Raw genomic sequence first — 115343 nt, forward strand, 5'->3', positions numbered from 1 at the left:
CGGACCGGCGGCAAGCGCCGGAATCAGGTACATCGGCACCATCACTACCGCCATCGACAGATAGGTGTCCTGCAGGAATTTAAAGTTGTCGGGCAGCTTTAAATCCTCGGTGGATTTCGAGCCTTTCCCAACCACTTTGGCCACCGCCGCCTGCACCAGATAACCGATGGTGCAGAAGTGACCGAGTGCGACATCGTCAGAATCGGTGATGCGACGCACTATCGGCTGGGCCAGCGCCGGCATGATCACCGCCATGATGCCGCCGAACACGCCGCCGGTGAGGATCAATGGCAGGCCGGTCAGCCCCGCTTTGTAGCCGATCACCGTGCCGATGGTCGCCATCCACAGCAGCGCCTGGCCGGTGAGGAAGATGTACTTAAACGGCGTGATGCGGGCCAGCAGGATATTGACCAGGAAGATCACCAGCAGCGTTAACGCCACTTCTGAACCCAGCTCGCGGCTGGCCAGCCCGGCAATCGCCGCAACGTCGGTGATATATCCGCGCATGCCGAAGCCGTGGGTGAATATATCGTTCAGAAACGTTAATGTGCCGACAATAATATTGATGCCCGCCATCATAATTAAAAAGCCGAGCAGCGTTTTAAAGGTTCCTTCAACCACTTTCCCTGCGGATTTCTTTTGCAGTAGTAAACCCACCATGGCAATCAGGGCGATCAATATTGACGCCTGGCCAAGCAGATCTTTTACCAGGAAGTTAATAAAGCTGTTCATATTCAGGCTACCTTAGTATCGCGGTCTTTTAAAAAGGCCAGAATTTTCTCTTCGATTTCCTGTTTATCCGTTAACCGGTTTAAAATAATGACGCGTTTCTTCTCCTCATCACTGGCGTCAGCATTTAAAATATCGGCGAAGGTTTTTTGCGTCAGAATAATATCCGATTTAAACGCGTTGGCTTCCGATATGGTGGTATGATCGATCTCAGCATCAATTTCGAGTTTTTTTAATACCGATTTGGCGCTCATTTCGATGGCAAAGCTTGAACCTAAACCGCAACCGCAAACACACAGAATCTTCAACATAATATTTCCTCACAGTATGGATAACTGTTTAGCCAGTTTATAATGGTGCCCTTCGGTATCGACCAGCCGTTTTTGCATGCTAATAAGATCGATTGGAATAGGCTTATTGCTGGAATTAATAATCACAGCTTTATTACGCAGACCTGATGCAATACAACGCACTACTTCACTCGCAATAATCGTTCCCTGATAAATCTCTTCACAGGTCGGATCGCCATTACGCAATCCGTAACCGATAATGGTTTTTCGTATCCGCACGCCGATGCGCGGCTCCAGTCGGGCAATCATGGTGTCGATCGCCCCCTGAAAGCCGGGGGTATATTCGCGGGTGTAGCCTTCAGAACAGAGCACGATGACGCTGTTTTGCTGCGTCAGCTTATGGCGAATGCGCTCGGCCAGCGTCTCCAGCGGTATTTCGCATTCCGGAATCAACGCAATATCAGCATTGGATTTAATCGCCGCCTGCAGCGTCAGCTCGCCGCAATAGCCGCCCAGCAGTTCCATCATAAATACCCGGCCCGGCAGTGCCCGCCCGGTATTGCGTAATTTACTGACCTCTTTAATCACCTGTTCGCAGGCGGTGGAAAAGCCCAGCGTATAATCGCTGCCAAAGACATCATTATCGATGGTCATACCGACGCCAAAACAGACAATGCCATATTCACTGAGCGTATTTAAAAACTGTAATGACCCGTCACCGCCCGCCATAATCAGCGCATCAATATGCAGTGCCTTTAATTGTTTGGTGATCGCTTCATATTCCCGGCCGTGCAATTTCCTCGTGGTGCGTCCGGAAGCCATAACCGGAATCGCGCTGATCGAATAATCCAGCAGATCGCGCAGGGAAATTTCCCGCTGGCGATTATCCAGCAACCCCTGAATACCGCCGTCGAACAAAATAATATTGGCCTGCGTCAGGCGCGCAATTTGATAAACAAAGTTATTAATACCGGAAACATCACCACCGCTAATAACCATACCCAATTTCATCGTTGCTCTCCCGTCGCTGGCTACAGGACTTATCTTACGTTTGGCAACAGGGTTATTTGCAACGGATGTCACATAATGGTGATGTTTCACCCGGGCTGACGTCTTGACAGTGCATTGTCAGCGCCATTAATTGTGATTCATCTCACATCGTTATTTCCACGGGTTAATGAGATGTTAAAGTGAACATAAGCTAAATCAGCACGTTAGCCATGTTTATGCTATCGCAACGGCAACAGCTCTATTTTTCTGAGTCGCACTTTTTCTGAGATGATAAAAATGTGAGTGACTGCGCATTTATTCAGGCAGCGAGTGAATCGGAAAAGAAATAAGGCGTGGGGAGGCGTTTAAGAAGGGTTAAAAAAACGCACAGAAGTAAGACGGGAATAGAATCGGGGCGCCAGTGCGCGCCCCCTTTACAGATAAGCGTTACTGATTTTTCAGCCAGGCAAATACCGAAGCGAGATCCTGTTCGCCATAGCCCGCCTCAACCGCCTGTTGCCAGACGCGGGTAACATTTTCCAGCGCAGGCAACTGACGATCGCTGGCGGCATCCAGCGCCAGGCGCGCATCTTTCAGCGCCCAGTTAAGGTGCATCTGTGGCGTGTAATCGCCGCCGGTGATCATGTCGAGTTTGACTTTGGCATAAGGTGCCGCCAGCGGTCCGCCCTCCAGCACCTGCCACAGATCGTCCGGGCTAAAACCAAACTCTTCGGCCAGCAGCGTGCTCTCTGCCAGGCTCTGCATCATGCCAATCAGCCAGCTGTTGATCACCAGCTTCATGCGCGAACTGGCACCGGCACTGCCCAGCCAGCGCGTGCCTTTACCAATGGCGGCAAACACCGACTCAGCAGCGGCGGCTCGCTCACGCTCACCGCTGGCGAGGATCAGAATCTGCGCATTTTCTGCTGGCGCTTTGGTGCCGGAGACCGGCGCATCGATAAACAGCAGATCGCTGCGCTGCGCTGCGGTCTGCGCAATCAGTGAGTCGGTCATTGCCGTGCCAATGGTGCCCATCTGACACAGGGTAGCGCCCTGCTTCATGGCGGGCAGCGTCTGGTTAACCACGCTTTCGGTCGAAGCCGGATCGGCCAGCATCAGGATCACGACGTCAGCCTGCGCGACCGCGTCAGCAGACCGATCGGCCAGCTGCAATCCCGCGGCGCAGAGATCTTCCCCTTTCGATCGCGTGCGATTCCAGCCATGCACGGTAAAGCCCTTTTTCAGCAGGTTAGCGGCAAAAGCGTGGCCCATAGCGCCTAAACCCAGTACGGCGACGGTTGGTTGATTCATCTGTTTATCCTTTTTCTGAGTCGAAAATGCAGCTGATAGCCTGGTGCAAGTCGGCAAAAAAGTCGCCGCTGGCGAGGTTTTTTTTCGTCAGCAAGCGTAACCAGCGCGTCTCTTTTTGCGGTGAACGCGGGTAAACGCGCCCGCAACGCCTGGGCAATTAATGCTATCCCGTGAGTGCGCTAAGCGATTATCCTGTGCGCCATCTGTTTCAGCAGAAACATTCCCTCACTTTTACCGAGTAAAAATGGTATGAAAATCACACAATTTTACCCGTTGCCCGCCGCCTTGCTGCTGCTTGCTCCCGGCGTGCAGGCGGAGAACGCGCCCGCCACCCTGGTGGTCAGCGCAGCCCCGGCCCCCTCCGGGCTGTCGGAGCTGGAAACGCCCGCGGCGGTCAGCGTGATCGGCGGCGACGATATGCGCCGCGCCGCGCCGCAGATCAACCTGTCAGAATCGCTGGGCGCGGTGCCGGGTTTACAGCTGCTTAATCGCCAGAACTATGCGCAGGATTTACAGCTGTCGGTACGCGGTTTCGGTTCGCGCTCTACCTACGGCGTGCGCGGCGTGCGCATGTACGTTGACGGCATTCCGGCCACCATGCCCGACGGCCAGGGACAAACGTCCAACATCGATATCAACTCGATTGACCACGTTGAAGTGCTGCGCGGCCCTTTTTCAGCACTCTACGGCAACGCCTCGGGCGGCGTGGTGAATGTTGAAACGGAAACCGGCAGCCAGCCAACACGGGTACAGGCCAGCAGCTATTACGGCAGCTACGGCACCTGGCGTTACGGCCTGAAGGCCACTGGCGCGGTGGGTGACGGCACACAGCCCGGCGACGTTAACTACGCGGTGTCCACCACCCGCTTTACCACGCACGGCTATCGCGACCACAGCAGCGCGCAGAAGAATCTCGCTAACGCCAAACTCGGCGTGCGCATTGACGATCTCAGCACCCTGACGCTGATCTTTAACAGCGTCGATATCGACGCCAACGATCCGGGCGGATTAACCGGCGATCAGTGGCGATCCAATCCGCGTCAGGTCGCCAGCAACGTGACGCTCTACAACGCGCGCAAAACGGTAAAGCAGACCCAGGCCGGGCTGCGCTATCAGCGCGCCATGAATGAAAACAACGATCTCAGCGTGATGGTGTACGCCGGTGAGCGTGAAACCGTGCAGTATCAGTCGATTCCGCGCGCCGTTCAGCTGGCCAGTGCGCAGCATCCCGGCGGCGTGATCGATCTGACCCGTCACTATCAGGGGATTGATACACGCTGGACCCACCGCAATCAGCTGGCGGGCATTCCGCTGACGCTGACCGGCGGCCTCGATTATGAAACCATGACCGAGCAGCGCAAAGGCTATCAGAACTTCACCAGCGCCAGCGATCTCGGTAATAAAGGCGCTCTGCGCCGCGACGAACGCAACCTGATGTGGAACGTCGATCCTTATCTGCAAACCGCGTGGCAGCTCAGCGATAAACTGTCGCTGGATGCCGGGGTGCGTTTCAGCACGGTGAATTTTGACTCCAACGATCGTTACATTACCGCGCTGAACGGGGATGACAGCGGCAACGCGCGCTATCACAAATGGCTGCCCGCCGCCGCGCTGAAGTATGCCGCTACCGATGCGTGGAATCTTTACGCCTCGGCGGGACGCGGATTTGAAACGCCGACCATCAATGAACTTTCCTACCGCGCCGGAGGGATTAACGGGCTGAATGTTGCCCTGCAACCTGCCACCAGCGACTCAGTGGAAATTGGCAGCAAAACGCGCATCGGTAACGGACTGTTCAGCGCCGCGCTGTTTCAGACCGAAACCAAAAATGAAATCGTCGTTGATCAGAGCAGCGGCGGACGCAGTAGCTATAAAAACGCCGGTGAGACGCGCCGCCGCGGTATTGAGCTGGCGCTGGATCAACAATTTGCTTATGACTGGCGGCTGCGCATGGCGTGGACGCTGCTCGATGCCACTTATCAGAGCAACGCCTGTGGCGATGAGAGCTGCCGTGGCAACCGCATTCCGGGTATCGCGCGCAACATGCTTTATGCCGCGTTTGGCTATCAGCCGGACAGCGGCTGGTATGCCGGCACCGATCTGCGCTACATGAGCAATATTGCCGCTGATGATGACAACAGCGCCAAAGCGCCCGCGTACACGCTGGTCGGCCTGAACAGCGGCTATAAATGGGTACAGGAGAACTGGACGCTGGATCTGTTTGGCCGCGTCGATAATCTGTTTGACCGTGACTACGTCGGTTCAGTGATCGTTAACGAAAGCAACGGCCGCTACTTTGAACCGGCACCGGGGCGCAATTATGGCGTCGGTCTCTCGGTCAGCTACGCCTTTCAGTAAATCTCGCTGGCGGCACCGTCGTGCCGCCATTTTCGCGACAGGTCTTGTTGCGCACGCCCGACTCCCCGCAGAAAATCCGGCTTTTGTTTTCGGAGCCTGTGACCATGCCTGCTGTTACCGTACTTTTGCCCGTGTTCAACGGGGCTGAATTTATACAGGAAAGCGTCGACTCCATCCTCGCGCAAACGCTGCCCGACATGGAGCTGCTGGTGATCGACGATGGTTCTCATGACGACACCCGCGACATTCTTGCGCGCATCGACCATCCCCGTTTTCGCACCCTGCTGCTGGCCGAAAATGGCGGCGCGGCCAATGCGCTGAATCAGGGCTGGCAGCAGAGCGACAGTGACTTTGTTGCCTTAATGGATGCCGACGATATCGCCCTGCCGCAGCGGCTGGAAAAACAGCTGCAACTGATGAAAAGCCGCCCGCGCGTTGCCGCCTGTGGCGCACAGATGCGTATGTTTGGCAGCCACTACAATCGGGTAATCCTGCCGCAACAGGACGGGGCGATTAAAGCCAACCTGCTTGCCGCCGTCAGCAACATCGCCAATCCCACTGCCCTTATCCGCCGCCGCACGCTGGATAAGCTCGGCGTACGCTGGGATCCAGCGATGCAGGGGATTTTCGACTGGGCATTCTGGTGTGAGTTGATGTTGCACAAAGCGGAACTGGCCAATCATCCGGATGAGCTGCTGCGCTATCGCATCCACCCGCAGCAGCAGTCGCGCGATCAGCGCCCGCTGCGGCCGCTGTTTATGCAGACCCGACTGAAACTGATGGCGCAGTTGTTTCCGCGTCTGTCAGAAGAGCAGCACCGCACCGCGGAGCCGTTGTTGCAATGGGTGAATCCGCCAGGCATGTCGATCGCGGCGTTACAGACAGGACTGACGGTGCTGGAGCAGTTGCTGGGCCAGCCCGCCAGTGCGCTGGGGGAAAGTCGTGCCGCGCGTGATGCGTTGATTCTGCGCTGCATCACGCGCTGGCAGGAGGCGCTGGAGCGCGCCGGTTAATCAGGGAATAATGTGGTTGGCTTTCAGCCGATCAAACAGTTCAAAGAAGCAGTCACGCGTGCTGCGATAGCCGGTGAAGCCCGCCTTGCGGCTTTTGCTGATATCGGTGAACACCTCCATCGGCCTGCCGAGATCGGCATCGGTGTGCCACCATGATGCCAGGCGCGTAACGTCCGCTTCTTTCAGATCGTAGCGCGCAGCAATCTCGCGCCACTGCGCATCGGCCTGCTGCATGCGCGCTTCCAGCGGCTGCGGCTCGCCATCAAAACCCACTGGCTCGATATCAAAATAGCGGGCGATTTCGCCCCACATCCATTTCCAGCGGAAAACGTCGCCGTTGACCACGTTGAAATCCTGGTTTTTAGCATTTTCGCTGGTGGCCGCCCACAGCAGCTGATCCGCCAGCAGATGCGAATCGGTCATGTCGGTGACCCCTTCCCACTGCGCCTGCGAGCCAGGGAAAACAAACGGCTGATTGTTGACCTTGCACAGCGTGGCGTAAACCGCCAGCGTCTGGCCCATATTCATGGCGTTGCCCAGCGCAAAACCGATGATGGTGTGCGGGCGGTGTACGCTCCAGCTGAAGTGATACTTTTCCGCCGCGGCGAACAGCTCATCTTCCTGGGCATAATAGAAGTTGTCGACCGGCTGACGGCCCTGCTCCTCACGGAACGGCGTCATCGGCACGTCGCCTTTGCCGTAGGCGTCGAACGGACCGAGATAATGCTTCAGACCAGTGATCAGCGCGGCGTGACCACCGGTTAAGCGATCGCCCAGCGCCTCAAGCACGTTGCGTACCATTGCTGCGTTAACCCGAATGTTCTCTTTCTCATTTTCCTGACGGGCCCAGACGCTGAAAAATACGCTGTCTACCGTAATATCCTTCAGCGCCTCTTTCACCGCCGCGGCATCGGTCAGATCGACCTGAATCGCCTGGCAGCCTTCCGGCACCGCAGTACGACCGCGAGATAATCCCCAGACCTGCCAGTTTTGTGCGGTCAGCGTTTCTGCCAGCGCCGTGCCGTTGATACCACTGACGCCAACAATAAGTGCGCGCGAGGTCATAAAAAACTCCCGTGTTGTCTGAATGAAGGGCTAATTATAGTGCAGTCATCACATTTTACCGGTGCAGAAACAGCATGTTGCATTTCAGCTTTTAGCTTTTAGCGTCGGGATAGAGCACCACGTCATGAAATTGCACCATAGTGTTGCCCGCGTTGGCATAGCTGTGCGGCACGTCGGCGGCGAAGCGCAGGGTGTCGCCCTGGGTCAGGCGTAGCCAGCGGGTCTCAATTTTGAGCGCCAATACGCCGCGCACCACCCAGATATGCTCCACCACGCCCGGACGGTGTGGATCGGAATCACTGCGCGAGCCAGGCGCCATCTGGATCAGCAGCATATCCATATTGAATTCGCTGTCGTAAGGAAACAGCTGAGTCACCGAGATCGGCTGGTTAACATCGTGCACCACGGGCTGTGCCGGCTCGGTGGCCAGCGAGTCAGGTTCTATAAAAGTGGTAAAGGGAACATTAAAACCGGTGGCGATTTTCCACAGCGTTGCTACCGTAGGGCTTGATTCAGTGCGCTCGATTTGGCCAAGCATCGCTTTGCTGACGCCGGTGCGTTCGGCGGCTTCCGCCAGACTCCAGCGTCGTTGTTGCCGCAACATCCTGAGTTGCGCAGCCATATACTGGGCTAATTTATGCATCTCTTTCTCTGTTAACCGTAAACTGTCACCACTTGTGCGTTATAACGCACAGTGGTAGCCTGGGCGCTATAACGCACAAAAGGAGTTGGTATGCCGGTTCCGCTCGCGCTTCGCCATTTCACCCTGCCCGCCATAGTGGCCGGACTGGTGGCTGTACTGGTGAGCTATACCAGTTCAGCTGCCATTGTTTTCCAGGCGGCCCAGGCAGCGGGTGCCACTATTGAACAGACGGGCAGCTGGCTGGTGGTACTCGGCCTGGCAATGGGTATCACCACGATCGGTCTGTCGTGGAAATATCGCATTCCGGTACTCACCGCCTGGTCAACACCGGGTGCTGTTGTACTGACAGCGGGCTTTCATGACGTCACCTTGAGTGAAGCGGTCGGCGTGTTTATCTTCAGTAATGCGTTGATTTTGTTATCCGCAGTCACCGGATTGTTCGCGCGGATAATGAGGATCATACCACAGGCAATCTGTGCTGCGATGCTGGCAGGCATACTGCTGCGTTTTGGTTTAAACGCCTTTACTGGCCTGCAGCAGAACTTCCTGCTATGTGGAGCGATGTGTCTGGCATTTGTTATTGGCCGACAGCGCATGGCACGCTATGCAATTTTGTTGACCCTGCTGGTGGGACTGGCGGTGGCGATGGCGCAACAGGCTATTCATCTGCCGCCCCAGCCGCTGCGCTTTGCGCTGCCAGAGTTTGTTGCACCTCACTTTTCTCCCGCCGCGCTGCTTGGCGTGGGTATCCCCTTCTTTATTGTTACGATGGCGTCGCAAAATGCGCCCGGCATCGCAACGTTGCAGGCGTTTGGCTATCAGCCCCCGGTCTCTTCCCTGATTGGCTGGACGGGCTTTACTGCACTGTTGCTGTCACCTTTTGGCGGCTTTTCTGTCTGTATAGCTGCAATTACCGCCGCCATTTGCATGAGTGAGGAGATTCATCCCGATCGCCAGCAACGCTATGCGGCAGCGGTGGTTGCAGGCCTGTTTTATCTCATCGCTGGCGCGCTGGGCGGCGCGGTCGGCTTGCTGTTCAGCGCCCTGCCTGGCGCGCTGATCCAGACGCTGGCTGGCCTGGCGCTGTTGGCGACCATTGCTGGCAGTATTCAGCAGGCACTGGCGCAGGAGGCTGAACGTGATGCGGCGATGATCGCCTTTTTAGTCACTGCCAGCGGTATTCAGCTGCTGGGTATTGGTGCGCCGCTGTGGGGGCTGGTAGCAGGCTTGCTGGCCTGCGTTATTCAACGCTTGCTCGCTAAACGAAAAATCTAATAGCCCGGCGCGCTGTCGTTGTATTGCTAAACCAGTACAACGGCAGCGGAAAAAGGTTTTTCACCAACTGCTCAGGCAATACCCTGTTTACTTCACTGGCGCTCTCACTAATAAGATAAATCACAGAATCCTGCAAAGTTGTACAATCCCTGGAAAAGCTGTCCAGTATTCTGGCAAAGAAAAAACAATGGCATTTAAATAGCTAAACCATAAAAACGCGGTGCCATTAAATGTAATTATTGCTAGCATTGGTTCAAATTCAGCCGGCTATTATTTATCTGCACAAACAATGATTACGCAAAAAAATTCGTGATGAATAATAAGAAGAGAGCGTGACGAGATTTAATTAGAAGGCCTGAGGAGTGAGCGAGTACGGGGTGTATTTCTCCCGACGATGGAGGGGGATTATCGTCGGGAGAAATTGGCTGCAAGGGATAACTACGGTCGTAAAAGATTAGCTGGCGTTGGTTGCTTCGGCAGCGTTGGCTGGCTTGCGGCCGCCGCCATGACTGTTCTTACCGCCCTTGCGGCCTGCTTCGGATGCCTTTTCAGGATTGTTTTTGAAGTTACCGCCGCTACGCTGCCCACCCAGCTTTCCAGCCTCGGACGCGCGTTGACGATCCATTGCAAAATTCCCTGCACCACCACGATGTTGAGCCATTGTAAAACTCCTCTTTGACATACACTTAAAATAACGTCGCGCAAAAGGGGGGCGAGACGACAGGTCGAACACCATTAAATGTATCCGGTTTCATAATAAGCGCAAGATAAAATATATGAATTTTGTGGTTCTGTTCCTGTTCATTTAAATTACCCACCAAATTATTATCACAGCCCCTTAAATACCAACCTTTCCCCATCATTAAATAGTCAGATAAGAAAATTCCTAAAAACAACATAGCAACACTCATTGATATTTAATTTGTTAGAATCGGCCCCAGCTTAATCAGAGCCAATTATTTCTGTCAGGTGAAAAATGAAGAAGTGGTATCGTTGCTCGCTGGTTTGCGAACGAAGAAAGTTTGTCGCTCTGCTGCTGGGTGCGCACGTCTATTTATTGATGGAAGATGGTACTACTATTAAACATTCCCGTGCATGGCTAGCCATTAATAAAAAACATTTTACTGCCATCGAGTAAGTCCACAGATGTCAGCCCCATCGCCGTTTTGCTTTCGGCTACGCCAGTTTTCTCTGGTTATGCGATGGCGGTCGCGTAAAAAACCACCAGCCACGACGAAAACAGCCCGCTTTCACGCTCTTATCAGGCGTTTGATTTGCCATAATCAGAATTAAAATCATCACAATCGCAGATATCACCCTATTTTCTGCCTCTGGTAACGTCACAAAAGGGCTCAGCAGGTGACAAAAACATTTCTTCGTAGCGGCAGCCTTGATGCCGTACTGGCACTCGGTGAAAACGGCCAGCCGGTGTTTGCTTCTGCCCGACAGCTGCGCGAAACGCTGCGCCTGCGCAAGCAGCACGCGCTGGCTGACTGTCTGGCCATTCCACAGATCAACGACGCGGGTGACCGCCTCGACTGGTACGCGCCCTTTTCTGGCCGTCTGAAATCCTGGCGTTCAGCCAGTGACAGTGAAAGACGCCACGCTATCCAGCTGCTTGAAAGCCATCAGCTCAGCGTGAATGCCCTGAGCCAGCAGGCGTTACAGGCGGAAAAGCCCGCCATGAAGCTGTTTGGTGCACTGCTCAGCAAAGCCTTTCAGTTCCCCGATTGCCAGTATGTTTATCTGGTGGACGGCAAGCCGGTTATCACCTTTTGGGGTTTTGTCGAACTGGATAAAAAAGCCCGTCAGGATGCGCTGGACTGCCTGCGTGACACCCTTGATGAAGCGCCGCCGCTGCTGGTGCAGCCCGCCGAAGCGCCGCCGGTCATCGTTGTTCCCCCTGTCGTCATGGTGACTGAAGCCGTGGCGGAACCGGCAGTGATTGCGCCGGAAGCCGAGCCAGAGATGGTGGCCCCAGCGCCGGTCATCGCCGCGCCAGTGAGTCAATCCCGTCGCCGCCTGCCGATCTGGTGGCTATTGCCGCCGCTAGCAATTGCCGTTGCCGGTGCGGTGGTGTTTCTGACGCCGTCGCAGCAGCCGCCTGTGGCCAGTGCACCCGTCGCCAGCGACCCGACGCCTGCACGCGCGCCAGCCATTCTGCTCTCTGCACAGAAACTGGCGCAGACGCTGCCACTGCTACCGGCCAGCGTTGCCTCCGTCGCTCCGGCTGCTGCTGCGCCCGCAGCGGCAACCGCAGCCAGGCCCGCAGCCAAAGATGATCTGGTGATCACCGCCGATACCATGCGCATCGGTTCCACCCGCTTCCTTGATGGCCGCTGGCGCGTCACGCTGCCCAACGCCACCCAATCCACCGGCAAACCGGTTACCCTGCGCTATACGCTGCGCCGCGGCAAAGGCAGCGCCAGCGTGGTACAAAGCGACGGCCTGCGTTGTCAGGCAGATGAAATCACCGCTGGCTGGACCAGCACCGGCGATCTGGCGATCAACAGCCGCTTTACCGCTAAATGCAGCGATGGCTCGCGATACCGCATGCCGCAGCTGGTCTGTAAACAAGGTGACGGCGCCGCCCAGTGCGAAGCGCAGTTTGGCGAGACCGCCTCCCCGATGACAATCAAGCGCGAGAGTAAGTAAGCATGCTGGCAACCATTACCGACAATCTGCATAAGATCGCTTTAATTGAAGAGAGCGGCATTCAGTTTCTCGACTTTGCGCTACGCGTCAGCGACAGCAGCCAGACGCGGAAATTCGTGCGTCAAACCGCTAACGGCCCGCTGCTGGTGCTGCAACAGGTAGAGAACAGCGATAAGTGCCTGCTGATGCCGCAGAACGGCGGTACCGCCGAAGTGGTCAAGGCGGAATCCAGCGTGGTACTGGCAGACTCACTGGCGCTGCTCGACAGCCTGTGGCTGCCGCTGCCGATCCTGCGCTGCACCGCGCCGCGCAACTTTATTGGCGGCCCGGAAAACTGGGCGCGGGTGCAAATTCTTGCGCTGCCCCAGCCGGATGCCGAAGGCAACACGCACCGCATCTGTCTGGCTTTTGATACCCGCCTGCTTGGCGACGGCGACGAACAGCTTGGCCTGTGCGCCAGCGACGCGCAGAACGGCGTCAATTTTGCCCTTGCCTGGAACAACTATGAGCTGGGCGAGTTTCTCGATCTGCCGTGGGTGGATGGCTGGCTGCGCGAAGTGTTCAGTCAGCAAGTCAGCGCCCTGCAGCAGCGCCGTGAGGCGGATATCAATTCAGCGCTGCGCGAATTTGAGTATCAGGCGCACTACCTTAATTTACTGGCGCTGCTTGGCAGCCAGCTCGGCCTTAGCGATATTCATATTCACGCGGCCACGTTGCAGGAGCCGGTGGTGAATGTCGATCTGATCCTCGATGTCGGTAACTCGCACACCTGCGGCGTGCTGGTGGAAGATCACGCCGATGAGAGCAACGGCCTGAAGCAGACCTATGAGCTGCAGCTGCGCGATCTCTCCCGCCCGCACTATGTCTATAACGAAATGTTCGACAGCCGGGTGGAGTTCGCCGAGGCGCGCTTTGGCAAAACCCATTTTTCCGTGCAGAGCGGTCGTGAAGAGGCGTTTGTCTGGCCTGCGCTGACCCGCGCCGGTCGTGAAGCGAGCCGCCTGGCGTTGCAGCGTACCGGCACCGAAGGCGCAACCGGCCTCTCCAGTCCGCGGCGCTATTTATGGGACGAAGAGCCATGGCTGGCAGGCTGGCGGTTCAATCAGGATCAGGAGCCGATGGCCGCGGCCAGTCCGCTGATGACCCTGTTAAATGATGAAGGCGAACCGCTGTACGCGTTGCCCGCCGACGAACGCCTGCCGGTATTTTCCGCGCAGTACAGCCGCAGCGCACTGATGACCTTTATGCTCTCCGAGCTGCTGGCGCAGGCGCTGATGCAGATGAACAGCGCGGCGCAGCGGCAGAAAATGCCGCACGTTACGGCGCCGCGTCAGCTGCGGCACATTATTCTGACGCTGCCGTCGGCAATGCCAAAGCCTGAACGTGAGATTTTCCGTCGCCGCATGCAGCAGGCGATCGCACTGGTGTGGAAGGCGCAGGGCTGGCATCCGCAGGATGCGGGCTTTGACACCGAGGCAGACAAAGCACTGAGCCGTAAACCGGTGCCAGACGTCCAGATGGAGTGGGATGAAGCGACCTGCGGCCAGATGGTTTGGCTGTTTAACGAAACCCAGGTGAACTTTGCCGGTCGCGCCGAAGCGTTTTTTGCCAGCATGGCGCGCCCCGATCGCCCGCGCGATGCCGACGAACCGGCGGGCAAGAGCCTGCGCATCGCGTCGATTGATATCGGCGGTGGCACCACCGATCTGGCCATCACGCAATACACGCTGGATGATGGCCAGGGCAACAACGTCAAAATCAACCCGCGCCTGCTGTTCCGTGAAGGCTTTAAGGTGGCGGGCGACGATATCCTGCTCGATATTATTCAGCTTTATGTGCTGCCCGCGATGACCAGCGCGCTGCGCAAAGCGGGCGTCGCCTCACCGGATGCGGTGATGAGTAAACTGTTTGGTCACGACCGCGTTGATGCGCACGCCACGCTGCGTCAGCAGGTGACGCTGCAGCTGTTTATTCCACTGGCTGAGGCGGTGCTGGAGCAGTATGAGCGCTTTGATCCGCTCGACAGCCGCGCCGAAATAGATGCGCTGTTTGGCGAGTTGCTGAGCCAGCCACCGACGGCGGCGGTGCTCGATTTTGTTAACGGTGAGATTCAGCGCGTCAGCGACAAGCCGTTTAACGTGCTGCAACTGCCGCTGGTGGTCAGCCTGGCCCAGCTGCACAACGAATTTCTCCAGCATCGCATGGCGATTATTCCGGCGCTGCGCTCGATGGCGGAAGTGGTGTCGCTCTACGGCTGTGACGTGCTGCTGCTGACCGGACGCCCTTCGCGTTTTCCTGGCGTGCAGGCGTTGTTCCGTCATTTGCAGCCGCTGCCGGGTAACCGCATTCTGTCGCTGGAGGGCTACCACACCAGCGACTGGTATCCCTTTAATAAAGATGGCCGCATCGACAATCCTAAATCCACGGCGGCGGTGGGCGCGATGCTCTGCCTGCTGGCGCTGGATTTGCGCCTGGCGAGCTTCTATTTTCGCGCCGGGGATTTTCAGCCTTACTCAACCATTCGCTATCTCGGCCTGCTGGATGAAAACCAGGTGCTTAGCGAAGAGAACGTCTGCTACAGCGAGATCGACTTTGATGACGCCAGCTATGCGCTGGATCGTAAAGCGAGCCTGCAGATCCGCGGCAACGTCTGCCTTGGCTTCCGCCAGCTGGATAACGATCGCTGGCCCGCTTCGCCGCTCTACAGCCTGAGCATCACCGACACGGCGCTGGCGCGCAAAGTTGCCGGCGAGAACCTGCTGCGTGTTAAGCTTGCCATCGCGGCCGGGGAACAAGGCCATGAGACGCTGGAGATCAGCGAAGCCCGGCTGGATGATGGCACGCGCGTGCCGTTACACCAACTCAGCCTCAAACTGAACACGTTATCTGGCAGCGGCAATGCCAATGCGCAGTACTGGATCGACAGCGGGAGCGTATATAAGCGATGAAAGTGGTAACGCCGAAACAACAGACCACCCAATTGACCAAACAGTTAACCGCCCTGAATAACGGCATCGCCGCCGCGCTGGAGTGGATTGAGCAGACGCGCGATCGCACACCGCGTCTCGATTTAGAAGCGGATGGCCTGGCGCTGCGCCTGCGCCGTCATCGCCGTCAGCTGCACGGCATGGCTAACAGCCTGGCGCGCGACAACAGCCTGGCGCTGTATGGTCATTCACAGCCGGGCAAAGCCTGGTTGCTGAAAGAGATGGTGGCCGATGCGCAGGGCCATCTGGTGACCACCCTTGGCGGTAAGCAGCTGGAGTGGTTCAGCCACATTAATCCGGGCCATCAGGATTATGGTGTGGTCACGCGTTTCAGCCATACCGCTGAGGTAAAGTCCGCCGCCTGGCCGGTGACCATTAGCCTGTTTAACGAAGGCGAAGTGACCCGCATGATGCTGGCCGCCTGGCGGCAACAGCCAGGCACGCCGCCCACCAGCCAGGCGATCGATAATGCCCTGAGTCAGTTGCAACGTCACCGGCAGAGCGAGCCGGTAGCCGGTCTCGACAGCGATGAGCTGGTGGCACTCTGGCAATGGAGCGCGCGTCACGATGCGCAGCACAACGCGCTGTTTGATCGTCACTTCTGGCCGCAGGCGCTGGAGCTGGCGCCATGGCTGTCGGTGGATGACCGTGCACGCCTGTTCGCCCTGCTGTGGGCAGAAGATGACACCCTGACCGAAGCCTGGCGCCAGCTGGTGCATCAGCTGCATCAATGGAAGCTGGCCACCCGCGTGATGGCGCCGCTGTCGCTGCTGGTGGATGAGTCGCAGCTACCGGCCGAACTGTTGATCAATCCGCAGGCGGCCGATGGTTTTGGCCAGTCGCAGGATCGCCAGCTGGAAATTTGCCCAATGAACGGCAACCGCATGGGAAAACCGCAGCCGGTGGCGCTGGCTACCCTGCTGCTGCTCAGCCGTGAATTGCTGATCCCGCTTGATACGCCGCCGCGTCAGGCGATTTTCGATCAGGCAGATATGCTGGATATTCCCGCCTGGGGCGAGCCGGAAGATGAAGATACCCGATTTGAACGCCGTCGCAGCCAGCAGCGCAATCCGCTGGCCGCACGCTTAATGGCCGCGCGCCGTGCGCTATTTCTCAGCAGCTACGCCGAGCGCCGCGCTATCGATCTGATTCTGGTGTGCAACGCCGCCAGTGAGCGCGCCGATGCGGCGACGGCAGGCAAACTGCTCGGCGACTGGGCCAGCCAGCAGCCCGCGGCGGAAAAACCGCGTCTGCTCTGGTCGATTACCCGTCACGATGCGCGCCATCGTCAGCAGCACAGCGTCGATGAAGCCGTGCAGCGTCGCGTGGGTCAGCCCGGCAGCGACTGGGGAACCATGCTGGTGGAGGATCGCGCCGGCGTCGATCGTATGGCGAGCTGGCTGGAAGCGGAAATCCGCCCGGAAACCAGCCGTCAGCAGCTGGCCGAACAGCTTACCGCGCTGCAGCAGGAGATCGCCGAAACCCTGTTTGCCAACTGGTTGCAGGCCGATGCCACGCCACAACAGGCAGAGCAGAAACAGCAAATTGCCAATCGCCTGCTGAAGGCCCTGCAGCACCGTACCGGATTACATGGCGAGCTGCTGGAGCGTCTGCAACCGTCGCGTGAAGCGCTGCGTCAGCTCTGGCTCCAACCCGAACGTCAGCATGTTGCCGCCGCCGCAGGCCCGCAGCAGCAGCACTTTGGTATTGGCTTTGAATTTGATCTGTTCAACGATGCGCCGGTGACCACGCCGTCGCAACCGGGCCGCGATGCCGCCGACGATGAGAGCCAGTTCGCCCGTCAGGTACAGCGTTTCTGGTTGCAGCATCTGCGGGCACTGCCTGACAGCAGCAGCCTGCTGAGCCTGCTGGATGTGGATAAAACCACGCTGACCCAATTGATTGAAGAGCTGATCGATGCCAGCTTCAGGCTTGATATTGCCGGTGCCCTGCAACGTGCGCTCAGCGAGCATGAGCTACCGGGCGGCAATCGTGAAGCCAAGGCCGATCGCCAGGTATCGCGGGCGCTGACCGTACTCGGTGATTTTGTGGCCTGGCTCGGTTTTTCTCAGCTGCCTGAGGCGCAGCGACCGGCCAGCCGGGTCAATCCGGGCCAGCCGATTTTTGCCCGGCCGCCAGGGCCGTCAGTGACCTTTGGCCAGGCCAGTCGCCTGACCAAACTCTCTGCCACGCCCGCTAACAATACCGCGTTCTATATTTACGACTGGCTGGTTGGGCTGGATCGGCTGATCGTTGATAACAACGGCTACGCCAGCGGCCGTGAACTGGATGCTGCCGCGCGCAATGCGCTGGCAGATATCGTGCGTCAGTGTGCGCCGGTAAAACGGTTCTAATCGATCCTCACTTTGAGTTGGCCTGCCAGCTCAACTTCCGCTTCCCGTAACAGGGCAATCAGCGCCGCAAAGGTTTCCTGCCTGGCGGCGCTGTGCAGATGGCACAGCGCAATCTCCGCCGGTAACGGCATTTCACCGGTTAGCACATCCCATAACGCATCAAGGTTGTTGCCAAAGTGCGCGCCGCTGTGGGTCAGCCGGACGAAATGGCGATAGAAGGCGCGCATGTCGGCGATCTGCCGAAAATCAAAGCTCAGCCGGTGCAGCGTCATCACGGCATCCGGGTAAAAGTGCGATAGTGATCGCGCGTCAGCCAGACGGTGCCGCTGGTTGACCAGATCAGGCGGTCGGCGTTGCGGTGTCCGCACTGGTAATTCACATCGGCTTCAAAGAAGCGTTCTCCGGCTGCGGCGGGCAAACGCCCTTCACGATTGGCAAAACGATCGCCACCGATGGCATGGCCGGGCAGACTCACGCATAAATTGCCTTTGGCGGGATCCCAGCCCTGACGACGCGCCTGACTTTTTGTCAGGTAAAACGCAGGTAACTGCTGATGTTGTTGAAGATAACGGGCAACCACCGGCGCAGCGGTGAGCGCACTGATGTCCTGTTGGGCCAACGGAGGCGCGGAAAAATGGGGTTTCAGGCCGATCCAACAGACGATCAGCGCAGCAGCAAGAACGATCCAGCGAAGTGTTGACATGATTAGTAGAGAGCGAAGTGAACGAACTGCGGACTATACCATTTTTTGTGGGTAACGCGGGCCGACGGTGAGGTCGGCCCAACGCGCACATGACTATCCGCGGCTGGCCGTCTGGCTGCTGCTGTTATTACGGTGTTGATGCGCATAAGTGCGACGCCATGCACCTGGCGCCTGGCCAAACTGGCGTTTAAAGCTACGATTAAACGACTGCTGTGAATCAAATCCGAGGGCGATCGCCACGTTAAGGATCGGTTCGTTGCTGGTGGTCAGGCGATCGGCTGATTTCTTCAGCTTTTTCTCGCGGATGTACTCACCCAGCGGATGGCCGGTGTGTTCTTTGAACATACGTTGCAGATGCCATTTTGAGTAGCCAGCCCGTTCAGATACGGTGTCGAGATCAAGGCGGCCTTCAATGTTGTTATCAATCCAGTTAATCAGATCGTGAATAAATACGTCGGTTCTCATTCTCTGTCTCCCGTCGCGGCAGCGAACAGTATTAGTATCAGTTGCAATTACATTTAAAATGGCCCACCTCGGCGTTTAATGCAAGTTTTATTATTACATTTTCGTCCCTGCTCGGCGTGTGGCTATTGCTGTGTCATACCGAACAGCGCCCGCCTGGCCTGTCTTTACAGGATAAATGTATCTGTCACTCTTGCAGATACATTTACCACTTCTTACAATTCAGTGGCGTTGCCGCAGCGCCTATCCGCTTTTCCTTTAGCGCTAAGTAAATGCAATGTCTTGTAAATTGCGTGCCCTGCCGCCGATTTGCCGCCAGACTTATAGCCGATCATATTGCGACCGGCCCGCCTGGCCGGTGCACATCAAGGAGAAAAACCGTCATGCTTACGCTTTCCCGCAGCGCACTGCTTTGGGGTGCCCTGCTCGGCTCTACCGCCGCCGTTGCCGCCACGCCGGTTTATGGCCCGGAGTTACAGGGCTTCACCTATCCCTATCCGCTGCAGCAGTTCAGCTTTCAGTCGCAACAGCAAACGCTGCACATGGGTTTTATGGACGTGCAGCCACAGGGCAAGGCAAACGGCCATACGGTGGTGCTGATGCACGGCAAAAATTTCTGTGGTGCCACCTGGCAGGCCACCATTGCCGCACTGAGCAGCAACGGCTATCGCGTCATCGCGCCGGATCAGATCGGTTTTTGCAGCTCCAGCAAACCGGCGAGCTATCAGTACAGCTTTCAGCAGCTGGCGGACAATACCCATGCCCTGCTGAAAAGCCTGCATGTTGATAAGGCGATCGTGATCGGCCACTCCACCGGCGGCATGCTGGCCACACGTTACAGCCTGAGTTATCCGCAGGAGGTTGAAAAAATGGTGCTGGTGAACCCGATCGGGCTGGAAGACTGGAAAGCCAAAGGCGTGCCGTGGCGCAGTGTCGATCAGTGGTATCAACGTGAACTGAAAACCAGCGCGGCGGGCATCAAGCAGTATGAACAGAAAACCTACTACAGCGGCCGCTGGGATAAATCGTACGATAAATGGGTCGATATGCTGGCGGGCCTGAACAATGGACCGGGTAAAACGCGGGTGGCATGGAACTCGGCGCTGATTTACGACATGATTTTTACCCAGCCGGTTTACTATGAGTTCAAAGACCTTAAGGTGCCAACCACGCTGATGATCGGTACCGACGATACCACCGCCATCGGCAGCGATATTGCGCCAGCGGCGGTTAAGTCACAACTGGGTAACTATAAGCAGCTGGGCAAAACGGTTGCCGGTCTGATTCCCGGCGCTCAGCTGATTGAGTTTCCTGGCCTGGGGCACGCACCGCAGATGGAAAAACCAGACATGTTCCATCAGCGCCTGCTTGGCGTGCTGCAAAAGTAATAAAAAAGGGCCGCTTTTGCGGCCCTGTTTGCCCGTGTTGAGGGCTATTTTTTCTCGCTGCTCTGCTCGCAGATATCCGGTACGCGTAAGCAGCCGCTGGTATCACCTTTTTCCAGCTCAAGCAGCGCATCGGCGATTGTGCGTTTTTGCAGCACCTCCAGCGACGCCTGCTCCGCCTCTTCGGCGATCGCCTTGAAGTACCAGCAGGTATTGGCGCTCACCACGCAGCGCGCCTGAACATCCGGTCGCGACGCCCACAGCTTTTTGTCTTCAATCACCGAGCTGTAGATATCACGCAGGGTAATCTCATTAGCCGGACGACCCAGGTGAATCGAACCGGTGCGGCCGAGCGTGGACACAATAATGCCGTCTCGGGTTAAAGGCACCATCAGCTTGCGGATCAAGCTGGGGTTGGCTTCAAGGCCGTAAGCGAGAATAGCGCTGGTAGAGCGTTTACCCATTTGCTCCGCCATCGCTACGCTTAAGACCATCTGCAAAGCTGTCGGGAAGCGGTAATCAAGCATTTGATATTCCTGAGTAGCGGTGAATCTTATTCTTTTTCGCACCGGGGCTGTGAATGTTCATAGGCGATAAATATAACAAACACTGTTGCTTTTTAGAAGCTGGTCAGATGTGCGGGGCACGTAATAACCATTTTGCCGACGCCGCCATGCTGGCTGAACGCCTGTTTTTCAGGCTCTCAGCGAATACAGCGTGACGTTGTCACCACGTCGGCATTTATTGCGGCGAACGGCGTGTTACCAACACGTATCTCAACCCGAGCACTAACAGCACGTTGATCAAGGCCAGCAGGCATAACAGCCAGAGCGTGGTGCTGGCCCCTGCCCGATCGAAAACATAACCGCCAATCACCGGCGTCAGCGCCTGGCCGATCAGTGCCGGGCGGGCCATCCTTCCTACCACCAGCGCATACTCCTCCGGCGGCACCATCGCCAGCGGCAACGTACCGCGCACAATCGCCCGCAGGCCATTGCCGGCACCGTAAAGCAGCATGCTGAGCAGCGCCATGCCGGGCCAGATCGCCAACACAATGATGCCAATGGCGACCAGCGCTACCGAGAAAAAGGCGGTCCAGATCGGGTGCCCGCGCCGAAAGGCGATGTCGACCAGACGGGATCCAACCTGGCAAGGCCCAAGAATGGCGCTGATGCCCAGCGCGGCGGCCAGCGAATACCCGCTCGCCTGCAACAGCGTGATCAGCTGCAGCGACATCGCGGTCATGATCACCGATGCGAGGGTAAAAATGGCGCATAACAGCCAGAACAGCTGCGGAGCCAGCGAACTGCTGCGCGTTATGGTCGCCGGGCGAGCTGCCCGTTCTGCCGCCGACGTGGCAGGCAACGCGTAGAGATAGATGGGAATCACGCTAATCAACAACAGCAGCGCACAGAGATAGCAGGCGTCACGCCAGCCAAAAAGGTGAATCAAACCCGCCGTGCCCGGCCACACCAGCGAGGTGCAAAAGCCGGAGATCAGCGTAATGCCGGTAATCATGCTGCGCGCCTGGCCGCCGTAGAGCGTGCCTAAAACGGAAAACAGCGCGTCGTAGAGCCCCATCGCCATGCCAATGCCAATCACGCACCATGCCAGGAAAAACAGCGCATAGTGATGAGCGAAACCCATCATCACCAGCCCCGCCGCCATCACTATGCCGCTGCCCGCCAGTAGTCGTCGTCCGTGGCCTGCGGCGATCAGCCGGCCAGTTAACGGCGCCAGCAGGCCCGAAATCAAAATGCTGATGGAGAGCGCACCGTAAACCCACTGCTGCGACCAGTGCGTTTCAGCGATAATCGGCCTGGCCATCACCGCCAGTAGATAAAACGATCCGCCCCATGACAGGATTTGTACCACGCCAAGCAGGAAAATTGGCATAAGGCCGGGCTTAACAGAGTGAACAGGCACTATCGCGACTCTGGCTATAAAAGTAGAGCAGCAGAGTAATGCAACCCCGGCAGAGGGTAAACCCTGATTGACAGCAACGATATAATCTGATGGAAAACCAATTATAAGTTCAAATTATTTGAAAGAATTCAATTTATTTGTTTAGCGGAGGTAATGTGTATTCTGCAAAGGCGCTGAATGTGCTTTAATCAGCCCGTTCTGGTCAGATCACTGGCTAATGCGCTTGACGTCAATAATAATCATTTTCACCTGAAAGCTCATTACAGCAGATCCGATTGGCAGATTAATCTGATATTCATGATTAATGGCCTTTTTGCAATTTATCCTAAAGAAGTATTTTTTCAAGAAGTTATGATACAGACATAACGCAAATCAGGATAAATAAAGCTATATTATCGCTGCGCTTATAAATGAATATTTGAGGTATAAAGAGGTACGAGGCGCCTATTCTAATATTTTCAGCGCCACTAATTTTTAATAAAAAATTCTCGGCTATAGTTATTTGGCTTGATTGTCTTGATTTGACTTAACACAGCAAAAGAGGTGACCTTTCATGGGTAAATATTATTACGTCAACAAAAATTCTGGATATAACGACAACCACGTCGTCCACGCATCAGGCTGTTCGTGGCTGCCAAAAATTAGCCAGCGCCAGTTTTTAGGCACCTTCTATTCCGTGAACGCCGCCCTGCAACAGGCACGGAAATTTTATCAGGGCGCCATGGCCTGCGATGAATGCTGCCCGATCATGGTAAAAAAAAGCCTGCCAACTCAGAATAAATCGGCCCTGAACATGATGGCGAAATTCTGATAACGCTGTCGCTCACGCCATTACGCGTAATACCCAGGCGCAAGAAGCGCAGCTAAAAATGCGCCGGACCCCTCTCCGGCGCATCAGCTTTACGCCACAGACCGCAAAATCTCACCTTTTTTTCGGTCCGCTGTTTTACTTTTCTGCCTGATAGACCACAATAAGCTCATTCAAAATTGTGACGGACATCACTTTCCGTCCGGTGGGTTTTCGCGTCGGCGAAAGGTCTATCTTCTCTTATAAGTTATTGAACGCCATGCAAACATCTACTGTTTCTCGTAAAAAGGCCTGGGTGCGCGTTGTGCTGCTCGCCGTGGCTGCCTTTGTCTTTAATACCACCGAATTTGCACCGGTTGGTTTGCTCTCGGATATCGCCGACAGTTTTGCCATGAAAACCGCTGACGTTGGCATCATGCTGACCATTTATGCCTGGGTTGTGGCGCTGATGTCACTGCCGCTGATGCTGGCAACGCGCAACGTTGAGCGACGACTGCTGCTGGCGCTGCTGTTTATCCTGTTTGTGGCCAGCCATCTGTTATCGACCTTTGCATGGAGCTTTGCTTCGCTGGTGGTCTCTCGCATTGGGATTGCGCTGTCGCATGCGGTGTTCTGGTCGATTACCGCCTCGCTGGCTATTCGCGTGGCGCCTGCGGGCAAAAAAACCCAGGCGCTGAGCATGCTGGCCACCGGCACCGCGCTGGCGATGGTGCTTGGCGTCCCGATTGGTCGTATTGTCGGCCAGGCGCTGGGCTGGCGCACCACCTTTGGCATGATTGGGCTGTCCGCGCTGGTGTTAATGCTGATGCTGCTTAAGCTGCTGCCGAAGTTGCCAAGCGAGCACACCGGCTCCCTGAGCAGCGTGCCGATGCTGTTTCGCCGACCGGCGCTGGTTAGCCTGTATGTCCTGGTGACGCTGGTGGTTACTGCGCATTACACCGCCTACAGCTATATCGAACCCTTTATGGAAAGCGTGGCGGATCAGGGCGCGAATTTCACCACCCTGCTGCTGCTGGTGTTTGGCTCCGCCGGGATTCTGGGCAGCATCATTTTCAGCACGCTGGGCAATAAGTTCCCGTCTGCACTGCTGATCAGCGCCATTGCGCTGGTGGTGCTGTGCATGGGCTTGCTGTTTTTTGCCGCCACGCACCCGGGTGCGATCATGACGTTGTGCGTGATTTGGGGCATGGCGATGATGATGATTGGCCTGGCGATGCAGGTGCGGGTACTGTCACTGGCGCCGGATGCAACCGATGTGGCGATGTCGCTGTTTTCCGGCATCTATAACATCGGCATTGGCGCCGGTGCGTTGATCGGTAATCAGGTCAGTATTCATCTGGCGATGGCAGATGTGGGAAATATTGGCGCGATGCTGGGACTGGTGGGCTTGCTGTGGTGTGTGTGGATTTTCCGGCGCTATCCGCAACTGCGAACCAACGGATAAATGAAGCAGGCTGGCAGGCGCCAGCCTTTGCTTTCAATCTTAATTATAAACGGTTGCCGTGCCATACAGACTGCTGCTGCCAGAGGTCGAAATCATGCGGTAGGATTTGGCTCCTGCCGCGTTGGCCTTTCCCGATAGCTGGCTCTCCAGCGACATCAAAGACGTACTGCCGGTGGCATTGACCGCGATAACCTGCGGCCGCTGCGCCTCGTTGAGTGTACCCTGCTGCGCTGCGAAGCCGGTTAGCGGTGATATGCCAAATGCAACCAGTGCCACTACCAGAATGCTTTTCATGATCGCCTCTCGCGTTTCATTCAACTCGTCGATTACTGATAAATGACTGCGGTGCCGTGCAGGTTGTTCTGGCCGCTGGTAGAAGTAATACGGAACGATTTTGCGCCCGCTTCTTCCGCTTTGGCATTCAGTTGTGCTTCCAGCGAGCCCAGGTTGGCGCCGCCCTGTGCGGAAATGGTACCGATAGCCTGCTGCTGAGCCGGTTCCTGGGTCACCACATCAGCGGCAAAAGCACCAAATGAAGCGGCAGACAAAGCGATAGTAGCAAGGATCATTTTTACGTTTTTCATGGTCGTCTCTCTTTAATTTTTCAGGGTTATCAGGTTGCCGTCGTTATTAACTTAACGATCGATAACTAAATGATAGGCCTCTCCCCCCTCTGTCGTCAATATTATTTTTTAATGACCGTTAATTTAATAAAACCCTTATACGACAAGGCCTGTAGGGCCGATCTCATCACCAAACCCCGGCAGCTTAACCCCCACAGAGCACAAAGCGTCAAAGCCAGCTGACGCGGCAGCGGTTGCTCTTGATTAATTTATTAATGAACGGTAATTTAATTGGACACTCCATCCAGCCAAATGAGGATCTATGAGCGTTACGCAGGAAACAAAAGTAAAAAAAGGGCGCGGTCGCCCCAAACTTTTTGACCGCGAACAGGCTCTGGATCGCGCACTGGAACTGTTTTGGGCGCACGGGTATGAAGCCACTTCGCTGGCCGATTTGGTCGCCGCGACCGGGGCAAAAGCCCCGACGCTCTACGCCGAGTTTGAAAATAAAGAGGGATTGTTCCGTGCGGTGATGGAGCGCTATGTGGAGATGTTCTCAGCCCAGCGTAATGCCACCCTGCAATGCAAAGAGAGCGGCGTTGCCACCGGTATCGAAAACTATTTTCGCTCCACCGCGGCCTGCTTTACCGATCGTGATAAGCCTGCGGGCTGCTTCTTTATCTGTACATCGACGGCGCTGTCGGCCGATTCAGAAGAGATTGCTGACATGCTGCGTAAAAAGCACCGCAGTCAGGAAGCGACGCTGAACGCCTTTTTACAGGAGCGTAAAGCGTTGGGCGAACTGGCCGAAGCCACGGACACCGCGGCGCTGTCGCGCTATTTGACCTGCGTGTTGCAGGGGATGTCGGTGCGCGCACGGGAAGGTGCCGATCGGGCTGAACTCGACGGCATTGTCGATACCCTGATGCAGCTGTGGCCGATGTTGTCCGGCGTGTGCCGTCAAAAAACGGGCCGCTAAGCGGCCCGTGGGTTTATTCCAGCCAGAACACCGGCTTTAACTCATGACTGACCGGGCTGTTATCGGCATTGCACACCATCAACTCTCGCATCGATGCCCACCAGCGCTGGCACACGTCGGTTTCGGCAACCGCCTGCCAGCGCGCCTCTGACTCAATCTCTACGCTGGCAAACAGCAGGCTGCGCTCGACGTCGAGATAGATAGCGTACTGGTGCGCGCCATGCGCCTTCAGCGTCTCCGCCAGCTCAGGCCAGATCGGCGAATGACGCCGCTGATATTCAGCATGGCAGTGCGGAAACACCTCCATGACAAAGGCTTTACGCACCATGTGCCGGCCCTACGTCCAGCGCCGCCTGCCAGGGCTTGACGTTAAAGCGTTCGCCCAGCGCAATCAGCTCGTCGGTAGTAATGCCCTGACGCATGCCGCCCATCGACAGCACTTTGACCACCACTTCCGAGGCTTTTTCAGCGGTATCAATCAGGCCAAACGCCTCATCCAGCGTTGGTCCGGTACCAAAAATGCCGTGGAATGGCCACATCACCAGCGTATGCGATCGCATCTGCTCGGCGGTTTTAGCGCCGATACCATCGGTGCCCGGCACCATCCACGGCAGAATGCCAACGCCATCGGGGAAGACCACCAGACACTCGGTGCTGCCTTCCCATAACAGGCGGGTAAAGCGGGCAGCATCCAGCTCAACCACATAGCTCAGCGCCATAAAGTTGGTGGCATGGCAATGCATGATGACGCGATCCTGGCCATTGGTAACCGCTTTGCGCACGCAGTGTGACTGAAAATGCGAGGCGAGCTCCGAGGTCGGCACGCCGCCGTTGCTCAGCCCCCAGTGCACTTTGCAGGAGAGCCCTTTGTCGTCAACCTGCAGCAGCGCCAGACTGTCAGCGGGATCCAGCTGCACGTTGCGGAAAAATTTGCCAGAGCCGGTGACCAGAAACCAGTCGTTGGCCAGCGCAGGCGCAGGCTGACTCAGTTCAATACAGCGCGGTTCCGCGTAAAAATCCGCGGCCCACGGCTGCACTTCTTCTGCCGTCAGGCGCAGGCTGACGTTGCCGCCATTGCGTTCGTCCCAGCCTTTGAGCCACATATCACTGGTAGCTTTGACCATGCCCTGCACAAAAGGCGAAGTTAGTATGCTTTGCATCGATAATCCTTAACGTTGAGACAGAATCTGTTGTTCGTAATCACGGACCTTGGTTAACCAACTGGCATCCGCTGGCACGTCGTGGCGCAGGCACCAGGCTTCCCACACCGCCTGCCACGGCAGCGATTTTTGCTCTTCCAGCAGCGCTAAACGGCTGGTGAAGTCGCCCTGCACTTCCAGCTGACGCAGCTGGGCGGTCGGCTCCAGCAGCGCGCGCAGCAGCGCTTTTTTGGCGTTGCGCGTGCCGATAACCCAGGCAGCAATGCGGTTGATCGAGGCGTCAAAGAAGTCGAGTCCGATGTGCACTTTGTCAAACAGCTGCTGACGCACAATCTCGCTGGCAATCGCCTGCGTTTCATCATCCAGAATCACCACGTGATCGCTGTCCCAGCGCACCGGACGGCTGACGTGCAACAGCAGGCGCGGCACATAGAGCATGGCGGTGGAAATTTTGTCAGAGATGGTTTCCGTGGGATGGAAATGCCCGGCATCCAGCGTCAGCGCGGTCTGGCGACTGGTGGCGTAACCGAAATAGAACTCGTTGGAGCCGACGGTGTAACTTTCGGCGCCGATGCCAAACAGTTTGCTCTCCACCGCATCAATGTGGTGCTGCGGGTTAAGCTTCTCGCTGATGATCTCATCCAGTGCCGCCAGCAGGCGCTGACGCGGCGCCATCCGGTCTACCGTCAGATCTTTCATGCCGTCCGGCACCCAGATATTCATCACCGATGGCGTACCGAGCTGCTCGCCAAAGTAAGCAGAAATTTTGCGGCTCGCCTTGCAGTGATCGATCCAAAACTGACGAATGGCATCGTCGGCGTGCGCCAGCGTAAAGCCGTCGGCGCTCAGCGGATGCGAGAAGCAGGTTGGGTTGAAATCGAGGCCAATTTGATGCTGTTTCGCCCAGCTGACCCAGCGGCTGAAATGCTCGGGTTTGATGGCATCACGATCTACTGGCTCATCGCTGTCCAGATAGATGGCATGCAGGTTCAGCCGCTTGGCTCCTGGAATCAGCGACATCGCCATATCGAGATCGGCGCGCAGCTCTTCCGCGCTACGGGCCCTGCCCGGATAGTTGCCGGTGGCCTGAATGCCGCCGGTCAGCGTGCCTTGAGGATTTTCAAAACCACGCACGTCATCGCCCTGCCAGCAGTGCATGGAAACAGGAAGGGTATCAAGCTGCTGCATCGCTGCTTCGACATCGACGCCAATGGCGGCAAAGCGCTGCTTCGCCAGATCAAAAGCCTGCTCAATAAGCCGTGTCATAAACAAAGTTCCTTAGTGGTTTGGCTGAGCGACTGAAAACGCTGCCAGTACGTTGAAGCGTGCTCCTCGGGATGAGGCTGCACGGTGTGCACGGGAAAGTTAGCGGCGATGCAGTGACGCAGCGCCTGAAGATCGGCGAGTTCGCCAAGGGCAATCAGCTGACAGCCGACGTTGCCCAGCGTTGAGGCCTCTACCGGCCCCGCCTGCACCGCCAGATTGCAGTGGTTGGCACAGAGCTGATTGAGAAAATGGTTCTGGCTACCGCCGCCCACGATGTGCAGCTGGCTAAAGGGTTTGCCGCGCAGTTGCGTTAGCTGATCCAGCACCTGCCGATAGAGCATGGCGAGGCTGTCAAAAATACAGCGCGCCAGCGCGGCGGTGCTTTGTGGCACCGGCATTCCCTGTTCGGCGCAGGCATCCTGAATCGCCTGCACCATGCTGACGGGATTGATAAAACGTTCATCATTGGGATTGATCAGGCTGCGACAGGCGGGCTCAGCTTCAGCGGCGCTCACCAGACCAGTAATATCCGTGACCTGCAGTTCGTCGCAGATACGCTGCAACAGCCACATGCCCATGATATTTTTCAGCACGCGGTAGCGCCCTTCAATACCGCCTTCGTTGGTCACGTTGGCCGCCAGCGCCGCGGCGCCGGTATGCGCGTACGGGCTTTCAAATCCCATCAGCGACCAGGTGCCGGAACTGATCCATGCCGTATCGCTGTGCTCCAGCGGGACGGCCATCACCGCGCTGGCGGTATCGTGGCTGGCTACGGCGATCATCGGCACCGCTTTGCCGCTGGCACTCTGCCAGTAACCCACGGTGTTACCCGGCTGGGTCGGCTTTCCGAACCAGCTTTTATTCGCGCCCGCCCACGCCAGCAGCGTCTCGTCCCACTCACCGCTCTGAATATTCATCAGTTGGGTGGTGGTGGCGTTGGTGTATTCCCAATTCATCTCCCCGGTAAAGCGGTAGTGCAGATAATCGGGAATCATCAACGCATGGGCGACCCGGACGCACTGCGCCGGTTCGCGCTGGCTGAAGGCGCGCAGCTGCCAAAGGGTGTTAAACGGCAGAAACTGAATGCCGGTACGCTGCCACAGCGCCTCACGTCCCCACTGCTGCTCCGCCTGCGCCATCACGCCGTGGGTGCGGCCATCACGATACGAGACCGTTTCACCCACCCGCTCGCCGTGCTGATCGAGCAGCACCACATCCACTCCCCAGGTATCGATACCGATGCTGTCGATATCGATACCCTGCGCATCCAGCCTCGCCAGCCCGGCGCGAATCTCCTGCTCAAGCGCGTCGAGATCCCAGCAGTCATATTCGCCGCGCATCACCCGCCGGTTGGCAAAGCGATGAATCTCCTGCAGCGCGATCTGCCCGGTGTCGCGCTGATAACGCGCTAGCATGACCCGTCCACTGGAGGCGCCGAGATCGACAGCTACAACATTGCGTATTGTCATGGCTTTAGTTTCCTGATGTTCCAATGCCATCAGTCTACGTTTCAGCCGTGCGGCCACCTTGCCCGCAGTGCCAGAGCCTGTAACGCGTTGGCAAGGTTACAAAGAAGCATGCGTAGCAGCTCACAAAATAAGGTTTCAGCCCTCTGTGATGCTGCCCGCATTTCTGACACTTTTAAGCGCTTTCTTGAAGTTTTTGCCTGAATACGCGCTTAGCTTGTTCAAAATTCAAGGTAAGTTCTCTGGTCGCGTAATAGGCTGCAGAATTGTTAAAGGAGGATCAATGATGACCATATTGCACAGCGCAGACTTTTTCGCCGACGGTGATTTTCCCATCACCATCGAGCCACGGGCACCGCAGGATGCGTTTCCCGAGCATCATCACGACTTCCACGAGATCGTGCTGGTGGAGCAAGGCGCGGGCATTCACGTGTTTAATGGTCAGCCGCAGAGCCTGTGCGGCGGCTGCGTCTGTTTTGTGCGCGATCACGATCGCCATCTCTATGAGCAGACCGAAAATCTCTATCTGACCAACGTGCTCTACCGCAGCCCCGACGCGTTTCGTTTTCTCAACGGATTGCAGGATCTGCTGCCGCAGGAGCAGGATGGCCGTTACCCTTCGCACTGGCGCATTGGCAACCGCGTGATGAGCCAGGCGTGCCAGCTGGTGGCGCAAATGACGCCGCTGACGCTGAGCTATTCGCTGGAGAAGCAGGCGCAGCAGGAGCTGTTGTTTTTGCAGCTGCTACTGCTGCTGCGCCAGGGCCGCCATGATGAGCAGAGCAGCGATCAGGAAGCGCGGCTGCATCGCCTGCTCGACTGGCTGAACGATCACTACAGCGAAGAGATTGACTGGGAGGCGTTAGCGGATCGTTTCTCGCTGTCGCTGCGCACCTTGCATCGCCAGATGAAACAGCAAACCGGCATTACGCCACAGCGTTACCTCAACCGGTTGCGGCTGCTGCAGGCGCGTCATCTGTTGCGTCACAGCGAGGCGCGCATCACTGATATCGCCTTCCAGTGCGGTTTTGGCGACAGTAACCACTTTTCCACCCTGTTCAAACGCGAGTTTGGCTGCGCGCCCCGCGCTGAGCGGCAACATATGCTGTAACCGGAGCGCCCGATGCCGTTGATCCTGTCACGCGATGACTACTTTCCTTCGCCCGCCATGCCGGTTGCGGTGGCTGAACGCATGCCGCAGCCCTCATTTCCGCCGCATCAGCACGCCTTTGAGGAGATTGTGATTGTCTGGCGTGGTAATGGCCTGCACGTGCTGAACGATCGGCCATGGCTGATCACCTGCGGCGATATTTTTTATCTGCGTGAAGGCGACTGCCACAGCTACGATTCGGTTAATGATCTGGTGCTGGATAATATTCTGTTCTGCCCGGATCGCTTTACGCTGGGCTTTGATTGGAATGAGCTGCTGCCACCGCGTGACCTGGATCAATCAGCATCATGGCGGCTGACCACCCGCGGCATGGCATTAGCGCGCGGCGTGCTGGTTCAGCTGGAGCGCGAGAGCCGCAAAACCGATCGGCTTTCGGTGCAGCTGGCTGAAGCGCTGTTTCTGCAGCTGGCGTTGATTCTGCGTCGTCACCGCTATGTTGCGGATGGCAGCCGGGCCTTGCCGGAAGGTGAACAGCTGGATCTGCTGGTAGCGGCGATTCAGGGACACGGCAGTCGACCTTTTGACCTGACGCTGTTCTGCCAGCAGAACCGCCTCAGTGAGCGCGGTCTGAAGCAGCTGTTTCGCCAGCAAACCGGCATGAGCATTGGCCATTACATTCGTCAGCTGCAACTCTGCCAGGCGAAATATCTGTTGCGCACCAGCAGCTGTTTGATTGGCGAAGTGGCCGCGCGCTGCGGTTTTGATGACAGTAACTATTTCTCCGTGGTGTTTACCCGCGAAACCGGCCTGACACCCAGCGCCTGGCGGCAACGCTTTCATCCTGCCAGTAGCGCCATCATCAGCGAGGCGGGCGCGCCCTGACGCGCACCGCCGTTGCATTACGCTGCCAGACCCAGCCCAACGATATTGGCCGCAATAATAATCACTACACATCCCAGCGACAGCACGCCAACCGGACGACGGCCCGCCGATTTCCACTCTTTCAGCAACAGCCCAACCAGGCCACCGCAGAGCACGTACAGGCTCATGTGCAGCATCCAGCTGACAAAGTCATACTGCGGTGGAATTTTTGCATGGCCCCAGGCGTAAAAGAAAAACTGCAGATACCACATCAGGCCGCCCAGCGTGGCAAACAGCACGTTAGCGATCAGCAGCGGTTTTGCCACTGAGAAATCAGCCTTCACCGACAGCGATGATTTAGTGGCCAGACGGATAAAGCAGTAGCCGAGGTTGACGATCGCCCCACCGCCCATGATCACCACATAACTTGGCAACGCGACATACAGTGGGTCGATACCCAACTGTGCTGCAGCGTTATGCATCGGCTTCGCCGCATCCATGGCAAAGGACATGCCGGCTGAGAAAAAGCCGCACATCACCGCCAGCACCAGCCCTTTCTTCAGATTAAACTCTTCGGCGTTGATGCCCAGCGCCCGCTCTTTCAGCAGACCGGCGCGCGACACAATGGCCACGCCGATCACCGCCACAAATACGCCGAGCAGCGTCATCCGGCCGCCGGTGGAGGCAAACAGCTCCATAAAGCGCCCCTGCAGCAGCGGCGTCATCAGCGTGCCGACCACCAGCGTCACGCCGATTGCGATACCGATGCCCATCGACATGCCAAGATAGCGCATGGTCAAACCATAATTGATGTTGCCAATGCCCCACATGGCGCCGAACAGAAACACCGGCAGCAGCTGCGACAGGCTAAAGGAGGCGTAGTAAGCCCAAAAGTTTGGCAACAGCACCGCGCTCACCGCCCACGGCAGAATCAGCCAGGAGGTAATGCCGCCCACCGACCACATGGTTTCCCACGACCATCTTTTTACCTGTTTGAAAGGGGCATAAAAGCAGGCGGCACTAGCGGCCCCCACCAGATGCCAGCAGATTCCGGCGATAATGGCACTGTTCATTGTTATTCCTTCGTAAGGTTAAGGCCAACGGGATGCCGGGCCCCTGCCCGGATACGAAGGAGTGTACGGCGAGCCCGATCCTGGCCTCCTTTGAGTGGCTGCCTGCAACCGCAGCGCTCTGGCAATATTCAGGGGGTGCCACAGACCGCGATCACAAAACTGTTTTTCTCCTCTTTTTGGCCCGCATGCAGCCTAAACGCATTATTTTCAAGGATTTTTGTAATTTTGTTGCCTTCGGCTGCTCATTATTGCCATTGCTGCCATTAAGGCGTCAAAGCTGGCACTCAGAAAAAGGTGTTTCAGGCTGGAGTAAGCGAACTTCCCCGGTAGTTACTACTTCACCTCAGCCTTATAACATCCTGTTTTACGGAGAACGCTAACATGGCAACAATTCAGAAAAATATGTACATCAACGGTGAGTTCACCGAACACCGCAGCGGCAAATGGATTGACGTAATTAATCCCGCCACCGAACAGCTAATTGCTCAGGTACCGGAAGGCAGCAAAGAGGATGTGCAGCGCGCGATTGATGCCGCTGAACAGGCCCAGGAGGCATGGGAAGCGTTGCCTGCCGTTCAGCGTGGCGTCTGGCTGCATAAAATCGCCGACGGTATCCGTCAGCGTGAGGCAGAACTCACCGCCACCATTGTCGCCGAAGGCGGCAAAACGCAGGGGTTAGCGCAAACCGAAGTGCTGTTTACCGCCGATTATCTCGACTACATGGCCGAGTGGGCGCGGCGCTATGAGGGCGAAATCGTCAACAGCGATCGTCCCAACGAAAACATTTTTGTGTTTAAGAAAGCGATTGGCGTCACCACCGGTATTCTGCCGTGGAACTTCCCATTCTTCCTGATCGCCCGTAAAGCAGCGCCAGCGCTGATTACCGGCAATACCATCGTGATCAAACCGAGCGAGGTCACGCCGCTGAACGCGGTAATTTTTGCTGAAATCATCGACGCGATTGGCCTGCCCGCGGGCGTGTTGAATATCGTCTTTGGTTACGGCCCGGTGGTTGGCCAGGAGCTGGCAGCCAACCCGAAAGTGGGCATGGTTAGCCTCACCGGCAGCGTTAACGCAGGTATTGCCACGATGGAAGCGGCGGCGAAGAATGTCACCAAGGTGTCGCTGGAATTAGGCGGCAAGGCCCCGGCCATTGTGATGAACGATGCTGATATCGATCTGGCGGTAAAGGCCATTGTGGCATCGCGCATGATCAACAGTGGACAGGTCTGTAACTGCGTTGAGCGCCTCTATGTTCAGGAGGGCATCTACGATACGTTGATGGCGCGCCTGACCGAGGCGTTTCGCGCAGTAACTTTTGGCGATCCGGCGCAGCAACAGCAGCTGGATATGGGGCCGCTGATCAATGCCGCCGCCCTTGAGCGCGTTGAGCAAAAAGTTGCTGAGGCGGTAGCCGACGGGGCGCAGGTGGTGCTGGGCGGTCAGCGTGCAGGCAGCACCGGCTATTTCTTCCAGCCAACGCTGCTCAGCCACGTTCGTCAGGAGATGGCGATCATGCACGAGGAGATTTTTGGGCCGGTGCTGCCGGTGACCACCTTCAAAACGCTGGATCAGGCGATCGCCTGGGCCAACGACTGTGAATATGGTTTGACCTCATCGATCTATACCCGCGATCTGAATACCGCCATGACCGCGCTGCGCAAGCTGAAGTTCGGTGAAACCTACGTCAACCGCGAGAACTTTGAGGCGATGCAGGGGTTCCACGCTGGCTGGCGTAAGTCAGGCATTGGCGGCGCCGATGGCCGTCACGGGCTGGAAGAGTATCTGCAAACCCACGTTGCCTATCTGCAGTTCAGCTAACCTTTCCCAACCCGCCAGCATCACGCTGGCGGGTTACGGCTTATGCCATGCGTTGGCGGCTGCGGAACAGCGCGACGCCACTCAATACCGCGACCATCATCAAATAGTAGCCCGGTGCCAGGCTGGTACCGGTTGCGCTGATCAACAGGGTACAAATCAGCGGCGCGAAGCCACCAAACACGGTGACCGCAACGTTATAACTGATCGCCATGCCGCTGGCGCGCGTATGAATCGGAAACAGATCGGCCATGACCGAAGGTACGGTAGAGAAATAGACCGATTTGAGCAGTGCCAGCCAGCCCACCATCAGCATCAGGGTCAGCGGCGTGGTGTGATTTACCACCATCGCAAAGGCGGGATAGATGGTCAGAATCAACAGCCCGAGCGCGCCCCACATCAGCGGCGCACGACCAATTTTCTCAGCCCACAGCCCCATCAACGGCGTCACCACGGTTAAGATAATCCCCGCCAGCAGGGTGGCAGAAAAGGCCGCGGAGCTGGAGAGGTGCAAATTTTTGGTGGCGTAGGTTGGCACATAGTTCAGCATGTAGTTAATGGCGGTAGAGACCACCATCAGCCCGATGGCCAGCAGCATCAGCTCTTTTTGCTGCCCGATCAGCGTTTTCAGCGGCGCGGCGCTTTTCTCCGCCTTTTTAAAGCTGGCGGGCTCCTGCACATGCCGACGAATATAGAGGCCCACCGGCCCAATCAGCAGGCCGAAGGCAAAGGGAATGCGCCAGCCCCACTGCTGAATATCCGCCTCACTTAACAGCTGCGTCAGACCCAGTCCAAACGCCGAGGCCATCAGCGTGCTGGCGCCCTGGGTGGCAAACTGCCAGCTGGCAATAAAGGCTTTGCGTTCCGGAAAGTGCTCCACCAGAAAGGCAGTGGAGCTGCCAAATTCGCCCCCGGCTGAAAAGCCCTGAATCAGGCGCGCCAGCAGAATCAGCAACGGTGCTGCCAGCCCAATCGTGGCATAGCCAGGCATAAAGGTGATCATTGCGCCGCCCAGCATCATCAAACTGAGCGAAAGCAGCAGCGCATTTTTGCGCCCGGCGCGATCGGCGTAAGCGCCGAGCACGATGGCACCCAGCGGCCGAATCAAAAACGACACGCCAAAGCTGCCAAAGGTCAGCAGCATCGAAACCGAAGCATCGGCGGTGGGAAAAAAGGCGTGAGCGATATAGCTGGCAAAAAAGCCGTAAACCGCAATATCAAACCACTCCAGCGCGTTGCCAATGCAGGTGGCAAACAGCGTTTTGTGCAGATTGGGCTTCATCTGCGTTTCACTGGCAACCAGGCTGCTCATTTTGCCTCCGGCGTGCGATGGGCACGATGACGGGCGACAATCGCATTGCCCTGCTCGCCCAGCTGCCACAGCAGCCGGGTCATGATCAGCAGGCCTTCGCGGGCGATCGATTTCAGCATGTGTTCATTGACGCCGTGCTGGCCGCAGGCGGGATAGGAGTGCGGGATCCACAGCGTCGGCAGACCGAGGATATCAGCGAACACATCATTGGGCAGCGAGCCGCCGAGGTTGGGCAACAGCGCCGGTTTTTTGCCGCTGCTCTCTGCCATGATCGCCAGCGTCCAGTCCACCAACGGGTCAGTGGGATCGAGGCGCGTGGCCGGTGAACCGCGCAGAAAAGTCACCTCAACCTGCGGAAAACCGTGCGCCACCAGATGCGCCTGCAAATGACTGACCAGATTTTGCCAGTCGGTGCCGACCACAAACCGCAGCTGGCACACCGCCGTTGCCGTGGGCGGAATGGCGTTCATTGGTCGTTGCGGGTTGCCGGCGACCATGGACAGCACCTCCAGCGTGTTGGCCGCATAGAGTCGCTCGCTCTGGCTGAGCCCCGCTTCTCCCCAGGTTATATCGGTTTGCGGATCGCCAGGATTTCCGGCCACAATAATGTCACTCAGGATATCGCGCACCGCCGCGCTCACCGACGGCGCCTTGAGCGCCGTTACCTGCAGTTGTCCCTGCTGATTAACCAGCGAAGCGATAGCGTTAGCCAGTTGAGTGGCAGGATTACTCAGCAGGCCACCCCAGTTGCCCGAATGACAGGCGTTATCCCGCGCGTTGATGCTCAGCTGGAAATTGACGCAGCCGCGCGAGCCTAAAAACAGCGTGGGTCGTTCGGCATTCACGCGCGGGCCGTCAGAGGCGATGAACAGATCGGCCTGCAGCAGCTCGCCATGCTGCTGACACAGCGCTGCCAGGCCTGGTGAGCTGATCTCTTCGCCCATCTCGAACAGCAAGGTGCAGTTAAAACCCAGATGGCCGCCGCGCGCATGAAAAATCTGCTGCAGCGCGGCGATGTTTACGCTGTGCTGCCCTTTGTTATCGGCGCTGCCCCGGCCATACCAGCGATCGCCCTCTTCGCTAAGCTGCCATGGCGTCAGGCCGCTGCGCCAGTTCTCATCGTCGCCAAACACCACGTCGCCGTGGCCGTAACAGAGCATCGTCGGCAATGCATCATTCTCACGGCGTCGCGCCACCAGAAACGGGCAGTGCGCTGCCTCAGCATTCTCCAGCCAGTGCAGCGTAAAGCCCATTTCCACCAGCGACGGCGCAATCTCCTGATGCAGATAGGCGCGCAGTTGCGCCTGACGATCGCTGCGCTGGCTTTCGGTTGCCATCGCCACCCGACGCGCCAGCACTTCACGAAATTCACCCCGGTCAAACCAGGCGGCAGCCTGTTCACTTACCTGTTCTGCTGTCATTGGCTCTCTTCCTGCACGCTGTGAATGGTTTCACTCCATCTAAGCCAATTAATCGCTTTGCCACAATTATCAAATAAACAAACAAGCGTTGCTTTAAAAGCAAAGGTATAGTGCCCTGTTTCAAGGCATGCACCATCGGGGGGCAACATCATGCTCAGTACGGAGATTCGTTATTTTCTTGCCGTCGCCAGCACCGGCTCGCTCAGCGCCGCCAGCCAGCAACTTTATGTGGCGGTTTCGGCCATCAGCCGCCAGATTCAGCGGCTTGAGCAGCAGGTTGGCGCGCCGCTGTTTGAACGTCATCCGCGCGGCATGATTCTGAATGAGGCGGGTGAGATTTTTGCCCATCACGTCCGCAGGAACATGCTGGAGATGGAGCTGGCAGTGGCGGAAATCAAAGGGTTAAATGCGGTACGCCGCGCCCTGATTCGCATCGCCTGCACCGATGGCATGGCGTTTGATCTGCTGCCGACGCTGATGGCGCGCTTTCGTCTGCAAAATCCCGCGGTCACCTTCAGCCTGCAGATTGCCAGCAGCAGCACGGTGGCAGGGCTGATTCGCGAAGGTGAATGCGACGTGGCGTTTCAGTTCAGCCTGCAACCGGAGCGTGCCGTTGACGTGGTGGCCAGCTGGCCCGCCCCGGTGTTGCTGGCGATGCAGCAACAGCATCCGCTGGCCGGTGCGGCAATCGGCCTTGCCGACCTCAGCCATTATCCGGTGGCCCTGCCGCAGCAAGGATCGACGGTGCGCCAGCTGTTTGACCTGACCTGCCATATGAACGGTATTTTTATCGAGCCGGTGCTGACCTGCGACAGTTTTGCCACGCTGTGGCACTTCCTGCTCAACACGCCCGGCGCACTGACGCTGTGCAGCCAGTTCACCGTGCTTTACCAGACCGACAGGCTGGCGCTGAAATCGATTGGTATTAACCAGCTCAGCCAGCGAACCTTGCAGGTGCAGACGCCGACAGGCCGCCGCCGCAGCGCAGCGCTGGCGCTGTGGATTGATTTTGTCTGCGAAGAGATCACCCGACAAAATCAGCGTGTCCAGCCGATGTGGCAGGATGCATGATGACGTGGCGTAAACGATAAACGGCCCGCCGGAAGCGACGGGCCGTGAGGAGACTTAACGTGACGTTGTCACGTATAAATCACTCACAAAACAGCGTGATGCTTATTTTGCGATATCAACCTGATAGAAAATATGCTTCCCAAACGGATCCACTTCGTAGCCGGTAACCTCTTTGCGTACCGGTTCGAATATTGTTGAATGGGCAATCATCACCGCGGGCGCCTGGTCATGCATGATCTGCTGCGCTTCGGTGTAGAGCTGGATACGTTTGTTGTGATCCTGCTCGGCGCGCGCGGTGGTAATCAGTTTTTCAAATGGCTGATAGCACCATTTTGATGAGTTCGATCCGCCGTTGGCTGAGGTGCAGCTGTAGAGCGGGCCAAAGAAGTTATCGGGATCGCCGGTTGCGGTGGTCCAGCCCATCAGCGCGGCCTGATGTTCACCACTCTTCACGCGCTTCAGGTATTCGCCCCATTCATAGGTCACGATATTGGCTTTGATGCCCACTTTGGCCCAGTCTGACTGAATCATCTCCGCCATGCGGCGTGCATTGGGATTGTAAGGACGCTGCACCGGCATCGCCCACAGCGCAATGGTGGTGCCAGGTTTGATGCCCGCTTCGGCTAACAGCGCCTTGGCCTTTTCCGGATCGTAGTCGTAATCTTTCAGTGCCTGATCGGCGCTCCAGACGCCCGGCGGCAGGATATTTTTAGCCACCGTCCCGGTGCCCTTGAACACGGCCTCAATGATCGCCGGTTTGTTGATCGCCATGGTCAACGCCTGGCGCACTTTGACATTATCCAGCGGCGCTTTCTGCGTGTTAAACGACAGGAATCCGGTGTTCAGCCCCGCCTTCTGTACCAGCTTAATATCCGGGTTCTCTTTCATGCGCGGCAGATCGGCAGGATTGGGGAACGGCATGCCCTGGCATTCGTTTTTCTCCAGCTTGGCGTAGCGCACCGACGCATCGGGCGTGATGGAGAAGATCAGCCGATCGAGCTTCGCTTTGCCCTGCCAGTACTGCGGAAAGGCGCGATAGAGAATGCGTGAATCTTTCTGGTACTGCACCAGTTCAAACGGCCCAGTGCCGATCGGATCGCTGTCGACCTTCTCCGGCGTGCCCGCCTTCAGCATCGCATCGGCATATTCAGCGGAGTGGATGGAAGCAAAATACCAGGCGAGATCGGCGAGAAACGGCGCTTCGGCATGCGCCAGCGTGAAGCGCACGCTGTGATCGTCAACTTTCTCGATTTTCTTGATCAGCGAACCAAATTCCAGACTTTCAAAGTTGGAGTAGTTGCCGCTGGAGACGTTGTGGTAGGGATTTTTGGGGTCCATCTGACGCATAAACGAGAAGATCACGTCGTCGGCGTTGAAATCGCGGCTCGGCTTAAACAGCTTGTTGCTGTGGAATTTCACGCCCTGACGCAGATGAAAGGTATACACCGTGCCGTCTGCGCTGATGTCCCAGCGTTCCGCCAGGCTGGGCTGCAGTTCGGTGGTACCGGTTTTAAAATCGACCAGCCGGTTGAACACCGGTACGGCGCTGGCGTCAACGCTGGTGCCGGAGGTATAGAGCTGCGGGTTGAAGTTCTCCGGTGAACCTTCAGAACACCAGACCAGCGTTTTCGCTGATGCACTTCCCGCCAGCGCCAGCACCAACGCCGCCAGGGCAAAACGACCTCTTTTTTTCATGCCGATCCTCGCTTTTTATTTGACTTCCGCTCGTTACGGTTGGTAAATGAAATTCACATCTTTTTAATAAATAACATGAAATCGCCGCGTCGCAGAACATTTCTGGCGTGCTATCTATAAGGAAAAATGATGTCTGATAATCTTGCCGCTACCCTTACGCAACGTTTTTTTCGCTATCTGGCCGTCAGCAGCCAGAGCGATGCCAGTGCAACCGAGCTGCCCAGCACGCCACAGCAGCATCAGATGGCCCAGCTGCTCGCTGATGAACTCAACGCCATGGGCCTGCACAATGTGGTTATCGATCGTCACGCCACCGTGACCGCCCTCAAGCCGGGGACGAAACCGAACGCACCGCGCATCGGTTTTATTGCGCATATCGATACCGTTGATGTTGGCCTGTCGCCCGATATTTTTCCGCAGAAGATCGTCTTTCACGGCGATGACGTTTGCCTTAATCCGCAGCAGGACATCTGGTTGCGCACCGCGCAGCACCCGGAAATCCTCGCCTATGAAGGTCAGGAGATCATTTTCAGCGACGGCACCAGCGTACTGGGCGCCGATAACAAAGCGGCGGTCACCGTGGTGATGACCCTGATGGAGCGGCTACAGGGCGATCACGGCGACATCGTGGTGGCGTTTGTTCCCGATGAAGAGATCGGCCTGCGCGGCGCCAAAGCGCTGGATTTGGAGACGCGCTTTAACGTCGATTTCGCCTACACCATCGACTGCTGCGAACTGGGCGAAGTGGTTTATGAAAACTTCAATGCCGCTGCCGCGCAGATTGTCTTTACCGGCGTCACCGCCCACCCGATGTCGGGCAAAGGCGTACTGGTTAACCCGTTGCTGATGGCCCATGACTTTATCAGTCAGTTTGACCGCTATCAGACACCGGAACATACCGAAGGCCGTGAAGGCTATACCTGGTTCAACGACTTGCAGGCCAACGCCAGCGAAGCGCGGTTAAAAGCCTCGGTGCGTGATTTCGATCTGGCACAGTTTGCCGAGCGCAAAAAACAGATTGAGCGCGTTGCCAGTGACATTGCCGCTGCGTATCCCACCGGTAAGGTCGAGGTCAGCATCAGCGACACCTACAGCAATATCAGTAATGCGCTCGGCGACGATCGCCGCGCCATCGACCTGCTGTTTACCGCGCTGGATGAGCTGGCGATCGCGCCAAAAGTGATTCCCATGCGGGGCGGCACCGACGGCGCAGCGCTGTCGGCAAAGGGCCTGTTAACGCCGAACTTCTTCACCGGCGCGCATAATTTTCACTCAAAATTTGAGTTCCTGCCGGTGCCTTCGTTTGTGAAATCTTATGAAGTGGCGGAGAAACTCTGCCTGCTGGCGGCGCGTGACTGAATAAAGGGGCGGCTTTCGCCCCTTTTGTTATTTGCCGGTGGCGACGTCAATGCCAGGGAAATATTTCTTCGCCAGCGCGGTCAGCGTGCCATCCGCCTGCACTTTGTCGATTGCCGTATCCAGCTGCTGCTTCAGCGCGCTGTCATCCTTGCGCAGACCAAAGCCGATGCCGCTACCGAGGATTTTGTCATCTTCTACCGGCTTGCCGATGAAGGCGAACCCTTTGCCCTGCGGCTTATCGAGAAAACCAGACTGACCGGCGGCTGACATCACCAGCGTGCCGTCGAGACGGCCAGCGATCATGTCGTTATAGACCTGATTTTGATCCTGATACGAAGTCACGGTTACGCCTTTTGGCTCCCAGTGTTTCTTCGCGTAGGTTTCCTGAATCGAGCCCTGCAGCACGCCAATGTTCTTACCCTGTAAGCCTTCCGCCGTGGCCTGTTTCAGCCCGGAACCCGCCTTGCCCACCAGCATGCTCGGAATGCGGTACACCGGTTTGGTGAAAGCAATACTCTTTTCCCGCGCTTCGGTGATGTTCATCGCTGAGTTAATGGCGTCAAACTTTTTAGCCGCCAGCGCCGGGATCAGCGCATCAAAACTGCTTTCCACCCAGCTGCAGGAGAGCGCCGCCGCCTTGCAGATCGCATTGCCCAGTTCAATATCAAACCCTTCCAGCTCACCCTGCGCGTTACGGCTTTCAAACGGCGGATACTGCGATTCCACGCCATAACGCAGCGTCTCCTGCGCCAGAACAGAAGCCGATGAAAACAGACCCACAGCCACAAACAGTGCACTTAACTTTTTCATTGATTTTCCCTGCGGTAAGGTGGTTAACGAGGCAGTACCTGACACAGCGCCTGTGCCCCAAGCAGTAAGGTAGCGTCATCTTTAGCAAAGGAGAGACGAATCAGCCGGTTATCGGTGCCGTCGGTGTAAAATGCCGACAGCGGAATGGTCGCCACACCGTGGTCGACAATAAGACGTTTTACCATTTCGCTGTCGCTTTCGTCACTGAAATGTCCGTAGCTGGCGAGCATAAAGAATGAACCGGCGGAAGGCAGCAGCCTAAACGGCGAGTCGCCCAGCGCCTGCGCCAGCAGATCGCGCTTGCGCTGATAAAATTCGCCAAGCGACAGCCAGGTGTGCGGATTGCGCAGATATTCCGCAAAGCCGACCTGCATCGGCGTATCGGCGGAGAACATCATGAACTGATGGACTTTAACCACCTCCTCCATTAGCGCGGCGGGTGCCAGACAGTAGCCAACGCGCCAGCCGGTAACGTGAAAGGTTTTGCCAAATGACGACACCACCACGCTGCGCTCGGCCAGTTCCGCATGGGTGGCCATGCCGCAGTGGCGACGGCCATCAAACAGAATGTGCTCATACACTTCGTCGGAGAGCACCACAATGTCGGTGTGGCGGGTCAGCGCGGCAAGCTGCGCCAGATCGGCATCGCTCAGTACCTGCGCACTGGGATTGTGCGGCGTGTTGATAATGATCATCCGCGTGCGCGGCGTGATTGCCGCTCGCACCTCGTCCCAGTTGATGGCGAAATCGGGCTGCTGCAGTTTGAGGGCGATCGGCGTGGCGCCCTGCAGACGCACTACCGGCGCGTAACTGTCAAACGCCGGCTCAAAGAAAATCACCTCATCACCGGCGTGCACCAGTCCGGCAATCGCCATATAGAGTCCCTGGCTGGCGCTGCCGGTGATTAATACTTCGCTGCCGGCATCGTAGTCACGGCCATACAGACCCAGCACCTTTTCTGCCAGCACTTCGCGCAGCGCAGGTAAACCGAGCATCGAGGCATATTGATTATGCCCTTCGCGCATCGCGCGGCTGACCGATTCAACCAGCAGCGGATCGCACGGGAAATTGGGCGCGCCCTGCGACAGGTTAATGGCGTTGTGCTGTGCGGAGAGCTGGCCAATCACGCTGAAAATAGTGGTGCCGACGTCGGGTAACTTCGAACGTGGCGCGACGGCTGAGGACAGGGTCATAATGGCTCCCGCGGAGTGCATAAGATAAGCGTAAAATTGATTAGCTATTCAACGACCTTGTGCTTGAGGCGACAACTGATATGTTGTCATAATAGCCATGCAAAAAACTCATAGCTAAGGATGATCATGCCTCGCCGCCCGCTGCCGTTGAACGCCCTGCACGCCTTTCTGGTCACTGCCCGCCATCTCAACCTGACGCGCGCCGCGCAGGAACTCTGCATAACGCAGGGTGCGGTGAGCCGTAAAATCGCCGCGCTGGAAGCCTGGCTGGGGTTTTCGCTGTTTGAGCGCCATGCGCGCGGGCTTTATCTCACCTCGCGCGGTGCGGCGTTGCTGCCCGAGCTGAATCAGGGTTTTGCGTTGATTGCCGACGCCGCCGATAAGGCCACCAGCCAGAGCGCCCGCATGACGTTAAAAGCGCCCACCTGCGCCCTGCGCTGGCTGCTACCTAAGCTGATGGCGTTTGAACAGCAGCATCCTGAGATTGAGGTGGCGTTAACCACGACGCTCGATCACAGCCAGCAGCTGGACGGCTTTGATGCCGCCATTCTGTATGGTGCCCAGTTGGATCAGGCCGATGTGCTGTTTGCGGAGACACTGACGCCGGTGGTGAGCCGCTCGCTGCTGGATGGCGACACGCTGTCGCTGGCGGCGCTTTCCCGCCTGACCTTTTTACACCCGACGCAGGATGATATTGACTGGCGTTTATGGCTGCAGGCGCAGCGGGCCGAGGTGAAAATGGCGCGTAATCAATACTTTGATACTATGGATTTGGCGATCAGCGCGGCGATTCAGGGGTTTGGGGTGACGGTTGCCGATGTGACCTTGATTCAGGCCGATCTGGCGAGCGGCCGACTGCATGCGCCGTTCAGCGCCAGCGTGAAAACCGGCGCCGTCTACAGCGTACTGTATCGGCGCCAGGAGACCACGGCAAACCAAGCGGCACTGATCGCCTGGCTCCAGGGCAATTAATCAGAACGACACCCACTCATCGCTGCTGCTGGCAGCGGCAGTGGGCGCAAGACGCGGACGCAGTGGTGTTTGCGGAGCGGCAACCGGTGCCGCAGCGGCCTGGGGTGCCAGCCGGAAACGCGCCACTGAACGCTGCAGCTCTTCGGTCTGACGCTCCAGCGCACCGGCGGCGGCGGAAACTTCTTCCACCAGCGAGGCGTTCTGCTGCGTCACGCTGTCCATTTCCGCCACGGCGGTGCCCACCTGCGAAATGCCTTTGCTCTGCTCATGCGACGCGTCGGCGATCTGCTTCATGATCTCATTCACGTCAGACACCGCTTTTAACATCTCATCCATGGTGCTGCCCGCGGCATTCACCAGCTGAGAGCCTTTGTCGACGCGCTGTACTGATTCGCTGATCAGCGTTTCGATCTCTTTGGCAGCACCGGCACTGCGCTGCGCCAGATTACGCACTTCGCTGGCAACCACGGCAAAGCCACGGCCCTGCTCACCGGCGCGCGCCGCTTCTACCGCCGCGTTTAGCGCCAGAATATTGGTCTGGAAGGCGATGCTGTTGATCACGCTGGTGATCTCAGCAATTTTCTTCGAGCTGCCGGTGATCTCTTGCATGGTTTGCACCACGTCGTTGACCAGCTCGCCGCCCTTGCTGGCGGTTTTGGTGGCGGTCTGTGCCAGGCTACTCGCCTGTTGCGCGTTGTCAGCGTTGAACTTCACCGTGGCGGTGAGCTGCTCCATGCTGGCTGCGGTCTGCTCCAGCGCGGCGGCCTGCTGTTCGGTGCGTGAGGAGAGATCGTTGTTGCCCATCGAAATCTCGGCCGCGCCGCGATAGATATTGTCGGTGCCGCTGCGAATGGCACTCACCGCATCACGCAGGCTGTCCTGCATGGCGTTGAGTAACGGCACCAGCTTGCCGACGCAGTTGCGGCCAAATTCCTGTACCGGATGGCTGAGGTCGCCATCGGCAATAAACTGGAAATGCTGGCGAATTTTATCCAGCGGACGCACCAGCATGGTGACCAGATAACGATCGGTGAACAGCAGGATCACCAAACCAAAAACCACCGCCGCGATGATGATCGATTTAGTGATATCAGTCAGACGATCCACCGTGACGCGCGTTTGATCGAGTAATTCGCTGGCACGCTGATTGTACTGTTCAGCGCTGGCGCCGAAAGCGCGGCTGAGTGCCGGCGTTACGTTGCTGGCGTGCGTGCGAAACGCCGCCAGATCGCCACTTTTGGCCAGCGTCATCTGCGGAACAATGCCGGCATCAAGCAGCTTCTGCCAGCTGTCGATCACCGCAGCTGACGTAGCCGCGTCCATCGGGCCGGGCGCGCCCGCTTTAAATTTTACCAGCTGCGCTTCCATCGCATCAAGCGCGGCGGCGGCTGGCGCGTAATCGGCGGCCTGTGGCGTTTTGCCGGCGGCGGCACCGTCCATCACCCGCGACAGGCGCGTGATGAAACGAAAATATTGGTCATTGCCTTTGCTCAGCAGGGTCATTTGCGACACCAGCTGACGGTCAACGGTGTTACCGTCGCCCAGTTTACCCAGCGCATGCACGCTGTAGAGACCAACCCCTGACCAAAGCAGACAAAAAACGCCGAGTATCCACAACATGACACTGCGAATAGAGAAGTTTTTAAGAATTGCCATAATGAGTTCCTTGCTGACCCATACTGTTATTGCCCGACACACGCGGGATTAAGCAGGTTATCGGCAGCAAAGAAAGAAAATGTAAGAAAAAACGTCGCGGCACTATTTACCCACGGCATCAGTATGGTTATTTGAGTTTTACCATCGCCCGGCGAAACAGCGACAGAATACGCAGCCGACGCTTCATAAAGTTCTCTTTCAGCGAGATATGTGCCTCGCCCTGTCGTCCCAGACAGAGGGTGATGTCATTATCCGGTCGCCAGGCAGGCCAGGCGACCTTGCCCTCCAGCGTTGAGGAGAACGGCGTGGCGTAACGGGCGAAGTTAAGCCAGTACTGGCTCACGTCTTCGGCAAAGGCGCGGTCGCCGTCGGTGATTTCCCGACCAGCTTCAATGGCCGGCACCTGATCCAGCGTATTGAGCGTATAGACGATCTCTGCGCCGTGCCACGCGCCGTCAGGACACAGATCGCGCGAACGTTCGGAAACATAGTCGAACCAGTAGCGCCAGCCCGGCATTCCCACCTGGCACTGCGCGGCAACCACCAGCTGGCTCATCGCGGTAAAAGCCATATCGCGTGATACTGCTCGACCCAGTGCGCGATCGTCATGCAGGTCATACATCCAGTTCAGCAGCTTGTAAACCGGCCGACGACGACGACGCAGATCCGCCACCAGCGCCGAGGCGTTTACGCCAAAATAGTCGAGCACGCTGCTTTCGTCGCTGTTGCTGCCGATCAATATCGGCAATTTATGCTGCCGGGCGCGGGCAAACACCTTGAGCATGGGCAACGGCAATACCGCATCCCCGGCAATCGGCGTCGGCCCGATGCGCATGCCCGGCGGCAGCAGGGTCAACGCCTCGGCTGGCAAAGCGCGCAGCTGTTCGGCGCTGGGCTGCTCAAGGGAGAAATGACGGGCAACTTTTTCGCCTAGCGCCAGCGCTTCAGTGCGTGATACATCAGGCAGTGCATAGGCGCTCTGCGCAATGCCTTTGTGAAACAGCCCCTGCGCCAGCGGCGAACAAAACAGCGACAGCACGCTGCGCGCGCCGGAAGATTCACCCATGATGGTGACGTTGTGGCGATCGCCACCGAAAGCGGGAATATTGCGTTGCACCCACTGCAGCGCGGCGATTTGATCGAGCAGCGCAAAATTATTGATGGTTTTGCCCGCCGGATATTCCGCATCCAGCGCCGGATGTGCAAAAAAGCCGAGATGGCCGAGGCGATAATTAAGGGTCACCATCACCACGCCGCGCGCGGCCAGGGGTTTACCGCTGTAGGGTGCCAGCGAGCCAGCACCCAGCGCGTAGCCGCCGCCGTGGATCCAGACTATCACCGGCAAAGGGCGAACCGGTTCAATTTCCGGCGTCCAGACATTGAGATAGAGGCAGTCTTCATCCGGCAAAGCGGGATCGCCGCCGCCAATTTCCATGCACACCTCACGGCTCTGCCAGCTGGCGCTGCCCCAGGCCAAAGCATCACGGCAACCGTGCCAGGGCGTGACCGCAGCCGGTGGTCGCCAGCGACGTTCGCCTGTCGGTGGCGCGGCGTAAGGGATGCCTTTAAATACCGCGATCTCTCCCTCGGCGGTGCCCGCCAGTTGGCCTTCGGCGGTATTCACCGTGATGTGCTGCTGATTTTTCATTTTCTGTTCCATGGCTTTACCTCTGCTTATTATTTCCGTCAGCAGCGGTCTTGTCCATGTTGTGGGGCGATTTGCAGAGTAAGTCGGGGGGAGATTGGCTGGCAACAGAGCAGGCCCGCTTCCGGATGAAGCGGGCAAAAAAATCAGCTGGCAAAGCGGCTTTTAGCCATCAGCATCAGCGTGGTTAACACCGCCGGGATCGCCAGCAGCAGGAAAACCTGGCTGAAGCTCCAGCCGAGCGTCAGCATTTCAGCACCGGCAAAGGCGCTAAGAATGGCGCCGATGCGGCCCACGCCGTGCATCCAGCTGGAGCCGGTCGCGCGGGCATGCGTGGGATAATAGCTGGCGGCCAGCGCGTTCATGCCGGTATTAGCACCGTTGAAACAGAAGCCGCTGCAGAAGGCGATGCCACTCATGATGGCGGCATGCGCCGGGCTGAAGCCCAGCGTCACGATGGCGATGCCGCCGCAAAAGTAGATCGCGGCCAGCGCCAGATTGGCGTTGAAACGATCCATCAGCCAACCCGCAAACAGCGATCCAACGGTGCCGCCCGCCTGATACATGGCGGTAATAATCGCCGCTTCGGTGACCGTCATGCCTACGTTATTGACCAGCGTTGGCAGCCAGCTGCCAATCAGGTAAACCAGAAACAGCCCCATAAAATAGCTGCCCCACAGCATCAGGCTGCCGAAAAGGTATTGCTGCGACAGTACGGTGCTGATGGCGCCCTGCTGCTGAGTGCGCGGATCGGGCAGACAGTAACGATCGCCCACCTGGGTGGTGCCCGGCAGCAGACGCGACAGAATCTGATGAATACGCTCGGCGGGTGCGTGACGAGAAATCAGGAAGCGCACCGATTCCGGCAAAAAGAGGATCAGCAGCGGCAACACCAGCAGCGGCAGGATACCGCCCAACAGCATCACAGAGTGCCAGCCATAGCGCGGGATCAGCCACGAAGCCGCAAAGCCACCGGCGGCCGCACCAAAGGTGAAGCCGCAGAACACCACGGTAATAATAAAGGAGCGCCGACGCTCGGGGGAAAACTCTGCCACCAGCGTGCCGACGTTGGGCATCGCTGCGCCCAGCCCCAGGCCGGTGAGGAAGCGGAACAGCATCATCTGTTCGATGGAATTGGCCATGGCGGTGGCCAGCGTCCACAGGCCAAAAAAGAACACGCTGAAGATGATAATCATGCGACGGCCGTAGCGATCGGCCAGCGGCCCGGCAAAAATCGCGCCCAACGCCAGGCCAATCAGCGCGGCGCTGATCACCATACCTAGCTGGTGATTGCTGACCTGCCAGATAGCGCGTAACGACGGCGCGATAAAGCCCATCAGCGCGATATCCATGCCATCCAGCGCCACCACGATAAAACAGAGCGCGATGATTTTTTTCTGCCAGGCGCTCAACGCGCTCTGATTAATAAGTTGGCGAACATCAATCGCCTCAGCCTGGCTCGAGCCTGGAAATAGCATTTTTACCGCCATCAGTTTTGGTAAAAAATTTGGCCGCTATGATAGCGGATCGTTAACTATCCCGCCTGCGGATTTTAATAATAATGAGAATTATTCAATGCAACAGCATTTCAAGCTACTGTATTCCAAAAGGTTAATAATTTGGCTTTTATGCAGCAGAGGTGGATTTTGAGCTAAGTCTCTCTTTTACTGCTATTTTTGACGCTGACGCGCAAATGTTAAATATATTTTGCAATAAGGTTAACAAAACGGAGTTTTGTTGCTTGCCTGACCGGCCCTGCATTCACTAATTTGCAGCTATGGACAAAAACTATATTTTTAATCAGCGCATCCGCCTGCGCCACTTATACACCTTTGTTGCCGTTGCGCAGCAAGGCACTTTAGGCCGCGCCGCAGAGACGCTGAATCTTAGTCAGCCTGCCCTTTCCAAAACGCTTAACGAGCTGGAAGAGCTGGCCGGGACACGGTTGTTCGAACGGGGCCGACTTGGCGCGCAGCTCACTACTATGGGTGAACAGTTTCTCACCCATGCCGTGCGTGTGCTTGACGCGCTGAATCATGCCGGGCAAAGCTTCAGCCCGGCGGTGGAAGGCCAGCCAGAAATCATTCGCCTTGGCGCACTGACTACCGCGGCAATGGGCATGCTGCCGTTGATTCTCGATCGCTTTCACAAACAGCAACCGCAAACCACCGTTCAGGTGGCCACGCTGCATAACAACGTGCTGCTGGCGGGCCTGAAAGGCGGTGATTTTGATGTGGCGATTGGGCGCATGGCGGACGCCGACATGATGACCGGCCTCACCTATGAACTGCTGTTTCTCGAATCGCTGAAGCTGGTGGTCAGGCCCGATCATCCCCTGCTTAACGACAACGTGACGTTGTCACGCGCATTGCAGTGGCCGGTGGTGATTTCGCCGGAGGGCACGGCACCGCGTCGCATTGCAGAAGCGATGATGGCTGAGCAGCAATGTTCACTGCCAACGCACTGCGTGGAGACCTCATCGACCTCGCTGGCACGGCAGCTGGCGCAGCGTTACAACTACGTCTGGTTTGTGCCTTCTGGCGCAATTAAGGAAGATTTAACGCATAACGCGATGGTTGCGCTGCCGATCGCCTCCAGCGGTCCCGGCGAGCCGGTGGGCATTATTACCCGCACCGGCCACGCGCTGACCCTGAGCGGCGAGATTTTACTGGCGACCATCCGCAAATGCCATTCCGGCTAACGGCTGCGCTTGGCGTGCCGCTCGCGATTATCCAGCCGCGCCTGCTCACTTTTACGCAGGCCAACGTACAGCGCGCCCGAGCCGCCATGATGCGGCTGTGCGGCGCAGTAAGTCTGCACCTCGTCAAACTGCTGTAGCCAACAGGCGAGGTAGCTGCGCACCACATTAGCGTGCGATTCGTCATCGCGCCCTTTGCCGTGAATAATAAGCAGGTTACGCAGATTGTCCTTGCGCGCCTGAATCATAAAATTGAACAACGCCTGACGGCAGCTCTCCACTGGCTGACGCCGCAGATTCAGGCTGGCGTCCAGCTGATATTTGCCTAACCGCAGTTTATCGAGCACGCCCTGCTGAATGCCTTCCGCTTTATATTCCAGCGGTGTGTCCAGCGGGATCACATCAATAAAATCTCGAGTAAGAAAGTTATCTACCAGCGCCTGCTCGTGTTGCGCACGCGTTAATTTGGGGGTAGGTGATTTCAGCCAGTGAATATTGGCACAATCTTTCAGTGGTGTGACGTCTTCCATGGCGTCCAGGAACAGGTTTTTATCATCAAGGATCATGGTTTCCTCTCACGCCGCTAAGGCCTGCGCTATGGGCCTGGTTCACAGACAACCGCGAAAGTTTAGCAAACCCCGCCGGATTGCCTCAACTGGCAACCGAAGAATTCTCGGCGACGCTCGCAATCGGCAATAAAATAAGAAAACCTTATCTCAGATCAAACCGTTGGCTTTTTAATCAAAAAATCCCTGTAATTTATATGCCTTCCTGTCCGGCTATCGGTTTATTCTGATAGGGGAAAATGTTAAAATTGATGTCAGTCAATTATCGTCGAGCGTACATTATGATCCCGGAAAAGAGAATTATTCGGCGCATTCAATCTGGTGGTTGTGCAATTCACTGCCAGGATTGCAGCATTAGTCAACTCTGCATTCCCTTCACTCTGAACGAACACGAACTGGATCAACTGGACAATATTATTGAGCGCAAAAAGCCTATTCAAAAAGGCCAGACGCTGTTCAAGGCGGGCGACGAACTGCGTTCACTTTACGCCATTCGTTCCGGCACCATCAAAAGCTACACCATCACCGAACAGGGCGACGAGCAGATCACCGGATTTCATCTCGCCGGGGATTTAGTCGGCTTTGATGCCATCGGCAATGCGCAGCATCCAAGCTTTGCGCAGGCGCTGGAAACCGCCATGGTGTGCGAGATTCCTTTTGAGACGCTCGATGACCTCTCCGGCAAGATGCCGGCGCTGCGTCAGCAGATGATGCGACTGATGAGCGGCGAAATCAAAGGCGATCAGGATATGATTTTGCTGCTGTCGAAAAAGAACGCGGAAGAGCGTCTGGCCGCTTTTGTCTGGCGTCTGGCGCACCGTTTTGGCCAGCGCGGCTTTTCTCAGCGCGAGTTTCGTCTGACCATGACGCGCGGCGATATCGGCAACTATCTTGGCCTGACCGTAGAAACCATCAGCCGCCTGCTCGGACGTTTTCAGAAGAGCGGTATGCTGGCGGTGAAAGGCAAATATATCACCATCGAAAATCACGCCATGCTGGCTGAACTGGCTGGACAAAGCCGCGGCGCAGCTTGATTCCGTGCCGGATCAATAAATGTTATTTTATTGATCCGGCTGGAACTTTTTCACTTCTTCCGCGACCCTACTTAGGCTATCTTTAAACCAGACTAGCTTTGGAGTAAGGAGTTGCCATCATGCTTAAATTCAATAATATCCTGGTTGCCATCGATCCCCAGCAGGACGATCAGCCAGCGTTGCGCCGTGCGGTTTACCTCAATCAACGCATTGGTGGCAAAATCAAGGCCTTCCTGCCCATCTATGACTTCTCTTATGAAATGACCACCCTGCTGTCGCCAGATGAGCGCACCAACATGCGCAAAGGGGTGATCAGTCAGCGCACCGAGTGGATTCGCGAGCAGGCAGCGGCCTACGTTGAAGCCGGTGTCGATATTGAAATCAAAGTGATCTGGCACAATCGTCCGTTCGAGGCGATTATTCAGGAAGTGCTCAGCCATCAGCACGATTTGGTGCTGAAAATGACCCACCAGCACGATCGGCTGGAGGCGGTAATCTTTACTCCAACCGACTGGCATTTACTGCGCAAATGCCCTTGCCCGGTATGGATGGTGAAAGACCAGCCGTGGCCGGTGAATGGCAAAGCGGTAGTGGCGGTCAACTTAGCCAGCGAAGAGCCGCATCATGATGCGCTGAATCAGAAGCTGATTCGTGAAACCACTCAGCTGGCCGAAATGGTTAACCATACCGAGGTGCATTTAGTCGGCGCCTATCCGGTTACGCCAATCAATATTGCTATCGAGCTGCCCGATTTTGATCCCAGCGTTTATAACGACGCCATTCGCGGCCAGCACCTGGTAGCCATGAAAGCGCTGCGTCAGAAGTTCAGCATCGGCGAAGAGTTTACCCACGTTGCAAAAGGTATGCCTGAAGAGGTGATCCCGGAGATTGCTCTGCAGCTTGACGCTGGCGTGGTGGTGCTGGGCACCATTGGTCGCACCGGCTTATCAGCCGCCTTCCTCGGCAACACGGCCGAACAGGTGATCGATCATTTGCGCTGCGATCTGCTGGCAATTAAGCCAGATGATTTTGTCTCGCCGATTGCGCTGGATAATGATGAAGAGGATTAAGCTGTCGATATGACGGTGTAATGAAGAAACGGGGCTAACGCCCCGTTTTTTATGGCCTGACTACGCTTCCAGCGCTTTCAGAATCGCCTCGACGCTCTGTTTGGCATCACCGAACAGCATCTGCGTATTCTCTTTGAAGAACAGCGGATTTTGTACCCCGGCGTAGCCGGTGTTCATTGAGCGCTTAAACACGATGACGTTCTGCGCCTTCCACACTTCCAGCACCGGCATCCCGGCAATCGGGCTGCGTGGATCGTCCTGCGCCGCCGGATTCACCGTATCATTGGCCCCGATGACCAGTACCGTGTCAGTGTCGCTGAAATCATCGTTGATCTCATCCATCTCCAGCACGACGTCATAAGGCACTTTGGCTTCGGCCAGCAGCACGTTCATATGGCCAGGCAAGCGCCCTGCTACCGGATGAATACCAAAGCGCACCTTAATGCCGCGCTTACGCAGACGCGCGGTAATGTCAGCCACCGGATACTGCGCCTGCGCCACCGCCATACCATAGCCGGGGGTGATAATTACCGAACTGCTGTTTTTCAGCAGCTCGGCGGTCTCAGCCGCGCTGATTTCACGGTGCTCGCCCGCCTCTTCTGCTTCGCTTCCTGCACTGCTGTCGGTACCAAAACCGCCGGCAATCACGCTGATAAACGAGCGGTTCATCGCCTTACACATGATGTAAGAGAGGATGGCACCGGACGATCCTACCAGTGCGCCGGTGACAATCAGCAGGTCATTGCTTAGCATAAAGCCCGCCGCCGCCGCCGCCCAGCCTGAGTAGGAGTTGAGCATTGACACCACGACCGGCATATCCGCGCCGCCGATTGAAGCGACCAGATGCCAGCCAAATGCCAGAGCAATCACCGTCATCACCAGCAAGGCAAACGCCTGCGCACCGGTGCTCCCGGTGCTGACAAACCACAGCAGCAGCAGAAACGACACCACCAGCGCCAGCAGGTTAAGCCGATGACGATGCGGTAACATCAGCGGTTTCGACGACAGGCTACCGCGCAGCTTGCCAAAGGCAACAATCGAGCCGGTAAAGGTCACCGCACCGATAAAGATGCCAAGGAAAACTTCCGTAAGATGGATGTTTTCCATTACCGGCAGCAGGCCTGGTGCATGATCGAGATAGCTGTTAAAGCCGACCAGCACCGCGGCCAGGCCAACAAAACTGTGCAACACCGCAACCAGCTCCGGCATCTGCGTCATTTCTACTTTTTTAGCCAGCCGAATACCGATTGCGCCGCCAATCACCATCGCCACCAGCACCCAGCCAACATTGCCGCTGTAAGGGCCGAAGATGGTGGCCAGCAGCGCAATCGCCATGCCGCTCATGCCAAAAAGATTGCCCTGCTTCGAGGTCTCGTGCTTTGACAGCCCCGCGAGGCTACAAATAAAAAGAATTGCGGCAACAATGTATGCTGCAGTCACTAATCCGCCAGACATGCTGTTACCTCTCAGTGTTTACGGAACATTTTCAGCATGCGCTGAGTGACGGTGAAACCACCGAAAATATTGATGCTGGCAATCAGCACCGCCACAAAAGCAAAGAACGTGACCCAGCCGCCATGACCAATTTGCAGCACTGCGCCAATCACAATGATGCCGGATATGGCGTTGGTGACCGACATCAACGGCGTATGCAGCGCATGACTGACGTTCCAGACCACGTAGTAACCGACCACGCAGGAGAGCGCAAACACGGTAAAATGCGACAGAAATTCGGCGGGCGCGACGTTAGCCAGCGAAGCAAACAGCACAATCGCCAGCGCGATCGGGCCATATTTACGCCACGGTGAAGCGGGTTTGGCCGGCTGAACCTCGATCGCCGCGATTTTCGGTGCAGCAGCTTTTGGCGCGGCTGAAACCTGAATCGGTGGCGCGGGCCAGGTCACTTCGCCGTCGCGCACCACGGTCACACCGCGGATCACCACGTCGTCGAAATCAATGGTCACGCGGCCATCTTTCTCTTTGCACAGCAGCTTCAGCAGGTTGACCAGGTTAGTGCCATAAAGCTGAGAAGATTGCGTCGGCAGGCGGCTGGGCAGATCGGTGTAGCCGATGATTTTTACACCGTTATCCGTCACCACGATCTCATCCGCGCGGGTTAAGGCGCAGTTTCCGCCGGTTTGCGCTGCCAGATCGACAATCACGCTGCCCGGTTTCATCGCGGCCACCATTTCTGCGGTAATCAGCTCCGGTGCCGGTTTGCCCGGAATCAGCGCCGTGGTGACGATGATATCGACATCACGTGCCTGAGCGGTGAACAGCGCCATCTCAGCGGCAATAAACGCCGGTGACATCTCTTTGGCATAGCCATCACCGCTGCCCGCCTCTTCTTCGACATGCAGCTCAAGGAACTCGGCACCCATACTCTGCACCTGCTCTTTGACCTCCGGCCGCGTGTCGAACGCGCGTACGATAGCGCCCAAACTGCCCGCCGCGCCAATCGCCGCTAGCCCGGCCACGCCTGCACCAATGACCAGTACTTTGGCCGGTGGCACTTTACCCGCCGCGGTGATCTGGCCGGTAAAGAAGCGTCCAAACTCATGGGCCGCTTCGACAATGGCGCGGTAACCCGCAATGTTAGCCATTGAACTTAGCGCATCCAGCGACTGCGCTCGCGAGATACGGGGCACTGCATCCATCGACATCACGCTGACCTGTTGCGCGGCCAGCTTCGCCATCAGCTCTGGGTTCTGTGCTGGCCAGATAAAGCTGATCAGCAGCGTACCCGCGCGCATCAGCGCTATTTCGCTGTCGGTTGGCGCATTAACCTTGAGAATAATCTCTGACTGCCAGACGGTAGCCGTGTCGACCACGCTGGCGCCCGCCTCACTGAAGGCGCGATCGTCAAAGCTCGCCCGCTGACCCGCCTGCGCTTCAATAGCCACACTGAAACCCAGCGCGATCAGCTGCTCCACCGTTTTCGGTGTTGCCGCCACGCGGGATTCATTGGGCAGCCGCTCTTTCGGTACACCAATCAACATAATGTTCCCTTTCATCAAATGAACGATATCTTGTTATATAGCGTTTTGAATTAGCGTGATACGACCTGTATCAAACTGTTAATAAGCTACTGAAATTCGGGATAGCGATCTATTGCTTATCGCCAGGCAGGAAGTTTTTGCCTTTATATTGTCGAATTGTCGCGTTGCACTATCCTGCTCTGCGGTGAATGGGCTATTTACTGACATATTCTGCTGAGCCGAATCGTGTCGAAGATGATTTACTGCTGATAAAAAACAAATACTTAACAGCTAGTTAGCTGATTTTCCGTTAAGTCTAACCACGCCAGGTGGTTAATGTGCCGTCGCAGAGGAGATATTTTGCGAAATTGTTATTTTATGCGCGGTAATTTGTTATTTTTTGGTGCGATGAAAATCATTAAAAAGATAAAATCGCACAATGTTTTCACAATAAGGCATTGCGAAATAAGCGAGGAAACGATCAGCAACACTATCACCGCTTTATGACATTATTTAATTCGTTATCCTCGGCTTAGCGATAAATATTATGCCTTGCGCGCCGTCTTGCGGAGGGATCGGCCGTCTGCTATGGTGGCTACCGCCTCCGGCGGCGCAGATGCCGTCGTCTATTCCCTCGTGCAGATAACTGACCCTCTCGACAACCGCGTTTCTCCACAGCACGGCCGGGCAGAAAAATCACAGGACGGTGAGGCAGTAAAATGAAAAGCCGATATTGTGGGCGGTGCAGACCGGTGCGTTTTTGATCTTTTTTGCGTAAGGCGAAGGACACTTTATATGAAGCTGAAGAATTCCATTCTGGCGTCAACCCTGTTAACGCTGCTGGCGGCAAATGCCTGGGCAGCCGAGGAGATTTCGCCAGAGAAAGCGGCCACGTTGCAACCATTCGAACGTATTAATGTCAGCGGCCGTTTTAATGCCATCGGCGACGCCAGCGACGCGGTCTCCAAACGTGCCGATGAGATGGGCGCGGCGTATTACTATATTCAGGGTATTAACGATACCAACGGCAACGGCGGCAACTGGCGTGTGACTGCCGATCTCTATCGTGCCGATGCCCCTGCTGCCAGCGATAAGCAAACCTACCGCAAGTTCAACGGTGTACGTGAACTGCCAAAGGCCGAGGCGTATCAGCTGGAGCCGTTTGATACCGTTTCAGTAAGCGGGTTCTATCGCAGCCAGCCCGATGTGAATGATGCCATTTCCAAAGCCGCCAAAGAAAAAGGCGCGGAGTCATTCTTTATCGTTCGTCAAATTGATGCCAACAACGGCGGCAACCAGTACGTTACCGCCTATGTTTACAAAGCCGACGCGAAGAAACGTGCGGTGCAGAGTCCAAACCTGATCCCACGTGATTCAGAAGCGGGCAAAGCGGCACTGGCGGCGGGCGGTGCGGCGGCGAAACAGGTTGAACTGCCGGGCGTTGCCTCGTCAGAAACCCCAAGCGCCAGCGTGGGCCGTTTTTATGAAACGCAGAGCTCAACCGGCAAACGTTATACCGTCAATCTGCCAAATGGCCAGTCGGTGCAGGAAGTTAACGCCATCAGCGCGGCGCAAATGCAGCCCTTTGATACCGTTACCTTTACCGGTCACTTCGGCACGCCAACTCAAATTTCAGAAGAAGTGGCGAAACGCGGTGCCGCCAAGGGCGCGAAGTATTATCACATCACGCGTCAGTGGCAGAACCAAAGCGGTGGTAACCTCACTGTTACCGCCGATTTGTTCAAGTAATTCACTTCGGGCAGCATTTATGCTGCCCTTTTTGCTTCATCCCCAGTCTTTTCTGCATATCCATGCATTGCACTTGCCTGTCGCTCTCCGTAGAATCAGCCGCCGATAAGTCGGCGCACCTTTGCCCCGAACAGATGATTTTTAACGGCACAGTTGGCGTATAACAGGCCAACGCAGGACAGCATTTTGGAAAAAAAACTTGGTCTTACCGCGCTAACCGCACTGGTACTCAGCTCGATGCTTGGCGCGGGCGTTTTCAGCCTGCCGCAAAACATGGCGGCGGTGGCCAGCCCGGCCGCGCTCCTGATTGGCTGGGCTATTACCGGGGTCGGCATTGTGATGCTGGCGATGGCGATGCTGCTGCTGACGCGCATCAAACCTGAACTCGACGGCGGCATTTTCAGCTACGCGCGCGCTGGCTTTGGTGAAGTGATGGGCTTTTGCTCCGCCTGGGGCTACTGGCTCTGCGCGGTGATCGCCAACGTCTCCTATCTGGTGATTGTCTTTTCCGCCTTCAGCTTCTTTACCGACACGCCCGATCGGGTGATTTTCGGCGACGGCAACACCTGGCAATCGATGATCGGCGCCTCGGTGCTGCTCTGGCTGGTGCACTGGCTGGTATTGCGCGGCGTACAGACGGCGGCGGGCATCAATCTGCTGGCCACGCTGGGCAAGCTGGTCCCTTTGGCGGTGTTTGTGGTGTTGGCGATTGCCGCGTTTAACCTCGACAAGTTCCGCCTCGATTTCACCGGCATTGAACTGGGCCAGCCGGTCTGGCAGCAGGTAAAGCAGACCATGCTGATTACGTTATGGGTATTTATTGGCGTTGAAGGCGCGGTGGTGGTTTCATCGCGCGCCAGCAATAAGCGCGACGTTGGCCGCGCCACCATGTTAGCGGTGCTGGCAGCGCTGGTGGTTTACCTGCTGGTAACGATGCTGTCGCTGGGCATTATTCCGCGCGCTGAGCTGGCGGAAATGCGTAACCCTTCAATGGGTGGCCTGATGGCGCTGCTGCTGGGCGGTGGCGGTCATGTGCTGATCGCGGTTGGGCTGCTGATTTCCGTCTGTGGCGCCTATCTCAGCTGGACTATCATGGCCGCTGAAGTGCCGTTTATTGCCGCCCAACAGGGTGCCTTCCCGCGTTCACTCAGCAAGCAAAATGCCCGTCAGGCTCCGGCCGCTTCACTGTGGCTCACCAACGGCAGCGTGCAAATTTGCCTGATTCTGATTGCCCTGACCCATGCTGATTACAACACGCTGCTGACCATCGCCTCAGAGATGATTCTGGTGCCTTATCTGCTGGTTGGGCTGTATCTGTGGAAAGTGGCGGCGGGCAAACCCAAAGTGCTGTTTGTTGCCGCAGGCGCGACGATTTATGGTTTGTGGCTGCTCTACGCATCGGGGCCGATGCATCTGCTGATGTCCGTGGTGCTTTACGCGCCGGGGCTGCTGCTGTTCCTGTTCGCCCGTCGTGGCGGACGCGGCACCAGCCCGTTGCATATCGCGGAAAAAGCGCTGATGGTGCTGTTGATTGTGGCGGCAGTGCCGGCGGTATGGATGCTGCTGCGTTAGTGCGCGACGGCAGGAATTAACACGGTAAGCCGCTCATCCTGTTGCGACAGCTCGAGCGGTTTGCCATATTCCTGATGGATGGCGGCAAGCTGTTTATCGGATAGCGCGTACGGCAGCAGAATATCAAACTGAGCGATCTGCTGCTGCTCAGCCAGCGTGACCAGGCGGGCGAGATTGATCTCATCGCTGACCTGAGTGGAAATGATTTGTAATGCTAATTCTTTCAGGCGGTCGTTGTTTGCCTGTGGCGTGCTGGCTGACTGACGTGTCACCATGCCAAAGATAGGCAGGACGCCGTAAATGGCATCAACAAAGCTCCAGCGTTTCTTACACGAGGCGGAGAGAAAATCAATATAATTGAAGCAGATGCGGCCACCAATTCCAGCCGTTACCGGCGCCTTGTCAGACACTCTCGCTCTCCTCACGTTCATCCCGTTAAACTGCTGTCTGCACCCTTGCAGCTGCCAATGATGGCACAAACCAGGGGCTTGATACTATAGATAGCAGGTTATTTAATATTGATGAATAGAGCTGCAAACTCAGAAAGGATATGCTGCGCTAATCGGTGACCATGGCTCATAAAGATGAATAAAATTGTATTTGTAGAAGATGACGCTGAAGTCGGCGAGCTGATTGCCGCCTATTTAGGCCGACATGATATTCATGTCATCGTTGAGGGCCGCGGCGATCGCGCTGAAGAGGTGATTCAGCGGGAAAACCCGGAGCTGGTCATGCTGGATATCATGCTGCCGGGCAAAGATGGCATGACGCTGTGTCGCGATTTACGCGCCAGCTGGCAGGGGCCAATCGTGCTGCTGACCTCGCTGGACAGCGATATGAATCATATCCTTTCGCTGGAAATGGGCGCCAACGATTACATTCTGAAAACCACGCCGCCCGCGGTGTTACTGGCACGGCTGCGCCTGCATCTGCGTCAGGCAAGCAGCAGCGGCGAAGAGATTGCACCGGTGGTAAGCCGCCACAAGCTGCTGCAATTTGGCACGCTGAGCATCGACCCGGTGAATCGCCAGGTTCAGCTGCAGGACGAAGAGATTGTGCTCTCCACCGCCGACTTTGATCTGCTGTGGGAGCTGGCGACCCACGCCGGACAGATACTTAATCGCGATGCGCTACTGAAAACCCTGCGCGGCGTCAGCTATGACGGCATGGATCGCAGCATCGATGTCGCGATATCGCGCCTGCGTAAGAAGCTCAACGACAGCGCCACTGAACCCTATCGCATCAAGACCATACGCAATAAAGGTTATCTGTTTGCGCCGCACGCCTGGCAATCGGCATGAGAAAGTTATTTATTCAGTTTTACCTGCTGCTGTTTGTCTGCTTCCTGGTCATGGCGATGATGGTCGGGCTGGTATACAAATTTACCGCCGAGCGCGCGGGACGCCAGTCGATGGATGACCTGATGAAAAGCTCGCTGTATTTGATGCGCAGCGAGCTGCGGGAGATCCCGCCCCGTGACTGGAACAAAACCATCAAGAATCTCGATCTCAACCTGTCGTTTAAGCTGCACATTGAGCCGTTGAGCAAGTTCACGCTCGATCCGCCGACGCTGCGCCGTCTGCGCGCCGGTGAGATCATTGCTCAGGACGATCAATACACCTTTCTGCAGCATATTCCGCGCAGCCACTATGTGCTGGTGGTCGGACCGATTCCCTATCTGTTCTATTTACATGAGATGCGCCTGCTGGATATCGCGCTGCTGGCGTTTATCGGCGTGTCGCTGGCGCTGCCGGTATTTATCTGGATGCGGCCACACTGGAAAGAGATGTTAAAACTGGAAGCGGCCGCACAGCGTTTTGGTAAGGGCCATCTTGATGAACGAATACATTTTGACAGCGCTTCCAGCCTGCTGCGGTTGGGCATTGCCTTTAACCAGATGGCCGATAATATCAACACCCTGGTCGCCAGCAAGAAACGGCTGATTGATGGCATTGCTCATGAGTTACGCACGCCGCTGGTGCGGCTGCGCTATCGACTGGAAATGAGTGAAAACCTGACCGCCAGCGAATCGCAGGCGCTAAATCGCGATATCGGCCAGCTGGAATCGCTGATTGAAGAGCTGCTGACCTATGCGCGTCTCGATCGTCCCCGGGTCGATCTCCAGTTGCAGCGCGTCGATCTCGCCGCCTGGCTACGGGAACGCATTGAGGATGCCCGTTCGCTCAATCCGCAGCACGATATCGAACTGGATATGCCGCAGCGTGAAAATATTGGCCTGTCCGATAACCGGCTGATGGAGCGTGTGCTGGATAATTTGATCAACAACGCGCTGCGCTATGCGCAACAGCGTCTGCGCGTCAGCCTGTGGTTTGACAGCGGGCTCGCCTGCTTGCAGGTTGAAGACGATGGTCCCGGCATACCGCAGGCGGAACGCGAGCGAGTGTTTGAGCCCTTTGTTCGTCTTGATCCCAGCCGCGATCGCGCCACCGGCGGCTGTGGGCTGGGGCTGGCGATTGTGCACTCTATTGCGCTGGCATTTAATGGCGAGGTACTGATTGAAAGCAGCCCGCTGGGCGGCGCCAGCGTTCGCTTTTGCTGGCCGGTTGATCTACCCTTGCGTACTATCCAGCAGGTTTAATTAAAGATAAATCAGGGAGTTCTGTTATGAGCACCGCCTACCAGCAGCTAACCGCTACCTTTTTGCGCCTGTCGCGCTTTGGCCACCTTTCCGCTATTGCCGGCTGGGATATGCAGACCATGATGCCGCCCGCCGGTAGCCGCGTGCGCGGCGAGGCGCTGGCTGAGCTCAGCGTATTGCAGCATGAAATTCTCACCGATAAACGCACCGCGGCGCTGCTGGACGAAGCAGAACAGGCGTCGCTGAATGACGTGGAGCGCGCCAACCTGCTCGAAATGCGCCGCGCCTGGCAACAGGCAGCGCTGCTGCCCGCCTCACTGGTTGAAGCGAAATCGATCGCCGGTTCGCGCTGCGAACACGCCTGGCGTCAGCAGCGCCCGGCAAATGACTGGCAGGGCTTTGCTGCCAACCTGAAAGAGGTGGTAAAACTCAGCCGGGAAGAAGCGGCGATGCGTGCCGATGCCAACGGCGGCTCACGCTATGACGCCCTGCTCGACCTGTTTGAACCGGGTATGAACAGCGCACAGCTCGATCAAACCTTCGGCGATTTGAAAACCTGGCTGCCCGATTTGCTGCAGCGAGTGCAGGAAAAACAGGCACAGCAGCCGATCGACTTTCCGCTGGGGCCGTTTGCCGTTGAGGGCCAGCGTCAGCTTGGTCTTGCGGTAATGAAGCAGCTTGGCTTTGATTTCAACGCGGGCCGACTTGACGTCAGCGCGCACCCATTCTGCGGCGGTGTGCCGGAAGATGTCCGCATCACCACCCGCTACAGCGAAAACGAATTCCTCAGCGCGCTGATGGGCGTCATCCATGAAACGGGCCATGCGCGCTATGAACAGAACCTGCCGAAGCAGTGGCCAGGCCAGCCGGTTGCACTGGCGCGCTCCACCGCCATTCATGAGTCGCAGAGCCTGTTTATGGAGATGCAACTCGGCCGCAGCGCCCCTTTCCTGCAGCTCATCCTGCCGCAAATCAAAGCGCAGCTCGGCGACCAGCCCGCGCTGGATGCAGACAACTACATTCGCCTGACGCAGCGGGTTAAATCGAGCCTAATTCGCGTCGATGCCGATGAGGTGAGCTATCCGGCACACGTCATTCTGCGCTACGAAATCGAGCGTGCGCTGATCGAAGGGGAAATCGAGGTAGACGATATTCCTGCTATGTGGGATGAAAAGATGATGGCCTATCTTAATCTTGATACGCGTGGCAACTATCGTGACGGCTGCATGCAGGATATTCACTGGACCGACGGCGCCTTTGGCTATTTCCCTACCTACACGCTGGGTGCGATGTATGCGGCGCAGCTGTTCCAGGCGGTCAAACGTGCGCTGCCACAGCTCGACAGCCTGATCCAAAGTGGCGATCTGCAGCCCATATTCGACTGGTTGCAGCAGAACATCTGGCAGCACGGCAGCCGTTTCAGTACACAGCAGCTGATGGTTAATGCCACCGGTGAGCCGCTCAATCCGCACTGGTTCCGTCAGCATCTTGAAACACGTTACCTCGGCGCATAAGCTTTTCGGCGGCCTGCGGGCCGCCTTTATCTCTCCCTTTGAGTTGCTGCTTACCCACCGCTGTACAATCGGTTACACGCCGATACCAAACACTCACGGAAACTTGTCATCGCTTCTCATATAGTCTTTTCACCGGCCCCGCAGTGGGCTGCTACATGAAAAACACTTTTGAGGGTTTAACGATGAAAAAATTAGTAACTCTGGTTGTCGCCGCTGCAATGGGTCTTTCTTCAGCTGCGTTTGCTGCTGAAACTACCGCCGCTCCTGCCACAACAGATTCAGCTGCAGCAACTACCCACACCACACATGTTGCTAAAAAGCATCATAAAATGGCGAAGAAAACCGTTGCTCAGAAAGCGCAGGCCGCTAAGCAGCACAAGAAAACCGCTAAAAAACCTGTTGCCCAGAAAGCGCAGGCGGCTAAGAAGCATCACAAAGCCAGCAAAAAACCTGTAGCGCAGACAGCTCAGGCCGCTAAAAAGCACCACAAAGCAGCGACCAAACCTGTAGCACAGAAAGCGCAGGCGGCTAAAAAGCATCATAAAGCCACCAAAAAACCTGTAGCGCAGAAAGCGCAGGCGGCTAAAAAGCATCACAAAGCTGTTAAGAAAACCGCTGCTAAATAAGTTTCATGCAGACGTAATGGTATCAGCGAAACACCCGGTTATGCCGGGTGTTTGTTTAATGGAGGCGCGGAAATGGCCCGTCGCTATCGCTTCGAAATCATTTTATTTGTGATGATCCTCTGTGGGATCGCGGCCGCCTGCTGCTATATTTGAACGCTGTAGCGTGCTGATATTTCGTAGTAAACTCCCTGTTTCACTTTGCACCGTCTATAGTTAACGCATCTGCGACAATCTACTATTTGTTGGTACTTACGCTCTTCTGAGAGAACTATGCGCCTATCTGCTCTGTTTTTGGTTGGACTGTGCTCTGTTTCTTTTACCAGCCACGCTGATGACGATGCACCTGATGCAAACGACACCCGTACGCTTTTTTTTGGCAAAGATGACCGTGTGGCCATCACCGACCCGGCAACTCTGCCGTGGGAAGCGATTGGACAGCTTGAAACGGAGAGCGGCAATCTCTGCACCGCAACGCTGATTTCCGCGCATCTCGCCCTGACGGCTGGCCACTGCCTGCTCACCCCGCCGGGAAAGTTTGACCCGCCGGTTGCGGTGCGCTTTATGGCCAATGCGAAAGGCTGGCGTTACGAAATTCATGATGTGGAAGCACGCGTTGAGCCCTCTTTAGCAAAAAAACTCAAGGCAGATGGCGAAGGCTGGATTGTCCCGGCAAAGGCGGCACCCTTCGATTATGGGCTGATTGTGCTGCGTAACCCCCCTTCTGGCATTACGCCGATTCCGCTGTTCAGCGGCAGTCGCAGCGATTTAACCGCCGCGCTAAAACTCACCGGCCGCAAGGTGACGCAGGCGGGCTATCCCGAAGATCATCTTGATACGCTCTATTCTCACAGCGATTGCCTCATCACCGGCTGGGCGCAAAACGCCGTGCTTTCGCACCAGTGTGACACGCTACCGGGCGACAGCGGATCACCGTTACTGCTGAATACCGCCGACGGCTGGCAGCTGATCGCGGTGCAAAGCTCGGCGCCGGCGGCGAAAGATCGCTATCTGGCCGATAATCGCGCCATCGCCGTCACCTCGTTTCGCGATCGCCTGGAAGATCTGGCGCTGTAAAACAGCGCCCTTGTTTACTGCCCAATTGCCTCCATCGCCTGCTGAATACGCTTCTCTGAAATCGGGAAAGGCGTGCCGAGTTGCTGCGCGAAATAACTGATGCGCAGCTCTTCAATCATCCAGCGGATCTCTTCCACGTCGCTGTCATGACGTCGCGTTGCTGGCAGCTTGTTCAGCCAGCTCTGCCTCGTCTGCTCCATCGCCTGCACTTTCAGCATGCGCGCGCGATCGCTGTGCGGATCCACCGGCAGCTTTTCCAGCCGACGTTCAATGCCGTGCAAATAGCGCAACGTATCGCCCAGCCTTTTCCAGCCGTTGCCGGTCACAAACCCGCGATACACCAGGCCGCTCATCTGCGCCTTGATATCCGACAACGCCAGTGCCATGGTCATATCGACCCGTCCTTTCAGGCGTTTATTGATGTTAAACACCGCGGTAAGAATCTGCTCGACCTGTTTAGCAATCTCCACCACCGTATCGTTAAGCTCACCGCGTACCTTTTCATGCAGCCGCTCAAACTCTGCGGCTTTCCAGGTTGGGCCGCCAAAATCGGCAATCAGCTTGTCGATGCCGCAGGCGATGCAGTCGTCGATCAGCTCCAGCACTTTGCCATACGGGTTGAAATAGAGACCCAGCTTCGCTTTATTGGGCAATTTTTCATGCAGGTATTTCACCGGCGACGGCACGTTTAGCAGCAGAAGACGGCGCTGCCCCTGCCACATCGCCTGTTGCTGATCGTGTTCGTTATCAAACAGTCGAATGGCGACGCTCTCTTTCTCGTCCACCAGCGCGGGCCAGGCTTTCATCTTGTAGCCGCCCCGTTTCTGCTCGAAGTGATCCGGCAGGTCGCCAAAGCTCCAGATATGCAGGCCGCTCTGTTCCAGGCCATCATCGGCCACCAGCGACAGCGTTTCCTGCACCTTCTCTTTCAGGCTCGCCTTCAGTGTGTTGAGATCTTTGCCCTCACGCAGCTTGCGATTATGCTCGTCCACCACGCGGAAGGTGATTTTCAGATGATCGGGTACTTGATCCCATTGCCAGGCGTCCCGCTCAATGGTCACGCCGGTCATGCGGCGGAACTCGCGCTCCAGCGCATCCAGCAGCGGCATTTCCATCGCCGTGACGCGCCCCAGAAAGGCGTCGGCGTAATTAGGCGCAGGCACCAGATTGCGTCGCACCGGTTTTGGCAGCGATTTAATCAACGCGACGATCAGCTCACGCCGTACGCCGGGGATCTGCCACTCAAAGCCCGCTTCTTCCACCTGATTCAGCAGCGGCAGCGGGATGTGCACGGTCACGCCATCGGCATCGGCGCCGGGTTCAAACTGGTAGCTGAGCTTCAGCTTGAGATTGCCCTGATGCCAGAAGTTAGGGTAATCGAGCTGGCTAATGTTGCCTGCGCCCTCTTTGATCAGCATCTGTTTGTCAAAGTTGAGCAACTCTGGCGTCTCGCGGCTTGCCTTTTTCCACCAGCTGTCAAAATGTCGTCCCGACACCACATCCTGCCCGATACGCCGATCGTAAAAGGCAAACAGCGTTTCATCATCGACCAGAATGTCGCGGCGGCGGGATTTGTGCTCCAGATCTTCGACTTCACTGCGTAGTTTCTGGTTGCTGCGGAAGAAGGCGTGGCGGGTTTGCCAGTCGCCTTCCACCAGCGCATGGCGAATAAACAGCTCGCGTGACAGCACCGGATCGATGCTGCCGTAGTTAACCTTACGGGCCGCGACGATCGGCAGGCCATACAGCGTCACCTTTTCCGTGGCCATTACCGCGCCCTGGGCTTTTTCCCAGTGCGGTTCGCTGTAACTGCGTTTGATCAGATGCTGCGCCAGCGGCTCAATCCATTCCGGATCGATGCGCGCCGCAATACGGCCCCACAGGCGGCTGGTTTCAACCAGCTCGGCCACCATGGTCCACTTCGGCGGTTTTTTAAACAGCGCAGAGCCCGGGAAAATCGAAAAACGGGCGTTACGCGCGCCGGTAAATTCCTGCTTTTCGGCATCTTTGAGGCCGATGTGCGACAGCAGGCCGCTCAGCAGCGCCAGATGGATTTCGCGGAACGGCGCAGGCTCGCTGTTCACCGGCATGCCCAGCTCACGCACCACCTGCCGCAGCTGAGTATAAATATCCTGCCATTCCCGCACGCGCAGGTAGTTGAGGTAATCGACTTTGCACTGGCGGCGGAACTGATTGCCGGAGAGCGCTTTTTGCTGCTCCTGCACGTAGTTCCACAGATTAACCCAGGCCAAAAAGTCCGACTCTTTATCGGCGAAGCGGCGATGTTTTTCATCGGAGGCCTGCTGTTTATCCGCCGGCCGCTCGCGCGGATCCTGAATTGACAGCGCGGCGGTGATAATCATCACCTCGCGCACGCAGCCATATTTCTGCGCCGCCAGCACCATGCGCGCCAGGCGCGGATCCACCGGCAGCTGCGCCAGCTGGCGGCCATCCGGCGTCAGCGTATAGCGCTGATCGTCAACCACCTCAATCGCGCCCAGCTCTTCCAGCAGGCGCACGCCATCCTGAATATGCCGCTTATCCGGCGCCTCAACAAATGGAAAGGCGCTGATGTCACCGAGGCCCAGCGCGGTCATCTGTAAAATCACCGACGCCAGATTGGTGCGTAAAATTTCCGGATCGGTAAATTCCGGGCGGTTATTGAAATCCTCTTCGGCATAGAGGCGAATACAGATGCCTTCGGAGACGCGTCCGCAACGCCCTTTACGCTGGTTAGCTGATGCCTGTGACACCGGCTCAATCGGCAGACGTTGCACCTTGGTACGGTAGCTGTAGCGGCTGATGCGTGCGGTGCCGGGATCGATAACATACTTAATGCCCGGCACGGTCAGTGAGGTTTCCGCGACGTTGGTCGCCAGCACGATGCGACGGCCACTGTGCGACTGGAAAACCCGGTTCTGCTCGGCGTTAGAGAGCCGCGCGTAGAGCGGTAAAATCTCGGTATGCGGCAAATCGCGACGGTTTAGCGCGTCGGCGGTATCGCGAATTTCACGCTCACCGCTCATAAAAATCAGGATATCGCCGCGACTTTCGTTGCCCAGCTCATCAACGGCATCAAAAATGGCCTGTAGCTGATCGCGATCGCCCTCGTCGCTCTCTTCGCTGACCGGACGATAGCGTACTTCTACCGGATAGGTGCGGCCCGAAACTTCCACCACCGGCGCATTGTTAAAGTGGCGCGAAAAACGCTGCGGATCGATGGTTGCCGAGGTAATGATCACCTTTAAATCGGGACGGCGCGGCAGCAGCTGACGCAGATAGCCGAGCAGGAAATCGATGTTCAGGCTGCGTTCATGTGCTTCATCAATGATGATGGTGTCGTACTGCATCAACAGGCGGTCCTGCTGGATTTCTGCCAGCAGAATACCGTCGGTCATCAGTTTTACCTGGGTGGTTTCACTGACCTGATCGTTGAAGCGCACCTTATAGCCGATGCAACCACCGAGCGTGGTCTCCAGCTCTTCGGCGATGCGGTTGGCGACCGTGCGGGCCGCCAGTCGACGCGGCTGCGTGTGACCGATCAGCCCTTTAATTCCGCGCCCCAGCGACATACAGATTTTAGGCAGCTGCGTGGTTTTGCCCGAGCCGGTTTCCCCGGCCACGATCACCACCTGATGATCGCGAATGGCATCGGCAATCACCTGCTGCTTTTGGCTGACCGGCAAATTTTCCGGAAAAGTGATACGCGGCGTGGCCGCGCGGCGCTGGGCAACCCGCTGTTCCGCTTGGGCGATCTCAGCGGCCAGCGTTTCAGCGATATCCTGCTGCGCAGCGCCCTGTCTGGCTTTTTTAGCGCCCTGCAACCGGCGCATCAGTCGCTGGCGATCGCGCAGCATCAGGTTGTCCAGCCGGGGCATTAGCGCAGAAAGTTGGGCGTGCTGTGAATCTGAAGACATAGTTATATTTACCTGGTCGGCGCGGCGCCGGCTAACGTGCCGCCTGTTACTGACGGCTGAGATGCATTGTTTTGCCACGCATTTTAGCACAAAGCGAAAGGGGGCAGGTTTAAGCGGATGTTGTTCAATAAATTCGAACATAGCTCTCGAAATATTCAACTTTCACTGGCAGAAGTTTGTCCCTAAAGTGTAATGCATTGAGCGGATATCCCTCCGCGTAAAACAGGAAACAGACATGAGCAAAGTATTGGTTCTCAAATCCAGCATTCTTGCCGGTTATTCGCAATCAAGCCAGCTGGCTGATTTCTACATTGAGCAGGCTAAAAGCAACGGCGATGATGTCACCGTACGCGATCTGGCTGCTAACCCGATTCCGGTGCTGGATGGTGAACTGGTTGGCGCATTACGCCCTTCCGACGCCGAGCTGAGCGCACGTCAGCAGGAAGCGCTGGCGCTGTCCGATGAGCTGATTGCTGAGCTGCAGGCACATGACGTGTTTGTTATTGCGGCACCGATGTACAATTTCAACATCCCGACGCAGTTAAAAAACTATTTTGACCTGGTGGCTCGTGCAGGCGTGACGTTCCGTTACACCGAAGCCGGCCCGGAAGGCCTGATCACCGGCAAACGCGCGATTATCATCTCCAGCCGCGGCGGGATCCACAAAGACACTCCAAGCGATCTGCTGACCCCTTACCTGAAGCTGTTCCTCGGCTTCCTCGGCATCGCTGACGTTGAGTTCGTTTTTGCAGAAGGCATCGCGTACGGTCCAGAAGTGGCAGCTAAAGCCACGGACGACGCTAAAAAATCATTAGAACAGCTTGCTACCGCTTAATTTTTCGCGCTAACACCGCACAGGGACAACCGGCCATTTTCTGGCCGGTTTTTTTTCGCCTGTCAGTCGGCACCTTTACGCAGCCACTGCCCGTTAATGCCGCGCACGTATTCACCCGCAGCCGCCCGCTGCACCAGCTTTTCGCCCGCAATGCGCGCTACCTCATCGCGGCTAAGGTGATTTTGATCGGCCAACCGCTGATAGTGTTCCCGTCGGCCATCGTTAATGCGTGCCACCAGCGCCTGCGTCTCGACATCATCACGCACCGCAGCGAGATAGCCGCTGAAGGTTTCCCCGACCCGTCCCTGCTGCCGCCCCTCTTCCAGCGTCAGTGACCATGCGGCGGGTGTCAGCAGCAGGCCAGCAATCAGCAGTGCCCAGGAGGTTCTCAAAACAGATCGCTCTGATTTTTCAGCAGCGCCTCCACGTCTTTATCCACCTTGATGTGGATCTCATGCTCGATTTTCACGTTCATGTTAATGGTGATCGGCTCTTTTGGTGCCGCCACTTCGATACGCGGAATGCAGCCGCTGAGCAGAACCAGCGCGGGCAGGCAGCCGAGCACGTAAACAAACAACCTCATGGTGAATTTTCCTTTTGCGTGGGCAAGCTGGCGTGCTGCTCAATCCAGGATTGCAAGTTATCGCCAAAGCGCAGGCTTCGCCACAGCTGGAACAGATTTTCCTGCTGTTGATAACTGAGATTTACCCGCTGATCGCGGTTACTGAAACGGCTGGTGCCCTGCACCTGCGCGCCGAGCCGGGCGTTGCCCAGATTATCCAGGTTCAATGTCGCCCAGGCGCGCGAAATTTCCATGTAGCGCAGCCAGTCAATCGCTGCCCCGGCGGCGATATTATTGCTGGCGATAGCATCAGCCATATCTTTATCCATCCGCAGCGTCAGATTGCCACTGTTGGCAATCCACCCCTCTTTCACCAGCCATTGCGGATGATTGAGCCACAGCGGCAGCTCGCCGTTAATGCGGCCCGACAGCGCAATTTGCTTGGGTTTAATCGCGGTGATCAGTTCACTGAGGCTAATCGCCTGTAGCTTGAGCACCGCTGCTCGCCGCTGCGGCAGACGCAAGCTGGCCATGCTGACCTGGCCGCCCAGCAGATCGACGCTGAGATTTTGCAGCGTTAACGGCCGCGCCTCATTAAAGGGATACCAGCCCTGAAGCTCAGCGTGGATATTTTTCAGCGTGAACTGGTTTTCGATAGCGGCAATTTGCAGGCTGACCGGACGGCGGGCACCAAACTGCCACTGCTGCGCCCTGAGCCGAAACGGCAGGGAAAAACCGACGCCGCTGATGCGATTATCGGGCGTCCAGACGCCGCCATCTTTCACCGCCCAGTGCCCGCCCGCCTCAAATCCCTGATCGGCGGCGGCCGAAAACGCCACCTGCGCGCGCAGCGTACCGCTGTTGATTTTCATTTTCAGATCGGGGCTAAGCAGCGGCTGAAACACGCTCAGCGGCTGCGTCGGCCACCACGCCTGTCCGCGCAGCCGGCTACCATCCCAGCGCCCGTTGACGCTGACCGGGCCAATCTTCTGCGCATGCAACGCCCCTTTAAACTGAAAGCGGGCCGGATCGCTGCCTTTGAGTGCCAGCTCCAGCTGTGACGGCGGCAGGTAGCCACCGCTGGTAAAGCGGGTTTCCTGAGCATCCAGCCTGACGGCGCCCGAAAACGCCGGCTTTTCAGCATCGCGCTGCCAGCGAATGGGCTGCGTCATGGTAAGGCGCGGTGCACGGACAGTGGCCAGTCCGTAGCTCAGCTGGTCGAAGCCGGTTGAGAGCCTGTCCAGCGTGATCAGCGTCTCCTGCCAGCTGCCGGTGCCGCGCACATCCCATTTGGCGGCCAGCGGCGCCAGTTCGCCCTCGCCCCAATATTTCCATAACCAGCGGCCTTTATCGGGCCAGAATCCGCGAGCGCCGCCGTCGAGATGCAGGCTGAAGCGGCCGAAGCTCGGATCGTGCGCCTTGAGGATCGCCTGCAGGCGTCCATTGATGCCCTGCGATGAGACGCTGACGCCGGCCAGCGGCCAGCGCGCTTCGTCCACCTCCAGCGTCGACAGCAGCCGTCCCCGCATGCGCAGCAGCGCACCGGGTTTGAGCTGCAGCAGTGGATCGGCGAGCGGCCCAACCAGCACGCCGGGCAGCGCGGCAAAAAACTGCAGCGCGGCCAGCTTCATGTCGCCGGTGAGCTGAAACGGCAACTGGCTGTTAAGCAGATCCAGATGGCCCGGCCCAAAACTCAATACCGCATTACCTTTGCCACCGCGCCCCTGCGTCAGCACGTTCAAACGGCCGCCGATCGTGGTGGCGGCCAGCCCCTGCTGCCAGTCGCTCAGCCGCAGGGCAACATTGCCCGCCAGCGGCTGCGTCGCCCACGGCCAGCGCCACTGCCCCCCTTCAATCACGATCTCGCGGTTATCGGCTCGCCACGGCAGCGTCAGCAGCGGCGTTTTATCCTGTGCGGTGCTGAGCAGCAGCGTGCCCTGCTGACCCTGCCAGTGCAGCGCGGCGTTGAGCGGCTCAGGCGCAGCATTAAGCGCCAGCCTGGCCTGTAATTCGCCATCGACCGGCAGGCCAGTGAGAAACTTTCCGAGATTGAGCTGGCCGCTAAGGGTCAGCGGCGCGGCACCCGCAATCAGACTCAGCTCATCCACCTTTAGCGTCTGACCGCTGAGGCTGGCATGCAGGCGCAGGTTATCACCCTGATAATCGATATGTTGATGCTGCGCACTCAGCGCCAGCGTGAGACGCCCGGCAAACTGCTGCCACGGCGAAACGGTGAGCTTATCGAACTGCACATCCGCCGCGGGCAGCATCGCCTGCCATTCAGCCAGCGAGCGTGGCGCGTCCGCGTTCTCCTGCGGCAGCAGCCGATCAAGACATTGGGTGTTGATCTCGACGTCAGCAGCATGCAGCTGCCAGCGATGGTGATGCCAGCCCAGCGAGGCCTGTTTGATCTCAGCCAGCTGGCAAGCCTGCGCATGGTAACGAACCACCGGAAAGAACAGCGCGCCGTCATGCCAGCGCAGATTGCCAGCCAGTTCAATGCGCGTGTCATCGGGTAGCCAGAAGCCCGCCAGACGCGGCAGCCATTGCCCGGTAGTCAGCAGCAGCCCGAGCACCAGTAAAATCAGCGCCAATATCGCTGCCAGAAAAATCTTTAACGCCCGCGTCATGGCAATAACAACCCTGTTTTCCGGTGGGAAATCCTGTGGCAAATGATGGCATGTTCATCGATTAGGGTGAAGTATTTCCCCTTTCGTCTGTGGCCGAAAACGTTTTATGCTGAGCAGCCGTTATTATGACCCCACTATTCAGGCTACACTGAGACCATCAACCAGAGGAATCAGCGATGAAATTAGCGGTTTACAGCACCAAACAGTATGACAGGAAATACCTGGCACAGGTTAACGAGCGCTACGGTTTTACCGTAGAGTATTTCGATTTTCTGCTCAGCGAAAGCACGGCTAAAACCGCCGTGGGGTTTGATGCGGTGTGCATTTTCGTCAATGACGATGGCAGCCGTGCGGTACTGGAAGAGCTGGCCGAGCTGGGCGTTAAGGTTATCGCGCTGCGCTGCGCCGGTTTCAACAACGTCGATCTCAAGGCTGCGGAGGAACTCGGTCTGCAGGTGGTACGCGTGCCGGCCTATTCACCGGAAGCGGTAGCCGAGCATACCATCGGTATGATGATGACGCTCAACCGGCGTATTCATCGCGCTTATCAACGCACGCGCGACGCCAATTTTTCTCTGGAAGGCCTGATCGGCTTTAATATGCACGGCAAAACCGCAGGGGTGATCGGCACCGGTAAAATCGGCCTGGCCACGCTGCGTATTTTAAAAGGGTTTGGCATGCGACTGCTGGTTTCTGACCCCTATCCGAGCGCTGCTGCGCTGGAACTGGGCGCGGAATATGTTGATGTCGCCACGCTGTTTCGCGAATCCGACGTTATCAGCCTGCACTGTCCGCTGACCGAAGATAACTATCATCTGCTTAATGAAGCGGCGTTTAGTCAGATGAAAGATGGCGTGATGATCATTAACACCAGCCGTGGTGCATTGATCGATTCACAAGCGGCGATTGATGCGTTAAAGCAGCAGAAAATTGGCTCGCTGGGTATGGACGTCTATGAAAATGAGCGCGATCTGTTCTTTGAAGATAAGTCGAACGACGTGATTCAGGATGATGTATTTCGTCGCCTGTCAGCCTGCCACAACGTGCTGTTCACCGGTCATCAGGCCTTTCTGACCGCGGAAGCGCTGATTGCGATTTCGGAAACCACGCTGAATAATTTACAGCAGGTTACCGCGGGCGAAATTTGCCCCAATCTGGTCAAGGCGTAACAATCACGGCGGCCGCTATGCCGCCTTTTTGTTAACGGGCGCAGCGACCGCCGACCAGCGCACCTTCATCGCAACGACGGCCATTTGCCAGCTGGCACATGCCCACCCGCGAACCATCCAGTTGATGGGAAAACGCCAGCGTTCCACCGGCACTATTGCAGTTAGTTTCGGCTAATGAGGACATTACAACGCTGGGTTGAATATGGGCTGCGGTGGCTTGTTGCGGTGGTTCGTTGTCGTTGTCAACGTCGCTGCTGCAGCCAGAAAGCAGCAGAGCGGCGCCGACAAGCAGAGTAATCGCTGCTTTCATGTATCGGGCTCCGGGAGAGAGAAAAGAGGACGCCTGAGCAGAATATGTCACCTTCTCCATCCGGTCGAGGGCTGACATGATTTTTTACCAAATTAGTTGCCGACAAAATGCAATCGGCCAGCTCTTATTTCACATCCAGGCCCGCATTTGAGTGACACTGTCACCATAAGGCATTTCGCTCAGGGCGTGGTAAAATGAACAGATTATGAAAACCCAAGGAGAACATCATGAGTGATAAAGCGATTGTGATTGTCGCCAAGTTTATGGCGCAACCGGGTAAAGCGGACGAGCTGAAAAAGGTGCTGAGTGCCGGTGTACCGGGAAGCCGGGCCGAAGATGGCAACGTACATTACGATCTCTATCGCAGCGTGGAAGATGGCAACGTCTTTCTGTTTCACGAGCGCTGGAAAAGCCAGCAGGCAGTGGATGCCCACGGTGAACAGCCGCATTTCAAAACGCTGATGGAGCGCTCAGCGCATCTTATTCAACAGCCGCCTGAAATTACGCTGTTTTAAGCGGTAGTCGGGGCGCCAGGCGCCCCGCTTTTCTTATTCACTGCAACAGCATGGCGCGACAGGTTTTTCCTTTGATCTTGCCCTGCTTGAGTTTAATCAACGCCTGTTTAGCCTGTTTTGCGCTAATGGCCACGTAGGCGTGAGTCGGTGTCAGATCAATCTTGCCAATATCAGCAGCATCTACACCCGCATCACCCGTCAGCGCGCCTAAAATATCGCCCGCTCTGATTTTCGCCTTGCGCCCACCATCAATGCACAGCGTCATCATTTTTGCTGGCAACGCTTTGATCGGCTGGTTCTTCAGGCTGGCAGCATCGCTCCACGTCAGCGGCTTTTGCAGGTAATCTTCCAGCGCATGCGCGCGCACCATCTCATCCGGCGCGACAAAACTCACCGCTTTACCCTCTTCACCGGCGCGTGCGGTACGACCAATGCGGTGCACGTGCACTTCCGGATCGAAAGAGAGCTGGAAGTTGACCACCATCGCCAGTGATTTGATATCCAGCCCGCGTGCCGCAACGTCGGTTGCGACCAGCACGCGAATGCTGCCGTTGGAAAAGCGGATCAGTACCCGATCGCGATCGCGCTGTTCGAGGTCGCCGTGCAGCGCCAGCGCGTTGATCTCTTTACTGTTGAGCATCGCCGCGACGTCGTCGCATTCGCGTTTAGTGTTACAAAACACCACGCAGGATGAGGGCTGTTCGCTGCTTAACAAGCCGAGCAGCAGCGTCATTTTGTCGCGGCTGCCCACTTCATAAAAGTGCTGCTCAATCACCGGCAGTTCAGTGACATCTTCTGTAGAAACCGCCAGCGCATCGCGTTGAAAACGGGCGCTGATCGCCACAATGTCCTGCGGCCAGGTGGCAGAAAACAGCAGCGTCTGGCGCGACGCAGGCGCATGGCCAATGATCGCGTCCATGTCGTCACGGAAACCCATCTCCAGCATACGGTCAGCTTCATCCAGCACCAGCACACGCAGCTGAGACAGATCCAGCGATTCGCGCTTCAGATGATCGAGAATACGGCCAGGCGTGCCGACCACGATGTGCGGCGCATGCACCAGCGAATCGCGCTGGGCGCCCATCGGCTGGCCGCCGCACAGGGTAAGAATCTTAATATTGCGGGTGAAACGGGCCAGACGGCGCAGTTCATTGCTGACCTGATCCGCCAGTTCACGGGTCGGACAGAGCACCAGCGCCTGGGTCTGATAGATCGTGGTGTCGATCTGCTGTAATACGCCCAGCCCAAATGCTGCCGTTTTACCGCTGCCGGTTTTTGCCTGCGCACGCACGTCGCGCCCGTCAAGGATCGCGGGCAGCGCCGCCGCCTGAATAGGCGTCATGGCGTCGTAACCCATTTCACGGAGGTTATCGAGTTGGCTGGCAGGAAGTTGGGTCAGGGTAGAAAAAGCAGTCACGGGAGATTCTCATTAACAGGCAGATTTGCGGCTGTCAGTCTGGCAGAAAGTCAGGCTGACAGCAATTCTGATGGCCGGTTGACGGGTGGCGCCGATAAAATAATTACCGCGGCTGGCTAACATTCCGTGCCCTTTTCCGCCTCAGCGGCGATTAGCCTAAAATCGCACTGGAAATTAGCACGCTAATCCGTACCATACGGCCAGAGAATCTTTTCCACTGGCCCGAGGCCAGTATGCGTGCAACAGGCCCGAGACATCCGTGACCAGTCAAAAAGAGCAGTACAACCTCAATAAACTTCAGAAGCGCCTGCGTCGTAACGTTGGCCAGGCGATTGCCGATTTCAATATGATTGAAGAAGGCGATCGCATCATGGTCTGTCTTTCCGGCGGCAAAGACAGCTATACCATGCTGGAGATCCTGCGCAATTTACAGCAGAGCGCGCCGGTGAACTTTTCGCTGGTGGCGGTCAATCTCGATCAAAAACAGCCTGGCTTCCCGCAACACATTCTGCCGGAGTATCTGGATAATCTTGGCGTTGAGTACAAGATTGTCGAGGAAGATACCTACTCCATCGTCAAAGAGAAAATTCCGGAAGGCAAAACCACCTGTTCGCTCTGTTCTCGTCTGCGCCGCGGCATTCTCTATCGTACCGCGACCGAACTCGGCTGCACGAAAGTGGCGCTGGGCCATCATCGCGATGACATTTTACAGACGCTGTTTCTGAACATGTTTTACGGCGGCAAACTCAAAGGCATGCCGCCTAAGCTGATGAGCGACGACGGCAAACAGATCGTTATCCGCCCGCTCGCCTACTGCCGTGAAAAAGACATCATTCGTTTTGCCGAAGCGCGTCAGTTCCCAATCATTCCATGCAACCTGTGCGGCTCGCAGCCGAACCTGCAGCGCCAGGTGGTGGCTGATATGCTGCGCGACTGGGATAAGCGTTTTCCTGGCCGCATCGAGACCATGTTCAGTGCCATGCAGAACGTGGTGCCCTCGCATCTTGCCGACGGCAACCTGTTTGATTTTAAAGCGCTGCAGCATGGCGATCCGATCGTTGACGGTGGCGATATCGCCTTTGACCGCGAAACGCTACCGGTACAGCCAGCGGGCTGGCAGCCGGAAGATGGCGACGATACGTTGCCTGAGCGTTTGCCGGTGATGGAAATCAAATAAACGCCAGCAATAAAAAAGGGCACCTGCGGGTGCCCTTTTTTTTGCTCACATATGTGGCGGCGGATCGAGAATCGGGTCCGGCTCGCCCGGTGGCGGATCGGGCATCGGTTGCGGTGTTGGAATGGGATCGGGAATCGGCGTTGGGTCAGTTGGGACCGGATCGGAAGCGCGAATAAATGGCATGTCCTTCTCCTGTAATCAATGAGGATGCTGCGGCACCAAAGCGCACGGCGCATCAGATAACACCCTTTAAGCGTAGGCCAAATTCAGCGATCCTGGCGCACAGGCAAAAAAAAAGCCGGCGTTAAGCCGGCACATCAAGCATCGAAAGGTGCTATGCAGTAACTCAAATTGGAAGTCAGACAATATGGAGCGCAACGCCCATCGCTTGACGTTGCATTCACCTGCGGGACTAAGTCTGCCCCAGCCCCGGAGGTGAGTTCTTGACCTCGATCAGCTTTTAGCCGGTTGCTGCGGCTAATCTACTGGCGGCTACAGCCACTTGCGTTTTTTTAACCACATCGCAACCGCCACCACGATCACCACCAGCGACAGGCAAAACACACCAAAACCTAAATGCCATTCGCCGCCGGGAATACCGCCCAGGTTGACACCAAACAGCCCGGTAAGAAATGTCGTGGGCAGGAACAGCATCGCCATCAGCGACATGGTGTAGGTGCGTCGGTTCATTGATTCGGCCATCACCGAGGCGATCTCATCGGAGAGCACGCCGGTACGCGCAATGCCGGAATCGAGATCTTCCAGCCCGCGACCGAGTCGGTCGGCAATCTCCTGCATACGACGCCGTTCATCATCATCCATCCAGCCCAGCTTCTCGCTGGCCAGCCGGGCGTAAACGTCGCGCTGCGGCGTCATATAGCGACGCATTACGATCAGCTGTTTGCGCAGCAGTGCCAGCTCGCCGCGCGGCGGCACCTGCTGATCCATCAGCGCATCTTCCAGCGCGATAATTTTCTCGTGCAGCTCATCGATAAACTCACTGGCGTGATCGGTGAGCGTGTCACATAAATCCACTAGCCAGCCGCCGCAGTCCACCGGGCCGTTACCGTTTTGCAACTCAATCAGCACGTCATCAATGGCGGAGACTTTGCGCCGCCGGGTAGAAACGATCAGTTTGTCATTGATAAAAACGCGCACCGCCACCAGCTGATCCGGCCGCGAATCGCTGTTCAGGTTGACGCTGCGCAGGGTAATCATAAAGCCATCGCCAAGACGACTGACGCGCGGACGCATGCTGTCGCCCGCCAGCCCGTCACGCACGGCATCGGGAATCAGATGGGTTGACTGCAACCATTCGGCGCTGCGCTGCTGCGTGTAGTTAAGATGCAACCAGCAGGGCCGATCGCAGTTGATCACGTCGTTCTCCGCAATCGGAATCACGCCGCCCTTGCCGTCAAGCTGGCAGGCGATGATGGCGTCGGAGACCTGGAGAGCTTTACCTTCAATGACGTTCAATTCGGGAGCCTCAATAAAAAAACATGCGCCCTCAGGCGCAGTAAGAAAGTCGTGGTGGCGTCAGCGCAACAGGCTGGCTAACGCCTGGCGGTTAATGTTTCAGCAGATAGAGTTCGCGGCTGTAAGCGACATCTTCCGCATTCTGGATCGGATAGCCTTTAACCCAGGGTTTAATCAGCCGGCCATTGGTGTACTGATAAACCGGCGCGATCGGCGCCTGCTCGGCCAGAATATGCTCGGCACGGTTGTAATCATCGTTACGCGCGCTGTCGCTGCTCTCCATGCTGGCCTGCGCCATCACCGCATCATAATCGCTGTTTTTGAATCGCGCGATATTGCCACTGTGTCCGGACGTTAACAGGCTCAAAAAGGTGGAAGGCTCGTTGTAATCGCCTACCCACGAGGCGCGGATAACATCGAAATTGCCGCTGTTACGGCTGTCGATATAGGTTTTCCACTCCTGATTTTGCAGCTTCACGTCGGCGCCGAGCGTTTTTTTCCACATCGACGCCACGGCGATCGCCAGCTTCTGGTGATTTTCAGAGGTGTTATACAGCAGGTTGAGATGCAGCGGTTTAGAGGGGCCGTATCCCGCAGCGGCTAGCAGCGTTTTGGCCTGCACGTTCAACTCCTCCTGCGAATGCTGCTGCAACATGCTCTGTGCTGGGGTAAAACCCGCGGTGACGTCTGGCGTGAAGTGCCAGGCGGGCTTCTCGCCGGTGCCTAACACTTTCTCGGCGATGATGCGGCGATCGATGGTCATCGAGAGCGCCTGGCGCACACGCACGTCAGCGGTAGGCCCTTTTTCGGTATTAAAGGCGTAGTAATAGGTGCCGAGCTGATCCGGCGTATAGACCTCTCCGGGCAGGGTTTTCTTCAGCAGCGCATACATGTTTTTGGGAAAGGATTCGGTGATATCGATATCACCGGCGCGATAACGTTTGGTGGCGCTCGACTCTTCATTGATTGGCAGGAACGTGACTTTGGTCAGCACCGAGTGCGCGTTGTCCCAGTAACGATCGTTGCGCACCAGCACGATTTTTTCATTCACCACGCGGTCCTGCAGCTTATAGGCGCCGTTGCCCACCAGGTTGGCTGGCTGGGTCCAGTTGCTGCCGTGTTGAGCAATAACCGTTTTCGATACCGGATAGAGGCTAAAGTTGGCGGTGAGGCTGGGAAAATAGGGTACCGGACGCACCAGCGTGACTTTCAGGCGATGTTTGTCCAGCGCCGTTACGCCGAGCTTATCAACGCCCATACTGCCTTTGGCAATCACATCGGCATTTTCGATGCCGCTCAACCCGGCAAACCAGGCAAAAGGGGAACTGGTTTTAGGATCGACCAGTCGCTGCCAGCTATAGACAAAATCGTCGGCGGTGACCGGCTCGCCGTTGGACCAGCGCGCGTCTTTTCGCAGGGTGAAAATCCAGGTTTTGTTATCGCTGCTCTGCCAGCTTTCGGCAACGCCGGGCACCACTTTGCCGCTGGCGTCCTGATTGGTTAAGCCTTCATAGAGATCGCGAATGACCTGAATTTCCGGCAGGCCCACCGCTTTGGCCGGATCCAGCGAGGCGGGCTCATCTTTGATATGCCGTACAATTTCCTGCTTTTCGGCCAATTGCGTACCGGGTGGCACATCGGCGGCAAACGCAGTGGAACCGTAGCTGGCGACCAGCAGTGCGGTCAGGGTAAAACGCAAATTTATCATCAAGCCATCCTCACGCCGTGCAAGACAGAACGCTGTCGGGAAACAGCAGGCACTGTAGCGCAAATCCTTGATCGGCAAAAAGCTATTTTCTGTTGGGCCGATCCAGGCTAGCTTGTTTTGAGATGACCTTCACAGGAGCCAAAAGATGAGTCCGTTACATCCCCGCCAGGCACGCGGGCAGTTGCATGCCCATCGTGAAGTTTATGGTCAGTCGGTGTTGGGTGCGCCGCTGCTCTGGTTCCCGGCTTCCCAGGCGGACGCCGATAGCGGGCTGATCCTTGCGGGCACCCATGGCGATGAAACCGCCGCTATCGCCACGCTTTCCGGTGCGCTGCGGACTCTGCCCGATGCGCTGCGGCGTCATCATGTGGTGCTGGCGGTCAATCCCGATGGCTGTCAGCTGGGTCTGCGAGGCAACGCCCGCGGCGTCGATCTCAACCGCAATTTTCCGGCCGCCAACTGGCAGCCTGGCGGCACGGTTTATCGCTGGAACAGCGCCGCGGATGAACGTGACGTGGCGATCTCAACCGGCGATCGCCCTGCTTCAGAGCCGGAAACCCACGCGCTGTGCGCCCTGATTCATCAGCTCAAACCGGCGTGGGTAGTGACTTTTCACGAACCGCTGGCCTGCATTGACGATCCGCAACACAGCGCGCTCGGGCAGTGGCTGGCGGAGCAAACCGGCATGCCACTGGTAGGCAGCGTCGGCTATGACACGCCGGGCTCCTTCGGTAGCTGGTGCGCCGATATCGGCCTGCTCTGCATCACCGCCGAGCTACCGCCGATTTCAGTGGATGAAGCGAGCGAATGCTGGCTGCAGCCGATGATTAACCTGCTGCGCTGGCAGGCGTAAGATGCAGCACACCGCTGGTAAAACGCAGCGCGGGTTCAGCATCGACCGCCAGCCAGGTCGGGCCATCGAGATCGGCCCAGGTGGCGCGGGTGGCCAGCGGTAAGGCGGCACGAATGGCGCGTGAGGTGCACAGCATGCAGCCCAGCATCAGGCCAAATCCCGCCGCTTGTGCCGCATCGGCCAGCGCCAGCGCTTCGGTTAAGCCGCCGGTTTTATCCAGCTTGATGTTGATCATCTCATAGCGCCCGCGCAGCGCGGGCAGGCTCTCCCGCGTGTGGCAGCTCTCATCCGCGCAGATCGGCAATGGGTGAATAAAGTTGGCAAGGGCTTCATCCTGATCGGCGGGCAGCGGCTGCTCAAGCATCGCAATGCCAAGATCGGCCAGCAGCTGACAGCGCGCCGCCAACCCCTCACCGTGCCAGGATTCATTAGCATCAACAATCAGCGTCGCCTCCGGCACCGCGGCGCGAATCGCCATCAGCCGCTCGGTAATAAAATGATCGTCCATTTTGATTTTCAGCAGCCGCGCGCCGTTCTGCCACAGCGCCAGTGCACTGCTGGCCATCGCTTCCGGCATATCGATGCTGATGGTTTGCGCGGTAATCATCTGTTTCGGCGCCAGCTGCTGCGTCATCTGCCAGAGATCTTCGCCGCGCTGCTGCGCCGCAAGGTGCCACAGCGCACTGTCGATAGCGTTGCGGGCGGCACCCGCTGGCAGCGCCAGCTGCAACGCCTCGCGGCTCATACCCTCTTCAAGCTGCGACTGCAAAGAGGCGATCTGCGCCAGCACTGACGCTTCACTTTCACCATAGCGCGGATAAGGCGTCGCCTCGCCAATGCCCTTCACACCGTCCTGCTCCAGCTCAACCACCACCACGCCGGTTTCGGTTCGGCTGCCGCGGGCAATCACAAAGGGAGTATGCAGAGGCCAGGCTTCGGGATAAATTTTTACACTACGCATTCCGTTTCCTTGAGGTAAGGTCAACTGGTTACTGGCAGAACAGGAAGGCTCATCACAGGATGCGCACTGTCATCGCAGCGTCACGCTTTTTCGCTATCCCTGACCTGAGCACTTCACTACACTGAATATGATTCTGAACCTAATTAAGGAAAAACTATGTCTCAGACCGTCCATTTTCAGGGCAATCCGGTTAACGTCAGCGGCACGCTGCCTGCGCCAGGCGACGTTGCTAAGCCCTTCACGCTGGTGGCAAAAAACCTTACCGATGTCTCTCTTACAGAGTATGCGGGAAAACGCAAAGTGCTGAATATTTTTCCAAGTATTGATACCGGCGTCTGCGCCGCGTCAGTGCGTAAATTTAATCAGCTGGCGAGTGAAATGGATAACGCCGTCGTGTTGTGCATTTCATCTGACCTGCCGTTTGCCCAGTCGCGTTTTTGCGGCAGCGACGGCCTCAGCAACGTGGTCACGCTCTCCACGCTGCGCGGCACCGATTTCAAAGAAGATTATGGCGTGGCGATCGTTGACGGTCCGCTGAAAGGCCTGGCTGCTCGCGCCGTGGTGGTGCTGGACAGCAATGACAAAGTGCTTTACAGCGAACTGGTGAATGAGATCACCACCGAACCTGATTACGATGCTGCGATGGCCGCGCTGAAATAATCAGTGGCTTCCCCGCGGGGAAGCCTTTTTTATCCCCTATTCGCCGCCCGTCGCTTCCCCTTTCTTCTGACTCAGACCATATTCACGCAGCTTGTTAGCAATTGCCGTATGGGACACGCCCAGCCGTTTTGCCAGCTTACGCGTGCTGGGATAGGAGAGATAAAGCCGGGTCAGCACCGAACGCTCGAAACGGCCGGTGATCTCATCCAGCGTACCTTCGATCGCCTCTTCGCCCAGCGACACATCCATCGCCTGCTCAGGCAGGATAATATCCTGTGGGCGCAGTTCATAGCCTTCCAGCTGCGCCAGCGCGCGATAGAGCGCATGCTTAAGCTGACGCACGTTGCCCGGCCAGCTGTAGCGCGCAAGATAGGCATTCAGCTGCGGCGACAGACGCGGCCGCGAGATGCCCTGCTCATCGGCAAATCGCGCGACGAACATTTCGGTCAACGGCAGAATATCCTGCGAGCGTTCGCGTAACGGCGGCAGGTTCAGCGTCAGCACGTTGAGCCGATAAAAGAGATCTTCCCGGAAATCACCGCGACGCACCAGCTCCACCAGGTTCTTTTGCGTGGCGCAGATTACCCGCACATCCACCCGCACCTCATGCTCTTCACCTACCCGACGGAAGGTGCCGTCATTCAGAAAGCGCAGCAGCTTGGTTTGCATGCGTGGCGTCATTTCGCCAATCTCATCCAGTAGCACCGAGCCACCGTTGGCCTGTTCGAAAAAGCCTTTTTTGCCGGTAAGCGCGTTAGGATAGGCACCGGCAGCATGACCGAACAGCTCACTCTCCGCCACGTCGTCGGGCAGCGAGGCGCAGTTCAACGCCAGAAACGGCTTTTTACCGCGCGCGCTGCGCAGATGGCAGGCGCGCGCCAGCATATCTTTACCGGTGCCGGTATCGCCGATAATTAACAGTGGCGCATCCAGCATCGCCAGCTTGCGCGCTTGATCCAGCACCTGGCGCATTTTCGGGCTAACCGCCACAATGTGCTCGAAATCGGAATCGTCGTTAACGCTGAGGTTTTGCAGCTGACGCCCCATGCGCGCCGTGGATTTAAGCATCACCATAGCGCCCACCAGCGCGGTGGTGTTGCCTTCCTGCTCATCGGCCAGGTAAAGCGGACGCAGCTCCAGCAGAAAATCGCGGCCATGGATCACCACGTGCTGGGTTTGTGCGTCGGGACGCTCGCCCTCGAGCCAGCGACTGAAGTTAAAACCGGGAATCAGCGTGCTGGCATTTTGATTGCGCAGCTTCTGCTCTTCCAGCGCAAACACCAGCTGCGCCGCCGGGTTGGCCAGTTCAATTTTGCCCTTCATGTCGATGGACAACACCGGTTCCGGCATCGCCACCAGCAGCGCGCTGAGCGCCCGGTGCTCGCGTTCTGAAGGCATCCACGACACGGTGCGCACATCGGTTACGCCAGGAATACGACGGATTTCAGCCATCAGTTGGCTAAAGGGCTCAAAGGCCACAGAGGAGAAATTCAGGTAGATACGCCCGATAGGCGCAATTTCGATGCCGCGTAAATCGATACTACGTTCGACCAGCAGATCGAGCAGTTCACGCGTAAGACCAATTCGGTCCTGGCAGAAGACTTCCAAACGCATGGTTTAGCCTTAATCAGATGCGGAAAAAGCGAATAAATAAATCATACGCCAACTTCAGTAACGGCTGTAGCCTGGGTGTCATTTATTGTTGACACCCAAGCCAGCCTGAAGCGCGCTATGTTATCGCGACCACCAGATTATTCACCAGCAACCTTTACTTCAACAGTGATTGAAGCCGATATTTTCGCCATTATCCACATTACACAGCTACTAAGCAGGTTATAAACAGCATTATTTGCTGCTTTTATCGCCGCTTTTTTGTATCGCCTCTTTTAACTGACTGGTCAGCTCGCCGCGAAAATCGCCCAGACGCGGTTTATCTTTTTCCAGCCACGGCAGCGGACGGCACAGCTCCATCGCTTTAATACCGAGGCGTGCAGTGAGCAGCCCGGCGCCGATACCCTGCGCGGCGCGCGCCGACCAGCGTGCAGCAATATCCTGTGAAATCCAGTCCATGCCCACTTCGCGCACCAGCTCTGAAGCGCCGGCAAAGGCGATATTCAGCAGCACCAGCCGGAACAGGCGCAGGCGGCTGAAATAGCCCAGTTCGATGCCATAAATGGCAGCAATGCGGTTCACCAGACGAATGTTACGCCAGGCGATAAACGCCATATCCACCAGCGCCAGCGGGCTGACGGCGATCATCAGCGTCGATTCTGCGGCGTGACGGCTGATTTCGCGGCGAGCCTGGCGATCCATAACCGGCTGTACCAGCTGCGCATAGAGCGCTACCACTTCATGATCATTGTGAGTTTCATGCAGCGAGGCGTGCCAGCGTTGCAGCGCCGGATGACCGTTGTCGAGACCAGCCTGCTGCGCCAGTTTTTCGCAGAATGGACGACCGCGCCCCATGGCCTGACTGTTGAGCAATTCACGCCCGATCTCGCGCTCTTCGGCGCGCTGCCGCAGCTTATACAGCCGACGCCATTCGCTGGCTAATGCGCCAACGCCAGCGATCACTATCAGCGCGCCAGCGGCACCGGCGCCTAGCGTGATCCACTCTTTTTGCAGCCAGGCCTGATGCAGGGTCTGCGCGCCCTGCGCCACCACGCTGGCAGCAAACAGCAGCGCCGCAGCGCCGGTCAGCCGCCGCCACAGGCTGCGCTTCGGGCGTAGGGCTTCATCCACCATGCGCTCGCCTGCGCCTTCCGGCAGCGCATTGCTCTCGTCGTTATCGACCGCGACAAAATTCTGCTGCTGCGCGTCAAAATCTACCGCCGGTTTTAGCGGCGGTGATTTCTGCGGTTCCAGCGGCTGTGCAAAATCGATACGCGGTTTAATCGGGGCGTTCATCGCAGTTTATCTCCCAGTAAAAATTCCAGCGCAGCATCCATCCTGATGTGGGGCAACGGACGATCGGTATCCAGCTGCTGTGGCCGAAACTGTTCAAAATGAAAGCCTTGCTCTTGCCAGAACGCGTTGCCCGGCAGACGCGCTGGCACTTCACCCGGATAGACGGTGAGCGGCGTGCCATCATCCAGACGGTTGCCACGCAAGGCAGGCAGCTTTTCGCCCTGATGATCGACTAACCCGCCCTGCGTTGCCTGCACCGACGCGAGGCCAATGCACTCCATGGCGATGCCTTCAAAGGCGGCGTTTTGCCAGGCGTCCTGCACCAGCTGTTGCAGCAGTGACACCATGTTCGCATGCTGATCGCCGGTAATATGATCGGCCTTGGTGGCCGCAAACAGCAGCTTATCGATCACCGGCGAAAACAGGCGGCGAAACAGCGTGCGCTGACCATAGTGAAAGCTTTGCATCAGCTGGGTAAGTGCCAGCCGCATGTCATTGAACGCCTGCGGTCCGCTGTTCAGCGGCTGTAAGCAATCGACCAGCACAATTTGCCGGTCGAAGCGCAGAAAGTAATCTTTATAAAAGCCCTTCACCACGTTCTGACAGTAGTAGTGATAGCGCGCACGCAGCATGCCGATGTTGGTCTCTTTGCCCGCCTGCGCCAGCTTCGCTTCGCCCGCTTCATCCACGTTGGGCCAGGGGAAAAACTGCAGCGCCGGTGCGCCAGCCATATCGCCAGGCAGCACAAAGCGGCCAGGCTGAATAAAATGCAGCCCTTCACGTTTGCAGGTCAGTAAATAGTCGGTCCACGCCTGGGCAATCGCTGCCAGACGGTTCTCATCAGCAGGAGCCAGCGGATCGAGATCCTGACAGAGTGCGCGCCACGGTTTTGCCCATTCGGCCCGATCGCCCTGCAGCAGGCCGGTCATCTGGCGTGACCAGCTGAGATAATCCTGCGCCAGCATCGGCAGATCGAGCAGCCATTCGCCGGGATAATCGACGATTTCAAGGTACAGCGTGGAGGTCTCTTTGAAATGGCGCAGCAGAGAATCGCGGGATTTGAAGCGCAGCGCCAGGCGCATTTCGCTAACGCCGCGCGTGGGCGTCGGCCAGGCCGGCGGCACGCCATACAGCTGCGCCAGGCCTTCATCGTAGGTGAAACGCGGCGTGCCCATGTTGTGATGCGGCACGCGCTTAACACCGAGCAGCCGCTCATCGCGGGCGGCGGAAAACAGCGGCAACCGTGCGCCGCCGTGAATGTTCAGAAGTTGATTGACCAGCGAGGTAATAAAAGCGGTTTTTCCGCTGCGGCTCAGGCCAGTGACCGCCAGCCGCAAATGGCGGTCGACGCCGCGATTAACCAGTGAAGCAAACTCATCTTGTAATTTTCTCATCACTTTCCCTGATAAAACGCGCCGTCATCCTTTTCATGGCCCGTGCCAGCAACGGCTCCAGAGCCATCGTTAACAGCAGGCGCAATGGACGACGGGCGACTGATTTCACTGCCCAACCGGCCACGCCCGCCGGGCCATACGTAACGGCGTTGATAATGATAAATTTTCCTGCCGACTTCAACGCGGGGGCCGCGTGGCGGCGGAATGTCGATTGCCATGATGACGGCATGAAAACCTCCAGCAACAGTATAGAAGGTGGCTCGCAACCCGAGCCGGGTAATGATAATCAGAGCTGGCGGAAACGGCTGCGCACGCTGAAGGTTTCAGAAGTCACGTAGCGCTCCATCTCACGGATGGCGGTTTCGCCGCCCTGCAATGCGTGCTCTAAATCATCCAGCAGCTCACTGGCGCTCGGCGTGCCCTGCTCTTCAGCGTCAGCGGGCATCGGATCGAGCACAAAGCCGAGCGCGAAATAGGCTACCAGCGTGAAGAAAAACAGGCCAAAAATCATCGACAGCACGACGATCACGCGCAGCAGGCGCACCGGAATATCCAGATAGTGAGCCAGACCGGCGCAAACGCCCATCAGCTTGCCCTGCTGCGGAATGCGCCACAGCGTTTTTCCACGAATAGCAATGCGCGTCATGGCTGCCTCCAGTTTGGATGCTCGGCATCGAGAATCGCTTCCAGTGCCTGAATGCGTTCACGCATCCGGCGCGCGTCCTGCGTCATCTGCTGCAGGCGCTGCAAATCGCTGTTAGAAAGTTCGCTGCCCGCGCTGCGACGGCCGCTGTAATGCAGCCATAGCCAGATAGGTGCCACGAACAGAACAAAAATGGTTAGCGGTATCGCTAGAAATAAGGCGCTCATTCAGACTCCTTGCAAAATTAACCCCTCTGCCGGACGCCTTAGCGCGTCCGGCAGCTGTGCTTATTCACCGGCCGGGCGGTTCATCTTCGCTTTCAGTGCCGCCAGCTGCTCGCTGATTTCATCGTCGGCATGCAGTTCGGCAAACTGCTGGTCCAGCGTTTTTGATTTGCCAAAGCTGTGGCTTTCCGCCTCGGCTTCCATATGGTCGATGCGGCGTTCAAACGATTCAAAACGCGCCATTGCTTCGTCAATTTTACCGCTGTCCAGCTGACGACGAACATCGCGTGATGAGGAAGCAGCCTGATGACGCAGCGTTAACGCCTGCTGACGCGCGCGGGTTTCGCCCAGTTTTTTCTCCAGCTCGCCGATTTCGCCTTTCATGCGCAACAGGCTTTCATCAATCTGCGTCGCTTCGCTGGTCAGCGTTACCATCAGATCGGTCAGCTTCTGTTTTTCAATCAGCGCCGCACGGGCCAGATCGTCTTTGTCTTTACGCAGGGCCAGCTCCGCTTTTTCCTGCCATTCGGCCTGCTGCATATCCGCCTGCTCAATGCGACGGTTGAGCTGCTTTTTCTCCGCCAGCGCACGCGCTGAGGTGGAACGCACTTCAACCAGCGTATCTTCCATCTCCTGGATCATCAGACGAACCAGTTTTTGTGGATCTTCTGCTTTTTCCAGCAGTGAATTAATGTTGGCGTTAACGATGTCAGCAAAACGAGAAAAAATACCCATAATCACGATCCTCCAGGACTGTTTAAAAGTTATCAAGCACTGGTTTCTCTATTCAATTAGCGTGCCAGTTATTAAGTTACTGTTTTTTAAAAACTTTTAAATTACACGCCACGCAATCCAGCAGGTAATATGGTGAAATTAATCAACATCTGGTGAAATTGATGATGGCCGACCACATTGAAAACCTGTTAGGCGAGTCGAATAACTTTCTTGAGGTGCTGGAACAGGTGTCACGACTGGCACCGCTCAATAAGCCGGTGCTGGTTATCGGTGAACGCGGCACCGGTAAAGAGCTGATTGCCAGCCGCCTGCACTACCTTTCCGACCGCTGGCAAGGGCCTTTTATTTCGCTGAACTGCGCGGCCCTGAATGAAAACCTGCTTGATTCCGAACTCTTCGGTCACGAAGCGGGCGCCTTCACCGGCGCGCAAAAGCGCCACCTTGGACGCTTCGAGCGCGCGGACGGCGGCACGCTGTTTCTCGACGAGTTGGCCACCGCGCCCATGCTGGTGCAGGAGAAGCTGCTGCGGGTGATCGAGTATGGTCAGCTGGAACGCGTCGGCGGCAGCCAGCCGCTGCAGGTTAACGTTCGGCTGGTCTGCGCCACCAATGAAGATTTACCGGCGCTGGCGCAGGCGGGTAAATTCCGCGCCGATCTGCTCGACCGCCTGGCGTTTGATGTGGTGCAACTGCCGCCGTTGCGTGAGCGACGCAGCGATATTCTGGTCATGGCGAATCACTTTGCTATTCAAATGTGTCGCGAGCTGGGCATGCCGCTGTTCAGCGGCTTTAGTGAGCAGGCGCAGCAGGTGCTGCTTAACTGGCGCTGGCCGGGCAACGTGCGCGAACTGAAAAACGTGGTTGAGCGTTCAGTCTACCGGCATGCCACAGTGGATGATCCGCTGGATACCATCATTATCGATCCCTTTGCCCGCACCTCGCTGGCGCAGCCGGAAATCACCCAGGTTACGACGCCTCAAGCCTTGCCGACTTTACCGCTCGATCTGCGCCACTGGCAAAATCAGCAGGAACAACAGCTGGTGGAGCAGAGCCTGGCGCAGGCGAAGTTTAGCCAGCGCCGCGCCGCTGAACTGTTAGGTGTGACCTACCATCAGCTGCGGGCAATGATGAAAAAACATGGCATTCAGGTTCGCGACGAGCTGAGTTAACGGCAGCCTTGCTGCCCTTCTTTCATCCAGCGAGGGCAAAAAAAAGCCCGCACAAGGCGGGCAACTAATACTGGAAGCAATGTGAGCAATGTCGTGCTCTTCTTCGGCAGAGCCGCCGTTGAAGCGCAAATGAATAGTAATCATTCTCAATATCATCTGTAAAGCAGTTTGTTGAGAATTTTTCTCATTACCACAGCGATATTGGGTGTATTTACAGCAGCCTGTCTTGCGGAGTGACGCAGAGAGCCAGCAAATTTGGGCGACAGCGCGGAGTAAGATACACTTTCATTAACGAACTATAGCCCGAAGAATCTATGTCCAGACTTATAATGATGCTCCTTCTGGGGTCAGCGCTGCTGAGCTCTGCGGCCAGATCGGCGCTGCCTGCCGATATTCGTCACAGTGGCTTTGTCTACTGCGTAAACGGCGCGATTAACACTTTTAATCCGCAGCTGGCCAGCAGCGGATTGATTGTCGATACCCTTGCCGCACAGCTTTACGACCGGCTGCTGGATGTGGATCCCAACACCTATCGTCTGGCACCCGAGCTGGCGAGAAGCTGGGAAGTGCGCGACAACGGTGCCACCTATCGCCTCTATCTGCGTCACGATGTGAATTTTCAAAAGACCGCGACCTTTACGCCCAGCCGTCGATTGAATGCCGATGATGTGGTGTTCAGCCTGGCGCGGATGTTTGATGTGCATCATCCGTGGCACAACGTTAACGGCGGCAGCTATCCCTATTTTGACAGCCTGCAATTTACCGACAGCGTGCAGAGCATCAAAAAGCTGGATAACTACACGGTTGAGATCCGGCTCAACAGCCCGGACGCCTCTTTTTTATGGCATCTGGCTACCCATTACGCGCCGGTGCTGTCGAAAGAATACGCTGACCAGCTCACCGCGCGCGGCATGCAGGAAGCGCTGGATCGCGAGCCGGTTGGCAGCGGCCCGTTTATGCTCAGCGAGTACCGCGCCGGGCAATATATTCGCCTCGCCCGCAATCCAGGCTACTGGAAAGGCGTGCCGCGCATGCCGCAGGTAGTGATCGACATGGGTGCGGGTGGCACCGGTCGTCTGTCAAAGCTGCTGACCGGCGAATGTGACGTGCTGGCGTATCCTGCCGCCAGCCAGCTGACCATTCTGCGCGACGATCCGCGGCTGCGCATGACGCTGCGCCCCGGCATGAACATCGCCTATCTGGCATTTAACACCCGCAAACCGCCGCTGAACCGCCCGGAAGTCCGGCAGGCACTGGCGCTGGCGATCAACAATGAACGCCTGATGGAGTCGATCTATTACGGCACGGCAGAAACCGCAGCGTCGATTTTGCCGCGCGCCTCCTGGGCTTATGACGGCAGCGCGCGCGTGACCGAATACAATCCGCAAAAATCACGCGAGCAGCTACGGGCGCTGGGCGTGGAAAATCTGGAAATGTCGCTGTGGGTGCCCGCTGCCTCACAATCCTGGAACCCGAGCCCGCTGAAAACCGCCGAGCTGATTCAGGCCGATCTGGCGCAGGTCGGCGTGAAAGTTACCATCGTGCCGGTGGATGGGCGCTTTCAGGAGGCGCGGCTGATGGAGATGAATCACGATTTGACGCTCAGCGGCTGGAGCACCGACAGCAACGATCCCGACAGCTTTTTCCGTCCGCTGCTGAGCTGCGCGGCGATCACCTCGCAAACTAACTATGCGCACTGGTGCAACAGCACCTTTGATCAGACGCTGCATAAAGCCCTGCTGTCACAGCAGCTGGCGAGCCGCATCGACAGCTATAATCATGCCCAGAAAATTCTGGCGCAGGAGCTGCCGGTGCTGCCGCTGGCGTCGTCGTTACGCATTCAGGCCTATCGCCACGACATTAAAGGCCTGGTGCTGAGCCCGTTTGGCAACGCCTCGTTTGCCGGTGTTTATCGTGAGGGCGCTACGCCATGATTATCTACTCGCTGCGGCGTCTGGTGCTGCTGCTGATCACGCTGTTTCTGCTGTCGCTGGTCAGCTTTAGTCTGAGCTATTTCACCCCCAACGCTCCGCTGTTGGGCGCCTCGCTGCTTGATGCCTGGTGGTTCTGGTTTAAAGGCATGCTGACCTTTGATTTTGGTATCTCGAGCATTAACGGCCAGCCGATCGGCGATCAGCTGCTTGAGGTACTGCCCGCTACGCTGGAGCTTTGCATCGTCGCCTTTGTTCTGGCGCTGCTGATTGGCATTCCGGTGGGGATTATTGCGGGTGTGATGCGCAATAAATGGCAGGATAAAGCGATCAGTGCCGTCGCGCTGATCGGTTTTTCCATGCCGGTGTTCTGGCTGGCGCTGCTGATGACGCTGTTTTTCTCGCTGACGCTCGGCTGGCTGCCGGTGTCGGGTCGCTTCGATCTGCTCTATCAGGTGAAAACCATTACCGGCTTTGCGCTGATTGATGCCTGGCTCAGTGATTCGCCGTGGCGCGATGAGATGATGACCAGCGTGCTGCTGCACATGCTGCTGCCGGTGATTACGCTGGCGGTGGCGCCGACCACCGAAGTGATTCGCCTGATGCGCATCTCCACCAGCGAGGTGATCGATAAAAACTACATCAAGGCCGCCGCCACGCGCGGCCTGTCGCGCTTTGCGGTGATTCGTCGCCACGTGCTGCATAACGCACTGCCGCCGGTCATACCGCGGCTGGGGTTACAGTTTTCGTCCATGCTGACGCTGGCGATGATCACCGAAATGGTCTTCAACTGGCCCGGCCTTGGGCGCTGGATGATCAACGCCATTCGCCAGCAGGATTATGCGGCTATTTCAGCGGGCGTAATGGTGGTCGGTGGGATGGTGATCGTGGTGAACGTGCTGTCAGATATTCTTGGCGCGGCAACGAATCCGTTGAAACATAAGGAATGGTATGCCCTCAGATAACATTTATGCCGAGAAGAAGCTGCCGGGCCCGTTTCTGCACACCTGGCGGTTGTTTTATCGCGATACGGTAGCGATGATCGGCTTTTACAGCTTTATTGCTCTGCTGCTGCTCTGTATTTTTGGCGGCCTGATGGCGCCGTATGGGCTGGATCAGCAGTTCCTCGGCTATCAGCTGCAGCCGCCATCGTGGTCGCGTTACGGTGACGTCTCTTTTTTCCTCGGCACCGATGATTTGGGCCGCGATGTGCTGAGCCGGCTGTTGAGCGGCGCGGCGCCGACCGTCGGCTCGGCGCTGTTGGTGACGCTGTTTGCTGCGCTCTGCGCCACCGGGCTGGGTATGCTCGCCGGAATGACGCACGGTCTGCGATCGGCTTTTTTGAATCACTTGCTTGATACACTGCTGTCGATCCCGTCGCTGCTGCTGGCGATTATCGTGGTGGCCTTTCTTGGGCCGCGGCTGGAGCATGCGCTGTTGGCCGTCTGGCTGGCGATTTTACCGCGCATGGTGCGCGACATTTACAGCGCCATTCACGATGAGCTGGAGAAGGATTATGTTGTCGCCGCCCGGCTGGACGGTGCCAGCAACATCAATATTCTCTGGCATGCGATTTTGCCTAATATCCTCGGCCTGCTGATCGCTGAGTTTACCCGCGCTTTTTCGATGGCGATTCTGGATATCGCCGCTCTCGGCTTTCTCGACCTCGGCGCTCAGCTGCCGTCGCCAGAATGGGGAGCGATGCTGGGTGATTCGCTGGAGCTGATCTACGTGGCGCCGTGGACGGTTATGCTGCCCGGCGCGGCGATTACCGCCAGCGTGTTGTCGGTTAATCTTCTTGGCGACGGCATCAGACGCGCGCTGGATGCGGGAGTGGAATAATCATGCCATTACTTGATATTCGTAATCTGACCATTGAATTTATGACCGCCGACGGACCGGTAAAAGCGGTGGATCGCGTGAATCTTACCCTTAACGAAGGGGAAATCCGCGGCATTGTGGGCGAATCGGGTTCGGGCAAGAGTCTGATCGCCAAGGCGATTTGTGGCGTGACCAAAGATAACTGGCGCGTCACCGCTGACCGCATGCGCTTTAATGATATCGATCTGCTGCAGCTGTCACCGCGCGAGCGACGCCGCGTAATGGGGCACAACGTCTCCATGATTTTTCAGGAGCCGCAATCCTGTCTCGATCCCTCCGCCAGCATTGGCCGCCAGCTGATGCAGGCGATTCCCGGCTGGACCTGGAAAGGTCGCTGGTATCAGCGTTTTCGCTGGCGCCACGTGCGTGCCATTGAGCTGCTGCATCGCGTTGGCATCAAAGATCACAAAGACATCATGAGCAGTTTTCCCTATGAGTTAACCGAAGGGGAATGCCAGAAAGTGATGATCGCCATTGCGCTGGCCAATCAGCCGCGGCTGTTGATTGCCGATGAGCCGACCAACGCCATGGAGCCGACGACGCAGGCACAAATTTTCCGCCTGCTGAGCCGACTCAATCAGAACAACAGCACCACAATTTTGCTGATCAGCCACGATTTGCAGATGCTGAGCCACTGGGCGAACCGCATCAACGTGATGTACTGCGGGCAAACCATGGAAACGGCGCAAAGCGAAGAGCTGATCGCCGTGCCGCACCATCCTTATACTCAGGCGCTGATCCGCGCTATGCCCGACTTTGGGCGAGCGATTCCGCACAAAAGCCGCCTGAATACCCTGCCGGGTGCCATTCCTTCGCTGGAGCATCTGCCGATCGGCTGTCGGCTCGGGCCACGCTGCCCTTACGCGCAGAAAAAGTGCATTGAAACGCCGCGGCTGGCGGGTGGCAAAAGCCATCTCTTCGCCTGCCACTTCCCGCTCAATCGCGGAGGCCAGTAATGAACGATATGCTGCTCAGGGTTAGCAACCTCAGCAAGACCTGGCGTTACCGCACCGGGCTGTTTCGCCGCCAGCACGTTGAGGCGGTGAAAAATGTCAGCTTTACCCTGCAAGAGAGGCAGACGCTAGCGATCATCGGCGAAAACGGCTCGGGTAAATCGACGCTGGCCAAAATGCTCAGCGGCATGGTGCCGCCCAGCGCCGGTGAAATGGCCATCGACGATCACCTGCTGCAATGGGGCGATTACGCCTGGCGCAGTCAGCGTATCCGCATGATCTTTCAGGACCCGTCTACCGCGCTGAATCCGCGCCAGCGTATCAGTCAGATTCTGGAATTCCCGCTGCGACTCAATACCGACCTCGACGCCGTGGCGCGGGAGAAACGCATTATCGATACTCTGCGTCAGGTCGGCTTGCTGCGCGATCACGCCGCCTATTATCCGCACATGCTGGCGCCAGGCCAGAAACAGCGTATTGGCCTGGCGCGCGCGCTGATTCTGCAGCCGCAGGTTATCGTCGCCGATGAGGCGCTCGCTTCACTGGATATGTCGATGCGTTCACAGTTGATCAATTTGATGCTGGAACTGCAGGAGAAACACGGTATTGCTTATATTTACGTCACCCAACACCTGGGCATGATGAAGCACATCAGCGATCAGGTGCTGGTGATGCATCAGGGTGAAGTGGTCGAGCGCGGCAACACCGCTGAAGTACTGGCAAATCCGCAGCACGACCAGACCAAACGGCTGATTAACAGCCACTTTGGTGAACCCTTAACCGCTGAAGCCTGGCGGCAACATAGCGAATGATCCGATAGCGAGGTCAGATTAACGCTCGCTGGAGACTCGTGCTAGAATCGCCGGGTCGATTATCGTCGGTCGCCTGATTTTTAACCTGCGGCCGCCAACAACAATGACCACAAGGACTACAACTATGGGTTTTCTTTCCGGTAAGCGCATTCTGATTACTGGCGTTGCCAGTAAACTCTCCATCGCCTACGGTATTGCGCAGGCGATGCACAAGCAGGGCGCAGAACTGGCATTCACCTACCAGAACGACAAATTGAAAAGTCGTGTGGAAGAGTTTGCGAAAGATCTGGGTTCAAGCATCGTATTACCTTGCGATGTCGCTGAAGATGAGAGCATCACCGCGCTGTTTACCGAACTGGCTAAAACCTGGGACAAATTTGACGGTTTTGTTCACTCTATCGGCTTCGCTCCTGGCGACCAGCTGGATGGCGACTATGTGAACGCCGTTACGCGTGAAGGCTTTAAAATCGCTCACGACATCAGCGCCTACAGCTTTGTTGCCATGGCCAAAGAGTGTCGCGCCATGCTGAACCCAAATTCAGCGCTGCTGACGCTCTCTTACCTCGGTGCCGAGCGCGCTATTCCAAACTACAACGTGATGGGCCTGGCGAAAGCGTCGCTGGAAGCCAACGTGCGTTACATGGCCAACGCGATGGGTCCGGAAGGCGTGCGTGTTAACGCCGTTTCCGCTGGTCCAATCCGCACCCTGGCAGCATCAGGCATCAAAGATTTCCGTAAGATGCTGGCCCACTGCGAAGCGGTTACCCCGATTCGTCGTACCGTAACCATCGAAGATGTCGGCAACTCAGCGGCCTTCCTGTGTTCTGACCTGGCAGGCGGCATCACCGGTGAAATCGTTCACGTTGATGGCGGCTTCAGCATCGCCGCAATGAACGAACTGGAACTGAAATAAGTTTTACAGGGCGAGGTTCTCTCGCCCTGCTCTCGCCTGCCTGCACCGCCCGCCCTGCGTTATAGCATCTTGCTATTTATTATCACCGATCATTCTTTTGCAGCCTGCCAGCCATAAGCGACGATAGCGACAGCTACTCAGAGCCGCTGCGCCTTCGCGTACCGGAAGCTGTTAATCTGTAAAAGGAATCCACATGGAACATCGCCGCCTCTCCGGCAACAGCCACTGGTATCATGAAACACAATCCTGTCGCTGTTCAGCACCCGCGCCGTCAGGCGACTCTTCTGCCGCCGCTGACGCCTTCCTGCTGGATCTTACCTGGTCTGTTCCGCCGCAGCTGCAGGAGGTTTTTCATACCGCCCGCCATCTCGGTGCGACGCTGTTTCCACAGCATTGCCCTACCTCGTTAACCCATACGCTTTCTCTTTACGATCGTCTGAGCACGGCACTGACCGTGGCGCAGGTAGCGGGTGTGCAACGACTGTGCAATCACTACGCCAGCCGACTCTACCCCCTCTCCAGCACCGACTCATCGCGGGAGAGCAATAATCGCCTGACGCAGATGACCCAGTTTGCCCGTCAGCTGGCGATGCAGCCGTCGCTGATCGATGGCGACGCAATGGCTGCGCTGGATGCGGTGGGCCTGACCGAGCCCGACATCGTGACGCTGTGTCAGATTGTTGGCTTTATCAGCTATCAGGCGCGCGTCGTCGCGGGCGTACAGGCGCTAAACGGCCTGCCGGTGCGCTGGCTGCCCGGCCTCAGCGCTGCGCCCGATGCGGACGAGCAGCACCCGCGCGCGGCCTGTACACTTAACCCGGTCACGTCCGGCTATGCCACGCCTGAACAGCAGCAGGCGGTGCGCTTTGCCGCGACGACGCTTTCTTCTGAGACGCTGCGCTGGCGGCTGGCACACGATGCCAGCGCCCTTAGCGCATGGTGTGCGTTGCATCAACAGCTGGAGACCTTGTCGGCAACGGCATTGGTGATGGCGGTCACTGCGCGCCTCAACGGCAATCGCCTCACCGCGGCTGCGCCACCTGATGCAACCTTAACCGCTGAGACGGAGAATGGGCTGATTCAGCTGGCGACGCAGCTGACCCGCCTGCCGGCCACCTTTAGCGCGGCGCATCTGCAGACGTTAAAAGAACAGGGATTTGATGAGCCGACGCTGGCGCTGCTGATTCAGCACGTTGCGCTGGCTAACTGGGATGACCGGCTGCTGCCCGCCTTTACTGACTAAGGTGCCGACGCAGCTCATCGAAGAAGTGCTGAGCCAGCGGTGACGCCCGCCCTGGTTCAGCTACCACCAGCGCCGCATGGCGCGACATCGGCGGGATATCCAGCTTACGGCGCGCCAGCTGTTGCAGATTGCTTTCCAGCAGATGCCCGACCGGCGCAATCATGCAGCCCAGCCCCACCTCCACCGCCTGCAACAGTTGAAATACCGATGTGGTTTCGAGAATAACCCGCGGCTGCAGTCCTGCATCGCGAAAATGGTTATCAAGATAGCGGCGAAAATAGCGCGTCGGCTCAGCCAGACAGAGCGGCAGATCTTTAAGCTGCGCGATGGTCAGCGCCTCAGCCTGTTCCAGCGCTGGAAAATGGTGCGGATGAAAAACCAGTTCCACGCCTTCATCGGCTAAAAGCTCAGCCTGAAAGTGCAGTTCGCGCAGCGTGGAGAGTTCGAAAAATCCAATACCGGCATCCACCGTGTGACTGTTTAGCGCCTCAAGCAGCTGATCGGCGCTCAGCACCGCGATGCGATAATCGAGCTGGGGATAGCGCTCCTGCACCGCCTTCAGCAATTTTGGCAGTGATATGCTGCACTGCGGCACCACGCCAATGCGCAGCGTGCCGTTTACGCCATGCTTGAGCGATTCCACTTCCAGCTTCAGGCCCTGATAAACCGACACGATTTCCCGCGCCCAGGTCAGCACGCGTTCCCCTTCGGCGGTAAAGCCATCAAAATTGTTGCTGCGGTTGATCAGCGACAGGCCAAGCTCACGCTCCAGATTCTTCAGGCGCATGGAGAGCGTTGGCTGACTGACAAAGCTCGCCTCTGCCGCCCGGCCAAAGTGGCGTTCGCGCTCAAGATTACAGAGATAGATAAGCTGTTTTATGTCCATTATTTTTATTTATCAACCACTTAAATTTAATACAGAGATCAGTTAAAAAACGGTGTACGTCGTTATGTGCGCGTAAAATTTTACCCTGTTAAGCCCGTCGCTTATCTGCCGAATAGCAGCTATCAGCGTCGGTTAATGGGCGCTTTATAGTAGCATGGCAGGCATTGTGAGCTTTGCGGATCAGGCTGTAGGAGATAATTCTTACGCTTGTATTGCTGGCTGAGCATAGCAAGCCAGAACTGGATGACGTTACCCGCGGAATGAAAGGATTTTATTGTCAGCAGAGTGTCGCTGACAGTTCGCTGCGTTTAACTGGCGTGAACGACGGATACACCTGTTAACGCTGGCTGGGGCTTTTTTTTGCCCTCTTTTTACAGGCTATTTTTATTCTATTGGTTAGCAGAACTGATTTCCCTGGTGCGCTTACTGCTTATTTAGTGGGATACGGCCATGCGTGATCCATACCGATCATCGATAGTGAACCGCTGGCGGCGAAGTACACAATCATTAACGTAAATATTACAAATGCCGTGATTTCAATAGATTTGATCAGATGATGCTTAGCCATAAATAGCCCTCTTACGGTTGTGTGTATTGAACTGCTCCTGTGTAATTTAGAATGTTACCGGTAAAGTGCAAGCCTGTTTTACATAAGGAAACATAAAGAGTTAGCCGTCTCATAGCGCAGAACATGTGTGCTCGGAGGGTAAGTAAACAACAGGTAGGAAATGATGAAGTCGCAGTGAATGATGTTGTGTCCTGGCGCATGGCTTATCTTGCTGCATTAGCTTCAAGGCGAGCGGTGCAAATAGCGGAAAATGCCTGATGAGGGATCGGCCAGCAGCATGCGGGTTTCAACAGATTCAGCGAAAGCGAGCAGAACGGGATAACACAGACGAAGAGAATGCGCCGTTGCCGCAGGGCAATGGCGCAGGGGTGAACATCAGAGGATGGCGGCTTCGCTACATCGTTGAGGCGGCTATGTTATCAAGTGCCCGACTAGCTGCTCAGAGATTTAGTCTGTACCAATATTAACGGGCATTTTCTGACCTTGCAGGCCTGTGAATAGGCCAGCTCGCAAACATCACAGAGATCTCTTATATCTGACTCATATTCATATTCCATGTAATAACGAAAGTTGCCATCACAGGGCTGGGTTCTCCAGAATCGTTGCGGCTCCAGCACTTCATCAAGTTGCCTGAATGTCAGGCCCGTTGGGTTATGAAAACCCACTCTTACCAGGTATGTAGTCATGCAACGATTATTCCCCTAACCGTGACCGGGTAGCCAGCCGGTATTAATTCTCATTGAGATAGGAGAAACCTAACCTGAAGGCTTATGGCCGCCACGTTATCAACGGGATAATACCTGTGAATCCCCGCAAGCAGCTGAGCGTGAGCACGCGGAAGATAAACGGCGGCGGCTTCCTTTGGTGGTTGAAGAAGGAGTAATGGTATGGCGTGAAAGGTAGAGATGTTTGCCGGACAACGCCGCAGAGAAAATCAAGGTTGCCAGGCGAGACGAACGTCTCTGATAGGGTGCCGAAAAAGCTGAGAGCAAGGAATGTGCTGAGAAAAGGTGCCTGCTTTCGCGGCAGGCGTTATATCCCTTCCGCGTGGTTAGCCTGCTGAGCGCTGTAATACCGGCTCGGCCTGAAGCTCCAGCAGCTGCATCACTTTATTCATGGTATTCAGCTCATCGGCTGAATAGGTTTTATTGGCAATGAGGTCGATATTCAGCAGTGTCATAATGCTTTCAGCACAGGTTGGGCTGGCCACCGCCATTGACAGCATCGCCTGTCCGACCAGAAAGCAGGTATTTTTATACTGCGGATTCACGTCATTATTCTTAGCCATTTGCCCTCCGGGATAAGTTAGCACAACGGATTAAAACAGACACATCAGCTAATGACCACGTCTGATTATCGTCAACCCGATGATTGTAAAAGGGTTCTGAATTATTATGCAGGCAGTTTCATTACGTCTGATTTCACATTAATTGCGTTGAGCCATCACTCATTTCAGCCGCAACGGCAGATCAATCGAGGGCGTATCGCACTGTCAGCGCAAGCGGATGCCTTGCCTTTAACCGGACATCATTCGCTGTGGATCATTACCCTGAGCACTGCGCAACAGGCCACTTTCCTCCAACAAAACGTCAAGATTTGTCAATCTTCTTACCGCGTTGCTTTCAGTCGCCGTTACTCTGCCGCCATTCAGTAACCATCTGTTTAGTCACTTCTTTTTTGTAGCATATCGGCGCATAGCCGCCCGCTTTGCTCCAGGCACTGCGCCTGCCGCAACTGCTGCCGTTACGGGCGCTGTTAAACGGACAGGCGCAGGTGCCCGGATAGTCAGCGATCGAATCATCGATAATCTGCTGTTTCACTTCATCGTCACTGAGCGCGTTTTTTTTAGCCAGGGCCGGGTTGCCAGAGAGCATGCCCGCTATTAACACCATCAGCGGTAAAAGCGTTCTGCATCGCATCATTATTCCCTCCGTGATGAAGAAGAAAAATTAACCTTTTTCAGCCTGTTTCAATTGGCCGATTAAACAGCAAAAACGCGTTTTTGCGCTGAAATTGTTCCATGCGGTCAAAATAACAGCACCTTATAACAGGCTATATCGCCGTGACGTTGCTGCTGCGCTTGAGTCCGCGGCGCTTTGCAACTAAACCTGGTAATCTGGCTTGCAACGTTAAGGATGAAAAAATGAAGAAGTGGTTTGTTTCGTACGTGGTAAAGCCGCAGGGTCAGGAGCACAAAACCCTGCATGCGTTTATTGAAGGTGATGACGTTGAGGAAGAACTGACGGCCTATATTTATGGCATCAAAGAGTTGATGAAACTGGAAACGGAAGAGATTACCGTGCTGTCGGTAAGCCTGGTATAAATGGGAAAAGAGATCGCCCCGCTGCTGCGGGGCGCGTCTTACAGAATATCGCTGTCGCCGTTAGCTTTTACTGAGCACATAGCTGAACACCCTGCCGTTTTTCATCTGCACCGTCAGCGTTTTGCCTTCGGTAGTGTCCATCGCTCTGGCTTCGCTGTACGTCCACATCAGCAGTTGCTGACCATCGGGATAAGGCGTTTCGGTGTCAGGCTGACCAAACAGCGAGATCAGTTCCGCCCGTGTGGTGCTGCCTTTGTGGATTTGTTGCACGCCATCAGCATCGATATTGCGCCCAACTGAGTTTGAACAGGCGCTAATTAATACAATGATCGCGCTGAAAATTATCGCTTTATTCACAACCGGCTTCCTGTGAAAACCTTGAGCTGATGGGTAAATGGCGTAACAGAAGCCACCCGCAGGTGGCTTATTGATAACCTGCCCGGTTTAGCGAGCGCGTGGCGCCAGCCAGTGCTCAATGTCGCTGGCAGGAATGGGCTTCGAGCAAAAATAGCCCTGTACCTGATCGCAGCCGTACTGCTTGAGCAGAGTCAGCGTCGCTTCGGTTTCTACCCCTTCAGCCAGCACCGTGTAGTTCAGCTCCTTCAGCATACGAATGATATTACTGACAATAATCCGCGAGGTGGCATCGTTTGCCAGCCGCGTAATCAGCGACATATCAATTTTAACCACGTCCAGCGGCAGATCCTGCAGGTAGCTGATGTTGCTGTAACCGATGCCGAAATCATCCAGCGAGATGTCAAAGCCGTGCGCTTTCAGCGATTGCAACCCTTCCACCGCCACGCGACTCTCTGTCACTAATTCGTTTTCCAGACATTCGATCCCCATTACCGATGCTGGCAACTGTGCGTCCTGCAATTTTGCCGCCAGCGCATCGGCAAAACCTGGCTTGGAGAAATCCCGCTCACTGGCGTTAATCGATACCGGAATCAGGGTGTATTCCTGATTCCAGGTTTTCAGCTGCGCAATCACGCGATTGATGACCCAATCGGTCAGCTCAGACAGCAGATTGGTTTTCTTCGCCAGCGGAATGAACTGTGACGGGAACAGCTCGCCGCGCAGCGGGTGATCCCAGCGTATCAGTGCTTCCAGACCCACGGTTTTACCGCTGTGCAGGCAAATCTTCGGCTGATACACCAGATATAAATCTTCATCCATTTTAAGCGCGCTGGCGAGATCGTTCATGATCAAAAAATCGTCGGTGCGCCGGGAATCGTATGAGGTGTCAAAAGGCATGGCGGTAACGTTGGTATGAATACCTTCGTGCAGCGCGCTGACCGCCTGACGCAGCGCCTCGTTGGCGCTGAGCTGGCCTGGCAAAAACTCGGTTTCGCCGGTGAACACTTCCAGCGCAATGGAGATATTCTCGCCAAGATCGGCATTCATGTTGCTGAGCGTGTTAACCACATCCTGCGCCTGCAGTGCTGTCTCGCTCGGCTGAACGATAGCAAAACGTCCCGGGGCGAAGGCATACAGCGTGGTTTCGCCATTCATCTTGAGACGATGGAAAACGGAAATAGCGATGTGCTTCAGCAGCTGCTCGGCCGGGCCGGTGCCCACGGTGCGAGCCAGCTCATAGGCGCGCTGGATCTCAATGCAGTCAATCAGCATCAGCTTGTGAGATTGTTCGGGATTATCCAGCGCCAGTTGCTGAATATCGCGCACCAGACGTTGACGGTTTGGCAGATTGGTAATGACATCAACAAAACCGGCGTGGCTCCAGGCATCCAGAAATGAGGTCACCAGTTCCGACAGAAACTTCAGCGTGATGAGCTGCTCGTCAGAGAACACCCGTGGTTCAACATCGGTGACGCACAGCGTGCCCAGTACAAAGCCATCTTCATTGGTCAGCGACACGCCCGCGTAAAAACGCATAAACGGCTGGCCAGTCACGAAAGGATGGCTCACAAAGCGATCGTCAAGCAGCGTATCTTCCACCACCAGCTCACCATTGCCATCAACAACGTGTCGGCACAGGGAATCACCGCGGGTCGACTGCTTTAAATCGAAATTCTGCGACGCTTTAATGTATTGGTTATTATCATCAATGATTGAGATAAAACTGCCTGAAATACCTAATACGCGACTGGCCAAACGGACAAACTTATCCAGTGCTTCATCTCTGGTTTCATCGGGTGACAGCAATGTATTCACCGCTCTGAGACGACTTTTCTCAGTATCACTTTGATTATTATGCACTTAGGCCTCCCTGTATGCTGGCCATAAAAACTTAACAGAGGTTAAGATTAATAACGTTCCGGGTGAAATTTAATTAATTGCTGTCACTTTAATATAATGATTTCACTGGTGAATAGTGTCATAAGGCAGCCTTTTTTTCCAAGCATTTAGGCAGAAGCGGACACGAAAAACCGCGCCCTGTTTTATCGGGCCGCGACGCGACGCTGCGGCTGATGCGGCATCGTGGCGTGCAGTGTCGGGGTGTATACGCGGGATAACACGCGCCGCATCATCTGTTTAGCAGGAAAGTTAGCCCATGTGCCGCTGCACAATAATGCCCTTGTCTCCGCCTCGGTTTAATTCACAGTAAAAACTCGAATGTTAAAAATCAGATTAAGGCGAAAGCACACTAAAACATTATTGCGGCTGGCAGTCATAGTCGCCGGAAATACGAATCTGGCTTTGCTGAGTACGCATGATCTCCACATGCATCGTCGGCTTATCATCAGCGTTAACATAATCCATCGCGTAATTACCGCTGAACTTTGTCGCAGCCACCACCCAGTGTATTTTCACCCGCTGATAATCGCCTTTTTGCTGCAAAAAGGTGACCTTTTGCACCTTTGGCTTTACCCCATTAATGCGCACCGTGCCGTTGGCACCGGGCGACACGCTAAACGCGCCGCATTTCATTGCCGGCACGGCGTCGAGGGCCGCAGAGACTTTGCCCGCCATGAGCATGGCGGTGGCGATCAGGATAAGGGTTTTCATTTTCACGGCGTCAGGGTTCTCACGGTAAGGGTCATGTCGAATGGATAAGCTGATGCCGGCACGCGTCGCACAGGCAATCAGATCAGTAAAAGGTGGTTTCCAGCGTCGCCTTAAGGGTCACGCCTGCGCTGTTAGCACCCGGCTGGCGCACAATATCGCAGGCCACAGGAATTTTTTTCTGGTATTCGCAACGCATCGAAATGGTGCTTTCCCCTTCTGGCGTCTTGATGTTCATCGTGTAGTCAGCGGGCCTGGCGGCTTTTTGCGGCCATGTGTAATGAATCTCTTCTATTGTTCTGTTCTCCGCACTGCCGATCACGCTGAGCTGCAATCCAGTATCGTCGTAGGCGTAGCGATAACGCACGCCCGCATATTCCGGTATCGATTCCACCAGCCAGCCCTGCTCGTTGTAACGGAACCGGGTGCGCTGTTTCTTAGCAAGATTGAACTTGCTTTCAATTTCACACTGTTGATTCAGCTCATACACCACCGCCTCGCCATTTTCATCACCGGTCAGCTGGGCAGCCTGTCGCTTAAGATGGACGCGGCCGGAAAGATCGCTGTCCATGGCAAAGGCAATAATGCAGCCCTGACGATCAAACTCAGCATTCACCTCGTGCACTACGCTGCCGCTGCTGTCGGTGGCGCGCTGGTGCAGCTTATGCACGCGGCCGGGCAACGTTTCGAAATCGTAAAGTGATGATAGAGTCATCATGTTGCCTTTGGTCACAGGCGCTTCGCGGTCACAGCCCATCAGCATACAGAGCGGTAACAGCACAAGCCGATGCGTTTTCATTATTCACCCTTGTTGTTATTGAATGACATGCCCTGTCGCCTTATTTGCGGTGCGCTTGTGTGACCTGCCCGGCAATCCGGTGCGTTAAAAAAAGGCTTTCGCTAAAAGGAATTATAATCAGGTTACTGCTGCCCACGAAGGAAGGTTTTTATGCTGTGGATCGAACAAGGCCTCTATTTACGTGTGGAGGAGCTAACCAACGGCCCGCGTCCGCTGCCGTTGCTGAGTGGATTTAATCGCGATACCGCCTATCGGGCGCTGGGCTGCTTTAACCCTTCAGAAACCTCCGACGCTTACTATATTCTCTCCAACGACCGCGATGAAATCTGGTTTATCTGTAATCGCCATCTGCGCACCGCTTTTCTGGCACCGGCCAGCGACGCTTTTCGGCTGGCGCTGACCCACGCTGCATTACTGGCCCGCGCTGCCGAGGCGTCGCCAGCGGCCGTTCCGCTTCATCTTAGCCGCTAGCATGCCGGGATGGCTCGTCAGCCGGGCCATCCCGGCTCAGGCGATACCCAATGCGTTTTTAACATCGTTGGCTATTTTCTCCACCTGCGGACCGTAGATCACTTGCACATCATGATCGCTGACCCGATTAACGCCGTTTGCGCCGGTGGTCATCAACGTCTGATCCACCACTTCTTTCATCTCTTTAACCCGCACGCGCAACCGGGTGAAGCAGCAATCAACCTCTTCGATGTTGGCCTCGCCGCCCAGCCCGCTGATGATCACGCTGGTGCGCTGATCGGCGGCGACCGCTTCTGGCTTCGCTTCATCTTCTGATTCCCGTCCCGGCGTTTCCACATTCATACGCGTAATCACAAACCGGAAGCCGTAATAGTAAACGGGCACGTAAACCGCACCGAGCACCAGCGTCCACCACCAGTGGGTTTTACTGCCGCCCAGAATACCGAATACCACCAGATCGATAGCGCCGCCCTGCACGTTGCCGATCATCAGGTGCAGCATCGACATCAGCATAAAGGAGAGGCCGGTCAGCAACGCATGCAGCACATAAAGCACCGGCGAGACGAACATAAAGCAGAACTCCAGCGGCTCGGTAATGCCGGTGGTGAATGAGGTCAGCGCGCCGGCCATAACCAGCGCCTTAACCCGCTGTTTATGTTCCGGGCGTGCGGTGTGATAAATCGCCAGTGCCGCTGCCGGCAGACCAAACATCATCACCGGAATTTTACCCTGTGCCAGAAAGCGGGTGGCAGAGCGAATGGTGTCGTCGGGAATGGTACCGGGATGGGTCAGCGAGGCGTTGAAAATATTCAGCGCGCCCACCAGCGTCTGGTTATCCACGGTGGCAATGCCGCCAATCGGCGTAAAGCGCACTGTCTCATTCAGAATGTGGTGCAGCCCGGTAGGAATCAGCAAACGTTCAAAGGTGCCGAGCAAAAACGCACCGTACTGGCCGCTTTTGCCAATCATCATGCCAATCCATGCAATGCCCTGCCCAATGGTCGGCCAGACCAGCGCCAGCAGAACGCCAATCAGCGGTAATACCACCACGGTAACGATCGGTACAAAGCGACGGCCACCAAAAAAGCTGATGGCGGTCGGCAACTGTTGGGTATAAAAGCGGTTGTGCAGGAACACGGTAACCAGGCCCGCGATCACCCCGCCCAGCACGCTCATGTTGTAGGTAAAGATGCCCAGCATGTCGATATATTCGGCGGAGACCATCATCGACGCCGTTTGATCCATCCCCGCACGTTGCAGCGCTTCCGGCGTGGTAGTGGCGGCGGTCAGCCCTTTAGACGCCAGGGTGGCGCTGATGCCGACATGCATAGAGATAAAGCCGATGACAGCGGCAAAGGCGGCGGTCGGCTTCTCCGCTTTTGCCAGGCCAATGGCGCTGGCAACGGCAAAGAACACCGGCAGATTGGCAAACAGCGCACCCGCGACTTTACGGATGAAGCCGATGATCAGCTGCGGAACCTGCAAACTGGCAAAGGCTTCGCCGGTGATAGCGGGATTCTGCATCGCGGCAGCCACGCCGAGGAAAATACCGGCAGCGGCGATCACCGAAATCGGCATCATCAGCGCCTTGCCAAAGGCGTGAATCTGGCTGGCCATTTTTTTCATCTTCATCGCTCTCTTGTGCGGTTGAAAGCTTCATTATTAGCCAACAAATCCTGCAGGGCGGCGCAGAGGCCACCTTACAGCGGCCAAAGTTTGACCTGCATCACAAATAAAAGCGCGACGCGATAAACGGCACCTATCACACCATTAAAGCAATCAATTAGACAATTCTGCATGTCGGGAGCAGACTCCTGCGAAAAGAAGACATAACTTCTTAACAACTCATAAACAAGAAAAGCCTGCAAATATCATGAAATTTAAAACTAAAATTCAGCCTTACCGGGCCGCTGCTGGCGGCTGGGGTTCACTGGAAGCCACCACCCGTTTTGTTTTTGACAGCAAACAAGCGTTGAAAAACATGCGTAACCTGATGCGCATGAACAAAGCCAAAGGCTTTGACTGCCCTGGCTGCGCATGGGGCGATGACAATAAAAGTACCTTCAGCTTCTGTGAGAACGGCGCTAAAGCGGTGACCTGGGAAGCGACCCGCCGCTTTGTGGATGCCTCATTCTTTAAAAAACACAGCGTGTCGGCGCTCTATCAGCAGAGTGATTACTTCCTGGAGTATCAGGGCCGTTTGACCGAGCCGTTGCGCTATAACGCCGAAACCGATCACTACGAAGCGGTGAGCTGGGATGAGGCTTTTGCGCTGATCGCGAAGCACATCAAAGCGATGGATAATCCGCATCAGATGGAGCTGTACACCTCCGGCCGCGCCAGCAATGAAGCGTCGTGGCTCTACCAGCTGTTTGGCCGCATGAACGGCAGCAATAACTTCCCTGACTGCTCTAACATGTGCCACGAAGCCAGTGGTAGCGGCCTCAAACGCAGCATTGGCGTAGGCAAAGGCACCATTCGCCTCGACGATTTCGACCATGCTGATGCCATTTTTGTTTTTGGCCAGAACCCGGGTACAAACCACCCGCGCATGCTGCACAGCCTGCGTCATGCGGCCGATCATGGCGCAAAAATTGTCACCTTCAACACCCTGCGTGAGCGCGGTCTTGAGCGTTTTGCCGATCCACAAAAGCCGCTGGAAGTGGTGACCTCAAAAGCGGGCACCATCAGCTCAACCTATTATCAGCCCAACCTCGGCGGCGATATGGCGGCGGTACGTGGCATGGTGAAAGCACTGGCGGAAACCCATCGTGCTCGCGTGACCGCAGGCGAAAAAGGCCTGTTTGATGAAGCCTTCCTTAACGCTAAAACTCAGGGTGTCGACGCCTATCTGGCAGCGGTGGACAACACCGACTGGGCGCAGATTGTGCAGCAGTCAGGCCTGAGCGAACAGCAACTGCGCGAGGCCGCGGCGATTTACCAAAGCGCCGACCGCGTCATTTGTACCTGGGCGATGGGTATCACCCAGCACAAACATTCTGTGGATACGGTGCGCGAGATCGTTAACCTGCAGCTGCTGTTTGGACAGCTGGGGAAAAAAGGCGCAGGCCTTTGTCCGGTGCGTGGCCACAGCAACGTACAGGGCAACCGCACCATGGGTATTGATGAGAAGCCGAGTCAGGCATTTCTTGATGCGCTGGGTAGCCATTTTGATTTCGAGCCACCTCGCGCCGCCGGCCACAACACCGTGGAAGCGCTGGAAGCGATGCTGCGCGATGAAATCCATGTGTTTATCGCGCTGGGTGGCAACCTCGCGGCAGCAGCACCCGATAGCCCGCGCACCGAAGAAGCCCTGCAGCGTTGCGGCCTGACCGTGCATGTCAGCACCAAACTGAACCGCAGCCATCTGGTGCCGGGCGCAGAATCGCTGATCCTGCCTACCATTGGCCGTACCGAACTGGATATGCAGGCCACCGGCTCGCAGTTTATTACCGTTGAAGATTCGTTCAGCATGGTGCATGCCTCAGAAGGCATCGGCAAACCGCTGGCGACGACGCAGCGTTCAGAAACCGCCATTGTGGCAGGCATTGCTAACGCAGTGCTGGGCAGTGAAAAAGTGGACTGGATTGCGCTGGCCGCGGATTACAACCTGATCCGCGAGCACATTGCGGCGACTATCCCTGGCTTCCAGGATTTCAATGCCAAGTGCGAGCAGCCAGGCGGTTTTTATCTCGGCAACGCGGCGGCAGAACTGCGCTTCAATACGCCATCGCAGAAAGCGGAGTTTAGCGCAGCCGCCCTGCCAGTCTCACTGTTCCCGGATTTAGGCGAAGGTGTTACCGCGCCGTTTACCCTGCAAACGCTGCGCTCACACGATCAGTACAACACCACGATTTACGGCCTCGATGACCGTTACCGCGGCGTATATGGCCAGCGCGAAGTGCTGTTTATCAATCCGGAAGACCTGGCTGAGATGGGCATGATGGAAGGTCAGAACGTCGATATTGAAACCCTGTGGAACGACGGCATTACGCGTCGCGTCAGCAACTTCAAGCTGGTGCCGTACAATATTCCGCGTGGCAACCTTGCGGCGTATTATCCGGAAACCAACCCGCTGGTGCCGCTTTCCAGCTATGGCGACGTGAGCTTCACGCCGACCTCAAAATCGGTGCCGGTGAAGATTTCCCTCTCTGCCGCCGTAGTCACTCAACGCATTGCCTGATAGAGTGTCAGCGCCATGTAAAAAGCCGGTTCGTCCGGCTTTTTACGTTTTTTTCACCTTGCCGCCAGGCAGTGATTCGCGTAAAACTGTCAGCCGCTTACAGCCACGAAATTAAACGACTATGTTCCAGGATAACCCGCTGCTCGCGCAGCTTAAAGAGAAGCTCCACGCGCAGACGCCTCGTGTGGAAGGTGTGGTAAAAGGTACCGAAAAAGGTTTCGGATTTTTAGAAGTAGATGCGCAAAAAAGCTACTTCATTCCACCACCGCAAATGAAAAAGGTGATGCACGGTGACCGCGTCGCGGCGGTGATCCAGACGGATAAAGATCGTGAAATCGCTGAACCCGAAAAACTGATTGAGCCTTTTCTGACGCGCTTTGTTGGCCGTATCCAGAAAAAAGACGATCGCCTCTCCATCGTTCCCGATCATCCTTTATTAAAGGATGCGATTTCCTGTCGTCCCGATCGCGGTGTAAAGCACGATTTTCAGGCGGGCGACTGGGCGGTTGCCGAAATGCGCCGTCATCCGCTGAAAGGCGATCGGGGCTTCTACGCTGAGCTCACCGAGTTCATTATCGAAGGCGACAATCATCTGGCACCGTGGTGGGTGACACTGTCACGTCATAACCTTGAACGCGAAGCGCCAAGCGTCGGCTTTGGCGATATGCTGGATGAACAGCTGACCCGCGAAGATCTTACCGCACTGGATTTCGTCACCATTGACAGCGCCAGCACGGAAGATATGGATGATGCGCTGTATGTGGAAGCGCTGGATGAGGGTGCCCTCAAGCTGACCATCGCCATTGCCGATCCTACCGCCTACGTGGCGGAAGGCAGCGCGCTGGATGCGCTGGCCGCAGAACGCGCGTTCACCAACTATTTACCGGGCTTCAATATTCCGATGTTGCCGCGTGAGCTGAGCGATAACGTCTGCTCGCTGCGCGCCAACGAACGTCGTCCGGCGCTGGTGTGCCGTGTCACCATCGCTAAAGATGGCACACTCGGCGACGATGTTGCCTTCTCCGCCGCGTGGATTGAATCGAAAGCTAAGCTGGTGTACGACAACGTTTCTGACTGGCTGGAAAACAGCGGTGAATGGCAACCGGAGAGCGACGCGATTGCTCAGCAGATTCGTCTGCTGCACGCCGTTTGTCTGGCCCGCAGCGAATGGCGTAAAACCCACGCGCTGGTGTTTAAAGATCGCCCCGATTACCGCTTTGTGCTGGGTGAAAAAGGCGAAGTGCTGGATATCGTTGCCGAACCGCGCCGTATTGCCAACCGCATTGTGGAAGAGGCGATGATCACCGCCAACGTCTGCGCCGCGAAGGTGCTGCGTGAGAAACTCGGCTTTGGTATCTACAACGTGCATCTGGGCTTTGATGCTGCCAACGCTGAATTGGCGGCGGCGGTGCTGGCCAATCATGGCGTAACGGCCGATCCGCAGGCTATCGCCACGCTGGAAGGTTTCCGCGTATTGCGCCGCGAACTGGATGCCCAGCCAACGCAGTTCCTTGACAGCCGTATTCGTCGCTTCCAGTCGTTTGCTGAAATCAGCACCGAACCCGGCCCGCACTTTGGCCTTGGTCTGGAAGCATACGCAACCTGGACCTCACCGATTCGTAAATTTGGCGACATGGTCAACCATCGTCTGCTGAAAGCGATCGTGCGTGGCGAACAGGCGCAGCGTCCGGCTGATGATATCACCCTGAAAATGGGTGAACGTCGTCGTCTGGGCCGCATGGCCGAGCGCGATGTCGGCGACTGGCTCTATGCTCGTTACCTGCAGAAAGCTGCCGGTACCGATCAGAAGTTCAGCGCAGAAATTATCGATGTTTCCCGTGGCGGTATGCGTGTTCGCCTGCTGGATATCGGCGCCGTAGCCTTTATTCCTGCCCCTTTCCTGCACAGCGTGCGTGATGAACTGGTTTGCAGCCAGGAAAACGGCACCGTGCAGATCAAAGGCGAAGTGGCCTATCGCGTGACGGATGTGATTGACGTGACCATCGCTGAAGTGCGCATGGAAACGCGTAGCGTTGTCGCGCGGCCAGCCGCATAAAGACCTTCCCTGCGGGACAGCCCTGTCCCGCAGTTTTTCATCCCGCTCTGTGAAATTCGCTTTGCCGCTCACACTTCTCCTCTGATTCACTTTCCTTAACAAACTATTACATTACTTTTAACTTGTTGTTTATCTGATGGCCTTTTTTGGTTTCAACAAGGAGTGGGTTATGCAAAACGTCAAAACCGGCGTTATCTGGTTAGCGGTGGCGTTAGTGGGAGGATTCGCTTTTGCGATGCTGGCGCTGAGCCGCGGCGAACATGTGAACGCCGTCTGGCTGGTGGTGGCCTCCGTGGCCTGTTACAGCATCGCTTATCGTTTTTACAGTCGTTTTATCGCCAAAAATATTTTCGAGCTGGACGATCGGCGCCGTACCCCTGCGGAACGGCTGAACGACGGTCTGGATTATGTACCGACCAATAAATGGGTGCTGTTTGGCCACCATTTTGCCGCCATCGCCGGTGCCGGTCCGCTGGTCGGCCCGATTCTGGCCGCACAGATGGGCTTTTTACCCGGCACTATCTGGATTTTAGTCGGCGTGATGCTGGCCGGTGCGGTACAGGATTTTCTGATCCTGTTTATCTCTACCCGCCGCGATGGCCGTTCGCTGGGTGAAATGGCGCGTCAGGAACTGGGCGCTTTCGCTGGCGTGGTGACCATGCTCGGTGCGCTGGGTGTGATGATCATTATTTTGTCGGCGCTGGCGCTGGTGGTGGTTAAAGCGCTGGCAAACAGTCCGTGGGGTCTGTTCACCATCGCGGCGACCATTCCGATTGCCCTGTTTATGGGCGTATACATGCGCTTTATTCGGCCAGGAAAAATCGCTGAGGTCTCGCTGATCGGTTTTGTCCTAATGATGGCAGCGATCATTTACGGCGGCGATATTGCACAGCATCCTTACTGGGGCCCGTTTTTTACGCTGAAAGGCACTTCGCTGACCTGGGTGCTGGTGATTTACGGCTTTGTCGCGTCGGTGTTGCCGGTATGGCTGCTGCTGGCGCCGCGTGATTATCTCTCAACCTTCCTGAAAATCGGCGTTATCGTCGGTTTGGCTGTGGGCATCGTCTTTGCCATGCCGGAGATGAAAATGCCGGCGGTATCGCGCTTTATTGACGGCAGCGGTCCGGTATTCTCTGGCGCGCTGTTCCCTTTCCTGTTTATTACCATCGCCTGCGGCGCGATTTCCGGCTTCCATGCGCTGGTCTCCAGCGGCACCACGCCGAAGCTGATTGAGCGCGAAAGCCACATTCGCTTTATCGGTTACGGTGCGATGCTGATGGAATCCTTTGTCGCCATCATGGCGCTGATCTGCGCTTCGGTGATTGAACCTGGCGTTTACTTCGCCATGAACTCACCGGCCGCACTGATTGGTACCACGGTTGAAACCGCTTCTCAGGCGATTAACGGCTGGGGTTTTGTGGTGACGCCGGAGATGCTGAGCGGCATCGCCCGCGACGTCGGCGAGACGTCGATACTGTCGCGCGCCGGTGGCGCACCGACTTTCGCCGTGGGCATGGCGCATATCATCACCGAGGTATTTAACAGCCGGGCGATGATGGCGTTCTGGTATCACTTTGCTATTTTATTTGAGGCGCTGTTTATCCTCACCGCGGTGGATGCCGGGACCCGCGCCTGTCGCTTTATGGTGCAGGATCTGGCCGGTACCTTTATTCCGTCGATGGCCAATAACCGCTCCTGGCTGGGCAACATGGCTGGCACCACCGTGGCCGTCGCCGGTTGGGGCTTCTTTGTTTATCAGGGCGTGGTCGATCCGCTGGGCGGCATCAACACCCTGTGGCCGCTGTTTGGCATCGGTAACCAGATGCTGGCGTCGATGGCGCTGATCCTCGGCACCGTGGTGCTGTTCAAGATGAAGAAGCAGCGCTACGCCTGGGTGACCATCCTGCCTACGGTCTGGCTGTTCATTACTTCAATGACCGCCGGCTGGCAGAAAATTTTTCACGAGAAACCGAGTATTGGCTTCCTGGCGCAGGCCAACAAGTTCAGCAAAGGTATCGATCAGGGCGTGATTATTGCACCCGCGAAAAGCGTAGCGGATATGCAAACCATCGTGCTGAGCAACCATATCAACGCGGCGCTGTGCGGCTTCTTTATGCTGGTGGCGGTAACGATGCTGGTAGCAGCGGTATTGGTGATTCGTCGGGCGCTGAGCAATCCGCAACCGAGCGTACATGAATCGCCGGTAGCGTTACGTGAGGAGGTGCGTCATGGCTAAACTGATTTATCGGGTTGCGCGGCCTTTAGTACCGCCGGTGATTATACGCTGCCAGCAGATAGCACCGCCGTCGCCGGAAAAACTCACCCTGCGGCTGGTGATGCAACGGCTGGCGCAGTGCTTTCGTTTAATGGTGGGCGTGCAGGATTATGGCAACTATGTGCGGCACATGCAGGCGCATCATCCGGACCAGCCGGCGATGAGTGAACGCGACTTTCATCGCTACTGTCTCGACGCGCGATTTCCTGGTAAAGGGGGCAAGCTGGGTAAGTGTCCTTGCTAGCCCTGGCCCCTGCGGGGGCTTTTATTGTTACCCTGAGATTGTCAATAAAAATAGTTTTTAAATGCATCTTGTGCCGGGACAAGTTGACGAATACTGTTGCTGAAATAATAAGATAACTGCCTGCATTGCTTTCCCGGAGGAAGATTTCATGACCGATGAACAAGGGCAAACGTTAATGTATGCCCTTTTTGGTACCACCAGCCCTCATTGGCGCCTTACTGCAGACAGCGATGCTCTTAATTTCGCCGAGGATGAACAGGCGAAAACCAA

At 56.6% G+C, this 115343-nt stretch carries 106 protein-coding genes (2 of these 106 running past the window's edge); 49 read left to right on the plus strand and 57 right to left on the minus strand.

The features are described from left to right. The 4 genes from EM595_RS09070 to EM595_RS09085 form a co-directional block, all read right to left on the minus strand. Nucleotides 1-732: the 5' portion of a PTS sugar transporter subunit IIC gene (locus EM595_RS09070; protein WP_067430662.1), read on the minus strand. It extends 636 nt beyond the left edge of the window; only the first 732 of its 1368 coding nucleotides appear in the window; the start codon lies at nucleotides 730-732; the stop codon falls past the left edge of the window. Nucleotides 733-734: 2 nt separating this feature from the next. Further along, entirely contained in the window at nucleotides 735-1040 is a 306-nt protein-coding gene (locus EM595_RS09075; protein WP_067430665.1) for a PTS sugar transporter subunit IIB, read from the minus strand. 9 nt (nucleotides 1041-1049) lie between these two features. After that, nucleotides 1050-2030: a 6-phosphofructokinase gene (locus tag EM595_RS09080; RefSeq protein ID WP_067430669.1), complete on the minus strand. Its 981-nt coding sequence runs from the start codon at nucleotides 2028-2030 to the stop codon at nucleotides 1050-1052. A gap of 426 nt (nucleotides 2031-2456) precedes the next feature. Then, the gene (locus EM595_RS09085) at nucleotides 2457-3377 is read right to left on the minus strand and encodes an NAD(P)-dependent oxidoreductase (protein WP_071852503.1); all 921 of its coding nucleotides are present in this window, start codon (nucleotides 3375-3377) and stop codon (nucleotides 2457-2459) included. 192 nt (nucleotides 3378-3569) lie between these two features. Between EM595_RS09085 and pqqU the strand changes: the two genes are divergently transcribed. Next, the gene (gene pqqU / locus EM595_RS09090; protein WP_067430676.1) at nucleotides 3570-5678 is read left to right on the plus strand and encodes a TonB-dependent receptor PqqU; all 2109 of its coding nucleotides are present in this window, start codon (nucleotides 3570-3572) and stop codon (nucleotides 5676-5678) included. A gap of 104 nt (nucleotides 5679-5782) precedes the next feature. Beyond that, a complete protein-coding gene (locus tag EM595_RS09095; RefSeq protein WP_067430679.1) occupies nucleotides 5783-6691 on the plus strand; it encodes a glycosyltransferase family 2 protein in 909 nt (302 codons plus the stop codon). On the opposite strand, the gene EM595_RS09100 is transcribed toward EM595_RS09095, so the two are convergent. Together EM595_RS09100 and EM595_RS09105 are read right to left on the minus strand one after the other, a co-directional pair. Continuing rightward, nucleotides 6692-7756: an SDR family oxidoreductase gene (locus EM595_RS09100; RefSeq protein WP_067430682.1), complete on the minus strand. Its 1065-nt coding sequence runs from the start codon at nucleotides 7754-7756 to the stop codon at nucleotides 6692-6694. A gap of 91 nt (nucleotides 7757-7847) precedes the next feature. Next, nucleotides 7848-8399: a helix-turn-helix domain-containing protein gene (locus EM595_RS09105; RefSeq protein ID WP_067430685.1), complete on the minus strand. Its 552-nt coding sequence runs from the start codon at nucleotides 8397-8399 to the stop codon at nucleotides 7848-7850. Between the two features lie 90 nt (nucleotides 8400-8489). Between EM595_RS09105 and EM595_RS09110 the strand changes: the two genes are divergently transcribed. Further along, the gene (locus tag EM595_RS09110; protein WP_067430688.1) at nucleotides 8490-9674 is read left to right on the plus strand and encodes a benzoate/H(+) symporter BenE family transporter; all 1185 of its coding nucleotides are present in this window, start codon (nucleotides 8490-8492) and stop codon (nucleotides 9672-9674) included. 454 nt (nucleotides 9675-10128) lie between these two features. On the opposite strand, the gene EM595_RS09115 is transcribed toward EM595_RS09110, so the two are convergent. Beyond that, complete coding sequence (locus EM595_RS09115) at nucleotides 10129-10335, minus strand: con-10 family general stress protein (RefSeq protein WP_067430690.1); 207 nt, start codon at nucleotides 10333-10335, stop codon at nucleotides 10129-10131. Between the two features lie 315 nt (nucleotides 10336-10650). Between EM595_RS09115 and EM595_RS21065 the strand changes: the two genes are divergently transcribed. From EM595_RS21065 to EM595_RS09130, 4 genes are all read left to right on the plus strand, one after another. Beyond that, nucleotides 10651-10812, plus strand: coding sequence for a hypothetical protein (locus EM595_RS21065; RefSeq protein WP_157883861.1), 162 nt, complete (start codon nucleotides 10651-10653; stop codon nucleotides 10810-10812). 221 nt (nucleotides 10813-11033) lie between these two features. After that, nucleotides 11034-12329, plus strand: a complete 1296-nt coding sequence (locus EM595_RS09120; RefSeq protein ID WP_067430693.1) for an SrfA family protein — start codon at nucleotides 11034-11036, stop codon at nucleotides 12327-12329. A 2-nt stretch (nucleotides 12330-12331) separates the two neighbouring features. Beyond that, nucleotides 12332-15277: a virulence factor SrfB gene (locus EM595_RS09125; protein ID WP_067430695.1), complete on the plus strand. Its 2946-nt coding sequence runs from the start codon at nucleotides 12332-12334 to the stop codon at nucleotides 15275-15277. Further along, nucleotides 15274-17670, plus strand: a complete 2397-nt coding sequence (locus EM595_RS09130) for a virulence factor SrfC family protein (RefSeq protein WP_067430697.1) — start codon at nucleotides 15274-15276, stop codon at nucleotides 17668-17670. Before EM595_RS09125 ends, EM595_RS09130 begins: the two co-directional genes overlap by 4 nt. On the opposite strand, the gene EM595_RS09135 is transcribed toward EM595_RS09130, so the two are convergent. From EM595_RS09135 to EM595_RS09145, 3 genes are all read right to left on the minus strand, one after another. Further along, nucleotides 17667-17942, minus strand: coding sequence for a barstar family protein (locus EM595_RS09135; RefSeq protein ID WP_419190071.1), 276 nt, complete (start codon nucleotides 17940-17942; stop codon nucleotides 17667-17669). The two genes, EM595_RS09130 and EM595_RS09135, sit on opposite strands and share 4 nt — an antisense overlap. Continuing rightward, on the minus strand, nucleotides 17942-18373 hold the full coding sequence (locus tag EM595_RS09140) for a ribonuclease domain-containing protein (protein WP_067430699.1): 432 nt from the start codon (nucleotides 18371-18373) through the stop codon (nucleotides 17942-17944). Before EM595_RS09140 ends, EM595_RS09135 begins: the two co-directional genes overlap by 1 nt. A gap of 93 nt (nucleotides 18374-18466) precedes the next feature. Further along, the gene (locus EM595_RS09145; RefSeq protein ID WP_067430701.1) at nucleotides 18467-18838 is read right to left on the minus strand and encodes a helix-turn-helix domain-containing protein; all 372 of its coding nucleotides are present in this window, start codon (nucleotides 18836-18838) and stop codon (nucleotides 18467-18469) included. A gap of 380 nt (nucleotides 18839-19218) precedes the next feature. On the opposite strand from EM595_RS09145, the gene EM595_RS09150 reads away from it, so the two are divergent. Then, nucleotides 19219-20223: an alpha/beta fold hydrolase gene (locus tag EM595_RS09150; RefSeq protein WP_067430703.1), complete on the plus strand. Its 1005-nt coding sequence runs from the start codon at nucleotides 19219-19221 to the stop codon at nucleotides 20221-20223. 44 nt (nucleotides 20224-20267) lie between these two features. Here the strand turns inward: EM595_RS09150 and EM595_RS09155 are convergent, their stop codons facing one another. Together EM595_RS09155 and EM595_RS09160 are read right to left on the minus strand one after the other, a co-directional pair. Further along, on the minus strand, nucleotides 20268-20747 hold the full coding sequence (locus EM595_RS09155; protein ID WP_067430705.1) for an RrF2 family transcriptional regulator: 480 nt from the start codon (nucleotides 20745-20747) through the stop codon (nucleotides 20268-20270). 214 nt (nucleotides 20748-20961) lie between these two features. Next, nucleotides 20962-22116: an MFS transporter gene (locus EM595_RS09160; RefSeq protein ID WP_067430708.1), complete on the minus strand. Its 1155-nt coding sequence runs from the start codon at nucleotides 22114-22116 to the stop codon at nucleotides 20962-20964. Nucleotides 22117-22699: 583 nt separating this feature from the next. On the opposite strand from EM595_RS09160, the gene EM595_RS09170 reads away from it, so the two are divergent. Continuing rightward, nucleotides 22700-22957 carry a hypothetical protein gene (locus EM595_RS09170; protein WP_067430714.1) on the plus strand — a complete coding sequence of 86 codons (258 nt, stop codon included), beginning with the start codon at nucleotides 22700-22702 and terminating at the stop codon, nucleotides 22955-22957. 256 nt (nucleotides 22958-23213) lie between these two features. Further along, nucleotides 23214-24398 (plus strand): sugar transporter, encoded by a 1185-nt coding sequence (locus EM595_RS09175; RefSeq protein ID WP_067430717.1) that lies wholly within the window; start codon nucleotides 23214-23216, stop codon nucleotides 24396-24398. Between the two features lie 39 nt (nucleotides 24399-24437). Here EM595_RS09175 and EM595_RS09180 read toward each other — a convergent pair whose 3' ends face one another. Next, entirely contained in the window at nucleotides 24438-24692 is a 255-nt protein-coding gene (locus EM595_RS09180; RefSeq protein ID WP_067430720.1) for a YdgH/BhsA/McbA family protein, read from the minus strand. A 32-nt stretch (nucleotides 24693-24724) separates the two neighbouring features. Beyond that, complete coding sequence (bhsA, locus tag EM595_RS09185) at nucleotides 24725-24982, minus strand: multiple stress resistance protein BhsA (RefSeq protein WP_067430723.1); 258 nt, start codon at nucleotides 24980-24982, stop codon at nucleotides 24725-24727. Between the two features lie 301 nt (nucleotides 24983-25283). On the opposite strand from bhsA, the gene EM595_RS09190 reads away from it, so the two are divergent. Continuing rightward, a complete protein-coding gene (locus EM595_RS09190; RefSeq protein WP_067430725.1) occupies nucleotides 25284-25940 on the plus strand; it encodes a TetR/AcrR family transcriptional regulator in 657 nt (218 codons plus the stop codon). A 13-nt stretch (nucleotides 25941-25953) separates the two neighbouring features. On the opposite strand, the gene rhaM is transcribed toward EM595_RS09190, so the two are convergent. From rhaM to rhaB, 4 genes are read right to left on the minus strand one after another with little or no spacing between them, the layout of a single operon-like run. Then, entirely contained in the window at nucleotides 25954-26268 is a 315-nt protein-coding gene (gene rhaM, locus EM595_RS09195; protein WP_067430727.1) for an L-rhamnose mutarotase, read from the minus strand. Then, a complete protein-coding gene (gene rhaD, locus EM595_RS09200) occupies nucleotides 26258-27100 on the minus strand; it encodes a rhamnulose-1-phosphate aldolase (protein ID WP_067430730.1) in 843 nt (280 codons plus the stop codon). The genes rhaM and rhaD overlap by 11 nt, the downstream gene beginning before the upstream one ends. 9 nt (nucleotides 27101-27109) lie before the next feature. Continuing rightward, complete coding sequence (locus EM595_RS09205; RefSeq protein WP_067430732.1) at nucleotides 27110-28366, minus strand: L-rhamnose isomerase; 1257 nt, start codon at nucleotides 28364-28366, stop codon at nucleotides 27110-27112. Then, the gene (gene rhaB, locus EM595_RS09210; protein ID WP_067430735.1) at nucleotides 28363-29835 is read right to left on the minus strand and encodes a rhamnulokinase; all 1473 of its coding nucleotides are present in this window, start codon (nucleotides 29833-29835) and stop codon (nucleotides 28363-28365) included. The genes EM595_RS09205 and rhaB overlap by 4 nt, the downstream gene beginning before the upstream one ends. Nucleotides 29836-30118: 283 nt before the next feature. On the opposite strand from rhaB, the gene rhaS reads away from it, so the two are divergent. Both rhaS and rhaR read left to right on the plus strand, forming a co-directional pair. Then, complete coding sequence (gene rhaS / locus EM595_RS09215; RefSeq protein ID WP_067435326.1) at nucleotides 30119-30943, plus strand: HTH-type transcriptional activator RhaS; 825 nt, start codon at nucleotides 30119-30121, stop codon at nucleotides 30941-30943. 12 nt (nucleotides 30944-30955) lie between these two features. Then, nucleotides 30956-31825: an HTH-type transcriptional activator RhaR gene (rhaR, locus tag EM595_RS09220; RefSeq protein WP_067430737.1), complete on the plus strand. Its 870-nt coding sequence runs from the start codon at nucleotides 30956-30958 to the stop codon at nucleotides 31823-31825. A 17-nt stretch (nucleotides 31826-31842) separates the two neighbouring features. Here rhaR and rhaT read toward each other — a convergent pair whose 3' ends face one another. After that, entirely contained in the window at nucleotides 31843-32877 is a 1035-nt protein-coding gene (rhaT, locus tag EM595_RS09225; RefSeq protein ID WP_067430739.1) for an L-rhamnose/proton symporter RhaT, read from the minus strand. A gap of 381 nt (nucleotides 32878-33258) precedes the next feature. Between rhaT and aldA the strand changes: the two genes are divergently transcribed. Continuing rightward, a complete protein-coding gene (gene aldA, locus EM595_RS09230) occupies nucleotides 33259-34698 on the plus strand; it encodes an aldehyde dehydrogenase (RefSeq protein WP_067430741.1) in 1440 nt (479 codons plus the stop codon). A 40-nt stretch (nucleotides 34699-34738) separates the two neighbouring features. Here aldA and EM595_RS09235 read toward each other — a convergent pair whose 3' ends face one another. Together EM595_RS09235 and EM595_RS09240 are read right to left on the minus strand one after the other, a co-directional pair. Further along, the gene (locus EM595_RS09235) at nucleotides 34739-36007 is read right to left on the minus strand and encodes an MFS transporter (protein WP_067430744.1); all 1269 of its coding nucleotides are present in this window, start codon (nucleotides 36005-36007) and stop codon (nucleotides 34739-34741) included. Next, entirely contained in the window at nucleotides 36004-37428 is a 1425-nt protein-coding gene (locus EM595_RS09240; protein WP_067430748.1) for a M20 family metallopeptidase, read from the minus strand. Before EM595_RS09240 ends, EM595_RS09235 begins: the two co-directional genes overlap by 4 nt. Before the next feature lie 150 nt (nucleotides 37429-37578). Between EM595_RS09240 and EM595_RS09245 the strand changes: the two genes are divergently transcribed. Continuing rightward, nucleotides 37579-38499, plus strand: a complete 921-nt coding sequence (locus EM595_RS09245; RefSeq protein ID WP_067430750.1) for a LysR family transcriptional regulator — start codon at nucleotides 37579-37581, stop codon at nucleotides 38497-38499. A 102-nt stretch (nucleotides 38500-38601) separates the two neighbouring features. Here the strand turns inward: EM595_RS09245 and EM595_RS09250 are convergent, their stop codons facing one another. Then, nucleotides 38602-40194 carry an ABC transporter substrate-binding protein gene (locus EM595_RS09250; protein WP_067430758.1) on the minus strand — a complete coding sequence of 531 codons (1593 nt, stop codon included), beginning with the start codon at nucleotides 40192-40194 and terminating at the stop codon, nucleotides 38602-38604. A 129-nt stretch (nucleotides 40195-40323) separates the two neighbouring features. Between EM595_RS09250 and pepT the strand changes: the two genes are divergently transcribed. Continuing rightward, a complete protein-coding gene (pepT, locus tag EM595_RS09255; RefSeq protein WP_067430760.1) occupies nucleotides 40324-41553 on the plus strand; it encodes a peptidase T in 1230 nt (409 codons plus the stop codon). 27 nt (nucleotides 41554-41580) lie between these two features. Here the strand turns inward: pepT and EM595_RS09260 are convergent, their stop codons facing one another. Together EM595_RS09260 and EM595_RS09265 are read right to left on the minus strand one after the other, a co-directional pair. Continuing rightward, nucleotides 41581-42363, minus strand: a complete 783-nt coding sequence (locus EM595_RS09260) for a transporter substrate-binding domain-containing protein (protein WP_067430762.1) — start codon at nucleotides 42361-42363, stop codon at nucleotides 41581-41583. A 23-nt stretch (nucleotides 42364-42386) separates the two neighbouring features. Continuing rightward, nucleotides 42387-43556: a methionine aminotransferase gene (locus EM595_RS09265; protein ID WP_067430764.1), complete on the minus strand. Its 1170-nt coding sequence runs from the start codon at nucleotides 43554-43556 to the stop codon at nucleotides 42387-42389. A 126-nt stretch (nucleotides 43557-43682) separates the two neighbouring features. Here EM595_RS09265 and EM595_RS09270 point away from each other — a divergent pair, with 126 nt between their 5' ends. After that, the gene (locus tag EM595_RS09270) at nucleotides 43683-44528 is read left to right on the plus strand and encodes a LysR substrate-binding domain-containing protein (RefSeq protein WP_067430766.1); all 846 of its coding nucleotides are present in this window, start codon (nucleotides 43683-43685) and stop codon (nucleotides 44526-44528) included. On the opposite strand, the gene EM595_RS09275 is transcribed toward EM595_RS09270, so the two are convergent. The 3 genes from EM595_RS09275 to EM595_RS09285 form a co-directional block, all read right to left on the minus strand. Then, complete coding sequence (locus tag EM595_RS09275; protein ID WP_067430769.1) at nucleotides 44529-46184, minus strand: methyl-accepting chemotaxis protein; 1656 nt, start codon at nucleotides 46182-46184, stop codon at nucleotides 44529-44531. Between the two features lie 127 nt (nucleotides 46185-46311). Then, nucleotides 46312-47832, minus strand: a complete 1521-nt coding sequence (locus tag EM595_RS09280) for a carboxylesterase/lipase family protein (RefSeq protein ID WP_067435329.1) — start codon at nucleotides 47830-47832, stop codon at nucleotides 46312-46314. Nucleotides 47833-47975: 143 nt separating this feature from the next. After that, nucleotides 47976-49307 carry an MFS transporter gene (locus EM595_RS09285; protein WP_067430773.1) on the minus strand — a complete coding sequence of 444 codons (1332 nt, stop codon included), beginning with the start codon at nucleotides 49305-49307 and terminating at the stop codon, nucleotides 47976-47978. Between the two features lie 299 nt (nucleotides 49308-49606). Between EM595_RS09285 and EM595_RS09290 the strand changes: the two genes are divergently transcribed. Then, entirely contained in the window at nucleotides 49607-50530 is a 924-nt protein-coding gene (locus tag EM595_RS09290; protein ID WP_067430775.1) for a LysR substrate-binding domain-containing protein, read from the plus strand. Here EM595_RS09290 and smrA read toward each other — a convergent pair. Beyond that, a complete protein-coding gene (gene smrA / locus EM595_RS09295; protein ID WP_067430779.1) occupies nucleotides 50527-51093 on the minus strand; it encodes a DNA endonuclease SmrA in 567 nt (188 codons plus the stop codon). The two genes, EM595_RS09290 and smrA, sit on opposite strands and share 4 nt — an antisense overlap. 281 nt (nucleotides 51094-51374) lie before the next feature. Between smrA and EM595_RS09300 the strand changes: the two genes are divergently transcribed. Together EM595_RS09300 and uspE are read left to right on the plus strand one after the other, a co-directional pair. Further along, the gene (locus tag EM595_RS09300) at nucleotides 51375-52127 is read left to right on the plus strand and encodes a fumarate/nitrate reduction transcriptional regulator Fnr (RefSeq protein WP_067430782.1); all 753 of its coding nucleotides are present in this window, start codon (nucleotides 51375-51377) and stop codon (nucleotides 52125-52127) included. A gap of 119 nt (nucleotides 52128-52246) precedes the next feature. Continuing rightward, nucleotides 52247-53197, plus strand: a complete 951-nt coding sequence (gene uspE / locus EM595_RS09305; RefSeq protein ID WP_067430785.1) for a universal stress protein UspE — start codon at nucleotides 52247-52249, stop codon at nucleotides 53195-53197. A gap of 60 nt (nucleotides 53198-53257) precedes the next feature. On the opposite strand, the gene pntB is transcribed toward uspE, so the two are convergent. Both pntB and pntA read right to left on the minus strand, forming a co-directional pair. Next, on the minus strand, nucleotides 53258-54652 hold the full coding sequence (gene pntB, locus EM595_RS09310; protein WP_067430788.1) for a Re/Si-specific NAD(P)(+) transhydrogenase subunit beta: 1395 nt from the start codon (nucleotides 54650-54652) through the stop codon (nucleotides 53258-53260). A gap of 11 nt (nucleotides 54653-54663) precedes the next feature. Further along, nucleotides 54664-56196 (minus strand): Re/Si-specific NAD(P)(+) transhydrogenase subunit alpha, encoded by a 1533-nt coding sequence (gene pntA, locus EM595_RS09315; protein ID WP_067430791.1) that lies wholly within the window; start codon nucleotides 56194-56196, stop codon nucleotides 54664-54666. 774 nt (nucleotides 56197-56970) lie between these two features. Here pntA and ydgH point away from each other — a divergent pair. Then, complete coding sequence (gene ydgH / locus EM595_RS09320) at nucleotides 56971-57924, plus strand: DUF1471 family protein YdgH (protein ID WP_067430794.1); 954 nt, start codon at nucleotides 56971-56973, stop codon at nucleotides 57922-57924. A gap of 186 nt (nucleotides 57925-58110) precedes the next feature. Beyond that, nucleotides 58111-59496 carry an amino acid permease gene (locus EM595_RS09325; RefSeq protein ID WP_067430797.1) on the plus strand — a complete coding sequence of 462 codons (1386 nt, stop codon included), beginning with the start codon at nucleotides 58111-58113 and terminating at the stop codon, nucleotides 59494-59496. On the opposite strand, the gene EM595_RS09330 is transcribed toward EM595_RS09325, so the two are convergent. Then, on the minus strand, nucleotides 59493-59906 hold the full coding sequence (locus EM595_RS09330; protein WP_067430800.1) for a hypothetical protein: 414 nt from the start codon (nucleotides 59904-59906) through the stop codon (nucleotides 59493-59495). The genes EM595_RS09325 and EM595_RS09330 overlap by 4 nt on opposite strands. Before the next feature lie 174 nt (nucleotides 59907-60080). Here EM595_RS09330 and rstA point away from each other — a divergent pair, with 174 nt between their 5' ends. From rstA to EM595_RS09355, 6 genes are all read left to right on the plus strand, one after another. Continuing rightward, on the plus strand, nucleotides 60081-60797 hold the full coding sequence (gene rstA / locus EM595_RS09335) for a two-component system response regulator RstA (RefSeq protein ID WP_067430803.1): 717 nt from the start codon (nucleotides 60081-60083) through the stop codon (nucleotides 60795-60797). Continuing rightward, complete coding sequence (gene rstB, locus EM595_RS09340) at nucleotides 60794-62095, plus strand: two-component system sensor histidine kinase RstB (RefSeq protein ID WP_067430806.1); 1302 nt, start codon at nucleotides 60794-60796, stop codon at nucleotides 62093-62095. The genes rstA and rstB overlap by 4 nt, the downstream gene beginning before the upstream one ends. 26 nt (nucleotides 62096-62121) lie before the next feature. Then, nucleotides 62122-63609: a carboxypeptidase M32 gene (locus EM595_RS09345; protein ID WP_067430809.1), complete on the plus strand. Its 1488-nt coding sequence runs from the start codon at nucleotides 62122-62124 to the stop codon at nucleotides 63607-63609. A gap of 182 nt (nucleotides 63610-63791) precedes the next feature. Continuing rightward, nucleotides 63792-64235, plus strand: coding sequence for an acid resistance repetitive basic protein Asr (asr, locus tag EM595_RS09350; protein ID WP_067435332.1), 444 nt, complete (start codon nucleotides 63792-63794; stop codon nucleotides 64233-64235). Nucleotides 64236-64307: 72 nt separating this feature from the next. Beyond that, nucleotides 64308-64388, plus strand: a complete 81-nt coding sequence (gene ydgU, locus EM595_RS21580; RefSeq protein ID WP_473213621.1) for a small membrane protein YdgU — start codon at nucleotides 64308-64310, stop codon at nucleotides 64386-64388. Nucleotides 64389-64505: 117 nt separating this feature from the next. Continuing rightward, nucleotides 64506-65309: a trypsin-like serine peptidase gene (locus EM595_RS09355; RefSeq protein WP_067430812.1), complete on the plus strand. Its 804-nt coding sequence runs from the start codon at nucleotides 64506-64508 to the stop codon at nucleotides 65307-65309. Between the two features lie 14 nt (nucleotides 65310-65323). Here EM595_RS09355 and hrpA read toward each other — a convergent pair whose 3' ends face one another. Then, complete coding sequence (gene hrpA, locus EM595_RS09360) at nucleotides 65324-69226, minus strand: ATP-dependent RNA helicase HrpA (protein WP_067430815.1); 3903 nt, start codon at nucleotides 69224-69226, stop codon at nucleotides 65324-65326. 235 nt (nucleotides 69227-69461) lie between these two features. Between hrpA and EM595_RS09365 the strand changes: the two genes are divergently transcribed. Further along, on the plus strand, nucleotides 69462-70061 hold the full coding sequence (locus tag EM595_RS09365) for an FMN-dependent NADH-azoreductase (RefSeq protein WP_067430818.1): 600 nt from the start codon (nucleotides 69462-69464) through the stop codon (nucleotides 70059-70061). 62 nt (nucleotides 70062-70123) lie between these two features. Here EM595_RS09365 and EM595_RS09370 read toward each other — a convergent pair whose 3' ends face one another. Genes EM595_RS09370 through EM595_RS09380 form a run of 3 tightly spaced genes read right to left on the minus strand, consistent with a single transcriptional unit; the run spans nucleotide 70124 to nucleotide 73253 of the window. Further along, complete coding sequence (locus EM595_RS09370) at nucleotides 70124-70453, minus strand: YdbL family probable chaperone protein (RefSeq protein WP_067430821.1); 330 nt, start codon at nucleotides 70451-70453, stop codon at nucleotides 70124-70126. Then, nucleotides 70450-70644 carry a YnbE family lipoprotein gene (locus EM595_RS09375; protein WP_067430824.1) on the minus strand — a complete coding sequence of 65 codons (195 nt, stop codon included), beginning with the start codon at nucleotides 70642-70644 and terminating at the stop codon, nucleotides 70450-70452. The genes EM595_RS09370 and EM595_RS09375 overlap by 4 nt, the downstream gene beginning before the upstream one ends. Continuing rightward, nucleotides 70641-73253: a YdbH family protein gene (locus EM595_RS09380; RefSeq protein WP_067430827.1), complete on the minus strand. Its 2613-nt coding sequence runs from the start codon at nucleotides 73251-73253 to the stop codon at nucleotides 70641-70643. Before EM595_RS09380 ends, EM595_RS09375 begins: the two co-directional genes overlap by 4 nt. A 176-nt stretch (nucleotides 73254-73429) precedes the next feature. Between EM595_RS09380 and EM595_RS09385 the strand changes: the two genes are divergently transcribed. Next, a complete protein-coding gene (locus EM595_RS09385; RefSeq protein ID WP_067430831.1) occupies nucleotides 73430-74422 on the plus strand; it encodes a 2-hydroxyacid dehydrogenase in 993 nt (330 codons plus the stop codon). A gap of 31 nt (nucleotides 74423-74453) precedes the next feature. Here EM595_RS09385 and EM595_RS09390 read toward each other — a convergent pair whose 3' ends face one another. Next, nucleotides 74454-74732 carry a putative hemolysin gene (locus tag EM595_RS09390; RefSeq protein WP_067430834.1) on the minus strand — a complete coding sequence of 93 codons (279 nt, stop codon included), beginning with the start codon at nucleotides 74730-74732 and terminating at the stop codon, nucleotides 74454-74456. A 227-nt stretch (nucleotides 74733-74959) separates the two neighbouring features. Here EM595_RS09390 and EM595_RS09395 point away from each other — a divergent pair, with 227 nt between their 5' ends. After that, complete coding sequence (locus EM595_RS09395) at nucleotides 74960-75247, plus strand: putative quinol monooxygenase (RefSeq protein ID WP_067430837.1); 288 nt, start codon at nucleotides 74960-74962, stop codon at nucleotides 75245-75247. Nucleotides 75248-75284: 37 nt separating this feature from the next. Here EM595_RS09395 and dbpA read toward each other — a convergent pair whose 3' ends face one another. Further along, the gene (gene dbpA, locus EM595_RS09400) at nucleotides 75285-76664 is read right to left on the minus strand and encodes an ATP-dependent RNA helicase DbpA (protein WP_067430839.1); all 1380 of its coding nucleotides are present in this window, start codon (nucleotides 76662-76664) and stop codon (nucleotides 75285-75287) included. Nucleotides 76665-76923: 259 nt separating this feature from the next. On the opposite strand from dbpA, the gene ttcA reads away from it, so the two are divergent. Further along, nucleotides 76924-77841, plus strand: coding sequence for a tRNA 2-thiocytidine(32) synthetase TtcA (gene ttcA, locus EM595_RS09405; protein WP_067430842.1), 918 nt, complete (start codon nucleotides 76924-76926; stop codon nucleotides 77839-77841). 45 nt (nucleotides 77842-77886) lie between these two features. Here ttcA and ynaL read toward each other — a convergent pair whose 3' ends face one another. From ynaL to EM595_RS09415, 3 genes are all read right to left on the minus strand, one after another. Beyond that, nucleotides 77887-78024, minus strand: a complete 138-nt coding sequence (gene ynaL / locus EM595_RS21270) for a proline-rich small protein YnaL (protein WP_173645365.1) — start codon at nucleotides 78022-78024, stop codon at nucleotides 77887-77889. A gap of 309 nt (nucleotides 78025-78333) precedes the next feature. Beyond that, entirely contained in the window at nucleotides 78334-79317 is a 984-nt protein-coding gene (zntB, locus tag EM595_RS09410; protein WP_067430845.1) for a zinc transporter ZntB, read from the minus strand. Between the two features lie 91 nt (nucleotides 79318-79408). Further along, nucleotides 79409-81025, minus strand: coding sequence for an ABC transporter substrate-binding protein (locus EM595_RS09415; protein WP_173645366.1), 1617 nt, complete (start codon nucleotides 81023-81025; stop codon nucleotides 79409-79411). A 145-nt stretch (nucleotides 81026-81170) separates the two neighbouring features. Here EM595_RS09415 and mpaA point away from each other — a divergent pair, with 145 nt between their 5' ends. Further along, nucleotides 81171-81878 (plus strand): murein tripeptide amidase MpaA, encoded by a 708-nt coding sequence (gene mpaA / locus EM595_RS09420; RefSeq protein WP_067430851.1) that lies wholly within the window; start codon nucleotides 81171-81173, stop codon nucleotides 81876-81878. Here mpaA and ycjG read toward each other — a convergent pair. Next, nucleotides 81853-82839, minus strand: a complete 987-nt coding sequence (ycjG, locus tag EM595_RS09425; RefSeq protein WP_067430855.1) for an L-Ala-D/L-Glu epimerase — start codon at nucleotides 82837-82839, stop codon at nucleotides 81853-81855. The genes mpaA and ycjG overlap by 26 nt on opposite strands. A gap of 156 nt (nucleotides 82840-82995) precedes the next feature. Between ycjG and tpx the strand changes: the two genes are divergently transcribed. Next, a complete protein-coding gene (gene tpx / locus EM595_RS09430) occupies nucleotides 82996-83499 on the plus strand; it encodes a thiol peroxidase (RefSeq protein WP_067430858.1) in 504 nt (167 codons plus the stop codon). 36 nt (nucleotides 83500-83535) lie between these two features. Here the strand turns inward: tpx and tyrR are convergent, their stop codons facing one another. From tyrR to pspA, 7 genes are all read right to left on the minus strand, one after another. After that, nucleotides 83536-85113 (minus strand): transcriptional regulator TyrR, encoded by a 1578-nt coding sequence (tyrR, locus tag EM595_RS09435; protein WP_067430861.1) that lies wholly within the window; start codon nucleotides 85111-85113, stop codon nucleotides 83536-83538. 231 nt (nucleotides 85114-85344) lie between these two features. Then, nucleotides 85345-86406 carry a YcjF family protein gene (locus EM595_RS09440; RefSeq protein ID WP_067430864.1) on the minus strand — a complete coding sequence of 354 codons (1062 nt, stop codon included), beginning with the start codon at nucleotides 86404-86406 and terminating at the stop codon, nucleotides 85345-85347. Continuing rightward, nucleotides 86403-87800: a YcjX family GTP-binding protein gene (locus tag EM595_RS09445; protein ID WP_067430867.1), complete on the minus strand. Its 1398-nt coding sequence runs from the start codon at nucleotides 87798-87800 to the stop codon at nucleotides 86403-86405. The genes EM595_RS09440 and EM595_RS09445 overlap by 4 nt, the downstream gene beginning before the upstream one ends. After that, nucleotides 87781-88029 (minus strand): phage shock protein PspD, encoded by a 249-nt coding sequence (gene pspD / locus EM595_RS09450; protein ID WP_071852504.1) that lies wholly within the window; start codon nucleotides 88027-88029, stop codon nucleotides 87781-87783. Before pspD ends, EM595_RS09445 begins: the two co-directional genes overlap by 20 nt. A 57-nt stretch (nucleotides 88030-88086) precedes the next feature. Continuing rightward, nucleotides 88087-88446 carry an envelope stress response membrane protein PspC gene (gene pspC, locus EM595_RS09455; RefSeq protein WP_067430873.1) on the minus strand — a complete coding sequence of 120 codons (360 nt, stop codon included), beginning with the start codon at nucleotides 88444-88446 and terminating at the stop codon, nucleotides 88087-88089. Further along, nucleotides 88443-88670, minus strand: coding sequence for an envelope stress response membrane protein PspB (gene pspB / locus EM595_RS09460; protein ID WP_067430876.1), 228 nt, complete (start codon nucleotides 88668-88670; stop codon nucleotides 88443-88445). The genes pspC and pspB overlap by 4 nt, the downstream gene beginning before the upstream one ends. A 60-nt stretch (nucleotides 88671-88730) precedes the next feature. Further along, nucleotides 88731-89402, minus strand: a complete 672-nt coding sequence (gene pspA, locus EM595_RS09465) for a phage shock protein PspA (protein ID WP_067430879.1) — start codon at nucleotides 89400-89402, stop codon at nucleotides 88731-88733. Between the two features lie 164 nt (nucleotides 89403-89566). On the opposite strand from pspA, the gene pspF reads away from it, so the two are divergent. From pspF to EM595_RS09505, 8 genes are all read left to right on the plus strand, one after another. Next, nucleotides 89567-90571 (plus strand): phage shock protein operon transcriptional activator, encoded by a 1005-nt coding sequence (gene pspF, locus EM595_RS09470; RefSeq protein ID WP_067435335.1) that lies wholly within the window; start codon nucleotides 89567-89569, stop codon nucleotides 90569-90571. 314 nt (nucleotides 90572-90885) lie between these two features. Further along, nucleotides 90886-92505 (plus strand): ABC transporter substrate-binding protein SapA, encoded by a 1620-nt coding sequence (gene sapA, locus EM595_RS09475; protein WP_067430895.1) that lies wholly within the window; start codon nucleotides 90886-90888, stop codon nucleotides 92503-92505. Then, complete coding sequence (gene sapB / locus EM595_RS09480) at nucleotides 92502-93467, plus strand: putrescine export ABC transporter permease SapB (RefSeq protein ID WP_067430898.1); 966 nt, start codon at nucleotides 92502-92504, stop codon at nucleotides 93465-93467. The genes sapA and sapB overlap by 4 nt, the downstream gene beginning before the upstream one ends. Further along, the gene (gene sapC, locus EM595_RS09485) at nucleotides 93454-94344 is read left to right on the plus strand and encodes a putrescine export ABC transporter permease SapC (RefSeq protein ID WP_067430901.1); all 891 of its coding nucleotides are present in this window, start codon (nucleotides 93454-93456) and stop codon (nucleotides 94342-94344) included. The genes sapB and sapC overlap by 14 nt, the downstream gene beginning before the upstream one ends. 2 nt (nucleotides 94345-94346) lie before the next feature. Next, nucleotides 94347-95339, plus strand: coding sequence for a putrescine export ABC transporter ATP-binding protein SapD (sapD, locus tag EM595_RS09490; RefSeq protein WP_067430904.1), 993 nt, complete (start codon nucleotides 94347-94349; stop codon nucleotides 95337-95339). After that, nucleotides 95339-96148 (plus strand): putrescine export ABC transporter ATP-binding protein SapF, encoded by an 810-nt coding sequence (gene sapF, locus EM595_RS09495; RefSeq protein ID WP_067430906.1) that lies wholly within the window; start codon nucleotides 95339-95341, stop codon nucleotides 96146-96148. The genes sapD and sapF overlap by 1 nt, the downstream gene beginning before the upstream one ends. Nucleotides 96149-96272: 124 nt before the next feature. Beyond that, nucleotides 96273-97061: an enoyl-ACP reductase FabI gene (gene fabI / locus EM595_RS09500; RefSeq protein WP_067430907.1), complete on the plus strand. Its 789-nt coding sequence runs from the start codon at nucleotides 96273-96275 to the stop codon at nucleotides 97059-97061. A 193-nt stretch (nucleotides 97062-97254) separates the two neighbouring features. Next, nucleotides 97255-98304 (plus strand): CMD domain-containing protein, encoded by a 1050-nt coding sequence (locus tag EM595_RS09505; protein WP_067430908.1) that lies wholly within the window; start codon nucleotides 97255-97257, stop codon nucleotides 98302-98304. On the opposite strand, the gene EM595_RS09510 is transcribed toward EM595_RS09505, so the two are convergent. The 4 genes from EM595_RS09510 to EM595_RS09520 form a co-directional block, all read right to left on the minus strand. After that, complete coding sequence (locus EM595_RS09510) at nucleotides 98294-99190, minus strand: LysR family transcriptional regulator (protein WP_067430910.1); 897 nt, start codon at nucleotides 99188-99190, stop codon at nucleotides 98294-98296. The two genes, EM595_RS09505 and EM595_RS09510, sit on opposite strands and share 11 nt — an antisense overlap. A 999-nt stretch (nucleotides 99191-100189) precedes the next feature. After that, entirely contained in the window at nucleotides 100190-100444 is a 255-nt protein-coding gene (locus EM595_RS21355; protein WP_071852505.1) for a hypothetical protein, read from the minus strand. Between the two features lie 365 nt (nucleotides 100445-100809). Continuing rightward, the gene (locus EM595_RS09515; protein WP_067430912.1) at nucleotides 100810-101046 is read right to left on the minus strand and encodes a hypothetical protein; all 237 of its coding nucleotides are present in this window, start codon (nucleotides 101044-101046) and stop codon (nucleotides 100810-100812) included. Between the two features lie 334 nt (nucleotides 101047-101380). Beyond that, entirely contained in the window at nucleotides 101381-101650 is a 270-nt protein-coding gene (locus tag EM595_RS09520; RefSeq protein WP_157883917.1) for a hypothetical protein, read from the minus strand. 251 nt (nucleotides 101651-101901) lie between these two features. Between EM595_RS09520 and EM595_RS09525 the strand changes: the two genes are divergently transcribed. Next, a complete protein-coding gene (locus EM595_RS09525) occupies nucleotides 101902-102081 on the plus strand; it encodes a hypothetical protein (RefSeq protein ID WP_067435341.1) in 180 nt (59 codons plus the stop codon). Between the two features lie 60 nt (nucleotides 102082-102141). Here EM595_RS09525 and EM595_RS09530 read toward each other — a convergent pair whose 3' ends face one another. The 4 genes from EM595_RS09530 to EM595_RS09545 form a co-directional block, all read right to left on the minus strand. Continuing rightward, complete coding sequence (locus EM595_RS09530; RefSeq protein ID WP_067430914.1) at nucleotides 102142-102438, minus strand: hypothetical protein; 297 nt, start codon at nucleotides 102436-102438, stop codon at nucleotides 102142-102144. Between the two features lie 87 nt (nucleotides 102439-102525). Beyond that, the gene (locus EM595_RS09535) at nucleotides 102526-104298 is read right to left on the minus strand and encodes a putative bifunctional diguanylate cyclase/phosphodiesterase (protein ID WP_067430916.1); all 1773 of its coding nucleotides are present in this window, start codon (nucleotides 104296-104298) and stop codon (nucleotides 102526-102528) included. Nucleotides 104299-104694: 396 nt separating this feature from the next. After that, nucleotides 104695-105048, minus strand: a complete 354-nt coding sequence (locus EM595_RS09540) for an STY1065/STY2022 family phage-derived protein (protein WP_067430921.1) — start codon at nucleotides 105046-105048, stop codon at nucleotides 104695-104697. A gap of 82 nt (nucleotides 105049-105130) precedes the next feature. Beyond that, nucleotides 105131-105844 (minus strand): YnfC family lipoprotein, encoded by a 714-nt coding sequence (locus EM595_RS09545; protein WP_067430923.1) that lies wholly within the window; start codon nucleotides 105842-105844, stop codon nucleotides 105131-105133. Between the two features lie 150 nt (nucleotides 105845-105994). Between EM595_RS09545 and EM595_RS09550 the strand changes: the two genes are divergently transcribed. Beyond that, nucleotides 105995-106315 (plus strand): hypothetical protein, encoded by a 321-nt coding sequence (locus EM595_RS09550; RefSeq protein WP_067430926.1) that lies wholly within the window; start codon nucleotides 105995-105997, stop codon nucleotides 106313-106315. Between the two features lie 36 nt (nucleotides 106316-106351). Here EM595_RS09550 and EM595_RS09555 read toward each other — a convergent pair whose 3' ends face one another. Then, nucleotides 106352-107941: a PTS transporter subunit EIIC gene (locus tag EM595_RS09555; RefSeq protein ID WP_067435344.1), complete on the minus strand. Its 1590-nt coding sequence runs from the start codon at nucleotides 107939-107941 to the stop codon at nucleotides 106352-106354. Nucleotides 107942-108188: 247 nt separating this feature from the next. Here EM595_RS09555 and EM595_RS09560 point away from each other — a divergent pair, with 247 nt between their 5' ends. The 5 genes from EM595_RS09560 to pdeR all read left to right on the plus strand — a co-directional run. Further along, the gene (locus tag EM595_RS09560; protein WP_067430931.1) at nucleotides 108189-110498 is read left to right on the plus strand and encodes an FdhF/YdeP family oxidoreductase; all 2310 of its coding nucleotides are present in this window, start codon (nucleotides 108189-108191) and stop codon (nucleotides 110496-110498) included. 121 nt (nucleotides 110499-110619) lie between these two features. Then, nucleotides 110620-112554, plus strand: a complete 1935-nt coding sequence (locus EM595_RS09565; protein WP_067430934.1) for an exoribonuclease II — start codon at nucleotides 110620-110622, stop codon at nucleotides 112552-112554. A gap of 169 nt (nucleotides 112555-112723) precedes the next feature. After that, on the plus strand, nucleotides 112724-114790 hold the full coding sequence (locus tag EM595_RS09570) for a carbon starvation CstA family protein (RefSeq protein WP_067430937.1): 2067 nt from the start codon (nucleotides 112724-112726) through the stop codon (nucleotides 114788-114790). After that, on the plus strand, nucleotides 114783-115073 hold the full coding sequence (locus EM595_RS09575; protein WP_067430940.1) for a YbdD/YjiX family protein: 291 nt from the start codon (nucleotides 114783-114785) through the stop codon (nucleotides 115071-115073). Before EM595_RS09570 ends, EM595_RS09575 begins: the two co-directional genes overlap by 8 nt. 148 nt (nucleotides 115074-115221) lie before the next feature. Continuing rightward, nucleotides 115222-115343, plus strand: partial view of a cyclic di-GMP phosphodiesterase gene (gene pdeR, locus EM595_RS09580; RefSeq protein ID WP_067430946.1) — the 5' end (the start) only. 1864 nt of this gene lie beyond the right edge of the window; 122 of the gene's 1986 nt are visible here — the first part of the coding sequence; its start codon is at nucleotides 115222-115224; its stop codon lies beyond the right edge, outside the window.

The sequence above is a fragment of the Duffyella gerundensis genome (genome assembly GCF_001517405.1).
In the GTDB taxonomy this organism is placed as follows: Bacteria; Pseudomonadota; Gammaproteobacteria; order Enterobacterales; family Enterobacteriaceae; genus Duffyella; species Duffyella gerundensis.

Coding starts and splice junctions, on each gene's coding strand:
- EM595_RS09125 (WP_067430695.1), top strand. CDS start 12,332: ATGCTGGCAACCATTACCGACAATCTGCATAAGATCGCTTTAATTGAA.
- EM595_RS09115 (WP_067430690.1), bottom strand. CDS start 10,335: ATGGCTCAACATCGTGGTGGTGCAGGGAATTTTGCAATGGATCGTCAA.
- uspE (WP_067430785.1), top strand. CDS start 52,247: ATGCTTAAATTCAATAATATCCTGGTTGCCATCGATCCCCAGCAGGAC.
- EM595_RS09550 (WP_067430926.1), top strand. CDS start 105,995: ATGCTGTGGATCGAACAAGGCCTCTATTTACGTGTGGAGGAGCTAACC.
- pspF (WP_067435335.1), top strand. CDS start 89,567: ATGGCCGACCACATTGAAAACCTGTTAGGCGAGTCGAATAACTTTCTT.
- EM595_RS09180 (WP_067430720.1), bottom strand. CDS start 24,692: ATGAAAAGCATTCTGGTAGTGGCACTGGTTGCATTTGGCATATCACCG.
- pspB (WP_067430876.1), bottom strand. CDS start 88,670: ATGAGCGCCTTATTTCTAGCGATACCGCTAACCATTTTTGTTCTGTTC.
- EM595_RS09190 (WP_067430725.1), top strand. CDS start 25,284: ATGAGCGTTACGCAGGAAACAAAAGTAAAAAAAGGGCGCGGTCGCCCC.
- EM595_RS21355 (WP_071852505.1), bottom strand. CDS start 100,444: ATGACTACATACCTGGTAAGAGTGGGTTTTCATAACCCAACGGGCCTG.
- EM595_RS09160 (WP_067430708.1), bottom strand. CDS start 22,116: ATGCCAATTTTCCTGCTTGGCGTGGTACAAATCCTGTCATGGGGCGGA.
- EM595_RS09080 (WP_067430669.1), bottom strand. CDS start 2,030: ATGAAATTGGGTATGGTTATTAGCGGTGGTGATGTTTCCGGTATTAAT.
- EM595_RS09415 (WP_173645366.1), bottom strand. CDS start 81,025: ATGATAAATTTGCGTTTTACCCTGACCGCACTGCTGGTCGCCAGCTAC.
- rhaS (WP_067435326.1), top strand. CDS start 30,119: ATGACCATATTGCACAGCGCAGACTTTTTCGCCGACGGTGATTTTCCC.
- EM595_RS09570 (WP_067430937.1), top strand. CDS start 112,724: ATGCAAAACGTCAAAACCGGCGTTATCTGGTTAGCGGTGGCGTTAGTG.
- smrA (WP_067430779.1), bottom strand. CDS start 51,093: ATGATCCTTGATGATAAAAACCTGTTCCTGGACGCCATGGAAGACGTC.
- EM595_RS09275 (WP_067430769.1), bottom strand. CDS start 46,184: ATGGCAATTCTTAAAAACTTCTCTATTCGCAGTGTCATGTTGTGGATA.
- rhaT (WP_067430739.1), bottom strand. CDS start 32,877: ATGAACAGTGCCATTATCGCCGGAATCTGCTGGCATCTGGTGGGGGCC.
- ycjG (WP_067430855.1), bottom strand. CDS start 82,839: ATGCGTAGTGTAAAAATTTATCCCGAAGCCTGGCCTCTGCATACTCCC.
- EM595_RS09130 (WP_067430697.1), top strand. CDS start 15,274: ATGAAAGTGGTAACGCCGAAACAACAGACCACCCAATTGACCAAACAG.
- EM595_RS09520 (WP_157883917.1), bottom strand. CDS start 101,650: ATGGTGTTAATAGCGGGCATGCTCTCTGGCAACCCGGCCCTGGCTAAA.
- pntA (WP_067430791.1), bottom strand. CDS start 56,196: ATGTTGATTGGTGTACCGAAAGAGCGGCTGCCCAATGAATCCCGCGTG.
- EM595_RS09345 (WP_067430809.1), top strand. CDS start 62,122: ATGAGCACCGCCTACCAGCAGCTAACCGCTACCTTTTTGCGCCTGTCG.
- ydgH (WP_067430794.1), top strand. CDS start 56,971: ATGAAGCTGAAGAATTCCATTCTGGCGTCAACCCTGTTAACGCTGCTG.
- EM595_RS09205 (WP_067430732.1), bottom strand. CDS start 28,366: ATGACACGGCTTATTGAGCAGGCTTTTGATCTGGCGAAGCAGCGCTTT.
- EM595_RS09280 (WP_067435329.1), bottom strand. CDS start 47,832: ATGAAAAATCAGCAGCACATCACGGTGAATACCGCCGAAGGCCAACTG.
- EM595_RS09250 (WP_067430758.1), bottom strand. CDS start 40,194: ATGAAAAAAAGAGGTCGTTTTGCCCTGGCGGCGTTGGTGCTGGCGCTG.
- EM595_RS09300 (WP_067430782.1), top strand. CDS start 51,375: ATGATCCCGGAAAAGAGAATTATTCGGCGCATTCAATCTGGTGGTTGT.
- asr (WP_067435332.1), top strand. CDS start 63,792: ATGAAAAAATTAGTAACTCTGGTTGTCGCCGCTGCAATGGGTCTTTCT.
- fabI (WP_067430907.1), top strand. CDS start 96,273: ATGGGTTTTCTTTCCGGTAAGCGCATTCTGATTACTGGCGTTGCCAGT.
- EM595_RS09150 (WP_067430703.1), top strand. CDS start 19,219: ATGCTTACGCTTTCCCGCAGCGCACTGCTTTGGGGTGCCCTGCTCGGC.
- EM595_RS09445 (WP_067430867.1), bottom strand. CDS start 87,800: ATGAGAAAATTACAAGATGAGTTTGCTTCACTGGTTAATCGCGGCGTC.
- EM595_RS09285 (WP_067430773.1), bottom strand. CDS start 49,307: ATGCTATTTCCAGGCTCGAGCCAGGCTGAGGCGATTGATGTTCGCCAA.
- tyrR (WP_067430861.1), bottom strand. CDS start 85,113: ATGCGTTTGGAAGTCTTCTGCCAGGACCGAATTGGTCTTACGCGTGAA.
- EM595_RS09145 (WP_067430701.1), bottom strand. CDS start 18,838: ATGAGAACCGACGTATTTATTCACGATCTGATTAACTGGATTGATAAC.
- tpx (WP_067430858.1), top strand. CDS start 82,996: ATGTCTCAGACCGTCCATTTTCAGGGCAATCCGGTTAACGTCAGCGGC.
- EM595_RS09525 (WP_067435341.1), top strand. CDS start 101,902: ATGAAGAAGTGGTTTGTTTCGTACGTGGTAAAGCCGCAGGGTCAGGAG.
- sapD (WP_067430904.1), top strand. CDS start 94,347: ATGCCATTACTTGATATTCGTAATCTGACCATTGAATTTATGACCGCC.
- EM595_RS09355 (WP_067430812.1), top strand. CDS start 64,506: ATGCGCCTATCTGCTCTGTTTTTGGTTGGACTGTGCTCTGTTTCTTTT.
- EM595_RS09170 (WP_067430714.1), top strand. CDS start 22,700: ATGGGTAAATATTATTACGTCAACAAAAATTCTGGATATAACGACAAC.
- EM595_RS09545 (WP_067430923.1), bottom strand. CDS start 105,844: ATGAAAACGCATCGGCTTGTGCTGTTACCGCTCTGTATGCTGATGGGC.
- mpaA (WP_067430851.1), top strand. CDS start 81,171: ATGAGTCCGTTACATCCCCGCCAGGCACGCGGGCAGTTGCATGCCCAT.
- pntB (WP_067430788.1), bottom strand. CDS start 54,652: ATGTCTGGCGGATTAGTGACTGCAGCATACATTGTTGCCGCAATTCTT.
- hrpA (WP_067430815.1), bottom strand. CDS start 69,226: ATGTCTTCAGATTCACAGCACGCCCAACTTTCTGCGCTAATGCCCCGG.
- EM595_RS09515 (WP_067430912.1), bottom strand. CDS start 101,046: ATGGCTAAGAATAATGACGTGAATCCGCAGTATAAAAATACCTGCTTT.
- EM595_RS09095 (WP_067430679.1), top strand. CDS start 5,783: ATGCCTGCTGTTACCGTACTTTTGCCCGTGTTCAACGGGGCTGAATTT.
- EM595_RS09235 (WP_067430744.1), bottom strand. CDS start 36,007: ATGAGCAGCCTGGTTGCCAGTGAAACGCAGATGAAGCCCAATCTGCAC.
- aldA (WP_067430741.1), top strand. CDS start 33,259: ATGGCAACAATTCAGAAAAATATGTACATCAACGGTGAGTTCACCGAA.
- sapA (WP_067430895.1), top strand. CDS start 90,886: ATGTCCAGACTTATAATGATGCTCCTTCTGGGGTCAGCGCTGCTGAGC.
- rstB (WP_067430806.1), top strand. CDS start 60,794: ATGAGAAAGTTATTTATTCAGTTTTACCTGCTGCTGTTTGTCTGCTTC.
- rhaD (WP_067430730.1), bottom strand. CDS start 27,100: ATGCAAAGCATACTAACTTCGCCTTTTGTGCAGGGCATGGTCAAAGCT.
- pspA (WP_067430879.1), bottom strand. CDS start 89,402: ATGGGTATTTTTTCTCGTTTTGCTGACATCGTTAACGCCAACATTAAT.
- bhsA (WP_067430723.1), bottom strand. CDS start 24,982: ATGAAAAACGTAAAAATGATCCTTGCTACTATCGCTTTGTCTGCCGCT.
- EM595_RS09290 (WP_067430775.1), top strand. CDS start 49,607: ATGGACAAAAACTATATTTTTAATCAGCGCATCCGCCTGCGCCACTTA.
- EM595_RS09505 (WP_067430908.1), top strand. CDS start 97,255: ATGGAACATCGCCGCCTCTCCGGCAACAGCCACTGGTATCATGAAACA.
- EM595_RS09375 (WP_067430824.1), bottom strand. CDS start 70,644: ATGAGGTTGTTTGTTTACGTGCTCGGCTGCCTGCCCGCGCTGGTTCTG.
- EM595_RS09175 (WP_067430717.1), top strand. CDS start 23,214: ATGCAAACATCTACTGTTTCTCGTAAAAAGGCCTGGGTGCGCGTTGTG.
- sapF (WP_067430906.1), top strand. CDS start 95,339: ATGAACGATATGCTGCTCAGGGTTAGCAACCTCAGCAAGACCTGGCGT.
- pepT (WP_067430760.1), top strand. CDS start 40,324: ATGTCTGATAATCTTGCCGCTACCCTTACGCAACGTTTTTTTCGCTAT.
- EM595_RS09155 (WP_067430705.1), bottom strand. CDS start 20,747: ATGCTTGATTACCGCTTCCCGACAGCTTTGCAGATGGTCTTAAGCGTA.
- EM595_RS09140 (WP_067430699.1), bottom strand. CDS start 18,373: ATGTCAACACTTCGCTGGATCGTTCTTGCTGCTGCGCTGATCGTCTGT.
- pspD (WP_071852504.1), bottom strand. CDS start 88,029: ATGCCGTCATCATGGCAATCGACATTCCGCCGCCACGCGGCCCCCGCG.
- EM595_RS09385 (WP_067430831.1), top strand. CDS start 73,430: ATGAAATTAGCGGTTTACAGCACCAAACAGTATGACAGGAAATACCTG.
- EM595_RS09110 (WP_067430688.1), top strand. CDS start 8,490: ATGCCGGTTCCGCTCGCGCTTCGCCATTTCACCCTGCCCGCCATAGTG.
- EM595_RS09555 (WP_067435344.1), bottom strand. CDS start 107,941: ATGAAAAAAATGGCCAGCCAGATTCACGCCTTTGGCAAGGCGCTGATG.
- EM595_RS09575 (WP_067430940.1), top strand. CDS start 114,783: ATGGCTAAACTGATTTATCGGGTTGCGCGGCCTTTAGTACCGCCGGTG.
- EM595_RS09260 (WP_067430762.1), bottom strand. CDS start 42,363: ATGAAAAAGTTAAGTGCACTGTTTGTGGCTGTGGGTCTGTTTTCATCG.
- EM595_RS09365 (WP_067430818.1), top strand. CDS start 69,462: ATGAGCAAAGTATTGGTTCTCAAATCCAGCATTCTTGCCGGTTATTCG.
- EM595_RS09245 (WP_067430750.1), top strand. CDS start 37,579: ATGCTCAGTACGGAGATTCGTTATTTTCTTGCCGTCGCCAGCACCGGC.
- EM595_RS09075 (WP_067430665.1), bottom strand. CDS start 1,040: ATGTTGAAGATTCTGTGTGTTTGCGGTTGCGGTTTAGGTTCAAGCTTT.
- ydgU (WP_473213621.1), top strand. CDS start 64,308: ATGGCCCGTCGCTATCGCTTCGAAATCATTTTATTTGTGATGATCCTC.
- EM595_RS09265 (WP_067430764.1), bottom strand. CDS start 43,556: ATGACCCTGTCCTCAGCCGTCGCGCCACGTTCGAAGTTACCCGACGTC.
- EM595_RS09135 (WP_419190071.1), bottom strand. CDS start 17,942: ATGACGCTGCACCGGCTGAGCTTTGATTTTCGGCAGATCGCCGACATG.
- sapB (WP_067430898.1), top strand. CDS start 92,502: ATGATTATCTACTCGCTGCGGCGTCTGGTGCTGCTGCTGATCACGCTG.
- EM595_RS09100 (WP_067430682.1), bottom strand. CDS start 7,756: ATGACCTCGCGCGCACTTATTGTTGGCGTCAGTGGTATCAACGGCACG.
- EM595_RS09270 (WP_067430766.1), top strand. CDS start 43,683: ATGCCTCGCCGCCCGCTGCCGTTGAACGCCCTGCACGCCTTTCTGGTC.
- EM595_RS09395 (WP_067430837.1), top strand. CDS start 74,960: ATGAGTGATAAAGCGATTGTGATTGTCGCCAAGTTTATGGCGCAACCG.
- ynaL (WP_173645365.1), bottom strand. CDS start 78,024: ATGCCATTTATTCGCGCTTCCGATCCGGTCCCAACTGACCCAACGCCG.
- pqqU (WP_067430676.1), top strand. CDS start 3,570: ATGAAAATCACACAATTTTACCCGTTGCCCGCCGCCTTGCTGCTGCTT.
- sapC (WP_067430901.1), top strand. CDS start 93,454: ATGCCCTCAGATAACATTTATGCCGAGAAGAAGCTGCCGGGCCCGTTT.
- EM595_RS09380 (WP_067430827.1), bottom strand. CDS start 73,253: ATGACGCGGGCGTTAAAGATTTTTCTGGCAGCGATATTGGCGCTGATT.
- EM595_RS09560 (WP_067430931.1), top strand. CDS start 108,189: ATGAAATTTAAAACTAAAATTCAGCCTTACCGGGCCGCTGCTGGCGGC.
- rhaB (WP_067430735.1), bottom strand. CDS start 29,835: ATGACAATACGCAATGTTGTAGCTGTCGATCTCGGCGCCTCCAGTGGA.
- EM595_RS21065 (WP_157883861.1), top strand. CDS start 10,651: ATGAAGAAGTGGTATCGTTGCTCGCTGGTTTGCGAACGAAGAAAGTTT.
- EM595_RS09440 (WP_067430864.1), bottom strand. CDS start 86,406: ATGAACGCCCCGATTAAACCGCGTATCGATTTTGCACAGCCGCTGGAA.
- EM595_RS09240 (WP_067430748.1), bottom strand. CDS start 37,428: ATGACAGCAGAACAGGTAAGTGAACAGGCTGCCGCCTGGTTTGACCGG.
- rhaM (WP_067430727.1), bottom strand. CDS start 26,268: ATGGTGCGTAAAGCCTTTGTCATGGAGGTGTTTCCGCACTGCCATGCT.
- rstA (WP_067430803.1), top strand. CDS start 60,081: ATGAATAAAATTGTATTTGTAGAAGATGACGCTGAAGTCGGCGAGCTG.
- EM595_RS09510 (WP_067430910.1), bottom strand. CDS start 99,190: ATGGACATAAAACAGCTTATCTATCTCTGTAATCTTGAGCGCGAACGC.
- EM595_RS09565 (WP_067430934.1), top strand. CDS start 110,620: ATGTTCCAGGATAACCCGCTGCTCGCGCAGCTTAAAGAGAAGCTCCAC.
- rhaR (WP_067430737.1), top strand. CDS start 30,956: ATGCCGTTGATCCTGTCACGCGATGACTACTTTCCTTCGCCCGCCATG.
- EM595_RS09105 (WP_067430685.1), bottom strand. CDS start 8,399: ATGCATAAATTAGCCCAGTATATGGCTGCGCAACTCAGGATGTTGCGG.
- EM595_RS09540 (WP_067430921.1), bottom strand. CDS start 105,048: ATGAAAACCCTTATCCTGATCGCCACCGCCATGCTCATGGCGGGCAAA.
- EM595_RS09390 (WP_067430834.1), bottom strand. CDS start 74,732: ATGAAAGCAGCGATTACTCTGCTTGTCGGCGCCGCTCTGCTGCTTTCT.
- pspC (WP_067430873.1), bottom strand. CDS start 88,446: ATGACGCGCATTGCTATTCGTGGAAAAACGCTGTGGCGCATTCCGCAG.